The 115343-nt window shown below is 57.7% G+C and carries 25 protein-coding genes and 6 pseudogenes (2 of these 31 running past the window's edge); 28 read left to right on the top strand and 3 right to left on the bottom strand.

What is annotated here, in order from left to right; genetic code table 11:
* The 16 genes and pseudogenes from KQH60_RS08030 to KQH60_RS07960 form a co-directional block, all read left to right on the top strand.
* Positions 1-208, top strand: the end of a protein-coding gene (locus KQH60_RS08030; RefSeq protein ID WP_237575938.1) for a PLP-dependent aminotransferase family protein. The gene continues 1310 nt to the left of window position 1, outside the view; only the last 208 of its 1518 coding nucleotides appear in the window; its start codon lies off the left edge, out of view; it ends in the stop codon at positions 206-208.
* A 390-nt stretch (positions 209-598) separates the two neighbouring features.
* A complete protein-coding gene (locus tag KQH60_RS08025; protein ID WP_237575937.1) occupies positions 599-3091 on the top strand; it encodes a penicillin-binding protein 1A in 2493 nt (830 codons plus the stop codon).
* Between the two features lie 202 nt (positions 3092-3293).
* On the top strand, positions 3294-3554 hold the full coding sequence (locus KQH60_RS15035; protein WP_368669325.1) for a hypothetical protein: 261 nt from the start codon (positions 3294-3296) through the stop codon (positions 3552-3554).
* Between the two features lie 57 nt (positions 3555-3611).
* The gene (locus KQH60_RS08015; RefSeq protein WP_237575936.1) at positions 3612-4241 is read left to right on the top strand and encodes a LysE family translocator; all 630 of its coding nucleotides are present in this window, start codon (positions 3612-3614) and stop codon (positions 4239-4241) included.
* A 240-nt stretch (positions 4242-4481) separates the two neighbouring features.
* A pseudogene (locus KQH60_RS08010) lies at positions 4482-4673 on the top strand (EthD domain-containing protein); the annotation flags it as partial.
* Between the two features lie 253 nt (positions 4674-4926).
* Positions 4927-5058, top strand: a complete 132-nt coding sequence (locus tag KQH60_RS14840) for a hypothetical protein (RefSeq protein WP_255779084.1) — start codon at positions 4927-4929, stop codon at positions 5056-5058.
* Between the two features lie 606 nt (positions 5059-5664).
* Complete coding sequence (locus tag KQH60_RS08005) at positions 5665-7320, top strand: ShlB/FhaC/HecB family hemolysin secretion/activation protein (RefSeq protein WP_237576096.1); 1656 nt, start codon at positions 5665-5667, stop codon at positions 7318-7320.
* Between the two features lie 40 nt (positions 7321-7360).
* A complete protein-coding gene (locus KQH60_RS08000; RefSeq protein ID WP_237575935.1) occupies positions 7361-16870 on the top strand; it encodes a hemagglutinin repeat-containing protein in 9510 nt (3169 codons plus the stop codon).
* Positions 16867-17139 carry a hypothetical protein gene (locus tag KQH60_RS07995; protein ID WP_237575934.1) on the top strand — a complete coding sequence of 91 codons (273 nt, stop codon included), beginning with the start codon at positions 16867-16869 and terminating at the stop codon, positions 17137-17139. Before KQH60_RS08000 ends, KQH60_RS07995 begins: the two co-directional genes overlap by 4 nt.
* A gap of 349 nt (positions 17140-17488) precedes the next feature.
* Positions 17489-17755 carry a hypothetical protein gene (locus KQH60_RS07990; protein WP_237575933.1) on the top strand — a complete coding sequence of 89 codons (267 nt, stop codon included), beginning with the start codon at positions 17489-17491 and terminating at the stop codon, positions 17753-17755.
* A gap of 200 nt (positions 17756-17955) precedes the next feature.
* A pseudogene (locus KQH60_RS07985) lies at positions 17956-18135 on the top strand (IS256 family transposase); the annotation flags it as partial.
* 88 nt (positions 18136-18223) lie between these two features.
* Positions 18224-18511, top strand: a pseudogene (locus KQH60_RS07980) (IS110 family transposase); the annotation flags it as partial.
* 104 nt (positions 18512-18615) lie between these two features.
* The gene (locus KQH60_RS07975; RefSeq protein ID WP_237575932.1) at positions 18616-19332 is read left to right on the top strand and encodes a hypothetical protein; all 717 of its coding nucleotides are present in this window, start codon (positions 18616-18618) and stop codon (positions 19330-19332) included.
* A 1965-nt stretch (positions 19333-21297) separates the two neighbouring features.
* Positions 21298-21459: pseudogene (locus KQH60_RS15030) on the top strand (IS5/IS1182 family transposase); the annotation flags it as partial.
* A 30-nt stretch (positions 21460-21489) separates the two neighbouring features.
* Positions 21490-21633, top strand: coding sequence for a hypothetical protein (locus KQH60_RS07965; RefSeq protein WP_237575931.1), 144 nt, complete (start codon positions 21490-21492; stop codon positions 21631-21633).
* A 38-nt stretch (positions 21634-21671) separates the two neighbouring features.
* A complete protein-coding gene (locus KQH60_RS07960; RefSeq protein WP_237575930.1) occupies positions 21672-22538 on the top strand; it encodes a class I SAM-dependent methyltransferase in 867 nt (288 codons plus the stop codon).
* 196 nt (positions 22539-22734) lie between these two features.
* Here the strand turns inward: KQH60_RS07960 and fabD are convergent, their stop codons facing one another.
* Positions 22735-24732: an ACP S-malonyltransferase gene (gene fabD, locus KQH60_RS07955; RefSeq protein WP_237575929.1), complete on the bottom strand. Its 1998-nt coding sequence runs from the start codon at positions 24730-24732 to the stop codon at positions 22735-22737.
* Between the two features lie 716 nt (positions 24733-25448).
* Between fabD and KQH60_RS07950 the strand changes: the two genes are divergently transcribed.
* The 12 genes and pseudogenes from KQH60_RS07950 to KQH60_RS07895 all read left to right on the top strand — a co-directional run bounded on the left by KQH60_RS07950 (position 25449) and on the right by KQH60_RS07895 (position 105906).
* Positions 25449-32531 carry a GNAT family N-acetyltransferase gene (locus KQH60_RS07950; protein WP_237575928.1) on the top strand — a complete coding sequence of 2361 codons (7083 nt, stop codon included), beginning with the start codon at positions 25449-25451 and terminating at the stop codon, positions 32529-32531.
* Between the two features lie 172 nt (positions 32532-32703).
* Positions 32704-53070, top strand: a complete 20367-nt coding sequence (locus KQH60_RS07945) for an amino acid adenylation domain-containing protein (RefSeq protein WP_237575927.1) — start codon at positions 32704-32706, stop codon at positions 53068-53070.
* A gap of 60 nt (positions 53071-53130) precedes the next feature.
* On the top strand, positions 53131-68811 hold the full coding sequence (locus tag KQH60_RS07940) for an SDR family NAD(P)-dependent oxidoreductase (protein ID WP_237575926.1): 15681 nt from the start codon (positions 53131-53133) through the stop codon (positions 68809-68811).
* 22 nt (positions 68812-68833) lie between these two features.
* On the top strand, positions 68834-81262 hold the full coding sequence (locus KQH60_RS07935; RefSeq protein ID WP_237575925.1) for an SDR family NAD(P)-dependent oxidoreductase: 12429 nt from the start codon (positions 68834-68836) through the stop codon (positions 81260-81262).
* Positions 81263-81311: 49 nt separating this feature from the next.
* On the top strand, positions 81312-82742 hold the full coding sequence (locus tag KQH60_RS07930; protein WP_237575924.1) for a cytochrome P450: 1431 nt from the start codon (positions 81312-81314) through the stop codon (positions 82740-82742).
* Positions 82743-82809: 67 nt separating this feature from the next.
* Entirely contained in the window at positions 82810-95472 is a 12663-nt protein-coding gene (locus KQH60_RS07925; RefSeq protein ID WP_237575923.1) for an SDR family NAD(P)-dependent oxidoreductase, read from the top strand.
* A 79-nt stretch (positions 95473-95551) separates the two neighbouring features.
* Entirely contained in the window at positions 95552-103369 is a 7818-nt protein-coding gene (locus KQH60_RS07920; protein WP_237575922.1) for a type I polyketide synthase, read from the top strand.
* A 209-nt stretch (positions 103370-103578) separates the two neighbouring features.
* A pseudogene (locus KQH60_RS07915) lies at positions 103579-103949 on the top strand (MFS transporter); the annotation flags it as partial.
* Positions 103944-104078 (top strand): annotated as a pseudogene (locus KQH60_RS07910) (DNA-binding protein); the annotation flags it as partial. The pseudogenes KQH60_RS07915 and KQH60_RS07910, both read left to right, overlap by 6 nt.
* Positions 104079-104361: 283 nt before the next feature.
* Entirely contained in the window at positions 104362-104592 is a 231-nt protein-coding gene (locus tag KQH60_RS07905) for a hypothetical protein (RefSeq protein ID WP_237575921.1), read from the top strand.
* Between the two features lie 54 nt (positions 104593-104646).
* Complete coding sequence (locus KQH60_RS07900) at positions 104647-104994, top strand: hypothetical protein (RefSeq protein WP_237575920.1); 348 nt, start codon at positions 104647-104649, stop codon at positions 104992-104994.
* A 27-nt stretch (positions 104995-105021) separates the two neighbouring features.
* Entirely contained in the window at positions 105022-105906 is an 885-nt protein-coding gene (locus KQH60_RS07895) for an NAD(P)-dependent oxidoreductase (RefSeq protein ID WP_237575919.1), read from the top strand.
* 339 nt (positions 105907-106245) lie between these two features.
* Here the strand turns inward: KQH60_RS07895 and panP are convergent, their stop codons facing one another.
* Entirely contained in the window at positions 106246-107856 is a 1611-nt protein-coding gene (panP, locus tag KQH60_RS07890) for a pyridoxal-dependent aspartate 1-decarboxylase PanP (RefSeq protein ID WP_237575918.1), read from the bottom strand.
* Between the two features lie 256 nt (positions 107857-108112).
* A protein-coding gene (locus KQH60_RS07885; protein WP_237575917.1) for a non-ribosomal peptide synthetase crosses the window boundary here: on the bottom strand, positions 108113-115343 show its 3' portion. The gene runs 314 nt beyond the window's last position; only the last 7231 of its 7545 coding nucleotides appear in the window; its start codon lies off the right edge, out of view — the gene reads right to left on this strand; its stop codon occupies positions 108113-108115.

The following is a 115343-nucleotide window of genomic DNA, read 5'->3' as shown; positions in this document are numbered from 1 at the left end:
CGCGCCACGCGACGGCTCGCTGGCGAACGACGTATTGCTGGTTCAGGCAGCGGTGCGCAGCGGCCTCGCGCCCGATGCGCTGTCGCCGTGGTATTTGCATCAGCGGCGACGTGACGCATTGTTAATGAGCTTTACTAACGTGCTGCCGGAACGGGCCGACGATGTTGCCGTTAGGCTGGCCGCCGCATTCGAGCGACCCTACGCTTGAAGGCCGCCTAGGAATTGCCGCAGGTTTGTCAGTGCCCGGGTTGGTTCCTTCTTCATCGGGATGCGTTCGTCTGTGCATTGGCCGTCGCGAATAGGGGGATCGAGCGGGCGGCTGCAAGGGCTGTATTTGTCGCGCCGCTGGCCGGGCCGCGCGCAGGCTACGCCTGTACTTTGACGGGTTGATGGCGGATTCGTTGCGCTGCTGCGCTGCCTAATGTGCGGATCATACGCGACGCGATGCGGCACGGCAGCGCGCACCAGCAATTGCTTACAAAAAAGTCGGGGAGGGCGCCGCGTGCACGCATTAAAATGCGCGTTTTGTCGCGACGTCGCAATCCGCACGGGGCGGTAGCATCACGTCGCGTCGTCGAGACCGCGGCGTTATCCTGACATGCCTATCGCAAAACGACCCGACCCGTCCGATCCTCAACGCGCAGAGCGTCGCGTGCCACTGACGCGGCAGCGTGCCACCGCACGCCAAGAGGGCGTGTTGCGGTCGCTGGCCGCCTCATTTATGCTGGGTTTTGCCGGCCTGGTGGCGGCCATCGCGGTGATCGGCGCACTGGTGCTGGGCTACGTGCTGGTCGTCATGGGGCCCAAGTTGCCATCGCTGGACGTGTTGACCGACTATCGTCCAAAGGTGCCATTGCGCGTCTACACGGCCGACCACGTGTTGATCGGCGAATTCGGTGAAGAACGCCGCAGCCTCGTGCGGATCCAGAACACGCCCGACGTGATGAGGAAGGCCGTGTTGGCGATCGAGGACTATCGGTTCTACGAGCACGGCGGCGTGGACTTCATCGGTATCCTGCGCTCGGGCATCGCGGACCTGCTGCACGGCGGGCGTGCGCAGGGCGCGAGCACGATTACGATGCAGGTAGCGCGCAACTTCTTCCTATCCAGCGAAAAAACTTATACGCGCAAGATCTACGAGATGTTGCTTGCCTACAAGATCGAGGCGGCGCTGTCCAAAGATCAGATTCTTGAGCTGTACATGAATCAGATTTATCTCGGTCAGCGCGCGTACGGATTTGCCGCGGCGGCCCGCGTGTACTTCGGCAAGGACCTGAAGGACATCACGCTAGCGCAGGCCGCCATGCTGGCGGGATTGCCGAAGGCGCCGTCCGCCTACAACCCGATCGTCAACCCCAGGCGTGCGAAGGTGCGGCAAGAGTACATTTTGAAGCGCATGCTCGAGTTGCGCTACATCACACAGGACCAATACGACCAAGCGATCCAAGAGGACTTGCACGTGCGCACGGCGGGCAATGAGTACAGTGTGCACGCGGAGTACGTCGCCGAAATGGTGCGCCAGGCGATGTACTCCCAATATCGCGACGAGGCCTATACGCGCGGGCTGACAGTCACGACGACGATCGACTCGGCGGATCAAGCTGCCGCCTACGACGCGGTGCGCAAAGGGGTGCTCGACTACGAGCGCCGCCATGGCTATCGCGGACCGGAGGCAGGCATTGAACTGCCGCCCGCCGGCGATGAGCGCGACCAGGCGATCGAGGACGCGCTCGTCGGCCATCCGGACAACGGTGATCTGCTTGCCGCCGTGGTCATTGACGCGAGTCCGCGGCAGATCAATGCGCAGTTGTCTGATGGCACCGTCGTGCAGATTAGCGGTGACGGGCTGCGGTTTGCCGCAGGCGCACTGTCGCCTCGCGCGTCGGCGTCAGTGCGGATTCGGCCCGGCTCGGTCATCCGCGTGGTGCGCGACGCGAACGGTCGGGCCTCGATCACGCAACTGCCGCGGGTCGAGGGGGCGCTCGTGTCGGTCACGCCGCAAGATGGTGCAATCCGCGCGCTGGTCGGCGGTTTCGATTTCAACAAGAACAAGTTCAACCACGTCACGCAGGCGTGGCGGCAACCGGGCTCGAGCTTTAAGCCGTTCGTTTATTCGGCCGCGTTGGAAAAAGGGCTGGGCCCGGCGACCATCATCAACGACGCGCCGCTGTATTTTCCGCCGACGACACCGGGTGGGCACGCGTGGGAACCGAAAGATGATGACCAATCCGAGGGCCCGATGCCGATGCGCGTGGCGTTGCAGAAGTCCAAGAACCTAGTATCGATCCGGATCCTGTCTTATATCGGTACGCAGTACGCGCAGCAATACGTGACCGAGCGGTTCGGCTTTGATTCTGACAAGACGCCACCCTACCTGCCGATGGCGCTAGGTGCGGGACTGGTGACGCCGCTGCAGTCGGCGGCAGCCTATTCAGTCTTCGCGAACGGTGGCTACCGGGTCAATCCGTATTTGATCGCCCAGGTCGATGATGCGCACGGCGAGCCGCTGCTGAAGGCCCAGCCGCTGGTGGTCGGCCAGAATGCACCGCAGGTGATCGAGCCGCGTAATGCGTATGTGATAAACAGCCTGTTGCATTCGGTTGCGTCGGCGGGCACGGGCTCGGGAACCAACGTGTTGCATCGCGCAGACCTGGCCGGCAAGACCGGGACGACCAACGACGCCAAGGATGGCTGGTTTGCCGGCTATCAGCATACCCTGGTCGCGGTCGCGTGGATGGGCTATGACCAGCCCAAATCGCTCGGCAGCCGCGAATTCGGCGCGCAGCTGGCGCTGCCGATCTGGGTCCAGTACATGGGACGCGCGCTGCGCGGCGTGCCGCAGTACCAAGCGCCGATGCCCGAAGGGCTGACGGCGATCGACGGCGAGCTATTCTACGCAGACAAGACGCCGGGTAACGGCTTTATCGCGTCGATCGGGCTCGACGCGAACGCGCCGGCCGGCGCAAGCGATTCGAATGCACAGTTTGGCACAGTGGGGCCGGGTGGCATGCAACCGCCGGCGCCGCCGCCCGATGTGAATTCGGCAGAGCGCCAGCAGATCATGAACCTGTTTGGCGATAGCAAGCCGTAACGCGCGCCGCGTCGCCGGGGTACCCCCATACGCGTTGACCAAAGAAGCATTCTGCGAAAATGTAAACGTCGCCGCCGGCGAAGTCATCGGTGAATTGGGCGCTATCGCAACAGCGCATTACTTCACTTGCTGTGCACGATCGCCAGCGTGTTTTCCGCAGCAGCACGAGTGTGGTGCACAAGGCTTGTCGGATTTTACCGACATGGCTGGGCTACGCGTGACGATCGCCGGCTCGCCATTCGATCACCGGCTGTATCATTTCGTGCTGGCCTTCTCGCGCTGGGAATACTTCCATGTTGCTAAACGAAGCGAGCGCTTCGAGTCATTATTCACTGATTTGCAAAACACGCTGGGGCTATTTAGGAGTTGCCCGCGCGAACATCGCATGCTAGGCACGCGCAACAATCGCGTTCAGGCTCACAAGCATGGCTATGGGCTGATATTGCCCATGTGTCAGGCTTGATGGCGGCACGCATGGACGTGGCTTGAGGGGATCGATGAACGGCGATAGGAGCTTTTGATGCTGGAATTTTCGACTTTGGGCACCTTTGTCGTGGTCGTGCTCGGACTGTTGCTGATTCCCGGGCCAGCCGTGTTGCTGGTGCTCACGCGCACAGTACAAGGCGGCCGCATAATCGGCGTATTCACCGGGCTCGGTGTGGTGGCTGGAGATCTTATCCACACGCTCTGTGCAGCAGTGGGCTTATCCGCGTTGCTGATGACCTCGGCGCTGGCATTCAATATCGTTAAGTTGGCCGGCGCCGCGTATCTACTGTATCTTGGGGTGCAGGCGTTGCTCGAGAAACCGACGCTTGAGTATGCGCTCACGCCGAAGCCGGCTGCGGTTTCACCTAGAAAGGCCTTTGTTCAAGCGATGCTGATTGAGGTGCTAAATCCAGAAGTCGCGTTGTTCTTTCTTGCATTTCTGCCACAGTTTGCGCATCCGCAGCGCGGTGCGATGTTTTGGCAGTTCGTCGTGCTCGGGCTGATCTTTGTCGCCATAGGCATGTTGTACTTGACGGCTGTAATCTTTTCGATACGCTCGCTTGGCCGCATCATGTCGCGTTTACACTGGCTGCGCCGCTGGGAGAAAAAAATTATTGGCATCATCTTCGTCCTGCTTGGACTGAAGCTGGCGATGCAGCAATAATAGGTTTGGTTTGGAGCAACGCAACGCGTAGCGCCGCCAGCCGCCGCACCCCAAAAGCGTCAACCGTCAGGTTAGCATGGTGATGGATCTGGCCAGGGGGCGCACCGTCGTTCGCTTGTGCGCCGCGTTGACCTGTCCATCTGTCTGAGCGGGGTGGCTTGTGTTCAGATGTCTTATTTCATCTTTTTGACGTTACAGTCATCAAATTGGACATTTCATGGGTCTTAGCGCTATGCGGTCAGTCAATGCGTTGCTACTGCGTTTTTCCCTGCTGGGGGCCAGGATGGCACCATTGCCATCTGCGAATGCATTTTCCGCGACGAAGCAGCGGTGAAGGCCGCGTTGAGTTCGCCGGAAGTGCCTGAAGTGATGGCTGACGTACCGCGCTTCACCGATGTGGCGCCAACCCGCGTGCGCGCGGTTGAGCTGTGATCGGAGGCAAGAAGATGTACGATCAACAAGTTACCTGAGCGCCATGAACGACGGCATCGGCTAGCAGGATGCGACGCGACTATTTCTGGTTTCCTGACGGATGGATCGAACTGGCCCGCCTAACATACCAGCGCGGCGAGGTGGCAACGCCAATGGGAGCAGGTGATCCCCGGTGCCCCTGTCTCGGATAGTCGTACCCTATGCCTAAAACTTCGCGGCGGGAACACGCGGGGCACCGGTTCGTACCATGCCAGTGACCAACGCCATTGACAGCATGCACATGCAGTTGCGCAAGGTTGTGAAGAATCGCGGCCGCTTCCCAAGCGACGAAGCCGACAGCAAGCTGGTGTATGTAGCCTTGCGCAATATCGAAAAGAATGGGTAGATGCCGCTTATCCTTTGGCGGCAAGCCGCCAATCAGTTCGTCACTCTGTTCGGCGAGCGGTTCACCAGCGCCATGAATTGAGATCTTTTGAACAGCCTCAGCACACAAGATCTCTGCCACCTCCCTGCTGGCCGAGACAATCGAGGCGGCCAAGGGGGCGAGGTTGACCGCACACCCAGTGCGGTTCACTGCTTATTGCCAATGCTGGCCCGCTGCCTGCAGCGTGGCTGGATCACCCATTCACCGGTGAATGGCACATCGTTGGTCGCTCGCCGCGGCCTGATCGATGAAAATTCGCGTCTGAGGTACCTTCACCGGGTCCTTACGGTATCTCGGCTGGAAACAGGATGTACCTGATCAACATGGTGGCGCCGGGCCGATCGCTTCTTTTGCCTCCACGCTCATGGTCCGCCTCTAACGGAGGGCTGCGGTGGCTGCTCGAGTGCGTAATGCGCAAGTTCTGCTAGGATCGGCCCTAGCGTACTTTATTTAGCTGCCAGCACTAGGCAGGAAATAATTATTATGATAATGAAAAAGGGGAAGCAGGCGGGTTGTCGTCGCCAGTGGAGCAGAAAAGGGGTAGGGTTTTGCGTGGGTCTGGCGCCGATGATGCTGGCGCAAGCGCTACCGCTCGATGGCGCCGAGCAGCAGCCGCTGCGCGAGCAGGAACGCGAGCGCGTACTTCGACAGCAGCGTGAGGCCACGCCGGACGTGCGGCTGACACGCCCGTTAGCGCCTGAACAAGCGGGTCTTCCCGCGCAAGAGTCGCCCTGTTTTCGCATCGAGCGCATATTACTCAACGGTGACGCGGCCACGCATTTCCAATGGGCGTTGGCGGCGGCCAATCCGCCAGGTGACCCGGCCATTGGCCGCTGCCTGGGCACGGCAGGTATCAACCTGACGATGAAGCGGGTGCAAAACGCGATTGTTGCGCGTGGCTACGTGACCACGCGCGTGCTGGCGGCCCCGCAAGATTTGAAGGCCGGCACGCTCGCGCTCACGCTTATTCCGGGCAGGGTCCGTGCGATCCGCTTTACCGACGACAGCAGTGCGCGCGCCACGCAGTGGAACGCTGTGCCGGTTACATCAGGCGATTTACTCAACCTGCGTGACATCGAGCAGGCGCTGGAAAACTTCAAGCGCGTGCCGACGGCCGACGTTGACATCCAAATCACACCGGCTGAAGGGCCCGACGCCCAGCCTGGCGAAAGCGACCTGGTGATTGCGTGGAAACAGGCGCATCCGGTGCGTTTGAACGTCTCTATCGATGATGCAGGCAGTCGGTATACGGGGCGGTACCAGGGTAACGTGACTGTCTCGTACGACAACTGGTGGACGCTGAACGATTTGTTTTACGCCAGCTTCAACCACGACCTTGGCGGTGGGCATAGCGGCCCCAAAGGCACGCGTGGCTACACCGTGCACTATGAAGTGCCGTATCGTTACTGGCTGCTGGGTTTCACCACCAGTGGCTATGATTATTACCAGCCGGTCGTGGGCGCCTACCAAACCTACCGCTACGGTGGTGATGGCGATCTGACTGAGGTGCGCCTCTCGCGCCTGCTTTATCGCGATGCCGTGCGCAAGACTTACGCTCATGTGCGCGGGTGGCTACGCCATGCGCGCAGTTTCATCGATGACACCGAGATCGAGGTACAACGCCGTCACACGGCAGGCTGGGAAATCGGTTTAAGTCACCGCGAATTCATCGGTTCCGCCACGCTGGAGGGCGGCGTGGCGTACCGCAAGGGGACGGGCATGTTAGGGGCTCAGCCAGCGCCGGAGGAATTTTTCGGCGAGGGGACGTCGCGCCCATCGCTGATGACTGCGGACGCCCAACTGACCCTTCCATTGACCATCGCTGCACAGCGACTGCACTACACTGCAGCATGGCGCGGACAATGGAGCCGCACGCCGCTCGCGTTGCCGGAACGCTTTTCCATCGGCGGGCGTTATACCGTGCGTGGTTTCGATGGTGAAAGCGCGTTGATCGGCGACCGAGGCTGGCTGGTGCGCAATGACCTAGGCTGGTCACTGGGCCACACCGGGCAGACGCTTTATTTGGGCGCGGATTATGCAGAAGTGGGCGGACCGTCCGCCCACTTCTTGATCGGACAGCACTTAGCCGGTGCCGTAATCGGCCTGCGCGGTGGGGCCAAAGGGCTGTTCTGGGATGTTTTTGTCGGTACGCCGCTTAGCAAGCCGGCGGGTTTTCAGACCCGTCGCTTCAATGCTGGCTTTAACGTCAACTGGTCATATTAAGCGTAGGCGTTAAGACTGCTCTATTTTCCGGATACCCGTTATGAATTCACATTTATATCAGGTCGTCTTCAATCGGGCCCGCGGGTTACAGATGGCCGTGGCGGAGCATGTCGCCAGTCAAGGCAAGCAGCGCGGCGTTCGGGCCGCACGCTCGGCGTGCCCCCTGCTGGCGACGATGCGGGTGCTGGATTTTTCGATTCTGTTGTCGCTTGGGCTGGTCGTTGATCTCGCACAGGCGCAGATCGTGGCGGATCCTGGCGCGCCGCGCGACCAGCAGCCAACCGTACTCAACGCCGCCAACGGCGTGCCGCTGATTAACATCCAAGCCCCCAGCGCGGGCGGTGTGTCGCGCAATACCTATAGCCAATTTGACGTCGGCCATCGGGGCGTCATTCTCAACAACGCTAGCACTCACACGCAAACGCAGCTTGGCGGCTGGGTGCAAGGCAATCCATGGCTAGTTAACGGCACCGCACGTGTAATTCTCAATGAGATCAATGCCAGTCATCCCAGCCAGTTGCGCGGCTACATGGAAGTGGCCGGCGAGCGCGCGCAGGTCGTGGTTGCCAATCCGGCAGGGATCAGTTGCGCCGGCTGTGGCTTCATCAATGCCAATCGCGTCACGCTGACCACCGGCGCCCCGATCATGAATGGCGGCAACCTCGACGGCTACCGCGTGCAGCAAGGCGCCGTTACCCTCACCGGTGGCGGGCTCGATGCGAGCCGCGCCGATTACACTGATATTATCGCGCGCTCCGTCCGGATCAATGCTGGCCTCTGGGTTCAGCAGCTACGCGTTATCACCGGCGCTAACCAGGTCAGTGCCAGCCAGAGCGTGGTGGATTCAATGGCCACAGACAGCAATGTGCCGGCTTTCGCGCTGGACGTGAGCCAACTCGGCGGCATGTACGCACAGAAAATCGTCCTGCTCGGTACCGAGCACGGCGTGGGGATGCGCAACGCTGGCCAAATCGGCGCATCAGCCGGCGAACTGGTGGTGACCGTCGACGGCCGCCTGGAAAACAGCGGCGCCCTGCAGGCCAGGACCGATACGCACTTGAACGTCGGCAGCGGCGTGGCGAACAGCGGTACGATTAGCGCTGGACGCGAACTGGTGCTCGACACCCCAAAAGATTTGGACAACCGGGGCGGCGCCTTGCATGCCACGCGCCTGGAAGTGAACGCAGACTCCGTGACAAACCGGGGCGGCACCATGGAGCAAACGGGCGCCCAGGACCTGGTTGTGCATGCCGCGCAGGTTCGTAATCGGGAGGGCGGCCACATCGGACAGGCTGGGGCGGACGCCGATGCCGCCACGATGCCCACGCATGACCGCACGTCGGGTATGAACGTCTCAGATGACAGCGACGCCGCGCCGCTCGCGGCGGGTGCGCTCAACGTTACCCACATACTGGATAACGACGGCGGCAGCATCATGGCCACGGGTGCTATCGATCTGACCGCCCGCGCGGGCCTGGACAACGAGGGCGGCCATCTAGGCGTGCGCAATTTGAATGTAAAAGGCGGCGATCTGGTCAACCGTCTGGGCGAATTGTACGTGACAGGCAGCCCTCAGCTCCAACTTGGCGCACTGCAAAACGAGACGGGGCAAATGCAACTCGCCGGGCCGCTAACGTTAAACGCTCAATCGTTCGATAACCGCGCGGGTCAGCTGGTGGTCGTCGGCGGCGATAACCGCCTGGAGGTGAAGAACGAGCTGGATAATAGTCGAGGCGGGCAGATTGTCAGCGACGGTGCGCTGCATATCCGCGCCAGCACGCTCAATAACGCGCAAGGCCGCGTGCGGCAAGCTGGCGTTGGCCGTTTGCAGATCGAGGTGCCACAGCTAGAAGGTGTCGGCGGCACACTGGTGAGCGATGGCGCCTTGACGCTGATGAGTCATAAGGCTGACCTACGTGGCGGCTTGACTCAAGGCAAGCAGATTCGTGTTGACACAGACACACTGACTACTGCCGAAGGCGTGTTGCGTGACAGCGGCGCTGGCATGCTCGAGTTGAAGGTGCGCGACGTATTGGACAATAACCGCGGCGCCATTCGCGGTAATGGCGCGTTGACGTTGCAGACGCAACAACTGATCAACGAATGGGGTAGGATTAGCGCGGCCGGCACACACGACACCCAGGTTGACATCGCTGATCAACTTAATAATACCCATGGCCAGCTTGTTGCCGCCGGCAACACGACGGTGAGGGCGAGCGATTTACGTAACCAGGGTGGCATGATCAAAACCAAGGGTCAATCCAACTTGGACGTGAGTGTTGACGGCACGCTCGACAACCGTGCGCAAGGAACGCTCGCCGCCGACGGTGATTTGAGGGTCACCGCGTCTACAGTGGACAATCGCCGGGGGAAGCTGATCGGCGTCCACGGACTGCGCGTCGAGTCCACCACGCTCGATAATCGTGAAGATGGTTGGGTGAACGCAACCGAAGGCAGCCTAAAGGTGAGCAGCCAAGGCCAAACCCATAATGCGGGCGGCACGCTCCAGGCCGCCAGCGAGTTGACGCTGGACAACACAGGCCTGGACAATGCCGACGGCGTGATCCGCGGCAGCCAGGTCAAACTCGATACTCGGCAGGCGACACTGAATAACACGGGCGGTGCGCTGATGAGCACCGCCGGTCGCCTCGACGTGCGTAGTGGTGCGTTGGATAATACGGGTGGGTTGTTGCAATCGGCTGGCGCGATGCGCGTGCAAACACACGGTCAAACGGTGCGTAACATCGATTCCGGCAAGACGGGCGGCATCCTCAGCGGCGGCGAATTGGACTTGAATAGCGGCGAGTTGCACAATCGCGCCGGCGTGGTGCATAGCCAAGGCCAACTCACCGCGCACGTTGGTGCGTTGGACAATACGAAAGGCCAGTTTGGCGGCAGCGCCGAGGTCGGGCTCGAGGCTGACAGTTTGCGCAACAGGCGTGGCGTGATACAGGCTGGACAGGCGCTGCAGATGGGCGTGGCTGACGTCGCCGACAATGAGGGCGGCCTGGTAGCCGCGAGTGGCAAGTTATCACTGAACGCCAAGCGGATTCACAACCATGACACCCGCAGCACGGACCCCGCTATGCCGTTGGGTTTGCAAGGCGACGCCGTTGCGCTGACGGCCAAGCATATCGACAACCATGTCGGGACCATCGCCGCCAATCGCCGCGTGAAGATTACCGGCGTGGGCACGGATAGCGTGCTGGACAACACGCAGGGCAACGTCTCCTCGGCCGGTAGCATTCAGGTTTTTGCCGATCGTGTGGCTAACCCGGCTGGCACGCTATTGTCCGGTACCGACTGCCGTGTCGAGGCCGATAGTCTGAGCGGAGCTGGTCATTTACTGTCTAAGGGCAATTTGAACTTAGCGTTGCGGCAGGACTTTGACAACGATCACGAAGTGATGGCCAACGGCCATGCCGTCGTGCGCACGGGGGGACAACTGACCAACCGCGGTGTTCTCCAAGCAGGCGAGCTTGAAGTACACGGCGCGCAAATCGACAACACTGTCGGTGGCCGGATCAACGGGGACCATGTGGGGGTGGCCACGGATGGCAAGCTGTCTAACCGTGGCCTGATCGACGCCACACAGGCGCGCATCAAGGCCGGTGCGGTGGATAATGTCGGCTCGGGGCGCCTCTCCGGTGATCAACTTACGCTGCAGGCCAACTTCATTGACAATCAACAGGAGGATGGCCAGGCGGCAGTCATCGCCGCACGGACACGGCTGGATATCGGTGCAAGCAGGCTGAGCGGAGCGGGCCGTTTGCTGTCCAACGGCGATTTAAACTTGGCGCTGCAGCAAGACTTTGACAACGATCATGAAGTGATTGCCAATGGTCGTGCCGTCATTCGCACGATGGGCCGGCTGGTTAACCGCGGTACTTTCCAGGCAGACGAGCTTGAAGTACGGGGCGCGCAGATCGACAACACCGTCGGTGGCCGGATCAACGGGAACCGCGTGAGAGTGGCCACCGATGGCAAGCTGTCTAACCATGGTCTAATCGACGGCGTGCAGGCGCGTGTTGAGGCCGGTGTGGTGGACAATGTCGGCACGGGCCGATTCTACGGTGATCACCTTGCATTGCAGGCCAACACCGTTGACAATCGGCAAGAGGATGGCCGGGCCGCGGTTATCGCTGCTCGGGCACGGTTGGATATCGGTGCGAACGTCGTCAACAACCACGAGCAGGCGCTGATCTTTAGCGCTGGCCATGATAGTACGGCGCTAAACATTGGCGGCGCGCTGAGTGAGCAGGGCCAGGCCGTAGGTCGTGCCGGTCACGTGCTCAACGACAGCGCCACGATTGAATCGCTGGGCGGCCTAAGTTTCAACACTCAGCACCTGCTCAATCGCAACGCGCACTTTGCCACCGAACTGGTGCAGATTAGCGGGCCAACTCAGAGCATAGCGCTCCAGCCGGCCGGTGATCCCAATAAACACGATATCAACGACTATCATTGGGCGGCAGGGCACAAATCCGGCTGTTATTTTCACAATGGCACCGGCGCCGAAATCAGCAATTGGACTCAGTACGATATAACGCGTACCGAATACGAGACCCGGGTCACGCAAAGCACGCCAGCGCTCATTCGCTCAGGCGGTAATCTCGTGCTACAAGGTGAAAACTTCACCAATGACAAGAGCCATATTTTCGTCGGTGGCGCTTTACAGGGCGATTTGGGTAACCTGAAAAACGAGGCTGTGTTTGGCCAGCATATTACCCGCGAGGCAGGCACTAGCCAGTATACTTGGAATGAATGGCGTGGCGGCACGAAACGCCGGCATGACCGCCACTGGGAGGCACGGATTGCTTACACGCCAGCCGACATCGTGCACACGATTGAGCTGCCCGTCTCCAAGGTCGAGCAGCATACCGCCAGCGGCGCGCGTGGCTATGCGATCGAACAGCAACAGCTTAGCCAGGCAGATGACGCGCTAAAAGCAAGCGCGATGATCGAAGTGCCGGCCGCACTCAGTGCGCGCGCTCCCGAACTGGGCCAGGTCGATGTCGCGATAAGCGGCCAGGATTCGTTGATAAGTGGTCCGGATTCGGCAATAAGCGGCCAGGAACCAACGAGCGGCCAAAATGAGCAAGGCGTGCTTGATACGCACGGCGATGCCCCTATGGTTATCCGCACTGTCCAGCCGAGCGCCCAGGTACCGGCTAACAGCTTATTTCGTGTTCAGCCCAACCATGGCAGCTATCTGATCGAGACCGATCCGCGTTTTGCCGACTATCGCACCTGGCAAAGCGCCGCTACCCTGCTGTCGCAAGGAAAGCAGAATCCGGCCGCCACTCACAAGCGCTTGGGCGACGGATTTTACGAACAAATGCTGGTGCGTGAGCAAGTCGCGCAACTGACAGGTCGGCGTTTTTTGAAAGGCTACGCTAGCGATGACGCGCAATACCAAGCGTTGCTCGAGGCCGGCAGCGCTTATGCGAAAGCATGGAACCTGCGTCCTGGCGTGGCGCTGAGTACGCAGCAGATGGCGCAGTTGACCCGCGATATCGTCTGGCTGGTTGAGCAGGATGTGCACCTACCCGATGGCACTGTCACTCGCGCGCTAGTGCCGCAAGTCTACGCACGCGTCAAGCCGGGTGACCTTGACGGTAACGGCACGCTGCTTGCCGCGGAAGCGATCGACATGCGACTCAAAGAGGATCTCGTCAACACAGGCACCCTCGCTGGACATACCGCCGTGCAACTGAATGCCGAAAATTTGCGTAACGTGGGCGGCCGGATCACCGGCAAGACAGTCTCTGCCCAGGCGCTTGGCGACATTGACGTGATCGGCGGCAGCATTGACGCTGACCAAGCCTTATTCGTTCAAGCTGGCCGCGATCTGAATGTGATTACCACCACCCGCAGCGATGCCAAGCAAGCTGGCCAGAGCGACTTTAGCCGTACCCATTTGGACCGTATAGCCGGTCTGAGCGTTAACTATCCCCTTGGTGGCCCCCTGGTGGCCAGCGCTGGGCGCGACGTCAATCTAATTGCCGCGCAGATCGCCAATAATGGGCAGAACGGCCAAACCACCCTAATCGCCGGCCGTGATCTAAATCTTGGCACGGTCAAAGTCACGGAGCAAGAACGCAACGTCATCGACGCCAGCAACGACCTCAAGCAAGGCATTGAGCAAGAGGTCGGAACCACCGTGCATGCGCGGGGTAACGTACGCATGCAGGCTGGCGGCGACCTGAATGCCCGTGCGGCCCGCGTCAACAGCGACCAGGGCGCATTGGTGGCACTGGCTGAGGGTGACGTCAACATCGTGAGCGGGCAAACAAGCCGCCACTGGAGCGAAGGCCGGCAGTATAAAAGTCGTAATCTGTTCGGCTCCAGTCAAACCACCACTCGCGACAGCCTGGCGGACACCACCACGCAGGCCAGCACCTTCGGTGGCCACACGGTGGCGGTGCAAGGCCGCAACGTGACCTTGATCGGCAGCAACGTCGTGTCAGATAAGGGCACGTTCATTGAGGCGCAGAACGACCTGACTATCCAGGCTGCGACGCAGACCTACAGCGAAAGCCACTTTAAGGAGACCAAGAAGAGTGGTTTATTACATAACGGCGGGATGTCGTTGACAATTGGCAGTCAGGCGCACAGCGCTGACCAGCAACAGGCCGGCACTCGTGCAACGGCTTCCACCGTGGGCTCGACCAATGGTAACGTGACCTTGGTTGCCAAACAGCGCTATCGGCAAGAAGGCAGTCATATCCTCACGCCGCGTGGCGATGTAGAGATTCAGGCGGGCAAAGCCATTATTACGGAAGCCCGTGAGCAGAGCCAGGGTACGCAGCAAACTCAGTTCAAGCAATCGGGTTTGACCGTGGCGGTGACGGCGCCAGCAATAGCGGCGGTCCAGACCGCGCAGCAGGTGGAGCAGTCGGTAGGACAGACATCGGATCCCCGTATGCAAGCGTTGGCGGGCGTGACGACTGGCTTGGCCGCCAAGAACACCGCCGACGCCATCGCCCAGGATCCGAAATCGGGTGGCGGAGTCAACATTTCGGTCACCGTGGGCGGCGCGCAGAGCGGGAGCCAGGCCACCTACAACAGTGTCACCGCATCGGGCTCGAGCATTGCCGCTGGCGGCAACGTAAGGGTTCGAGCCGTCGGTTCGGGTCAGGATTCCACGTTGACCGTGCAAGGCAGCAAGATCCAGGGTGGCGGTGATATCCAACTGAAGGCCGATGGCAAAATCAATTTGTTGGCCGCGCAAAACACCCGCGAGTCGCACCTGACTCACAGCAGCCACAGCGGTGGCGTAGGCGTGGCGGTGAACCTGGGCTCCCAAGACAAGGCAGCCGGTGTGACGGCGAGCGTCAGCGGCGCACGCGGCTGGGGCGAAGGCACTGACGTAAACTGGACATCCACTCACGTGAGCGCGGGTAACCGACTGGTGCTGGAGTCGGGCGGCGATACTACGCTTAAGGGCGCGGTGCTCAGTGGCCGGCAAGTGATCGGCGAGGTGGGCGGGGACCTGAGCCTTGAAAGCCTGCAAGGGCGCAGTAGCGAGCGCAGCCGGGACATATCGCTCGGCGGCAGCGTGACGGCGGGTTTGGGTGTGTCGGGTAGCGTCAGCTTCAGCCAGCAGAAGATGGCAAGCGACTGGGCGAGCGTGACGGAGCGCAGTGGCATCCAAGCGGGCGATGGCGGTTTCCAGATCAACGTCAAAGGACACACGAGCTTGAAGGGCGCGGCGATCGCCAGCACGCAGCAGGCGGTGCATGACGGAGCAAATAGCTTGACGACGCGCACGTTAAGTACCGAGGATATCGTCAATTACGCCGAATATAAGGCCCGTAGCGTGGGCCTGAGCGGCGGTTACAGTTTAGGCGGCAGTGGGGGCGGCGAAGCTCTGGAAGGGGTGGGCACGAACCAGTCTGGACAGGCGGCGACGGGCGCGGAGCAAGTACCGGGTAGCAAGCTGCCGTCGACGCCGGGCGGATTCAGCGTTGCGCCGCCGAGCGTGATGGCCGCTTCGGGCAAGGCTAGCAGCACGACGTTGAGCGGGATCAGCGCGGGTGCGATTCGCATGACGGATGAGGCGCAACAGAAAGCGTTGACGGGTCAAGATGTTGCGCAAAGCCTGGCCGGGCTGAACCAGCAGGTGTGGAGTGGGCAAGATGGCGATAATGCGCTCAAGCCAATCTTGGACAAGGAGAAGATTCAGGCAGGGTTCGAGATTGCGAATCAGTTGACACATCAAATCGGCGCGTTCGTGGGTCATCGTCAAGCGCAACTGGATGAAGCGCAACAAGCGGCTCTGGACTCGAAGCTGAGTCCACAGGCCAGGGCGCAAGCGCAACAGCAAGCGGCGCAGCTAAAGGCGCAATGGGGCCCGGGCGGTACTTATCGACGGGCACTGTCGGCGCTGGGCGCAGCAGCGGGTGGCAACGTGACGGCAGGCGCGGGGCAGTTCGCACTGTCGGCGACAGTCCATTACGTGCAAGGTTTGGCGGCCAGCGAAGTGAAGCGCGTGGCGGATGGCTTGCAAAGCGAGGAAGCGCGCGCGGCGCTGCATGCGCTGGTGGGGTGCGCGGGCGCGGCGGCGAGCGGCCAGGATTGCGGCGCGGGCGCGATGGGGGCGGCGGCCAGTTCGATGCTGGGCACGTTACTCGGGCCGACGCAGGGGTTGACGCAGCGCCAGCAAGAAGCGCAAACGAACCTGGTGAGTTCGTTGGTGGCAGCGGTGGCGGGGATGGCGGGCCAAGACACACCGACTGCGACGACGGCTGCGGTGACGGAGGGGCGGTTTAATCGGCAGATTAACGACAACGAAAAGAGGGCGATCGCGGAAAAAGCGGGCAGCAATAAGGGGAAGCAAGAGCGGCTAGCCAAAGCGGCGTGCTACGCGGTGAGGTGCTGGGCGGAGTACAAGCCGGGAAGCGAGGAGTACACGAAGTACCATGTGAGCCAGCTTGAGGCTTCACAACTTCAACCAGAAATCGATTGGGTGAATCAACAGAAAGAGGTGGGGCTGTTCGAGTACACGCCAGGACACAAGATTGGCGATGCGGTGAAGAGCGATCCGGTGGGGGTAGTAAAGGATGTGGCGAAGGTTGTTGTTGGAGGCGTGACGGCGAAGACGGGGTTAGGGTTTTGTACAACCGGCTTTGGGTGTACTGCTGGTATTCCAATGGCAGCTTTCGGGTTAAGCGATATGATTGAAGGCTCGGAGGGTTTATACAACCGCTATAACGGCATCAACACGCCAGGCGTGAATCCTTTGCGATATGGAGTTAACCAACTAAATCCAACGTGGGGAGATACTGTATATGATGGGTTGAACCTTGCAGCATCGATCATGGCGCTGAGGGTTCCAGTTCCGCTCAAGATGGGCGTCGCCGATGGCCTGAATCGTCCTGGTTCGATGTTCGATGTGAGCGTGCCGCGTATCAATAACAACGCCTTGATTCCGTTCGTTAACCAAGTTGCGCCTTACGGGACAACGCAAGGAATTTTGCTGTTTGGCGTGGGCTCGAAAGGTGTCACCGTGATTGACGATATACGTCATTCTGGAGACAAGAAATGAACTGGCGGCGTCTCTATGCAACACTTCAGATCTGGTTCATGGTTTGTCTGGCATCTGCATTTAGTGCAGGATGCTGGTCGTTTCTGGTGGCAGGACTTTGCCGAATAGCATTTCATCTTGGTGACAACGAGTCTATGCTGCTGGTTGGTCTTCCCCTCCTCATCATTCTGTTTCTCGTGTTTTTAAAGCATTTGCCGAAGCCCCTGCGCAAGGTTGGGATACTGAGCGACGAGCCGGAGAAATTTGGCCCTTGGTTTAAGCAAGATTAGTTAACCTAAAATATCGAACCTGGCCGAGGCTGGGTTCATTGTATGCGGCGTTTGCCTGCTGCGGTGTCAGGGGATAATGGTCATGCTGGCGATCATGTAGTGATAGTGGAGTGTGATGGTATAGCGGCTTTGAAAGTCCAAGTTCCACTAAATGTTGGTGTTGCTGATGGACTAAATAGGCCTGTTTCGATGTTTGGCGTGACGGTTCCACGTATCGATAACGTGAACTTGCTGCCCTTCATTAAGCAGCCTTGGCCGTATGGTACGACGCAGGGGGGCTGCTCTTTGGCGTTGGTTCGAAAGGGGCCGCGGTCGTCCATGACGTTCGGCAGGTCATGGGAGATAAGAAGTGAATTGGCGCAGATTGTATGCAGCCACTCAAATATATGGAGTAATAGGTGGTGTTGCCTTGGGCGGGGCGGGATGTTGGTCTTTCTTGGTCGCAGGGATTTGTCGCGTAGTGCTTGGTCTTGGCGATACCGAAGTGATTTTGTTGATAGGTTTGCCGTTATTTATTGTTTTGTTCGCCGTGTTTGTGAAGTATTTGCCAAAAACGTTAGGTAAATCGGGGATGCTGAGCGACGATCCGAAGAAATTCGGTCCGTGGTTCAAGTGAGAGCCCTAAAAAATCTAATATGGGGTGACGCTGCATATGATGGCGCAAATCCCTTCTTCGCTATTGGAGGATTGCGATCTCAAGCTCCGTTAAAGATAGGAGCGTATGATGGGATGAATCGTCCGAATTCGAGCCTGTCAGAATTTTGTGTGCAAGAAGTCATGAGAAGATACCGAAAGGAAAGACCCGTGACCGATGTGATGAGCACGAGCAAGAAGAGCAAAGCCCCGAAGCTACTTTCGGATGAGTTGATCGATCAGCTACTGGCGCAGGTCCAGGATAAATATGCCGAATCGATACTCGCAGAATCCGGGTTAGCTGGGCAGCTCAAGAAGCGGCTGGCCGAACGCATGTTGGCTGCTGAACTAACTCACCACCTGAGGGACGTATCCGGAATAATGAGATGGTCATCCCCACCCCACGAGCGAGGGTTACGCTTATAGGGTATTTCTTTTTAGAGAGGCCATCATGCAAGAGGTGACGCTGGTTGGAATCGATTTGGGCAAGCATTCGTTTCACCTTCACGGTCAGGACCGACGCGCAAAGGCGGTGTTTCGCAAGAAGGTGAACCGCAAACAGCTGGTCGAGTTCTTCGCCGCGTTTCACACCTGCACGCTCGTCATGCAAGCGTGTGCCGGCGCTCATCATATGGCGCGCAAGCTGGCTACGTTCGGGCATCAGGTCAAACTCATTTCGCCGCAATACGTGCGGCCTTTCGTGAAGAGCAACAAGAACGATTTTGTCGACGCTGAGGCTAAGTGCAGAATGGCTCGCCAGGCGAATGGAATCAACGGGCCCACGCATTCCTGAGACAAGCGCACGGGATGTTGCCGGCAGACGGTGACAGCGGACCAGGCTATATGTTTTATGCGACGCCGGAACAGAAGGCTGATCCGGGTATATATGTAGGGTATTATCCAGACGGCATGGGGCTTAACGCGCCCTCACCAGAGGCCATCAATGCGTCAATGAATCGCGATGTGGCTAGTCGCGAGGTGATTGCAAAACAGACGCTGGGCGCAGCGGCTGGCGCGGCCGCGATTGCGGTAGGAGGCCCAGTTGCTGCGTTGCCAGGAACGCCGATTTTTAGCAGCGAGGGGGCGTTGGGTTCCGGCATGTGGGCGTCACCTGTGGGAACTGGCATTATCAGTGGCGGTATCAATGCTGGATTGCAATATCTGCAAAACGGTGACATTAATCTGGTAAATGTAGCCGCCGCGAGAATGGTTGGGCCAGTTGGCGTATATGGTGGCCTTGGTTGGAATGTCGGAGTCAATGCCGTGAGTGGAGCTGCGAGTACAGTTATTAATAACAAGTTGTATGGTAAAAGCGACAGCGTGATGTTCAGTGGTATTGCCGCTGGTGTTGCATCGTCATTTGGTTATGGTGTTGGCAAGAGTATAGAAAAAGCAATTGAGTCTGCTTCGCGTTCGACGATGGAGAGAGAAAATGAACTGGCGACGACTTTGCGCGATTTTGGAGATATGTGGAACGGTCAGTTTATTTTCGTTTGTTGGTGCTGGGTTCTGGTCATTTATAGTTGCGGGATTATGCCGAACAGCTTTCCGGTTAGATGATAACAAGGTGATGCTACTGATTGGGCTGCTACTATTTATAGTAATGAGCATTTGGCTGATTAGAGTGCTGCCAAAGCATCTGCGCAAGGGGGGAATGTTGAGCGACGAACCTAAGAAATTTGGCCCATGGTTTAAGAGTGATAATAGGTGAGGTGATGCTAAACTAGGCCTGCCAGTAGATGAAGCTGATCTCCGGAAAGAAGAATGACAGGGCGTTTGCTACCCGTGCTGGATTTATTTATTTTGTTGCATCTCAGGAATGGTCTTGATTGCGTACGTGATAAGCGTGTTGCCTTCAACTCTCGGTGCCATTGGAGGGGCAGCGTTTTCAGAAGGGGTCAATCATGCTATGGATAAGACACTTGATTACCATAAACCGAAAAAATGACAGAAAGAATGAGTTGTGATATTTGGGCATTATTTATGTACATTCTAATATTATTAGAACATTAATTATCTTGGCATTGAGTGCTGAATTTTGTGTGATTCTAATAATTGTTTGGATGCGTAATTCCTCAGTTTATTAATTGCCGGACTTGGCAAGGATGTACGCCTGGTGCAAGCTAATATTGTTTGCAACAGTTGTAGGTGGTGTTGGTGCTTGGCTGTATGACAGAAAGCGGGTCGGTCAATAGCTAGAGGTGTTACGGGTGAGGTAGGCAAGGTAGGTGGCACCGGCACTGTACCGAGGCATTGCAAGTACGACAATAACATGAGCTACACGTCGGCGCCAACACGACTAGAGGTGGGATCTGTGAAAGTATGCGCTTAAGCCCCTGGTAAAGCCCTGTGCGACAGCCGAATATGCAGCGGGACTGCACCAGCCGGGGTACTCTACTACCCGCCGGATTTGCCAAATGAATAGATTGCAAATACCGCTGCGGTTGTATCGACGACAGTTGGTCGGTTTGGCGCGGCAACGGGTGCGATTGCGGCTGTACCTTCGACGTATGCTCCTGCCGCTAGGACACCGACTTTTGGTGCATCGGCAATAGGACTCAGTGCGGGAATGATTGAAAAGATCGGGAGACCGAATCCTGAAGCTTAAGCTTAAAATTAAGCTGTGGATAGTATCGTAGATTTGAAAGATTAATTTGCTTCTGAACGATACCCTTTGTATGGTCCTGTATTCAATGGGCTTAAAGAAGAAATTAAGGGTTAAGGTTGAGTGAATCAATTTAAGTGAAGATTGAAATTCTTTTTGGAAATTCGATAGGGCTGGGCGGAGCAGTCGATCCATTCTTCGATCCTGCCTCGAATTCTTGGTGGGGGATTCAAAACACAATTAACAAACTTAAGGGGGCGATCAGTGATTCTAGAGGTAGGGATCGTAATTATCTCACTTGTATCGCTTACGATCACTTGGTTGATGTTTGGTAGGAGCGATCTGGAATTGAAGCGAGAGAAGTTTTTTTACTGGTTAAAATCGACACTATTTCTTGGTGTATTGCTGACTGCCTGGCTAGTATATAAAGAACCCACATTGAAATTTCTACTTTCTGCTGTTCTTGGTTTTTTGCTTTCGGCATTACTGAATTGGATGAGGTCGCAGTGGGTTTTTTTGTTCCCCTGAACGATAAGCCCGAAAAATTTCTAGCGATTCAACATGACATAATATACCTCGAAGCGCGGAAAAGTTACAAAAAGAAAGATGGGGCTCAAAAAGATCAGTCGAGGTAAAAGATCTACGCTTCAATCGGCAGTTGCATCCGCGGGAAAAGACGTTGGCCCAGCAACTTGCGGAGAAAGGTGGTGGCAATACACCCAGCAACAGATTGAAGACCAGATGCGGCAAATGCCGATAGCAGAGGGCGGCCAGACCTATGCCGGGAGTTCCGACATCTTAATAGCGGGTACTAAATAATCCAGGAAAGCCTATGCAGCCAGGCTGCGAGATCGAAATGGTGTTGTGGAACTTGCAAAGAGCGGGCATATTGAGGCGTGAAACCTGCAAATCCTGACGACGTGTGGAGGGGTCCGAGGACGCCGGTGCCAGGGGGAAATTTCTTTCGCCAACCGCTGCGCGAGCAGATTAGCTTGAAGTATCCGTTGGTTCGCCCTACCGATCTGATCGACTGGAAGCAGTTGAACAGGGCGATGAGCGCGAGTTTCGTGCCCCACCATGGCTCTTTGAATGGTTTTGTGTGTTAACGACGCATGGAACGCGCGAGCACGCTGTACGTGATTTGGGTCGTCCACAACAAATCGGTCACGCTCACATATGTGGTCGGCTTGGATGAGATCGAACTGCTGCACAAGTCAAATGATCTAGCTGGAACGTTTTGGCTCATTGGGTTATGATGAGAATTCCAATAATCATTTCAAGAACGAGGTAAAGAATGGAAATTTCCTCAGAAAAAGACGTATCGCCGATCAGCCAATGGTATGACATGATGACTCGGATGTTTCCCGATGGCCGTCTAACTTTTCTGAACTACGGCTATCTGGACGATCGCAGCAACTTTGACTGGATCAAAGAGGCGGACCTTGAGCAGAAATGCTCGGCTAACTTAATCCGAACCATTTTAGGTGATGCCGATTTGCGCGGTAAAAAGGTTCTTGAAGTGGGATCGGGAAGAGGGGGGAACTGTTCTTACCTTGCCAGATATGCTGGCGCCGCATCGGTAACCGGGCTGGACTTCTGCCCAGCGCATATCGAGTTTTGTAATCAGGTGCATCGTCTTGACGGACTGTCTTTTATTAACGGCGATGCGATGGATTTACCCTTTGCCGATGAAGAATTTGACGTGGTGGTCAACATCGAGTCGTCCCACTGTTATCCAGACATGAATAGGTTTGGTGAGGAAGTGCGGCGGGTACTGAAAAAAGACGGTTTGTTTTTTTATGCCGATACCATGAAGGGCGACAATCAGGATGTGTTGTCCGAAAAAGATAAGATAGGCGTTGATTTTTTCACTAACGTATTAGAGCAGCATCACGCAATGATCCGCAACGCCCAATTTAAAGTAGAGGATCATATTGACATTTCTGCAGGAGTGGCTAGAGCTTTTGAAAGCGAGCAAGGCCACCTAAAGCACGTACTCAAGGCTTTGGTGAATGAAAAAAAGCAGCAGCATAGCCTTCTACCGGCCGACGTGTATCATGCATTCGATACGATGTTCCACTTCTTTGACGATAGTGGCCTGAAGGCTTATAAAAATGGCCACTTAGCGTACAAATTTTGGCGTCTTAAAAAGACTGCGTAATTTTTTATTTTGGATTGGACAGTTTTCGCGGCGTCGGAGGTGGGCTGGCCCTGTAGATTTCAGCCCACATTATTCGCCATGCTTGTGATGGAGCGGCTTGAATGATTGAGCCGCACCATCACTGCTTCTCCAATATGGAAAAAGAGTGTGAGGAAATGCCGCGATCAGAGCAGTGAGCTATGATCAGCGGCTTTTTTCAAACAGGAGTTGACGTGGCGCGGATACTGTTGATTAATTTAGTCAACACATTCCCTGGTCCAAGTTCTTCGAACTCACACTCCCCTTGGCGAATCAAATACTGAACGGTCTCTACCCACCGCACGGATCCGCAGATCTGCCGGGTGAGGTTATCGATCAGTTCGCTATCCCGGTAGGGAGCAGCATGAATATTGGATATCACGGGTATTTGCAGCGGCGAATAACTAAACTGCTTCAGATATTCGCTAAACTCCTCCATCGCGCCCTGCATATAACGGGAATGAAACGGAGCGCTGACTGACAGGGGAATAACCGTGATTTTCAGCTCCTGGAAGATCTCTTTGGCTTGGCTAAGGGCTTCAACGGGGCCAGCAAGGACGACTTGGGTCGGTGAGTTGTAGTTGGCCACATCCAGAGCATTCAAGCCATGCTGAGATAGTAGCGAATTGATTTCTGTTGGGGAGGGACCGATGACCGCAGCCATGCTCCCGCCGGTGGCGCGCGCCATTAATTCGCCACGTTTCTTGACCAGTTTCAAGCCAGTTTCGAACGAGAAGGCTCCAGCCGCAAAGAGTGCGCAGTATTCGCCTAGGCTATGGCCGGCAAGGTAATCTGGTTGATAAGGATTTTGTTGCTGCTTGCTTAGGAAGGCTAGGGCACTGACGGTGTAGAGCGCTGGCTGAGTATATTGGGTGTGGGACAACTGGCGAGCTGGATCTTCCAAGCAAAGCGTTTTTAACGAATAGCCAAGGATTTCATCGGCCTGCGCAACATGATCAGGAAACTGCTCAAACAGTTCCGTTCCCATGCCGACGCGTTGCGATCCCTGGCCAGGAAAGACGTAGACGCGTTTCGGGCCATTCGCTGGCCGCGTTGACGGCTGCTGCGCCACGTGGACTGGCTGCTGAACTTGCTGCGATGCTGGCCGCGCAAATGGCTGTACTTGCTGGGGCGTTTGTTGTGTTGGTGCGGTCGCACTTGCTGGTAGCGGTTGTAGCGTCCTTCCGAGCGCCAGTGTTTCATCAAATTTTTCGAGGTCACGGCCGAACGGGCTGAGCACAGCGAAAGTCTGCGGCACCTGACGGTCACGGATATTTTGTTTGATGAGGTTGGCTAGCGTGCCGCTGGGGCCGAGATCCAAGTAGATCATTGACTCACCACGCTCGGCGGCTTCCCGCTCGATCCGCGTCAGTGTTTGAGAAAAGCGAATCGGTTCGCGGAGGGTCCGCCAAAAGTGATCAGTCGTGAGCTGATTTAAGGTCTCGGTATTGTGGCAGGAGATCACCGGGATCTGCGTGGGCCGTAAGCGCAGTTCACTAGCTAACACATCGACCTCCGGTTTAAGGAAATCGATATGGCGGGAGTGAAAAGCCTGTTTGACTGGCAGGCGTTGGAACACGATATCTTGACTGCTGAGGTAGCGTTCAGCGTCTGCAATCCGGGCGGATTGGCCGGCGATGACGATCAGCGATTTAGCGTTATAGGCCGCAATATCACAATGATCATGGAGTAGAGGCGTTTGCTGGTAGAGCGATTCATCGCAGAGAATCGCCAGCATCGCACCTTCAGTGGCCGGAGACTGACGACGGTGAAATAGCTGACCCTGGTGGGTCACAAAACGAATGGCGTCGGACAGTGGCAGCGCCTCTGCAAGAGCGGCGGCGGCAAGTTCTCCGAGACTGGTGCCGAGTAGATAGTCGGGCTTGATCTGCTGCTCGATCAGCGTTTTGCCAAGTGCATACTCCACCATGAAGATGGCTGGATGGCTAATGCGAATATCATCGAACGTCTTAGAACGTGCGTTATTGGCATCGTAAATTCCGGCAATTAACGAATGCCCAAGCTCCGCGCGAATGAGCTCATCGACTTCGTTCATCCAGCGGTGGAACACCGAATTGTTTTGATAGAGCTCCCGTCCCATCTGGTAGAACTGGCAGCCTTGGCCTGGAAACATAAAAACAACGGAAGTTTTTTGCCCTTTGCAGAGGTACGGCATGTGTTTGTCCTAGGATGTGGGGGTGCAGAGAAGAAATATTCTAGCCAAAACGCATTTTGCGGTCCTGCACAATTTAGAGGCTTTGTGTACATTCGTCGCTGCAAACCATCGCTTGCCTACACGTTGAGCGTCGGTGTCTCGTCAGTTCGCGCTCGACACTCACTCCACGCAGCGCGCGATGTGTTCAAAAAAACAGCAGCCTTTTGCGATGCACACGATTGCCCATGCGTGTCGCAGTGTCGCGCTATCTGTGCGCAAACCGTATCGGGGTATCTAAGTATATCGATGTGGTTATTGTTGCGACACGATATCAGTGCATGTCGCACAACCGTGACGATGTCTATGTAAAGCGCTAGGGCGAGCGTTGCCGACATGCGATGGTGCAACCTACGAGAAATCGTAGTCAACGATGAGGAGCGAGTCCACGCACTGCTGGAATCGGGTGTTGTTGCTTGATTTTGCAGACATAGTCAGTACCACGCATACGCAGCGCTTATGGCTTCGAAGGCGAATTAGGGTCCTACACTATTTATTGTCATAAAGCAAATATTTTGTCGAACTTCGCTGAACCTTTCTTTAACCGACAGATTATTCGCGCGCTGCATGATTTTGAGCATGCCAACGGTATATCGTTGTTGTTTCAAAAACCATTGAAACAACATGGCTTTTAGGCTATGTTTTAGCTAATAAATGAATCATTACTATGGAAATATTTGATGGTGGTCACTTTTACCGATCATCTGTTTTTTCTTTCTATCGTTCTTAGTCTCGAAAGTCGTCGGCTGATCTCCCGTCGTGAGATTGGCCAGCCGTTTGAGCTTGAACAGTTTTCCCCAACGGCGTCCGTCAATGTCGGCCCATTACGGGTTGCGTTTGATGGACTGAAGGCGTTTGGCTGGCTGAGCCAGTCAAACGATGATGAGTATTTTTTACGCAGTCCGGCGAGTGCTGCCCAAGCCTTGCCGGATCGGATCGACGAACTTTTTGCGTGGCTAGCGCCCGAGCGTGAGCCCATCAAAGCAGACTTGTCGCAGCTGTCGTGCTGGTTGTCGCTGTCAGCGTTGGACTGGAATGTGCATTGCCCTGCACTGGTTCGCAGCCTCGACGATTTGTTGGCGTTGGTGATATTGCGCCAGATGACGTTGAGCGATGCGATCGACCACGGCACCGGAAGGGTGAATCCACGACGTGTCGACAGTGGCCGAATGAGCCCGAAGTGGGTGCATCAGCTAACAGATTTCCTGCTTGCCCGACAGTGGATTCAACGCAGTGATGAGCAGGAATGGACGCTTAACCCAATGCGGCGAGCGCTATTGTCTCAGTTGTTGAGCGAGTCGTTCCTGGTTGACTACGCCAGCCTACCGTCGACTCTCGATGATGTATTGTTTGGAAAGGGAGAGCGATGGACTACAGCATCGCGGTGGCTCAAGGAGGCGGGTGAGCGGCAGATCTGGCGCGGCGACCAGCCAGCCCTTGAACAGTTGTTAGGCACGATCTTTGATGCTCAGCCGTTGGCCGAGCAGCCAGACTGGATCGTTGAATTCGGTCGCCGTCCCAACGGTTCACTGGATGACGTGTGGCAATGGATTCGCCAACATACTGCCCGAGGCAAGATGCTGGATAGCTTGCCACTACGGCTGCTAGTGCTGGATGACGTAGTGTGGGGCGATCTGGCGGCACTTCGACGACGCCTTGAAGACGCTGGAGTCGGGGCGAGCGAGCGGGTGCTGTGGCTAGGTGTCGGCCAGCAAAATCTCAAAGAACCGGGGACGACGCCGGTGCCGCAATCGCAACTGGCGCTACAACGCTATTACATCCGCTCCAACGGCTTGGTGGCGGATGGCGCCAGTGTGATGGGTAGCCTGCAAGCATATTTTGATTGCCTGGCTGCTTTAGCTGGCAGCCATTTGGTAGTCCTTAGTGAAAGACACTGGCGCCCTGGTGGCGCCCTGGCTGATCGCTTTGCTTATCATTACGGAGTTGAAGCGGTCCATTACTTGATGGCGTTGGCCGGTGCTGGGTTGTTTGCGAAACCGGGAATGTTGCACAAGTTGCCTCGGGATCAGGCCGACTGCGACGCGACCCTGGGTTGCTACCAGGCCAGAGAATATCGTATCCGCTATGCGACCCTCGATGACCTGCCTGCACTGTTGATGCTGGAAAAGGCTTGTTGGCCGGAAGGCGCAAGGGTTGACGAGCCGATCCTGCGTCGCCGGCTGAGTCAGTGGTCAGCTGGACAGTTAGCGCTGGAACTCGATGGCGAGGTGGTCGGCGTGATTTATTCACAGCGGATCACGAAAATTGAGGGTCTTTTCGGGGTCAATTTCGCGACCGTCGATCAGCTTTATCATACCGAAGGCAACATAGTCCAGATCCAGAGCCTGAACATCTTGCCAGCCCATCAGTACAGCGGATACGGCGATCAGTTGCTGGAGTTCATGCTGCAATACTGCACTGTGCTCAACGGTGTTGATACTGTGGTGGGTGTGACCCGTTGCAAGGACTATCCGAAGCATCGGCAAATTCCTTTGAGTGACTATATCCACAGTCGTGACGAGCGGGGAATCCTGCTGGACCCAGTACTGCGTTTTCATGAGCTTCACGGCGCACGGATCGAGCGGCTGGTGGCAGGTTATCGTCCGGCTGATCATGACAACTCGGGTTACGGCGTGCTGGTGCATTACGATCTGGCCAGCCGCCAGCGTCAAGAATTGCAGCTGACCACAGCGCCGGTGGCGTTGTCGACGGTATCAATCGATGACGCCGTGCGTCACGGAGTCAATCGATGCTTGGGCCAATCGGAAGACAGCCGGCTGTCGCCGCACCACAGCTTGATGGAGTTGGGACTCGATTCAGCTGATCTTCTCGCGCTGGGTGAGCAACTGGGACCGATGTTTGGACTCACGCTGGAGTCAACATTTTTCTTTCGCCATAACAGCATCGACAAGATAGTTGCGGCACTCAAAGAACGTTTGGAAGGGCAGGCGCCGTCATCGAGTGGCAGCAACGTACTCCCCCCCAAATCCACCCACACGTCACCGCAAAAACGGCCATTCACGTCAACTGAAGACCACGATGATTTTGCGATCATCGGCATCAGCGGTTGTTTCCCCGGTGGGGAACTGGAAGATTTTTGGGCGGCGCTACGCAGCGGTGTCAGTCAGATACGTGAGGCGCCGGCCGGGCGCGCCAATGCGGGGTCCCCAGGCGGCTATATCGACGATATCGATTGCTTTGATCACTCATTTTTTGGCGTGTCGGCGGCGGAAGCGGCGCTGATGGACCCCCAGCAGCGGTTGCTATTACAACATGCTTGGCTGGCGCTTGAAGATGCCGGCATTCCAGCAGCGCAGCTAGCCCGTAGCCCCACCGGTGTATTTATTGCTGCCGCACCGAGTGAATATCGCGCAGTCGTTGAAATGCCCAAAGATAGCCCGTTCCTGCTGACGTCTTCGTCGGCGTGCATGTATGCGAACCGGCTTTCTTACATCCTGGATCTACGCGGACCGAGCGAATATTGCAACACGGCCTGTTCATCGGCATTGGTGGCGTTACATCGAGCGATGCAGGCGATCAAGGCCGGCGAGTGTCAACAAGCGCTGATCGGCGCAGTCAACCTATTGTTGTCGCCTGACGAAACGGCAGGGTATCGGTTGATGGATTTCCTCAGCGTGCACGGTCAAACGCGCTCATTCCAAGCGGGGGCCGATGGCTATGTGCGTTCCGAAGGCGTTGGTGTACTGGTGCTCAAGCCACTGGCGGACGCTGAGCGGGACGGCGATCGCATCTATTTGAAGCTCAAGGGTAGCGGCGTTTGCCACGGCGGTAGAGGGGCTTCGCTGACCGCGCCCAATCAAGACAGTATGACAGCGGCGATCGTTGCCGCCTACCGCAGGGCCAACGTGGAGCCGAACAGCGTCAGTTACGTGGAAGCGCACGGCGTCGGCTCGTTGCTCGGCGATGCAATAGAGATCGCCGCGATTCAGGCAGCCCGAGCGGAATTGAGCGACGACGACCACGATGTTCCTTGGACGATCAGTACATTGAAGCCAGTGATCGGTCATTGTGAACTGGCTTTTGGCATGGCGGCGTTGTTCAAAGTGATCGACGCTGTGGCGCAGCGGCAATTACCCGGGATCCCGGGATATGCACAACTGAATCCCGCGATCACGTTGGATCCGCGCCAATTGCGGCTGCAGGCCGACAGCCGCCCATGGTCAGCACCAAAGGACGCGAACGGTCTTGAGTTGCCGCGGCGGGCGAGTATCAATAGTTACGGCTTCGGCGGCGTCAATGCCCACTTGGTCGTGGAGGAGTACATCGCACCGCAGCGTGCGATACAGGATGGCGTCGGGCCCCAGTTGATCCTGTTGTCGGCATGGGATGCGGCGCGGTTGACGGAGCAGGCGGCGCGGCTAAGCCATTATATTGCCCAACGGCCTAATCTGTGCTTGGCTGACATCGCTTATACATTGCAAGTGGGTCGCACTGCGATGGCATGCCGCTGGACTTGCGTGGTTGACAGCATCGTATCGTTACAACAGCAGCTCGACGCACTCGATCGTGCGTCGATGAATGAAATCACGCTGCTCGATGCGGACACGATGGCGATCGATCCGTTGCAGGCTGGGATCGGCGACGAGGTGGACCTGGCGTTGACCCGTTGCGATTTGCAAACGCTGGCCAGTTACTGGCGGCAAGGCGTTGAACTGGACTGGCTCAAGTTGCCGCGTCTCGGTGAACCACGACGCATCAGTCTGCCTGGCTATGTCTTTGCCAAGACGCGTCACTGGCTGCCGCCGCGGCAGGCTGATGCGACCTGCCAGCAAAGCGAAGGTGTAGCGCAACCGCAAGGTTTTCGGCAAATACTGGCGGGGCTACTCGGATGCGAGCTAACAGCGCTTGACGGATGTGAATCGCGTAGCCTGGCCAGCCTTGGCCTCAACTCGCTGGCCGCAGTCGGGCTTAAAGCCAAATTGGAGCAGCAGTTGCAGCTATCTGTATCGTTAGCGCAATTGAGCCCCTATTTGAGCCTTGGCGAGGTGGAAACCCGTCTGGCGCCCCTAGTGGGACAGGGCGACAATCATTCGATACCTCGGTTGCAAATGGCACCCAACGATCAGTGGCAGCCTTTTGCACTCAACGATATCCAACAATCTTTTCTGTCGGGGCGCAAGCTACTGGCCGAGACTGAGCGGGTAGGTTGCCATATCTATTTGGAATTTGACTGGCCAGATCTCGAAGTCTACAGGCTTAATCAGGCTTGGAATCGCTTGATGAGCCGACATGAGATGTTGCGCGTCAAGCTGCTCGACGATGGTCGCCAGCAAATCGGAGAGTCGGCCTCTTATCGCATCAAAGCACGCGATTTGCGACGCATCAACACAGCCGGCCGCGAGTTGGCGTTGGCAGCCATTCGTGCGTCGATGTCCCACAATGTCTATCTACCGGGGCAGGAACCGCTGTTTGAAATCCGCGTTTCGCTGCTAGATCAACAGCACAGCCGGGTACACCTGAGTATCGACGAGTTAGTGGTGGACGCCACTTCTTTGGACTTACTGTTGCAACAATGGTTGATGCTTTACCGGGACCCCACTGCACAGCTGCCAGATCACGGCTTGTCATTCCGAGACTACCAGTTGTCGCTGGAGGCATTCAAACAGTCTCCATGCTACCAGCGTGATTTGCAATACTGGGTCGACAAGCTGGCGCAGATGCCGCCAGGCTTGTGTTTGCCCAAGGCACAGCGGCCAGCGGGTCGCCAGAGACGACGATTGGCCTCGATGTTGGAGCCAAGCCGCTGGCTGCGATTGAAACAGCAGAGCGATGCTTTGCAAATCTCAGCGACGGCGTTGCTGCTGACCCTGTTTGGCTTAATCCTTAGGCAAGCCAATGCGGGCAAAGCATTTTCGTTGATCTCCACGTTCTATAACCGTGTTCCCTTACATCCAGCGGTTGATCGTGTAGTGGGGCCGTTCATCTCGACCCATTTCTTTGCCTTCGTTGACACGGGGGAAGACACCCTGGCTGAATTGGCGCAGCGGGTTCAGCGCCAATTGCTCGAGGATATTGACCATATGAGCGTCAGCGGCGTCACCGCGCTGCGCGAAACCCGGCGCCGCTGCGGCAAGCAGTTGCATTTTAGCGGCGGTGAGGTGGTATTTACGTCGATGCTTAACAATCCCGTGATCGGCGGCGCAGACAGCTTTGGCGACGCGCAGCACTACTGTGTCACGCAAACGCCGCAGATCAATCTCGATCATCAACTGCGAGAGCGCGAGGGGGCGCTGAGTTTCAGTTGGGACGTCGCCATCGACTGCTATCCGGACGGCATGATTGACCAACTGTTTTCTGACTACTGCCATTTGTTGCACAAGTTGGCAGACGGCGATGCTGACTGGCAGGCTTTAAAAACAGGTGAACTGGTGGAGCGACTCACGGTCGTTGAGCAGCCCTTACCCATTTCTACCGCCGAGCATACGGGGCCGTTCATGCTGGCGCCGGGCGAGCCGCCAAAAACACCGTTTGCGTTGACTGATCAACAGCAGGCGTATGCGTTTAGCCGCTCGCTTTACCCAAAGCAAAGCAGCTCGCACCTCTATATGGCGGTGGCCATAGAGGATCTTGAAATCAGTCGGTTGGAGCAGGCTTGGCGACAATTGATGGCTCACCACCCAATGCTGCGAGCCCGGATTCTGCCTAGCGGGACCCAGCAGTTCATGGAGGCTGCGCCCCCACTACAACTCGAACTGAGCGAGCAGGGCGTCGATGTGGTACAGGTTGCCGATGAGATGCTCGGTCGGGTAACGGCACTGGGGGCTTGGCCCTATGCCGAATTGCGAGTCAGCCCGCTGGGCGGACGGCGCAGCCTGGTGCATTTAGCGATAGACCTGCTGATTGCCGACCTCCCCAGTCGGGATCTGTTGATTCGCCAGTTACTGGACCTCTACCATGGCTGCCCGCCGGCACCGCTATCAATTAATTTCGGTGACTATATCGCAGCGCTTGGACAATACAGGCGCTCGCCAGCAGCGCAAAACGCCGCTGCGTACTGGCAAGAAAAATTCCGCCTGCTGCCACAGGGGCCGCTGGTGAATGACAAGGATGCCCATGGTCGGTATCTAGGCTACGAGCACCGCCTTGATTGCTGGCCAGCGCTACGTCATCGCATCACGCAGGCAGGCATCTCAGCGGACGCGCTACTCATTTCTGCCTATGCGTGGAGTATTGCCGCGCATAGCAGCAAGCAGGCCTTTACTTTGGTGGCGCCAGGCTGGCACAGGCCTGCGGTACATCCTGAGATCAACGCGCTGGTCGGTGACTTCACGAATTTGAGTTGGATCGACTTTAACGACGAACCGATGACTTTCATCGAGCGGGTTCGGCGTTCTAACCGAATCTTCAGTGAGGACCAACGCCACGGCGCGATCAGCGGCTTGCAGGCGCTGCGTAAGGTGGCCACGGATAAGCAGCGACCGCGGAAGCTGAATTTTCCTGTGGTTTTTACCCGGCTTAATCCGCAAGGGCCATTGGATCTTCCTGCCGGAACGACGTTGGTCAAGAGCGCGAGTCGCACGCATGGGGTGGCGTTGGACAATCTCAGCATCGAGCATCAAGACGCGCTGTTGATCCACTGGGATCTCGCGGCCGACTGCTTGGCGCCAGCGCAGGTCGACGCGATGTTTACCGACTACTGCCGGTTGCTCGAGGCGCTGGCCGATGACGATAGCCTGTGGACGGTGCAGGAGCCTCAACTGGCGGCAACGCTAGCTGCGGGCGAACATCCAGTAATAAGTTGAATCGCATCGCCACGCTATATTAGACACGGACTCATAGTCGCAACGGGAGTTGCCCTAGTTTGGCTGCAAGGGCGTGAGGCGACAGACACGGTTTGACGAGTGACAGCTAGCAGAGCAACCAGCGGCATCGCCCGGACATGATTGCTGTGCACAATGACCAGGATAGTAATTCGTGAACAGACAAGACAGTAAGGCCCTTTCCGGTTGGAACGATACCCACCAGGCATACCCACTGGACAAGTGCTTGCAGCAGTTGATCGAAGAGCAGGTCGAACGCAGTCCGGACGCGGTGGCAGTTCGTTTTGAGGGCCAGGCCTTAAGCTATCGCGAGTTAAACCGGCAGGCCAATCGGCTGGCCCATTACCTGCGGGAGCTAGGAATCGGGCCCGATAGTCTGGTGGGCGTTCAGATGGAGCGATCAGTCGAGCTGATCATTGCACTGCTGGCGATTATGAAGGCCGGTGGCGCTTATTTGCCGCTGGACCCTGGCTATCCCGATGAGCGATTGGCTTTGATCATTGAGGATGCTGCGGTGACAGTGATGCTGACGCAGCAGCGTTTTCGTGGGCGGCTGGCGGGATATGACGGCGAAGTGCTTTGCTTGGACGATGCGAATCAACAAGCGCTGTCTGGCAACGAGGCCAATCCTGTGCCAATCAATGGTCCCGATGATCTTGCCTATATCATCTACACGTCGGGTTCTACCGGCCGGCCTAAAGGCTGCATGCTGCCGCATAAGGCGATCTGTAATCGTCTGCTGTGGATGCAGCGCCATTATGACGTTGGACCAGCCGATCGGATCTTACAAAAAACGCCCTTTACTTTTGATGTCTCAGTCTGGGAGCTGTTTTTGCCGCTGCTCAGCGGCGCTTGCTTGGTGATCGCCAAGCCGGAGGGCCACAAGGACGCGCATTACCTGGTGGAGGTCATTCAAGCGGAGCAGATCACGATCTGCCATTTTGTGCCTTCGATGCTGCGCTTTTTCCTTAAGCATCCAGCGGTCTCCGAATGCGTATCGCTGCAGAAAGTATTTGTGAGCGGCGAGGCGCTGACGCACGATTTGCTGCTCCAGTTTCGCCAACTGCTGAGCGCCGAATTGCATAACTTATATGGTCCGACCGAAGCGGCGGTGGACGTGACCTATTGGCGTGGCGAGCCGCGAGAAGACCAGTTAGTGCCAATCGGTCGACCTATCGATAATATCCAAATATATATTCTGGATAACAAAGCAAATCAGGTGGCGATCGGTGAAACCGGCGAGCTATGCATCGGTGGTGTCGGCCTGGCCCGGGGCTATCTCAATCGGCCTGAGCTGACGGCTGAAAAGTTTATCCGCGACCCGTTCTCTGGCGAGGCTGGTGCCAGACTATACCGCACAGGTGACAAGGCCCGTTTTCTCAGTAATGGCGAGATCGAGTTGCTTGGCCGTTTCGATTCGCAGATCAAGTTGCGAGGCTTTCGCATTGAGTTGGGTGAGATCGAAAGCGCACTGAAAAGCCATCCAGCGATCGACGATGCGGCGGTGCTGGTCAAGGACCCGGGTTCAGCGGATCCCAAGCTCATGGCCTTTGTGGTCGCGCAGGGGCTGGATAAGAAAGCGGTACGGGATTTCGTTAAAGCTCGCTTGCCGGAGTATATGGTGCCCAATCTGGTCAGCTTTATTGACCAGATTCCCGTGACCGCCCACGGCAAAGCGGACCGCAAGGCGCTGCTCACAGGTGACGTGGAGGCGATGGCTCAACCACGCAAGCAAGCGATCAATCCGCAGGCGCTGACCGCCTGGCTGCAGCAGTATTTTATTGAGGCGCTTGGGATCGACGAACTGGCGGTCGATGACGATCTTTTTGATCAGGGCGCAACCTCCTTTACGTTGGTGCAAGCAGTCCACAGCATCCAGCAGCAGCATCAAGTGACGTTACCAGTCGATGTGTTCCTGGAGCACCCGACCATCGCTGCGGTGACCGCTTATATTCTTGATGCTAAAGGCATAACGGCTGACGAGGGGGAGGCGGAGCCGCTAAGCGCTGCACCGGCTTGCCAATCCACGGTCAGTGGTTCAATCGCGTTAGAAAAAGTCAGCTTTGATCCTCGGGCATACTGGCGAGCGGCCAAGGGTTCATCTGCGAATCTCGAACGGCTTGGACGCCTGCTGTCGCTGCTACGAGAGGTGTCGCTAGACGGCCACGGCAAGTACCTCTATTCGTCAGCGGGTGGCTTGAATGCTGTCCAGTGCTATCTGTATGTGGCTCAAGAGCGGATCGACGGCTTGGCTGGTGGCGTTTATTATTACCAACCGCAGCTCAATCGCCTGCTGCCAGTGAGCGTACCGGCCAAGCTAGATTCACAGGCCTTGCCGCCGGGGCAACGCGCGCAGCTGGCTGAGGCTGGCTTTGCATTGTTCCTGATCGCCGAAAATGACGCGATTGCGCCAATCTACAATAAAGCGTCACCCTTCTTACTGGTGCTCGAGGCGGGTTATATTGAGCAGCTATTGTTGTCCCGTCAGCGCGACTTTGATATAGCGCTGACCCCGGCCTATGGCGTAGATTTTGCGGCGATTGCCGGGTTGTTTAAGTTACGGCCGAGCCATCGGTTCCTACACTGCCTGATCGAGGGCGTTGCGCCGGCCGCCCTGGCTGTGGTGGGTCAAGCACTCAATGAGCACTGGCGTCAGCCTGGCCCTTTGTTTGCTGATTTTCTCAGTGAGAAAAATAACGGTTTCGCGTTACCGACCCGGGAGGAATTGGCTCAACTGCACGAAGAGCAGCGCCAGATCCGCCATGACTTGCCGGAGCAAGGTGACGGCGTCATCGAGCTGTGCGCTGAGCCGATCAGCGCTGACGCCCTGCGACTGCGGGCTGCTAAGCGGCAATACTGCGATGGACCGCTGAATTTAAGCCAGCTGAGTCGGCTGTTGAACCTGTTGCGGGCCGATCAAGACAATGGGCGGTTATACAACACCGAGGCTGGGTTAGCGCTGAAAATTTATTTGCACGTTGCTGAACAAAGCGTACAGCAAGGCTGCCAAGGGCCATGTTTGCCCGCCGGAATATACCGCTACCAGAGCGACAGCCATAGCTTAGTGCGAGTCAGCGACGGCGATCTAGCGGCAATCAACGGTTGCTATACACCGTTTAACCGTAAGCATGCCCATCAGGCACGGCTGCGAATTTTTATCATTGCCGGTCGTTCTACGACTTACGGTGATGAAAGCCGTTATTTCAATTTGCTTCAAGCAGGCAGAATCGGGCAGTTACTGCTAGAAAAGCAGGGTGAGTTCGGCATTGGCTTGTGCCCGATCGGATCGATGTATTTCAACAAGATCCGTGACGCGTTCGATTTAGATGACGGCGATGAGCTGGTGCACAGCTTTGTGGGCGGTGCGGTGATGCAATCATTGCCCGCTGACTGGCCGCGGTTGGAAATTCACAAAACCGATGAATCCGCTCAAGTCGCTCACGCGTCGGCGCATGGGGTCGATGAGCCCTTGTCGACCCGCGTGCTCAACGAGCATTTCAATGGCGACGCGATGGCGATCATCGGGATCAGCGGTCGCTATCCCGGCGCCGCGAATCCTGATGAGCTATGGCAAAACTTGAGCGCTGGCCGCGCGAGCATCCTCCCATTGAGTCGTGAAGCGCTATGCTACGGTCGTGATGATGCGAGCGATTCGCCACAGTGGGCAGTGGGTGCACTGGCCGGTAAGCAGTTATTTGATCCATTGCTGTTTAAGATTACGCCGGCGGAGGCGAAAACGCTCGATCCTCAAGAGCGCTTGTTCTTGCAAGCGGTCTGGCACTGCCTGGAAAGTAGCGGCTATACCGCTGCGAGCCTGCGGCAGCAGGCCGAGCGCATTGGCGTGTTTGTCGGCGCAATGTGGGGCGATTACCAGCATCATCAGCCGACTGGACAAGGCGAGCGGGCCACCTCGTTCCTGTCGGCGATCGCCAACCGTGTGTCTTTTTTCAACGATTTCAATGGCCCCAGCGTTGTTTTAGATACCTCGTGCTCGTCGGCGATGACTGCGTTGCATTTTGCTTGCAACAGTATTCGTCAGGGCGAGTGCCACGCAGCGATTGTCGGTGGCGTCAACTTGATCAGCCATCCGTCGCACCTTGAGCTGCTGACGTCACTGAAGCTGTTGTCCGACGATAGTCAATCTTATCCGTTTGGCCGCCATGCCAATGGATGGGTGGCTGGCGAAGGTGTTGGCGCACTGTTGATTAGGCCACTCAAAGACGCCGTGCGGGATGGCGATTCTATCCTCGGCGTCATCCGCGCGACGGCGATCAGCCATAGCGGTAAGACGTTCCGTTACGGTGCGCCCAATGCCGATAGCCACGCTTTGTCGATGCGTCGAGTCCTACAACAGGCGGGATTGTCTGCTGACGAGATCGGCTATGTCGAGGCCGCAGCCCCCGGCGCCAGCCTGGCGGATGGGGCTGAGTTTGCGGCGATCAGTAACGTGTTTGGCGCTCGCCGTAGCGATGCGCCGCTGTTGGTAGGATCGATCAAAGCCAATATCGGCCACCTCGAATCCGCGTCGGCGCTGTCGCAGATCACCAAAGTGCTGATGCAGTTGAAACACCGGCAGATCGCGCCGACGCTCGGCTGCAATCCGCTCAGCCCGATGATTTGTTTGAACGACAACCACCTTGCCATTGCCGATCAGCTGAGCGACTGGCGAGGACCGCAGTGCGCGCTGATCAATGCCTTTGGCGCCAGCGGATCCGGTGGCCATCTGATTCTTGAGGCGCCGCCGCAACAGGCTGCTGTACGGCAAAGCGACGGGCCTTGGCTGTTTCCGTTTGCCGCCGCGAGTGGCGAGCAGCTTGATCAATTGGTTGCAGCGTTTGCTGACGATATGCAAGCTGGACGGTTTGGCGACGCCAGCCTTGGGGATATCAGCTATACCCTATGTGTCGGCCGAGTCGCGCTCAACCATCGCCTGGCGGTCGTGGCCGATAGCCGCGACGAGTTATTGGAGCAACTGAAAGATAAAAATTCGGAGAGGCTGCTGCGCGGCAGCCTCAAAAAAGAGCCGCAGCCTGGCCGTATTGAAAAGGATCTTCAGGGACTGGACCGCCAGGCGTTGACAGCGATTGCCGGCCAATGGGTCGCCGGACAAAGCAGCTTAGCGCAGATTGCACCGCACCACCATCGTCGGGTGGCGTTGACGGCTTATCCATTTGCGGCCATCGATTGCCATATCGCTGCGTCGGCAATCAGCGATTGCGCCGAGGTGCTGCGAAACGACGCACCGCAGCCAGAACACGATGAGGCGCTGCGACGAGCACTGGAAAGCCATATCAAGCGCCATTTCTCAAAGGTATCGGCGATTCCTGAAAGTAACCTCGATTGTGAAGACACCTTCGATCGTTACGGCTTGACGTCGCTCATGATCACCACGCTCAACCAACGCTTGGCCCAGGAGTTTGGCGAGCTGTCGGCGACCCTATTTTTTGAGTACCAAAGCATTGCTGCGCTGGCGGGCTATTTTGTCGCCGAGCATCCGCTGCGCAGCAGGCAATTACTCGGGATTCAGGCGACGCAGCCCATTTTGGCCGCCAGGGCGCAACAGCCACAACGCGTAACGGCATTGCGACGCTACGAGCGTGGCGAGCGAAATGAGCCGATCGCTATCATTGGCCTGTCCGGTCGGTTTCCCGGCGCGGCGGATATCGACAGTTTCTGGAACAACCTTAAAAACGGTGTCGATAGTATCAGCGAGATACCCGCTGAGCGCTGGGAGCACAGCCAGTATTACAGCCGTGACCGCAGTTTAAAAGGCAAGATCCACACCAAGTGGGGCGGCTTTATCGATGACATCGATCGTTTCGACCCGCTGTTTTTCAATATTTCGCCGCGGGATGCCGAGCGGATGGATCCGCAAGAGCGGATCTTTCTCGAAACCGCCTGGCGCACGCTCGAAGACGCCGGCTACGATCGAGGCGGGCTGCAGCGTCATTACCAGGGTGAAATGGGTGTGTTCGTTGGGGTGATGCACGGCGAATACTTGCTTTATACTCGCTCGAGCGCCGCGGACTGCACCGATGATGCGGTCGATTCATCGTTTGGTTCGATCGCCAATCGCGTGTCTTACATCTTGGACTGCAACGGTCCGAGTATGGCGGTCGACACCATCTGCTCATCGTCGTTGACTGCGCTGCACTTGGCGGTCGAGAGCCTAAGACGCGGCGAGTGCCAATTGGCCCTGGCCGGTGGCGTCAACTTGTCATTGCATCCGAACAAATATTTCATTCAGTCCCAGTTGACGATGTCGTCTTCTGACGGTCGCTGTCGCAGCTTTGGCGACGGGGGCGACGGTTTTGTGCCCGGCGAGGGGGTTGGAGCGGTGTTGCTCAAGCCGCTGTCCCGAGCCGAGGCCGACGGCGACAACATCTATGCGGTGATCCGGGCGACCTCAATTAATCATAACGGTAAGACCCATGGCTACACCGTGCCCAGTCCCCATGCTCAGGGCGCCATGATCGCCGATTCGCTTGACAAGGCCGGCATGGACCCACGAGAGCTGAGTTATATCGAGGCCCACGGCACGGGCACCGCGCTTGGAGATCCGATAGAAATCACGGGCCTGCAATCGGGCTTTACCCGGCGCAGCGCCACGCTGGGCAGCGCGATGGCGCCGGCACAACACTGCGCGATTGGCTCAGTCAAGTCCAATATTGGGCACTTGGAGTCAGCGGCGGGCATTGCCGGGATCGCGAAGGTGCTATTGCAGCTGAAGCATCGCCAGTTGGCGCCCTCGCTGCATTCAAAGCGCCTGAATTCCAACATCCCTTTTGCCGATTCGCCGTTTTATGTCCCTCAACAGCTGGAGGAATGGCGGCGGCCAGTGTTGAATCTTGATGGTCGGGAGCGAGAGTATCCACGTGCGGCTTCGGTATCGTCTTTCGGATCGGGTGGTTCAAACGGGCACGTGATCATTGCTGAGTATATTGCCCCGACTCGGGACGATGACGTCGGCGGGCAGACAACGATGATTCCTTTGTCCGCAAGGACACCGACTCAATTACAACAGCAAGTCGAGCGATTGCAACAGTTTCTGCATCGGACGGATGCTGAGCATACGCTGCCGCGGCTGGCAGATCTGGCCTTTACGCTGCAGCAGGGCCGGGAGCCGATGGATTATCGTCTGGCCTTTATCGCCGAGTCGATCAACCAATTGCAGGACAGGCTGGCGCAAAGCGCCGAGCTACTGGCCAACCAGCCCGAACCGTTCGGCTTCTTTGATGGCGTTCATATCGGCCGGGTCAAAGATCATAAGGCGGCAATAGCGGTGATCGCCCATGATGAGGATATGGCGGCGACCTTGACCGCCTGGGCGAACAAACGCAAATACGACAAGCTGCTGGAACTGTGGGTCAAAGGGTTGGCGCTTGACTGGGCGTTATTTGGGCAGCCGAAAGAGACAGCTAGGCGGATCAGCCTTCCAAGCTACCCCTTCGCTCGCGAACGGATCTGGGTCTCTGGCGAGTCCCACTTCTCGTCGCTGGGACAGCCAAGCGGTGGGTCACGGATGCATCCTTTGCTGCACACCAACGTATCGGACTTGTCGCAGCAAAAATTTATCTCCCTATTCAACGGCAGGGAGTTCTTCCTGCGGGATCATCGGGTCCGTGACCACAAAGTTCTGCCGGGCGTCGCCTACCTTGAAATGGCGCGCGAGGCAATTCTCCGCTCGCTGGGAGAGCGGGTGCCAACCGGCGTGCTGAGCTTGCGCAATCTAGTGTGGTCGCAGCCGGTCATGCTCAGCAAGCAAAGCGACGACTCGGTCGAAGTAGAGATCCGTATCGACAGTCTTGACGAACATCGACTGACCTTCGACATTCTCGAGCGCAAGCAGCAGGGGGTGTGCTGTCAGGGCGAAGCGGTTTTTGTTCAGGATGCCGACGAACCGGCAGAATCGTTGACTTCGCTACAAGCGACGATCGGCGGCCATATTATTGAAGCTGATGCGTTGTACCGGCTGTTCGACAGCATGCAGATCTACTATGGTCCGTGGCACCGATCGGTGAAAGCGCTGCGGATCGATGGTGGCCAAGTGTTGGCGCGGATTGAGCTACCGCAAGCGCTGACCTCAGATCATAAGCAACTCGTTTTACATCCCAGCCTGATGGATGGCGCGTTGCAGGCGACCATAGGCTTACTCATCGCGGATCAGCTCGATCAAGGATTGACGCCGCAACTGAAGCATACCTGGGTACCTTTTGCGTTGGCGCAATTACAGTTGAGCGGCGCTGAGCTGGGTGATCAGATCTGGGCTTGGGTGCGTCCTTGCACCGAGCATGCTGAAGCGGGGCAGTCGACATTTAATATCGATATTTATAATCAACGAGGCCAACATTGCGCCGCGCTGCGTGAATTTTCGCTACGGGTCATGAAAAAGCCGTCACCGCTGGAAGTGATGCTTGAAGATCGGCCAGGTAGCGACTGTTATCTGGTGGAAAAGTGGCAACGTTTCTGTCCCCAGGACCTCATTCCGTCTCATGGCCGGCTGCTGCTGGTTGGCAATGATCCCCAGGGCCACAAACAGTTAACCGCCCGTTATCCGCAAGCTGTTGCATTGTTGTTGGATGGTAGTGAGTCTATTGAGCAGCTCACTGAACGGCTGCGCGAAGTCGGGCCTATCGAGCATCTGATATGGCTGGCGCCGACAACGTTGGCGCAGGAGGAGAGTCTCGACGGCATGATCCGCGCCCAGCAGCGTGGCGTGCTGGGCTGCTTCCGCTTGATTAAGGCGCTACTGGCGTTGGCGCTGGATCAGCAGCCGTTGACCTGGACGGTGATGACTCGGGGGGTGCTGGCCCTATCCGACGAGGCTGACCGTAGCCACCAAGCCGTGACCGAGCCAGTGGCACCGGCGCATGCCAGCGTGCACGGACTGATCGGTGTGATGGCCAAGGAATACAGCCACTGGCGGGTCCGGCTGGTGGATCTGCCGGCAGGCGACGGTTGGCCCACGGTGGATCCGCTGTCATTGCCGATCCATCCTCGTGGCGACGCGCTGGCCTGCCGCAACGATGTCTGGTACCGCCAATATCTTGCGCCTTACCTACCGCTGTCGGAAGGGGACGCAACGAATGTGGCCGCCCAGCTAGGCGAGGTAGACAGTCTCTATCGCGATGGGGGCGTGTACCTGGTGATCGGCGGCGCTGGTGGTATCGGCCGACTGTGGAGTGAGTATCTGATTCGCACTCGACGGGCGCAAATCATCTGGCTGGGGCGTCGCGCGCAGAACAACGACATTGACCAGGCGATCGCTGAGCTTGGCAAGCTTGGACCCGCGCCGCGCTATATCAGCGCCGATGCCAGCAATCACGCCGCGCTACGACAGGCGGTGACGCAGATCTGCACCGAGTATGGCAGGGTCCATGGCGTGATCCATGCAGCCATCCAACTTCAGGATCAAAGTCTGGCGCGGATGGATGAGCAACGATTTACCTCCGGCCTGGCCGCTAAGGTAGACGTCTGTGTCCGGCTGGCCGAGATGTTTGCGCACCAGCCGCTGGATTTCATGTTGTTTTTTTCGTCGTTGCAAAGCTTTACCAAGTCAGCTGGGCAGAGCAACTACGCTGCCGGCTGTACCTTCAAAAACGCCTTTGGCCATTACCTTGCACAACAGTGTTCCTACCCGGTCAAAGTGATCAACTGGGGTTACTGGGGGCACGTCGGTTCGGTGGCCAGCGACGACTATCGCCGAAGGATGGCTGACGTCGGTCTCGGTTCGATCGAGGGCGAGCAGGCGATGGCTGCGCTGGATAGGCTGTTGGCCGGGCCACTTTCCCAACTCACGTTCTTGCGGACCTCGCAGCGGCTCAGCGATACATTCAGCCGTCTGGCACTGCCGACACATCCGGCTGGACCTTTTGGCGAGTATGGCCAGAGGCTGACGCAAGCCTACCCGTCGCTGATTGCCCGGATAAAAAAACATCTGGTTGTAGACAACAACGAGATTCGCACGGTAATGCAGCAGATGCAGGCCCGGAAGACAGCCATCGACGAGTTGCAAGGCCGCTTGCTGTACGCCCAGCTGCAGCAACTGGGCTGGTTTAGTGGCGAGCGCGAAATCATCGAGCAGATGAAGCAACGCAGCGGTCTACTGCCGATGTATGACCGCTGGATTGACAAGAGCCTTGACGAGTTGGCGCAGCGTGGCTATCTGTCCATGGAGGGTGAGCATTGTCCGGCAGCCTATCGCGTGGTCCATCCTCAACCGCTAGCAGTTGAATCGCTCTGGAACGAATGGGACGCGCAAAAACTAGATTGGCTAGAACACGCCAGTCTGAGCGCTGAGGTGACCCTTGCTGAAGCCACGCTGCGGGTGCTGCCAGCGATTCTCAGTGGTCGGATCATGGCCACGGACATCATGTTCCCTGACGCATCAATGGCCATGGTTGAGGGGATCTACAAGCATAACCCGGTGTCCGATTTTTTCAACGAAGTGATGCTCAACGCGATGGTTGAGTTTGTCAGCGGACGGCTGGAACAGGCGCCGCAGACGCCGATCCGTATTCTGGAGATTGGCGCCGGCACTGGCGGCACCAGTGCACGGGCGTTTGAAAAACTTCGGCCTTATCAGCGGCAAATCGCGGAATACTGCTACACCGATGTATCGCAGGCATTCCTCATGCATGCGCGGCAAACGTACGGGCCGGACAATCCGTACCTCAGCTATCAACTCTTTGATGTCGCCAAGCCTTTGGCTGAGCAAGGTATCAAGATTGGCCATTACGATCTGGTGATTGCCACCAATGTCCTGCATGCGACGCAGGATCTACGGCGGACGATGAAAAATGCCAAGGCAGCGTTGAAGCATAACGGCCTGGTGATGATCAACGAGATTTGCCGCAACGGCCTGTTTACCCACTTGACCTTCGGCTTGCTCAAGGGATGGTGGTTATTTGACGATCAGGCATTGCGCTTGCCCGGTGGACCCGCGCTTGCGCCCAAACAGTGGAAACAGGTGCTGGAGAGCGAAGGCTATAGGCAGGTCTATTATCCGGCGCTGGCCGACCACGACCTCGGTCAGCAAATTGTGATCGCCGAGAGCAACGGAGTCATTTGGCAGGATCGGCACAGCGACGTGGGACCGACCAAGGTGGCGTCTAAAGGCTTGGCGGTGCGGGCGGCCCCCGCTTCGCGGCCACCGCAGCGGGTTGTCAACACCGTGTCGGTGGGCGAGGTAGCCCCCCAGGCGCTAAAAGAACAGACGGTGCACTATCTTAAGCAGATGATCGGCGGACTGTTCAAAATCCGGCCGGAGCAGATCGATGCCGGGGAGCCGCTCGAGACGTATGGCATTGATTCGATCCTGGTGGTGCAGTTGACCAATCTGCTGCGCGACAAGCTGTCGGGAATCAGCAGCACGCTATTCTTCGAATACCAGACGATCGACGCGCTTGCGGATCATTTTGTTGCGTCACAAAAAGATCAGCTTAGGGCCCTGCTGGGGCTGGACAAGGCGTCGGGGGTCGAACAGCCAGCGTCGGTTGATACCGCCTCGACTCCTGCGGTCAATACGTTAGTCAAGCTAGCAGCCGGGCACCGCTTTGCCGCCAAGACGCCCGACAGCGCACCCAAGGGCCAGCGCAGCACCGAAGTCGCAATCATCGGCCTAGCGGGACGCTACGCGCATTCCGATAACGTCCAAGCGCTGTGGCAGCGCCTAAAAAATGGCGAGAACTGTATCGATGAAGTGCCGGCGGATCGCTGGGACTGGCGTCAATACTTCGATCAAACGCCGGGCAAAAAAGGTTGCATCTACACCCGCTGGGGCGGTTTCATTCGGGAAATCGACAAATTTGATCCGTTGTTTTTCCATATCTCGCCCCATGAGGCGCAGAAGATGGATCCCCAAGAGCGGCTCTTCTTGGAAGAGGCCTATCACTGCATCAGCGATGCCGGCTATACTCCGGGCCGTTTGGCTGAACGGCATCGGGTAGGCGTGTTTGTCGGCGTGATGAACGGAACCTACACGCATCAGTCCAGCTATTGGTCGATCGCTAACCGGGTGTCTTATCAGTTCAATTTCCAAGGACCGAGTATGGCGGTGGATACCGCCTGCTCATCGTCGATCACCGCGATCCATTTGGCGCTGGAAAGCTTGCATAGCGGTGTGAGCGACTGCGTGCTGGTCGGTGGGGTCAACCTGGTGATCGATCCCGTGCACTACCTGCGTCTGACCGAGATGAAAATGCTCTCATCAGGCAAGCAGTGCAAGGCGTTTGGGACGGATGCCGACGGTTTTGTCGCCGGCGAGGGCGTGGGTGCGTTGCTGCTTAAGCCGTTGGCTCAAGCAGAGGCGGACGGCGATCGGATTTACGGCGTGATCAAAGGTAGCATGATCAATGCCGGCGGCAAGACCAACGGCTATACCGTGCCTAATCCATTGGCCCAAAGCCGACTGGTGGCCGACTCGCTGGCCAGGGCCGGCGTTGACGCTAGGGCGGTCAGCTATGTTGAAGCCCACGGCACCGGCACGTCGCTGGGGGACCCGATTGAGATTGCGGGTCTGACCAGAGCGTTTAATAGCGGCGCCGAGACGGCGGCTAAACAGTACTGTGCTATTGGCTCAATCAAGTCCAATATCGGCCATTGTGAAAGTGCTGCTGGCATCGCGGGCATCACCAAAGTGCTGCTGCAGCTAAAGCACCGCCAATTGGCGCCGTCACTGCACGCCGGTGAACTCAACCCTGAGATTGATTTCGCCAACACGCCGTTCGTGGTGCAGCAGTCGCTGGCCGACTGGCATCGACCTGAGGTCATGATCAATGGCAGCCGTCAGGAATTCAAGCGAATTGCTACAGTGTCATCCTTCGGCGCGGGTGGCGCCAACGCGCACGTAGTGATCGAAGAATACGAAGATCATCGACCGCGGCCGGTGATTGTCGTCAACGAGCAGCAGCCGGCGATCATTCCATTATCGGCCAAGACACAGGCTCAGCTATTGCAGCAGGTTAGCCTGTTGCTGCACGCGCTGGAGCAAGACGAGCTGGGCGACGCCGATTTGCCGGCACTGGCCTATACGCTGCAGGTCGGTCGGGAGGCGATGGCGTATCGGCTAGGATGGCTGGCTCGCTCACTCGCCCATTTGAAGACCCAACTGCAAGATTTTATTGATCATCCGTCTACAGCTGCTTGCTATAGCGGCCGGAGCAAAGATCACGACAAGGCGCTGTCGCTGCTGGCTGATGCAGATAGACAAAGCGCCATGGCTAGCTGGATCGACCGCGGCCAGCATGAAAAATTGCTCGAGGCTTGGGTCAACGGTTTAACGCTGGATTGGCGCTTGATGTACCGACAGGGCACGCCGACGCCCATCAGTTTGCCGGGTTATCCGTTTGCCCGTGAGCGCTATTGGCACAAGAATGAGCCGGCGCAAGCGTTAGCGACGAGCGAGAAGCGACTTCATCCGCTCTTGCACCGCAACGTCTCTGACCTACGCGGTTTGCGTTACCTCAGTCAGTTCAGTGGCCAAGAAAGCTTTCTGTCCGGACATCGAATCAACGGTCGCGGCATTTTGCCGGGTGCGGCGATGATCGGAATGATCGATGCAGCACTAACGGACGCATTGGGCAGTGAACGGACTGTGGGCGCGGCGCGGATTATCCGTGATCTGTCGTGGTATCAGCCTTTCAGCGTGGATGCTGCCAATCATGGCGAGCTATTCGTTGAACTGGCGGCGCAGCTAGACGGCGAATACCCAATCGGGATTTGCTCGTATGACTCCGCCGGGCAGTTGCAACTGCATTGCCGGGCGGTGGCTGGGACCGCCGTGGTGCAACCGGCGAACCTTGACTTCATGGTCGCCGACGCTCGCCCAATGGATGTGGATGCCTGCTACCAGCGTTTCACCGCCATGGGCATCGAATATGGCATAAGCCATCGCAGGATCCAGTCGCTGCTGCGCCACGGGGATCAAGCACTGGCTTGGGTTGCGCTGGAAGACGCTGCGGTGAGCGACGGTTACGCTATTCATCCTGCGCTGTTGGATGCCGCGATGCAAGCGGTCATGGCATTGTTGTTTGATGAGCTGGGCGAGCGGCCACCGTTGCTGCTGCCCGAGGGGCTGGCCGAATGTGTGCTATTTGACGATTGCCCGGCCACACTGCAAGTACAGATTCGCAGCGCTGGACGCACACCAGGTGGCTATCGCTTTGATCTGGCTTTGTTTGACAAAAACGGCCGGTGCTGTGCGACCCTCCGTCAATTGTCATTCAAAACGTTGTCTGCTGACAACGACGTTGCCAGTGAAGCATTGCTTTGCCACCGGCAATGGCGTGAGGCTAAGCTCGCTCTGGCCACGGATGCACCGGTGATGTCCCATCTGGTGTTGACGCTAGGTCACCATCCAGCCTTTGCCAACCTGCCGGAGCAGTTGCAAGCGCATCAACACATTTCCAGCCTGGCGATGCACAGTGACGATTATCGACAGGCGGCGCTGGCTCTGGCCGAACAACTCAAACCACTGCTTCACACCGAGCGCCGCTGCTTGGTTCAGCTGGTCATCCCGGCAAACGATCCGCAAGGTTATCGCGGCCTTGGCGGCCTGTTGTACAGCGCCAGCCGGGAGCAGCCGGCGCTCACTGGCCAGTTGATAGAAGTGTCGCCAGGGCTCGATGCGCCGCAATTAGCGTGGCAACTGGCTGCCGAAGGGGCCGCACCCGGTGAGCGCCAACTGCGTTATCTGTCCGAGGCTGGCAAGCTACGGCGCCAAGAGCTAACCTGGCACCACCAGCCATTGAATTCTAGCCCTGCGCCCTGGCGTGCGGACGGCGTCTATCTGATTACCGGAGGCCTGGGTGGCGTTGGCATGATCTTCGCGCAGGCGATCCTGGACGCTGCGCCGGGTGCAAGCGTGGTGCTGTGCGGCCGTACCGAGGCTAACGCGCTGTCGGTTGCCGACAAGTTGGCGCAACTGGGCGTACGATGTCACTACCGCGCTGTGGATCTTGCAGATGCAGGTCAGGTTGAGCGCTTGATCGCTGGAATCATGACGGAACGCGGCGGATTACATGGCATTATTCATTGCGCCGGGCTCACTCGTGACACGCTGTTGTCACACAAAACGCAGCAGGACTTTGAAGATGTGTTCGCCGCTAAGGTAGCTGGCGTGCGCCACCTCGACCAATGCAGCGCTGCGGTGGCATTGGACTTCTTTGTGCTTTGTTCATCCATCGCCAGCGTACTGGGCAACGCCGGACAGAGTGATTACGCTGCGGCTAACGGTTATCTCGATGCCTTTGCCGGTCTGCGTAATCAACGGGTCGCGGCGGGACAGCGCCATGGCCGCACCGTGGCAATCAACTGGCCGCTGTGGCTCGAAGGCGGCATGCGAATGGACGATGCCGCCCGGCGTGCGCTGGCGCAACGCACTGGCATCAAAGCGATGACCGGTACAACGGGCATTCGGGCGCTATACCAGGCGCTGCAAAGCGATGAAGATCAGTTAATGATATTGGCAGGCGACAGAGACAGGCTAGTCGCGCTGCTGAGCCGTGAACCGGCGCCTGCTAGTCCAGCCATCACAGCGGTTGAAGGCGAAGATGTATTAACTGGATTGCGCCGGTTATTAGCCGACACGATCAAGATCGCTGAGTCGCGGCTTGACAACGACGAGCCGTTTGAAAAATACGGCATTGACTCGCTGATGGTCATGGACATGACGGCGACGCTGGAAAAACGCTTTGGGCCGTTGCCGAAGACGTTGTTTTTTGAATATCCCAGCTTGCAAAGCCTGGCGGATCATCTAGTCGCGCGGCTGCCGCAAAGACCCGTTGTCAGTCAAGTCGCGCCTGTTGCCGGCGATTCGTTGATCGCGCAGCTGCGAGCAATGCTGGCGAGCACCCTGGGGATTGCGCTGGAACAGATCGATGATGCGCAGTGCTTCGAGCAATATGATCTTGACTCGCTGATGATCATGGAGATGACTAGCGTGCTCGAAAAACGTTTTGGCGCTTTACCGCGTACGCTGTTATTTGAATACTCCAGCCTGCAGCAACTGGCGCACTATTTAGCAAACCGGCAGCTCGAGCCGCAGGATACGATGGCGGTGGCCACGACCGACGAACAAAAGCCGCTGACAACGCCAGCATCCGGAGGCAAGGGCAGTCCGTGCCGCCGGCTGTTCGACAGTGTGGCGAATACGACAAGCCCCCGTGTCCAGCAAAGTCTGCAAGGTAGCCAGCCAGGTCCTCAGCACAGCGGCGATATCGCTATCATCGGCGTGGCGGGGCGCTATCCGGAGGCTGAAAATCTAGAGGCCTTTTGGCAGAACCTACGTGAAGGCAAAAACAGCATCAGCGAAATTCCGGCCGAGCGCTGGAACTGGCGCGAGTACTACAGCGAAAATCGCAGTGAAAGCGGGGTGCACAACAGTAAGTGGGGCGGATTTATCGACGGCGTCGATCAATTTGATCCCCTGTTTTTCAATATTTCGCCGCTGGAAGCTGAACTAATCGATCCACAGGAACGGCTATTTCTGCAGACCGCCTGGTCGGCAATGGAAGACGCAGGTTACAGTCGCCGCATCGGTGGCGAGCAGAACGAGGATAGCGCGCAAGTTGGCGTATACGTCGGCGTCATGTATGGCGAATATCAGCTATTCGGTGCTGAAGCCAGCTTGCGAGGCCAGCGCATGGGCTTTGCTGGCTGCACCGCCAGCATTGCCAACCGGACATCCTTCTGCCTCAATCTGCAGGGCCCGAGCATGACGGTCGACTCGATGTGCTCCAGTTCGCTGACTGCCATTCACCTTGCCTGTCAGGATTTGCGCCATGGTCGCACCTCGATGGCTATTGCCGGAGGCGTCAACCTGACAATTCATCCCAACAAATACTTGATGCTGAGCAGCGGTCAATTCATCTCGAACCAAGGCCATTGCGCGAGCTTCGGTGAAGGCGGTGATGGCTATGTGCCGGGCGAAGGGGTGGGGGCAGTCATCTTAAAGCGATTGACCGATGCGCAGCGCGATGGCGATCACATCTATGGGGTGATCAAAGGCAGTTACCTTAACCACGGTGGCAAGAGCACCGGTTACAGCGTGCCCAATCCACGCGCGCAGCAGGCAGCGATCCGCGGCGCGCTGCAGGACGCCGGTGTCGATCCGGCAATCGTCAGCTATATCGAGGCGCATGGCACGGGCACCAAGCTGGGTGATCCGATCGAAATCGCTGGCCTGGCCAACGCGTTGGGAACACGCAAACCTGAGCAGACTTGCTGGTTAGGGTCGGTCAAGTCGAATATCGGTCACTGTGAAGCGGCGGCTGGCATTGCTGGGTTGACCAAGGTGCTGCTGCAGTTGAAACATGGGCAAATTGCGCCGTCGCTGCACTCACAAAAACTCAATCCCTTTATTGACTTTGCAGCAACGCCCTTTGAGGTCAACCAGCAACTGCGAGCGTGGCCGCAGCCGTTGCTGAATGGTCAGGCCGTACCGCGGATCGCCGGCATTTCCTCGTTCGGTGCCGGCGGCTCCAATGGCCATTTGATCGTCGCCGAGTACTGTCAAGCCAAGTCTGTGCTTGACGATAGCGGCCAGCCCGAAATGATTGTGCTGTCGGCCCGAGAGCTCGAGCAGCTGCGGCAGATCGCCAGCCGCTTGCTGGCCAGACTCGAGCACTCGCAAGCCACGGATAGCTTGGCGGCCATTGCCTACACGCTACAAGTAGGCCGCGAAGCGATGGAGCATCGCGCAGCGTTCATCACCCGCGGGATGGCAAGCTTGCTCGACGCATTACGTCGCTTGTCAGACGGCGACAGTCGTGGTTGGGTTTGCGGCGACGCGAGCACAACCAGCGAGCGGGTTGAACAGTTTAAAGCCCGCTTTCAGGCGCAGTGGCGCGAGCAACTGGTCAGGCTCTTTACGGACGGTGAACAGCAGTTATTGCTGCAGTTGTGGAGCGAGGGCCTGCCTATCGACTGGACAGCGCTATGGGCTGCCAGCGGTGAACAGCGCCAGCGAATCAGCTTGCCGAGCTATCCGTTCGCCACTCGTCGTTACTGGGCGCCTACGGAAGCCAGACCATTATCGTCATCGAGGGCGATGCCATTGCACCCGTTAGTGCATCAAAACAGCTCAAGTTTTGATCAACAGCAATTTGTGACTGAATTCAGCGGTAACGAACCTTGGCTGAAGGATCACAGGGTGAGTGGGCGCAAAATCCTACCCGGTGTGGCGTATTTGGAAATGATTCGGGTAGCAGTGATGCATTCGTTGGCCCACGGCAAAGCAGACGCTATGGTGATTGAGCAGCTGCATTGGTTAGCGCCGTTGACGGTTGAGTCCGATTCGCGCCGTATGCAGATCAGCCTGGAGCGCGTGGATGAACGGATCAGTGTCAAATTCTTTACCAACAAGGGCGACCAATCCGTGCTGCATGGCCAGGCCACAGCGATGACCGGCCTATCGCTTCATGAAGACCCATTGGATCTGGCGTACTGGCAGGGCTTGAACTGGCGGCTGCGGCTTGACAGCGACGAAGTTTATCGCCTCTTTAGTCAGATGGGCATCGATTACGGCGACAGCCATCGCGGGATTCGCCAGTTGATGGTGGCGCAGCGGGGCGACCGGCGTGATGTGCTGGCGGAGTTGGAACTGGACGGGGCGTTGCCCGACACAGCCGATGACTGGTGGCTCAATCTGGGGATCACTGACAGCGCACTGCAGGCGGCGATCGGCATGTTGTTGCCGCTCGACGGCAGTGCGGCGGATTGGGCGTCGCCTTTAATGCCCTTTGCGTTGGAGCGGCTGGAAATCCTCGCGCCTTGTCGTCGGCGAATGTGGGCGCTGCTGCACAGGGACGACGCAGATAATGCGGCTGGCAAAATGGATATTGATCTTTGCGACGATCAAGGGCAAATCTGCGTACGGTTCTTGGGCTTAAGCTCAAGGCACTTGTCTGCAGATTCAAGACTGCCGAGCGCGGCGCTCGAGCGGGTCGACCCACTTGTCGCCCAGCCGCAGCGGGAAGCGCGACATCTGCTGGCGCCGATCTGGTCGGTGGTCAACAGTGCGGTCGCTGAGCGACGTCAACAGCAGGGCGCGGCGTTGATCTTCGGCGCGACCCCGGCGCGGCGCCAGGCGTTGGCCGAGCTGTATCCCGGCGCGGCATTGGCGTTGGACACGCACGACTCGGAGGCCGACTACCAGGCCGCGCTGAACGCCCAATCGAAACTCGCCGAGGTGATTTGGTTGGCGCCACCAAGCGATGACCACGGTGCCAGCACGTCGGAACTGGTTGCTGCACAACAGCACGGCGTACTGGCGCTGTTCAGATTGATCAAGGTGCTGCTAAGCCTGGGTTATGGTCGCCAGCCTCTACGCTTGACGTTGGTCACCGAGCAGGCAATCAACACGCTGCCTGGCGAGTTTTGCCGGCCAGCCCATGCTGCAGTGCATGGATTGGCCGGCTCTTTAGCCAACGAATATCCGCACTGGCGAGTGCAACTCGCGGATTTGCCCAACGAACAGTTGGCCCCTCTGGCCAATGCGCCATTCGATCACGTTGCTTCGGGTGAATTGCTGGCGCTGCGTCAGAATCAGTGGTGGTTCCGGAAGCTAGCCCGGGTGACGGTCGATGCGCCGCCCGCAACGCAGCAACCCACCTATCGCAACGGCGGCGTCTACCTGGTAATCGGCGGCGCAGGAGGGATCGGCGCAGTGTGGAGCCGCCATGTCATCAGCCGCCATCGCGCTAGGGTGATCTGGATCGGTCGTCGATCGCCGGATCAACAGCTTAAAGCCAAGCTCGATGAACTGACTGCCTTCAGTCTGCGCCATCACGCCCCGGCGCCTGTTTATTTCCAGGCCGATGCCGCAAATGAACAGCAACTGGCCGAGGTACGGCGACACATTATCGAGCGCTTTGGTGAGATCAACGGTGTGGTGCACTCGGCAATCGTGCTTCAGGACCAAAGCCTGGCCAATATGGATGAACAGACCTTTACCCGGGTGCTGAACGCCAAGGTCGCGACCAGCGTTGCACTGGCTCGGACTTTCGAGCCAAGCGCCGCTTCACTGGATTTTGTCCTGTTTTTCTCGTCAATGATGTCCTTTAGCACGGCCGCTGGCCAAAGCAACTATGCTGCCGGCTGCACGTTTGCCGACGCTTTTGCCGATCGACTCAGAGCCGATTGGCCTTGCCCGGTCAAAGTCATGAATTGGGGCTATTGGGGGAGTGTCGGCTCAGTGAGCGACGTCCGTTACCGTGACCGGATGCGCGCGCTAGGATTGGGCTCTATCGAGCCGGAGGAAGGCATGCTGGTATTGGAGCAATTGCTGGGCGGCCTGATGAATCAATTGGCGGTGCTGAAAACTCTTCAAAGTGAAGAGATCGACGGCCTCGACAGCTTGGCTGGACTGCTCAGTGATGAGCAAATCAAGCTTTATCCCAATAACCACGGCAGTATGGCGGTGATGCAGAATCGGCTGACGGACAGGCTGGCAGCGTTAGCGCCGCCGTTTGGTGCAAGCCAAACGACCCCCGGTGTTCCCGGCGCGCTCGAGTGCGTATGATGCCTACCTTGATATCGCAACCATGAAGAGACGGCAGACGCGTTACCACAGGATTGAAGCATGCTAACAGACGCAAATCAGACTACAGCAACGCCGGCCGGTGAACTTGAAGCGCTGGCGTGCCGCCTACTGGCGACCCAATTGCACAGATTAAGGCTGCATCGCAGCGAGGATTTGCGACGCCTTGCGCCGCAGCACGGTAACGCCATGCCGGATTACTTCTACCTCTGGCTAGCAGAAAGCCTAAAGTATGTTGCGGGTATTGAGGTCGGCGACCCCGACGCATTATGGCGGCAATGGCACGAGCGGCTAGCGAGTTGGCGCCAGGATAGTGACTTGGCAGCCAGGGCGCAGTTGCTTGACGCTTGTCTGAAGGACCTGCCCTCTGTATTGACTGGCGAAAAGTCGGCGACCAGCGTCATTTTTCCTGGTGGCTCGATGGCGCTGGTGGAAGGGGTGTACAAACACAACAGGATCTCCGATTACTTCAATCGGGTACTGATCGAAGCGGCGTTAGCCTATATTGAAAGCCGTCCTAAAGATGCCGAGCCGTTGCGGATCCTCGAGATCGGTGCAGGCACTGGCGGTACCACGGCAGGGTTGCTGGCTGCGCTGGCGCCATGGCGGGCGCATATCGACGAATATTGCTATACCGATCTATCCCATGCCTTCCTACAGCATGGCGCCCATGAGTTTGGCCGGGATAACCCATTTTTACAAACCCGGCTGTTCGATGTTTCCCGTTCTTGCATGGAGCAGGGGATCACTACAGATCGTTATCATTTGGTGGTGGCGACCAATGTGCTGCATGCCACGCCGGAGATCCGCCAGACTTTGCGCAACGCCAAGGCTGCTTTGCGCAAAGGTGGGTTGTTGTTGCTCAATGAAATCAGTGAAGCGTCGTTGTTCACCCACTTGAGCTTTGGCCTGCTAGAAGGTTGGTGGCTCTACCAGGACCGCGCATTGCGTATTCCGGGTTGCCCTGGATTGTCGCCGGCTGGCTGGCAGGCGGTGCTGGAGCAGGAGGGGCTTAGCCCGGTTCTGTTTCCCGCCAAACAGGCCCACGGCCTAGGCCAGCAAATCATCGTTGCTCAGAGTGACGGTATCGTGCGTCAACCTATCGCAAAGACGGAGCGACCGAGCGCGCGGCCTTCTATCGTCAGCAAGCGTGATGACGATTCCAATCCGACGCAGGATGGCATAGCGTCGGGCAATTGGCGGCGGCGGGTGAGCGACTACCTTCGGGAACTGGTGGCGTCAACGCTGAAGATTCCGGCAGACAAAATGAGCTTGTCTCGTCCGCTGGAGGACTACGGGCTAGACTCGATCCTAGTGGTCAGACTGACCAACGCTTTTAATGAGCAATTCAAAGCGATCGACAGTGCGTTGTTCTTTGAAATGCCGACTCTGGCGGCGCTGACTGAGTATTTTATTCAGCATCGAGAAGACGAGCTTAAAGCTTTGTTGGAACAGCCTAACGTTGAACCGAACAAGGGGTCCGCAACCGTTGTACAGCTCGTGCCGCAGGCCAATGCCCAGCCGGCGTTGGAGGTCAATGGCACGCCAAACACCGATCGCGCTCCGGCGACGGACGACTTTATTGGGCAGGCCGGCAAGAATACGATCGCTATTATCGGTCTCGACGGCCGTTATCCTGGTGCAGAGTCGATGACTGCATTTTGGCGTAACCTGGCCGGTGGCCATTGCGCGATCGATGAAATTCCGGCGGATCGTTGGGATTGGCGCCATTATTTTGATCCGGAGAAAGGAAAGGCCGACCACATCTACACCCGCTGGGGTGGCTTTCTGAAGGGCATTGACCAGTTTGACCCGGCGTTTTTCCGAATCTCCCGCCGCGAAGCTGAACGGATGGATCCGCAAGAGCGGCTTTTCCTTGAAGTGGCCTATCACAGTATCGAAGATGCGGGCTACAACCCGGCAACGTTGTATCGACAGGGTGAAGTTGGGGTGTTTGTCGGGGTCATGAACGGTAGCTATAACCCGATGAGCAACTATTGGTCGATTGCCAATCGAGTGTCCTATCAGCTGAATCTACAGGGACCGAGTTTGGTGGTCGATAGCGCTTGTTCGTCATCCCTGACAGCGATTCATCTGGCGATTGAAAGCCTGGCTAACGGCAGCTGTGAGATGGCGATTGCAGGCGGCGTTAACTTGATCGTCAATCCGCACCACTACGTCAATTTGTGCGAGATGATGATGCTGTCGCCAGGCGAACGATGCAGTGCCTTTGGCGGTGATGCTGACGGCTTCGTGGATAGTGAAGGGGTGGGCGCGGTGGTGCTCAAGCCGCTGGACAAGGCGATTGCCGACGGTGACCCAATCTATGGGGTGATTCGTGGCAGCGCGATTAACGCCGGTGGCAAGACCAACGGCTATACCGTGCCCAGCGCCGGCGCTCAACAGCGTGTGTTAGAAAAAGCGCTGTCGCGCTCAGCAATCGACGCCAGCCGAATTAGTTATATTGAGGCCCATGGCACCGGCACCGCTCTGGGCGATCCGATTGAGATCAGCGGCTTGAGTCGAGCCTTTGACAATTGCAACGGCGTGGCCAGTCAGGGTTGTGCCATTGGCTCCGTCAAGAGCAATATTGGCCATTGTGAAAGCGCAGCGGGTATCGCCGGGTTAAGCAAGGTGCTGCTGCAATTCAAGCATCGCCAACTGGTGCCGTCGTTACACGCCGAGCAGCTCAATCCAAAAATTCATTTTGAAGGTACGCCATTTCGGGTGCAGCGGCAGTTGACGCCGTGGCCAGCCAACGGCGACACGCGGATCGCGGCGATTTCCTCTTTTGGGGCGGGCGGTGCTAACGCCTCGTTAATTGTCGAGGAATATATTGGCGCGGTAGATCAACGGCCCGCCGCAGCCGGTCCCTGGTTGATCCTGCTGTCGGCTCGTGATCAACAGCGCCTAGCTGAGTCGGTGTCCCGATTGCAGGCTTATCTTGACAGTGAAGACGGTCACCAGGTTGAGATAGCCGATCTGGCCTTTACGTTACAAGTGGGACGAGAAGCGATGGACGTGCGGCTAGCGTTCATCGTTGACGCTCTTCCAGATCTGCGACGCTGCCTGGCACGGTGGCTCACTGGTGAGCCTAACGACGATGTGTTCCACGGCCATGTCGATCCGTTTGACGAGGCGCTGGACGCGCAGTGGTCCGACGCTGAGTCCCAAAAGCAAATCGACCGTTGGTTGGAACAACGTGAGTTAGCCGAATTGGCGGCGTTGTGGGTGCGTGGCGGCGCAATTGACTGGAATCGGCTCTATCTTGATCGCGCTGATCGACCGCCGATGCGAGTGAGCCTGCCAGGTTATCCGTTCGCCAAAAATAGTTACTGGATGCCCGGACTGGCACATCCTGCCCCGTGTCACGGCGGGGTCAAAGTCCAGGGGGCAGATCCGTTGCCGTTGCGCGATGGTGAAGTGCTGGCTGACAGCGATTTATCCCATTGCTGTTATTTGCCGCGCTGGCAGCCGCAAGCGGCGGCCGAGCAGGCCACATTGGCAGGCCCTGGAGCGATTGTGCTCGTGGCGGCGGAGCAACGCGGCGCTGCGACCGGGCTGCTGCTAGAGGCACTGGCTGACCATTATCGCGATAGCCGCACGGTGGTACAGATCGACTGCGGTACGGGAGCGACTGCCGAGTTAGCGGTGGGGCGTTGGCGTTGTGGCTACAAGGATCCGCAAGGTTTTGCGCAGATCCTCGCGGCGCTCGGCAAGGTGGCACAGATTATCGTGATTGGCGCGCAAGCCAAGAACGACGTCACGCCGCTGATGCTAGCCGATAGCGTGCAACACAACGAATTGCCCCTGCTAAGATTGTTTAAGGCATTGCAGCACCATTTAGCCGCTGATGCGTGGGTAGATTGTTTCTTGTTGTCGCTGGACCGTTACGCTTTTGCCGGTGAGCAACGAGGAGGCAATCCGCTGGGAGCGGGCATAGCCGGGTTGGGTTATGCGATGGCCCAGAGTGATCACCGGGTGCAACTTCGCAACTTGGATATTCGCTCTGTGGAGTTAGACACGCGAGACAGTCGGCAGCGGTTGCTGGCGCAAATCTTTGCTGAACCCGCTTCAGAGCGGGGAGAGCTGATTAAGCTCAGCCGAGGCGAGCGTTTTGTTCAACAGTTGACACCATTGGCTTTGCCAGTGAACGGTGACAGCCGTTCAGCGCTAAAGCGTCAAGGGGTCTACGTTATCCTGGGTGGCAGCGGTGTCATCGGTCAGGTGATTAGTCGCCAGCTGATCGAGCATTATCAGGCGCGCGTGATCTGGCTGGGGCGCAAGGCCGCTGACAGCCGCGAGGTGCAGCAAAGTGTGACAGCGGCTCCTTTCGATGGTCGGGTCGACTATATTCAGGCCGACGCGACAGATTTGTCGCAGTTGCAGCAGGCCGTGGCGCAGATCAAACAACGCTATGGGCGGATCAATGGCGCCATATTCTCCGGCATGGTCTTTGACTTTGAAAACAGCATCCAACAGACGTCGGAAGCGCAATTTAGGCAAATTCTTGAAGTTAAGAGTCGCGGCAGCATCCATTTTTATCAGGCGTTTGCCGAGCAGCCACTCGATTTCCTCTGTTATTTCTCTTCCGGCCAGGGTTTTGCGTTCTCCGGTGCAGCCAAATTGTCGGCGTATGCGTGCGGCATCACTTTTGCCGATGCCTTTGCCGACGCGATCCGCCCAGCGGCGGCTTTCCCGGTCGGCGTGATCAACTGGGGGTTCTGGCGCGCGTCGCTGCAACCGCAGGCGATCAGCCAACACATGGATGCGCTTGACGATGACGAAGGGTTTGCCTGCTTCAGCCGCTTTGTCGCCAACTTGGCCGGCGGCTCGCTGCCCCGATTGTTGTGTATCAAGGCTTCAACGGCAGTGCGTCAGTTGATGGCTGTGCCGCAGGGGCGGCAGTACAAGCTGGACCCACTTGCCGTGCCAGCGCGACCTGCACAGAGCGTCGAGCTGGAGCCCGCCGAGCTTGCCAGGCTGCAGCACATCTTTGATCCTCGGATGCTGGACCAGTCGATCGCCGTATTGCTGTTGATCCAGTTGCAGACGCTCGGGATTTTCACCACATCAGGTCAGCAAAGCGCTGAAGCTTGGCGACAGCAGGCAGGGATCAGCGACAGGTATCGTCGCTGGTGGCACGAATGCTTGGCGATCTTGGTAGAACATGGCTATCTACAGCAGCAGGGTGAGGCCTTCGGCCTGGCGGTACAGATTGCCCAAGAGCGCCGAGCAGCGATCTGGGCTGCGTGGCGGGAGCAGCGTGATCGCTACCTGGAAGACCGTGATCGTCGCGCTCAGGTGGCTTTGATCGACGATTGCCTGCAACAGCTACCGCACATTCTTATTGGACAGATTCAGCCTACGGATCTATTGTTCCCTGATGGTTCGATGGCCAAGGTCGAAGGGATCTACAAACAGAATACGCTGTCGGATTTTTTCAACGATCAATTAGCGGCGGTGGTGACCGATGATGTGCGCCGCCGGATCGAGGCGGAGCCCCAGCGGCCGGTGCGGATCCTTGAAATTGGCGCTGGCACGGGTGGCTCCACGGCAAGGCTGCTGCCCGCGCTGCAGCCGTTGGCTGGGCAAATCGGTGAATACTGTTATACCGATATCTCCCGCGCGTTTTTACAGCATGGCGAGCGTTGTTTCGCGGCTGACCACCGTTACTTCACGACCCGGATTCTGGATATCAGCCAAGCTTTTGACGATAGCAATCCTGCCGCTGTCGGTTATGACATCGTCATTGCCACCAATGTGCTGCATGCGACAGCCAATATGCGCCGCACGCTAGCCCACGCCAAGGCAATGCTACGCGGTGGTGGCCTGCTGGCGTTAAACGAGCTGAACCGCAAGACCACAGCGGCGACCGTGACCTTCGGCCTTCTCGACGGCTGGTGGCTGTACGAAGACGAACCACTGCGGATCCCCGGCTCGCCGTTATTAGCCGATGACAGCTGGACTGAGCTGCTGTGCAGTGAGGGCTTCAAGCAGGTCAGTCTGCGGATCAATCACGGGGCCACGCTAGGCCAACAAATCATCACCGCCCATAGTGACGGGTTAGTCCTGCAAGACATGGGACAACCAGCCCCAGCCACATCGGCGCTCCAATCGGAAAACGACTCAATGTTAAACGAGCACCCTGCAAGCAAGGCCGGACAATGCGAAGATATGGCAGGTAAACTGCAGCAATTGATCATTGATTCTTTGGCCAACACGCTTAAGGCTGACGCGCAGAGCATCACGCTACGCACGCCGTTTTCCGACTATGGCGTGGATTCGATCCTTGGGGTGGGCTTTGTCAAGCATTTGAGTCAACAACTGGGAATCAAGCTCAATAGCGCGATCCTGTTTGAGCAGGCCACGGTGGCTAAGCTGCGGGACTACTTGCAAAACACGTATGGCGAGCAAATCAAACAGGCGCTGGCTGAACCGATTGACGCCCGTGCTGCTGCGACCGTAGCCGCCAACGACACCTCGAAGACACAGCCACCGGCAGCCGCTGCCGCGGCAGCGACGATGAGCCCGGTCATGGCCGTCGCGCTAGTTGGCGCAGGTCGGCCGACGTCGATCGACGCAGCCCCGACCGGCCATTCGTTGGCGAGCACGGCCGCTAGCGGGCGGATTGCGGTGATCGGCATGTCCGGACAGTTTCCTGACGCTGATCATGTCGATGAACTGTGGGATAACTTGCTGGCCGGGCACAATAGCGTGCAAGCGCTGCCGGAGCATTATCTCGATCCCCGTGCCTACAGTGCCGATAAGCAGCCAGGCAAGAGTTACTGCAAATGGGCAGGGATACTTAAGAACCGTGACTGCTTCGATCCCCTGTTTTTCAACCTCACGCCTCACGAAGCGGAGTCGATGACGCCGCACCAGCGGCTGGTGATGCAGGAAAGCTGGAAGGCGCTCGAAGACGCGGGTTATAACCCGATGACGCTGGCGGGTCGTGCGATCAGCGTCTACGTCGGCGCGGAGCCCGGTGGCTATCACCACGACTCCTTTACGGGTGGTTCCGAGGCGATCGTGGCTTCTCGACTGTCTTACTTCCTCGACCTGAAAGGGCCGGCGATGGTCGTCAACACCGGTTGCTCTTCGTCTGCCGTGGCGATCCACCAGGCTTGCGAAAGCCTGCGTCACGCAGAAAGCACGATGGCGCTAGCCGGCGGGGTGTACGCGCTGCTGGATCAACGGGGATTGATCAGCCTGTCGGCAATCGACATGCTTAGCCCCAGCGGCCAATGTCACGCATTCGACGCGGCAGCCGACGGCACGGTGATCTCCGAAGGTGTCGGCATGGTGGTGTTGAAAAGGCTGGAGGATGCCGAGGCCGACGGCGATCCGATCTATGGTGTCATTGAAGCGTCGGCGGTGAACCAGGACGGGGCCAGTAACGGCATTACTGCGCCAAACGGTGATGCTCAGGAGGAGTTAATCCGCGATACTTATCGTAAGTTCGCGATCGACCCATCGCAGATCAGCTATGTCGAGGCCCATGGCACTGGAACCCGGCTCGGTGATCCGGTCGAAGCCAACGCATTGATCCGCGCGTTCCGTCAGTTCACCGATGCCCACGGATATTGTGTGTTGGGCAGCGCCAAAGCTCACCTCGGCCACGCGGCCGCGGGTGCTGGGGTAATCGGCTTAATCAAGATTCTACTGTCGATGCGGCATCGCAAGCTGCCGGCGATGCCCGGCTTTGAACGGCTCAACCCGTTGATTGAACTGGAGGGCTCGCCGTTTTATATCAACCGCCAAGCGATTGACTGGCAGCCAACGGGCGGCGAACGGCTGCTGTCGGCGCTGAACGCTTTTGGCCATAGTGGCACCAACGCCCACTTGGTCATCGGTGAATACCAAGCGAGACAAGCCGTTGACCCGTGCCCGGCGCCCCCGACAGTTAGCCGGATTTTCCCATTGTCAGCCAAAACCGCTGAAAGCTTGCAGGACAATGCCCGAGCGCTGGCGCGTTGGCTGGACAAAAACGCATCGTCGCAGCAGGGGCTGCTGGCCAATATAGCCTTTACTTTACAGACTGCTAGAGAGCCGATGCGGGTGCGGGCGGCGGTGGTGGCCGACAGTTTTTCAGAACTGCAAGCCCAACTGGCACGGCTGGCCAACGGCGATTTGCCAGTAGCGTTGGCTGACGATGCTGGGCGATTGGCCACCGAATGGGTCGGCGGAGCCGAGATCGACTGGGCGACGCGGTGGCCGGCCGGATCGGCGAGGCGTCTGAACCTGCCGAGTTACCAGTTTGCCAAGGAGCGTTACTGGGTCGACCAAACTGCGCGCTCGGTCATCGCTGCGCAGAACGTGAGTGAAGCGCCGACTGCAATGAGTGAATCAACGGGCGCAGATCTGCCGCAGTCTGCTACGGGTTTGTTCGTCGCACGGCCTGTTTGGCAGGAGCCTGTCGGCGGAAACGGGGATGATGGAGCTGACCAGTGTTTGCTGTTTTTGGTCGGATTCAGCAGTGAACAGGTGGCGCAATGGCAATCCTTGTCTACCGCTGCAGGAGGTGCGCTCAGCTGTGAGGTCCTGGCTTCTAACAAGAGCACGCCGGCAGCACGTTACCAGGAGTTGGCGATTGCACTGTTACAGCGTCTACAAAAGCTCAGTGGCCGAGTGCACATCGAATTGGTCATTGCCGAGCACGAGCCGGACAGTTTGCTTTACGCGGGTCTCGATGGCCTACTGAAAACGGCTTGCCTGGAGCAGCCCACACTCAGCGCGCGTTGCCTGTTGGTCGAGGTTGAGGCTGGCCAGCCATTGCCAGCATTACAGCTGAGTGAGCTAACGGCGATACTCTCTGAGACACACCGCAGCGGCAGTTCGGTATTGCAACGAAGCGGCGCTGATGGTGGCCACCTGGAGCTGCAATGGCAGGAGCTGGCTGATGATGTCACGGCGGGCCAACCGATAAACAGGCATGGCGAGACGGCAGCCTGGAAAGATCGGGGCGTCTACCTGATTACCGGCGGCGCGGGTGGTCTGGGGCTGATCTTTGCTAACGCGATCGCTACACAGTGCCGCGAGGCGACTTTGATTTTGATCGGCCGCTCGGCGCTCGACCCGCAGCAGCAGGCGCGTCTGCAGCAAGTGCGCGACGCCGGCGCCCAAGTCAGCTACTACCGGGTCGATCTGACCGATGCCCAAGCGCTGGAGCAGTTGATAGATGAAATCTGCGCCAAACATGGCGGCCTCAATGGCGTGCTGCATAGCGCAGGTGTCAATAGGGATCGGCTATTCGCACGCAAGTCCCCCCAGGACATTGCCGAGGTGTTTGCGGCCAAGGTCATCGGGACCGAACTGCTGGATCGGGCGTGCCGTCGGCTTTACCTAGACTTTTTTGTCTTGTTTTCATCGTGCTCGGCTGTGCTGGGTAGTGTGGGGCAGGCTGACTACGCGGCGGCCAATGCATTCATGGACCACTTTGCCAGCTTGCGCAACAGGCGGGTGGAGCAGGGTCAGCGATTTGGCCATACGATGTCAATCAATTACCCGCTGTGGCGGGACGGTGGCATGCAGATCAGCGCTGCCGATCGGGCAGACATTCGCCGCAAGACCGGGATGGCACCGATGCAGTCGCTCCATGGTGTCAACGCAGTACAACTGGGACTGAATGCAGCGCTGGAACGGCTATTAATCATTGAGGGCGATCTGTCGCAGATCCGTGGTCATTTCACCGCCACGTCAGCCGCTGAAGAGTTGGCCGCGGTGCTGGCTGCGGCTGGCAGCGGCGCGCAAGACTCGGTGACGTTGGCCGATGCCACTGTGGATCGTGAGCGGCTGGCCGCCGCCACGCTTGAGCGACTGAAGGCGGTGTTCTGTGAAGTCACCAAGCTGCCGCCCGCGCGTGTCGAGTCTGACGCGCCGCTGGAACAGTACGGCATCGACTCGATTATGATCACCCGGCTCAATAAGGCGCTGGAAGACGCTTTCTCCAAAATGACATCGCTGCAGCCGGCGGAACGCCTACTGTCAAAGACGCTGTTTTTTGAATACCACAGTTTGGACAAGCTGACCGGCTATCTGGTGGAGCGGCATCATCGCGCTTGCCTGTTGTGGAGCGGTTTAGCCGAAGAGCAACGCTGCGGGCAAGTCCAGAGCCAAGCTTTAAGCCAACGCGAGCCAGCGACCGCCAAGCCGGAAACGACGGCGGCTGAGCGCAGCGTCACGGCTGCTGAGCTGATGGGAGAGGTTGCGGTTGAGCCCATCGCGGTGATCGGCATGAGTGGTCGCTATCCTCAAGCCGCCAACCTCGAAGCGTATTGGCGCAACCTCAAAGAGGGACGCGACTGCATCAGCGAAATTCCGGCGAATCGTTGGCCGCTGCAGGACTTTTATGTTGACTCAGTGCAGCAAGCGCTGAAGCAAGGCCGTAGCTACAGTAAGTGGGGTGGCTTTGTTGACGGTTTTGCCGAGTTTGATCCGCTGTTTTTCAATATCTCGCCTCGTGAGGCGGTCAACATGGATCCGCAGGAACGGTTGTTCTTGCAATCCTGCTGGCAGGCGCTGGAAGACGCCGGCATCACGAAGGCGGGTCTGGCCGAACACTACCAAGGCAATGTCGGTGTCTTCGCCGGGATCACCAAAACCGGATACGGCCTCTATGGGCCGGCGTTGCGTGAACAAGGTCATCTGATATTCCCGCGCACCTCGTTTAGCTCAACGGCCAACCGGGTCTCCTATGTACTGGGCCTAAACGGGCCGAGCGAACCGGTGGATACCATGTGTTCATCGTCTTTGACTGCGCTGCACCGGGCTTGCGAAAGCCTGCGTCGCGGTGAGTGTCGAATGGCGTTTGCGGGTGGCGTCAACCTCTATTTGCATCCGTCCAACTACGTCGAGTTATGTGCCGGCCAAATGCTGTCGCAAGACGGTCGCTGTCGCAGCTTTGGAGAAGGCGGTAACGGTTTCGTACCCGGCGAGGGTGTCGGCGTTCTGTTGTTGAAGCCACTGTCGCAGGCGTTAGCGGACAGAGACAACATTCATGCAGTCATCCGTGCCACGGCGGTCAACCACGGTGGTAAAACCAACGGTTACACGGTGCCCAATCCCCAAGCTCAAGCCAAAGTCATCCGCCTGGCGATCGAGCAAGCCAAGCTGCACGCAAGCCAGATTAGCTATATCGAGGCCCATGGCACGGGCACGGAGCTCGGCGATCCGATCGAGGTGAGCGGGCTGAGCCAAGCTTTTGCGATGGACGGCGTCGATCTGGGTCGTTGCGCGCTGGGCTCGGTGAAATCGAATATTGGCCATTTAGAAGGTGCGGCCGGCATCGCCGGCGTCAGCAAGGTGATTCTTCAGCTCAAGCACAAGCAGATCGCGCCGAGTCTGAATGCCGCCAAGCTCAATCCCAACTTGACCTTGGATGCCACGCCGTTTTACTTGCAACAGGCGTTGGGCGACTGGCAGCCAGCAACGGAAGGACCGCGCATCGCTGGCGTCTCTTCCTTTGGCGCGGGTGGTGCGAATGCGCATGTGCTGCTGCAGGAGCACGACGAATACCGCGAGCTGCCAAACCATTGTGGCGCTGAGGTCATTCTGTTGTCGGCCCGAGACGGCGAGCGTTTGCGCGACTACGCCAAGGCGCTGCTGGCTTATGTTGAGGCCCGGCCGTCTATGTCGGGTGCGGATTTGGCCAACCTGGCCTATACGCTGCAAATCGGCCGGGAGAAGATGGCGACGCGGCTTGGCCTGGTGGCTGAGACGCCCGTTACGCTAGCGATGAAGCTGCGGGCGTTTATCGACAGCGGCGGCCAGGCGGATGATGGCATCTATGTGGGCGACGTTAAGCGCGAACGGTTGGCCAATCAAGCCGATGACGATTGGGCACCGGTTATCCGCCACTGGGCGGCTAGCGGTAAGTTCGACAAACTGCTGCAACTATGGGTGGACGGCGAGGTAATCGACTGGTCGCTGCTGCATGCGGAACGCCCGGGCCCGCGGCCATACCGGATTAGCTTGCCGGTCTACCCGTTTGCTCGCGAGACCTTCTGGTTGCCCAATAGCGAGCCCTCTGCCCGCGTGCGTATCGCCAGTGACGACTGCGCAGTTGCCAAGATAACCCAAGTTCCGGCCCAACCCGCAAGCGCGACGGAGACGGCGGCTGCATCGGTGGCGTCAACCGTCTGTGATCGACTGAGCTATGTATCGTGCTGGCAGGCCGATGAGCAGCACGATCAGCCTCTGATCAGCGAGCACCGTTGCGTGTTGATTGTCGCTTGTGCGTCGGCCGCGGCCGCTGTCGAAGCGATCGCAAGCCAGTACCTCGCCAGCGCAGATTTCGTTGCCGGCGGTGGCAGGGTCATTCGAGTGGAGCCGGGACAGCGAAACCGTTTGGTGGCCACGGATCACTGGTTGTTGGATGTGGCGGATCCGCAAGCACTGGATGGTTGTCTCGGTGGGTATCCAGCGATCGATTGTTTTTATTTTATCGGCGGCTCAGGCGAGCCAACCGATTGGCAGGCGCTGCTCGACAGCCCGCAATATAACGAGATTTTGTTGCTCCGGTTGATCAAGTGGCTCAAGCAGCATGGCGGACGCCAAGCGATTGACAGCTATATCATTAGCCAAAACAACTTTGACATTGCCGGTGAGCCAGTCAACGCCTTTGGCGGCGGTCTGACCGGCATGGCTTATGCCATTGCTCAGGGCGAGCATCGATTCCGGGTGCGTCATATCGATGTTGACAGTCGTGAGCTGGCCGATAGCCGGGGTCTGTCGCAGTGGGTGCGTCAGTGGCAAAGTGAGCGCGGGTTGGCGCGTGGTGACGTGTTGTGCCTGCGCGCAGGCCAGCGCTATCGACGCCGCATCTTCAGCTTGACCTGGCAGGCCCAGCAGCCGGTGCGAGCCAACACAGATTTTGTCACCCCGGCGCTCAAGCGCGGCGGCGTTTACGTCATCCTCGGGGGCAGCGGTACAGTGGGTGGGATCATCAGTCGTTACCTGCTTGCCGACTACCAAGCCCACGTCATTTGGCTGGGGCGCAGTGGGGCGGACGATCCGAAGGTGCGACAGCGACTGGATCGCTGTTTGAGCAGTGTCGGGGGTGCGCTCGATCCAGCGCAGTTGACGTACCTTCAGGCCGACGCCAACGATCTGGCATCGCTACAGCGTGCTGTAGCGCAGATCAAGCAGCGCTACGGCATGATCAACGGAGCGATTTTCTCTGGCGTGGTGTTTAACCATGAAGATGCGCTTACCCGGATGCCAGAGGCGCAGTTCCACGAGATTTTGGGCGTGAAAAGCCGCGGTGGCATTGAGTTCTACCGGGCGTTTGCCAATGAACCGCTGGATTTCATGTGCTACTTCTCGTCGGGGCAGAGCTTTGCCTTCTCCGGTGCAGCGAAATTGGGCGCTTATGCTGCCGGGATCACCTTCTGCGACAGCCTGGTACGCAGCCTGCGGCGCCATGCCGCTTTTCCGGTCGGCGCAATCAACTGGGGATTTTGGCTTTCGTCGCTCGCGGAGCAACAGGCAGTTGACCCGTCGGCGCAACCGATGAGCCGCCACGCCGGTGCATTGGAGGATCGCGACGGCTTTGACTGTTTCGCCCGCTTTGTTCAGGCACTGAGTCGGGGCCAGCTCGATCATGTTATCTGCATGGCGGCTTCAGCACCCGTGCAGCAATTAATGCAGTTGCAACCGGAGCCCATTGTGCTCGCAGACGCCGGTGACCGCAGGCCGATCGATGGCTTTGAGCGCTACCGCGTGGCCGCTGCACCGCTGCTGGCTGCCCATGACCCCCTGCCTTTCGACGAGGCGATGGCCGGCATGACGTTCGTCCAGCTGTGTCGTATGGGACTGTTTGAACAGCCGGGATGCTTTGAAGACAGCGAAGTGATGCGCTGTCAGGCTGGCATTGGCGATAACTATAGTCGCTGGTGGTCAACCTGTATCGATCTGCTGCAACAGCATGGCCTGGTGTTGCGCCGTGGCACGCAGATTTGCGCTAATGACAAGGCGTTCTCTCAGCGACAACAACTGGCTGAACGCTGGCACCAACTCAGCGGCGAGTTGAGGGCTTCGGCTCAGCGCAAGGCCCAGGTTGAGCTAGTTGACGCCTGCTTGCAACAGCTTCCGGCGATCCTCAGTGGCCGAGTTCAGGCAACCGATGTCATTTTCCCCAAATCATCGATGGAGAAGGTCGAAGGGGTCTATCGCAATAATGCATTGTCTGACTACTTCAACCAGGTGGTGACGGGTGTGGTTCAGCGGCACATCGAAGCGCTACTGGCCAAAGATCCCCAATGCCGAATTCGGATCCTTGAGATTGGTGCTGGCACCGGAGGCACCACGTCAATTGTGCTGCCGGCGCTACAGCCCTGGCGTGAGCAGATCGCCGAATACTGCTACACCGATATGTCCAAGGCATTTTTGATGTACGCCAAAAAGACGTACGGTCCGGCTCATCCTTTCCTCACTTACCAACTGTGGAATGTCGAGCATTCGCCGGAAAGCCAGGGACTGACGCCAGGTCACTACGATATTGTGATTGCGGCCAACGTGCTGCATGCTACTGGCAGAATTCGCCGCACCTTAAGTCACGCCAAGGCGATATTGCGTCGCGGCGGGATCTTAGTGATGAACGAGATTAGTGACAGATCGCTGTTCTCTCACCTCACTTTTGGCTTGCTCAAGGGCTGGTGGCTGTACGAAGACCCTGAGTTGAGAATTCCTGGCACGCCGGCGCTCTATCCAAAAAGCTGGGCCAGCGTGCTGGGCGAAACCGGGTTCTGCGACGTTGCTTTTCCGGCGCAGTGCGCCCATTGCCTCGGCCAGCAGATTATTGTTGCTCAGAGTGATGGTCACGCGTGTGCGGCCTCAGCGAATCGCTCAGCGCAGCAGTACAGCGATCCTCAACTCCAGCCTAGCTGCGATCAGCGGCGCAGTGCTGAGGTGGCCGGCAACGGCGACAGCCGTGACGCACTGACCGCGGCGGCGCTCAGCGGCCTGGCCAAAACGCTGCAACTGGAGCCAGAGCGGATTATGATGGATCAACCGTTTGCCGATTACGGCATCGACTCAATCCTTGGCGTCAGTTTTGTCGGCGATTTGGGGGAGGCGCTAGGTACAGAGCTGAATACCGCATTGCTATTCGACTATCCGACGCTGAACAGTCTGGTTGACTACCTGCTTGACCAATACCCGGCGGAAAGTGCCCGGCTGGCCGGCGGGCAGCGTGGCAATGTTGAATGGGTCAATGGCCTTGAGTCAGCGCCCGTGCTTGATCCGGTGGCTACCGCTCAAGTGAATGGTGCTTCACAAGAAGCGGTCGCCGCGCTGGTGGTGCAAGGGCTGGCCAGTGCGTTGCAGCTCGACGCAGCGCAGGTCGATAGCGAGCAGCCGTTTTCTGATTACGGCCTTGACTCAATTCTTGGAGCAAGCTTTGTTGACCACCTGGGTGAAGCACTGGGCATCGAGCTGAGCGCGGCGATACTGTTTGACTATCCCACTGTGACGACGTTATCAGCGTACCTTGTCGAGAATCATCGCGCAGAGGTGGTCACTTGGCTAAACGGTGTCAATCAAGCCGGCTCGGCAGCAAGTCGTGCGCCCAAGCTAGACTGCCAGTTTGAGCCACCGCATCCGTTTGCTAATCAACTCGAAGAACAATTTCTATCCGGTGAAATGTCAATCGATTCTTTGCTTAATTTAGTAAGCGTGGGTACCGTAGAACGTGACGCTGTTAAAAACCGCTGTACAGCGTAGGCACTTGCCGGGAAACGACATAATGAGCAGCCAAGAGTTTCAGTCCATCATTGCCGGACTTCAAAATCGCCAGATCACCGTAGCCGAGGCCAAACAGCGGCTGCAACGACTGAAAGCCGCGACCGCTACGCTAGGAACAGAGCAGATCGGGGCAGCGGATAAAACGATGTCCGGCACTGGGCAGGCGCAGGAGCCTGTTGAAATCGCAGTCATCGGTATGGCGGGGCAGTTTCCTGCGGCCGACAACGTTGAGCGCTTCTGGCGTAACCTCAGCACCGGCGTCGATGGCATCATTGAATTGGGCGAGCGTTATCTAGATGCCCGGCGCAGCTATGCACCGCAGCGCCAGCCCGGCAAGACCTATTGCAAATGGGGTGGCGTGCTCGAGCAGCGGGACGACTTTGATCCGTTGTTCTTCAATATCTCACCCCGTGACGCGGAATCGATGAATCCGCATCAAAGGCTGATTCTGCAGGAAAGCTGGAAGGCGTTGGAAGATGCGGGCTACAACCCAAAAAGTTTCCGAAATCAGGCGGTGGGAATCTTTGTCGGCGCCGAGCCGACGGGTTACTTCCATGAAACGTTTATCGGCGCCTCCGATGCGATTATCGCGTCACGACTGTCCTATTTTCTCGACTTCAAAGGGCCGGCGCTGGTCGTCAATACCGGTTGCTCATCATCGGCTGTGGCTATCCACCTGGCCTGTGAAAGCCTGCGCAACCGGGAGACGAATCTGGCGTTGGCCGGCGGGGTTTTTGCTACGCTCGGCGAGCCAAGCCTGATCAGCTTGTCGCAAATGGATATGTTGTCGCCGACCGGGCGCTGCCACACCTTCGATAGCCGCAGCGATGGCATCGTATTGTCGGAAGCGGTCGGCATGGTGACCCTCAAACGCTTACCGGAAGCGATAGCTGACGGCGATCCGATCTATGGGGTGATCTGTGCTTCGGGCATGAATCAGGACGGTGCCAGTAACGGCATTACCGCACCGAGCGGCCAGGCTCAGGAGCGGCTGATCAGCGAACTGTATCGGCGTTTTGATATTGATCCGACGCAGATTAGTTATGTCGAGGCCCATGGCACCGGCACGCCGCTCGGCGATCCGGTAGAGGTCAATGCGCTGGCCCGGGCCTTCCGGCGGTTCACCGCGGATACCGGCTACTGTGCGTTGGGCAGCGCCAAGGCCCATATCGGCCACACTTCAGCGGCCGCTGGTGTGGTCAGCTTGATCAAAATCCTACTGTCAATGAAATACCGCCAGTTGCCGGGTTTATTGAACTTTGAGCAACTGAATCCCCGGATAGCATTGGCCGACTCAGCGTTTAATATTAATCGCGAGCTGAAAGACTGGCCGGTTGGTGACACTGGGCTGCGCATGGCGGCGCTCAATTCCTTTGGCCACAGCGGCACCAATGTGCACATCGTGGTCCGTGAGGCTGTCGAAGTGGCCGCTGCGCCCCCCGCTGAGGTGTCACGGCCGCGGCTCTTGCCGCTATCGGCACGCACCGCCGATAGCCTCAAGCACTATGCTCGCCGAGTGCGCGAAGCGTTGGCCGATCCGACGCTTCGGCTTGCGGATCTTGCCTATACCCTGCAAACGGGCCGGCTCGCGCAGGATCATCGTTTGATCTTTCTCTGCACCGACAAAGCCCAATTGACACAGCAGCTCGATGATTGGCTGGACGGCCGTGCATCTCAGCACGCGTGGCACGGGCAGATCGGCACAGGCGAGCATGCGGCTATCGAACTGCCTCCTACCGACGATTATGCTGACTTACAACGCGTGGCGAAAGCCTGGGTGGCGGGCGGTCATGTCGATTGGAACGCGTTTAACCGTCGCTATGATGCCGACGCCCGACGTATTCACGCTCCGGTTTATCCCTTTGCTCGGCAGGATTTCTGGATACCGCCTGCACGTCGGGGTACGGCGGGAGGCGATGTCGGTGCGGCACCCAGTTTTAGCGCGGGTCGCCTGCATCCGTTCCTGACGCGAAATACTTCAGATCTGTTAAGCCAGCGCTTTACCACCGTGTTTGATGGCGAAGAATATTTCCTCAAACAGCATGTGGTGGGCGGACGGCAGATCTTCCCGGGGGTGGGTCATCTGGAAATGGTTAGAGCCGCGGTGGCGATGGCTGCCAACGGCTTAGCGGGGACAACGCAGCAGCCGGTATTGAGCGATGTCGTCTGGTTGCGGCCGTTGATCATCGACGGCCAAGCGCGGCAGATTGATGTTGAGTTGACGCTGGAAGAGGACAATCAGATCCGCTTCGAGCTTATCAGTCGCGATTATGATCCGCTTTCAGGCCTTGTTTCGGGTGAACCCGTGCTGCACAGCCAAGGCTTGGCAAGTTTTGTCGAGCCTGCTGCTGCGCAACGCCAAGTTGATTTGGCGGCTTTGAAGGCTAGGATGGAAGGCGGCCGGTTGAGCGCTGAACAATGCTACCAAGCCTATCGGGAGATGACATTTGAGCATGGCCCGGCTTACCAAGGCTTGCAGTCGATCGCGCTGGGACGGGCAGAGGTCTTGGCGGAGCTGGCGTTGCCGTCCTGCCAACATGATAGTCTGAATGACTACGTGCTGCATCCGTCACTGATGGACTCGGCGCTCCAAGCGGCGATCGCGCTGAGTATCGGCGCCGACGTCGTGCTTCCCGAAGGCGATCGAGGCAATCTGCCACCGGCGACGCGGCCGGCGCTGCCCTTTGCGCTTGAAAGCTTGCAGATATGGGACCGCTGCAGCGAGCGGATGTGGGCCAGGGTGGCCTATGCCGAGCGGCGCGACGACCAGCAGGCCGACACCCACTTGCAACGACTCAACATCGAACTCTTTGATCAGCAGGGCAAGCTTTGCGTGCTGATGCAAGGTTTTACCTCTCGGGTGCTCGGCAACCACAGCGATCAGGCCGCGGCCGATCATCCGCTGGCAGAAACGCTGCTGTTCCAGCCGCAGTGGATCGATGAGGCGGCCAGTCACCGTAAGACGGCCGACTTTAGCAAGCAATTCGTGTTGCTCAGCGGCTTTGATGAGTCATGCGTCGCCGACGTGCAACGCCAGCTAGCTGGGCAGGGCGCGGATTGCCGCTGTGAGGTACTGGCCGTGCCGCAGCAGGATCCAGCTGAGGATTATCAACAGGCGGCGCTGGCGCTGTTACAGCAGATTCGGTCGTTACTTGGTCGGGGCGCCAGTGGACGTTCATTGATCCAGCTTGCGCTCTACAACCCCAAAGGCGATCGGATGATCGGTGGCCTAGCGGCGATGCTGCGCAGCCTGCAACTCGAAGCGCCGGGCTTGACCGGCCAATTGATTGAGTTGGACGAGCAGCAATCGTTGGTGCAACGGCTCAAGGACAATGCCGCCACCGGCGACGTCGAGATCCGTTATCAGGCAGGGCAGCGCCAAGTGCAACGCTGGCGCCCTTGTCCGACGCTTGATTTAGCGGTCGGCACGCCGTGGAAAGAGCACGGCGTCTACTTGATTACCGGGGGTCTGGGTGGCCTCGGGCAAATTTTTGCCCGCGCGATGGCGGCTAATCTCAGCGATGCCACATTGATTTTGACAGGCCGCTCTGCGGTGGACCCGCAGCGCGTGGCTGAGATCGACGCGGGTCGAAACACGATTGAATACCGGCAGCTGGATGTCAGCGACCGCGACGCGGTGCAGCGATTAATCGCATCGATTGTTGACAAACATGGCCGCCTCAATGGCGTGTTGCATAGCGCTGGAGTGATCCGAGACAGCCTGCTAATCAATAAGCAGGATGACGAATTGAAACAAGTGATGGCAGCCAAGGTGGCTGGCGCTCGCAACCTGGATCTGGCCACTGCCGAGCTGCCATTGGATTTCATGATCTTCTTTTCGTCGGGTACCGGCGTGATCGGCAATACCGGCCAGGCCGACTATGCGGCGGCAAACGCCTTTGTCGACCGTTACGCCGCGTACCGCAGCCAGTTGGTCGAGCAGGGACGGCGAAGCGGCCGTAGCCTGGCGATCAATTGGCCGCTGTGGAAAGAAGGCGGCATGAAGGTAGATGAGACGATTGCGCGGCAAATGGCAGAAAGCACCGGCATGGTGGCCATGCCCACCAATGCCGGAATTCATGCGCTGTGCCAATGCTTTGCATGGGATAAGCCGCAGTTGCTAGTGATGAACGGGCGACGTGAGCAGTTGACCGCCCTGGTAACGGGCCGCGACAATGCCGATAGTGCGCTCGCGCGTGACAATGAGCCGCAACGCCAAGACGTAGCGCCGTCGTCGCTAACCGACGCCGGGGCGCCATGGGCAGAGCAGTTGCGCCGCGCGCTGATCGACCTCGTGTCCCAGCAGATGAAAATTCCTGCTGCAGAGATCCGTATCGATGCCGAGTTCAGCCAATACGGCTTCGACTCCATCAGCCTAACCGCGCTGGCGAGCACTTTGAAGCAGCAATGGCGACTGAACCTGGCACCGACAATCTTTTTTGAGCATGCCACGATCGACCGTTTTGCGGCTTACCTGGAGCGCGAGCACGGTAGCGTGCTCGCGGCCAAGCTATCGCCGCAACCCACGGCGCCACAACAGCAGTTCAAGCCATCGCCTTCAACGCCGCAGCAACATAGCGCCCAGGCGCCAAGAGCGGTGCTCAAGCGGCGCCCACTGACGGTCGCGCAATCGTCCGTTCATACGGCTGCCTCTTCTGTTCCGAGCAAACCTGCAGAGGATGATGATATTGCCGTGATCGGCGTCAGCGGCCGCTTCCCCATGGCCGACGATGTTGAGCAGTTCTTGCGCAATCTAACGGACGGCCGGGACTGTATCAGCGAGATCCCCGCCAACCGCTGGGACTGGCGTGAATATTATGGTGATCCGCATCAGCAGGCCAACAAGACCAACGTCAAATGGGGGGGCTTTATCCACGGCGTGGACCACTTTGATCCGTTGTTCTTCGGTATTTCGCCGCGGGAAGCGCAGTTGATGGATCCCCAGCAACGCCTGCTGATGACCTATGTCTGGCTGGCGATTGAAGACGCGGGCTATGCCACAGCTGATCTGGCGGGCAGCAGTACCGGGATTTTTGTGGGCACCGGAATGACGGGTTACAGCAGCCTGATCGCCAAAACCGGCGTGCCAGTTGAGGGTTACAGTGCCACGGCGATGGTACCGTCGGTCGGCCCCAATCGAATGAGCTTTCTGCTTGACCTACATGGTCCCAGCGAGCCCGTCGAAACGGCCTGCTCTTCGTCGCTGGTGGCGATCCACCGTGCGGTTCAGGCGATGCGCAATGGAGATTGCCAAATGGCGATCGTCGGCGGCGTGAATACCCTCATTGCTCCCGAAGCGCAGATCAGCTTCAATAAAGCGGGCATGCTGGCGCTGGATGGGCGCAGTAAAACCTTCTCGGCTCAGGCTAACGGCTACGCCCGGGGCGAAGGGGTCGGGATGATTGTGCTGAAGAAACGTTCGCAGGCCGAGGCTGACGGCGATCACATCTACGCGCTGATCCGCAGTACCGCGGAAAACCATGGCGGCAAGGCGAATTCGTTGACTGCGCCCAACCCGCGAGCCCAAGCGGAGCTGCTAAAAGCAGCTTATCGCCAAGCCGGTGTCGATCCACGCAGCATCGGCTATATCGAAGCGCATGGCACCGGTACCGAACTGGGTGATCCGATCGAAATCAACGGCCTGAAAATGGCGTTCCGCGAGCTCAGTGAAGAGTTGGGCATTGGCCCACTGCAGCCAGGCTATTGCGGCGTGGGTTCAGTGAAATCGAATGTCGGGCACCTTGAATTGGCGGCCGGTATTGCCGGGGTGATCAAGGTATTGCTGCAATTGAAGCACAAGGTGCTGTTTAAGAGCCTGCATTGCGAAGCGCTCAATCCATATATCGAACTGGACAACAGTCCGTTTTATATCGTGCAGCAAAGCCGGCCCTGGCTGGCTGCTAAGGACAGTAATGGCCATGCGTTGCCGCGGCGGGCGGGGGTGAGCTCCTTCGGCTTTGGCGGTGCTAACGCGCATATCCTGCTGGAGGAATACCAACCGCCGCAGCGCCCTCGGCACGATGTGACGTCCGGTGCGCGACCGATCTTGCTGTCGGCCAAAACGCCAGAACAATTGCGTGAATATGCTCGTCGCCTGGCCGAGTTTATTGCCGCGCAGCCTGCAGAAGCCAAGCTCAACCCTGAGCATTACCTCGATGATCTGGCTTACACGCTGCAGGTTGGCCGTGATCCGATGCCAGAGCGGCTAGCGCTGCTGAGTGACTCTTTGACGGATCTGCAACGCCAGCTTGCCGATTTCGCTGCCGGCGGCAAGGCTGTCTATCGCGGCCGTAGCGAAGGTGACAACCGGGCACTGGCGCTGTTTCGTCAGGATGAGGACATGGCTGCGGCGCTGGCAGCATGGATTGACAAGCGCAAGTATCACAAATTACTGGAATTGTGGACGCAGGGGCTGGCGATCGACTGGCGACAGTTCTATCGCGATGGACGCTCCATGCAACGTCTCAGCCTGCCAGGCTATCCGTTTGCCCAAGAGCGTTATTGGGTGACGGATTTGGCGACTGTACCCGTCACTGATCCAGTGTCAGGCGGCAGCTGGTTGCACCCGATGCTCGAACGTAATACGTCGGATTTTTACCGCCAGCGGTTCAGTAGCCGCTGGCAAGGCCAAGAGTGTTGGTTTGCCGACCATCAAGTCAACGGCCGTCCAACGATGCCAGGCGTCGGCTATCTGGAAATGGCTCGGGCAGCGATCGCCCAATCATGGGGGCAGACGTCATTGGCCGACGGTTGGCTGCAATTCAAAAATATTGTTTGGTTGGCCCCCTATACGCTGGCGTCGCAGCACAACGCGTTGCATATTGAGCTGGCGCTGGAGCAGCAAAAAATCAATTTCAGGATCTATTCACAGGCTCAGGGCGACGAGGTCGAGCATTGCAAAGGCAGCGCGCAAGTGATTCCTGACGCTGCTGCCGTGGAGCCACTAGATCTTGACGCCCTCGCAGCGGGCCCGTGGCAGCGTAGCGTTGATGCTGCGCAGCTGTACTCGTTGTTTGACCTCATCAATATTGACTACGGCCCTAGCCACCGCGGTGTCAAGCAGCTATGGCTTGGCGACGGCAGACTGCTGGCTAGACTCGAGTTGGATTCCCAATGGTTGGGCAGCGACTGGTTGATGTATCCCGGTATGCTGGACTCAGCAGTCCAGGCATCGATCGGACTATTGCTTCAACAAACGGAAGGTCCAAACGAGACGCTGCTGCCTTTCGCGTTGGAGCAACTGAATGTCTATGATCGTTGCCGACCGGCTATGTGGGCGTTGATCAGCGTTGACCGCCGTGGCCAAAGCAGCGCAGTGCAGCGGATCGATATCGAGCTGTGTGATGAGCGAGGGCACATTGCTGTCAGTTTCCGCGGTTTCAGTTCCCGGCCGTTGAACGGCACGCGCGCACAAGTGGCGCATCTCACCGCTGACAGTCGATTGCCCGCAGGGCTGAGCCTGCTGGCGCCACAATGGCTGGTTGCCGACAACGCATCCACAACAAAGCAAGTATTGCCCACCTTGGCAATTGGCGCGGTTGGGGATCGGCGCGACTGGCTGGCCGGGCAACATCCGCAGATCGAATTCTTGCCGTCGCTGGCAACAACGATTGACGGGATTACCGCTCAGCTGGCTGCTTGCGCGCCGTTTCAGCGGTTGATTTGGCTGGCGCCGCAACCGTCGGCCGATTTTGCGAATCAACGGTTGATCGACAGCCACGAACAAAGCGTGCTGGTGTTGTTTAGGTTAATTAAGGCGCTGCTGCAGCTGGGTTATCAGCAGCGAGCGTTGGAACTGCAATTGATCTTGACAGCCAGCGTCGCGGTGCGTACCGGTGAGTCGTTGGCGCCGGAGCAGGCGGCCTGCCAAGGCTTGGCGGGGTCACTGGCAAAGGAATATGAACATTGGCGGGTTGAACTGATCGATCTGCCGGCTGACGCTCAGTGGCTGCCGGTCGCAACGCCTGCGCAGACGCTGCCCGGCGAATGCTTGGCCTGGCGTGATGGCGAATGGTTTTGCCAACGGCTATTGCCGCTGGCACAGCGGGCTCCAATAGATGACGGCGTGAGCTACCGTGAAGGCGGCGTCTACGTCGTGATAGGCGGTGCCGGCGGCATTGGTGAAGTGTGGACGCGTCACGTGATCCGTCATTACCGTGCCAGAGTCATTTGGCTTGGCCGTCGTGCTGCTGGCGATGAAATCAATCGTAAGCTGGCGGCGCTGGCGCAAATGAGTCAAGCATGCAACGCCCCGGCGCCGTTGTATATCCAGGCTGACGCGGCTGATGTTGAGCAGTTGGCGCAGGCTAGGCGGCAGGTGGTCGAATCGTTTGGCGCAATCCATGGCGTGGTGCACTCGGCGTTGGTGCTGGATGACGCTCGTTTGGAGCAGATGGACGAAGCGCAATTTACGACTTGTCTCAACGCCAAGATGGCAACCAGCGTGCGGATGGCCCAAGTCTTTACGCCAGCCGACAATCCGACGCTAGATTTTGTGTTGTTTTTCTCGTCGATGATTGCCTTTAGCCGGGCCGCTGGCCAGAGCAATTACGCCGCCGGCTGCGCGTTCGCCGACGCTTTTGCCGCTCAGCTCAATCAACACTGGCGTTGCGCTGTCAAGGTTATCAACTGGGGCTATTGGGGCAGCGTTGGCGTGGTGGCCAATGCCGGCTATCGAGCACGGATGGCTGAGCAGGGGCTCGGCTCAATCGAGCCGGACGAAGGCATGGTGGCACTGGATCAGTTGCTAGCCGGTGCGCTGCCACAATTGGGCTTAATCAAACTGCTTGAGCCGATGGCTATTGCCGGTATCGACAGCAGCACACAGCTTCATTGTTACCCGTTGGAGAAGCCTCCAGCGTCCTATGTGTGGACAAACGTGGCTCAAAGGCTAGGCCCGCCGCCGCAACATCACCGCGCGGCGGCTGAGATGGACCGACTGTTGCTGGCCCTGACCTTCGCCTGCATTGGCGAGCTAGCCGGCGACGGCCCGCTGACTGAACAACAAATTACTGCCCATCCGGCGGTGGCGGCGAACCTTGACGCCTATCCTTTTTATCGTCGGTGGATGCGGGAAAGCCTGCGCTTGTTGACGCAAAAAGGCTTTATTGACGATCAAGGGCGGTTGTTGACGGCCCTGCCTGCTGCCGCGTCATTGTGGTCGCAGTGGCGCCAGGCTAGCGATGAATGGCGCCGGGATGGCGATTTGCGTGCTCAGTTGCAGCTAGTGGAAGCGTGTTCTCAGGCGTTGCCGGCGATCTTGCGCGGCGAGAAGCCGGCCACCGAGGTGATCTTCCCTGGCGGCTCCATGTCGTTGGTAGAGGGTATCTATAAAAACAACAAGATTTCCGATTATTTCAACGAGGCGCTCGGTGAGGTCGTGGTGGATATCGCCCGCCGACATGCTGAAGGCAACCGGCCGCTGCGGATCTTGGAGATCGGCGCGGGCACCGGCGGCACGACCGCTGGACTGATCAGCAAACTGCAGCCGTGGCGGCATCAGATCGCTGAATATTGCTATACAGATTTGTCGCAGGCTTTTCTGCGCCATGCCGAACAGCATTTTGCGCCCGACGCGCCCTATTTGCGCACTGCCATTTTTGACGTCAGCAAAGCTTGCCTTGAGCAGGGCATTAGCACGAATCACTACGATTTGATCATTGCCACCAATGTGTTGCACGCGACACCAGACTTGCGTTGTACGCTGCAAAATGCCAAAGCTACGCTGTGCCATGGCGGTTTGTTGCTACTGAACGAAATCAGTGCGCGTTCGATGTTTACTCATTTGACCTTCGGTCTACTCGAAGGATGGTGGCTTTATGATGACGAGGCGCTAAGAATCGACGGCTGTCCCGGTCTGTCTTCCGAAAGCTGGCAGCGGCTGCTGCAGTCGCAGGGTTTTGGCGACATTGCCTTCCCGGTCGCGGGCAGTCATGGCTTGGGCCAACAAATTGTCGTTGCCGTGAGTGATGGCGTAGTTCGTCTGCCGGCGCAGCAACGGGTCATGCCTGCTGCCGACGTCACCGACGTGGCGATGGATGCGCCCGTCGAAGCCATCGCGCCCGTGGTGACGCCGATGATGGCGGTGGGTGAGGTCGACGAAGCCGTCTTAGCCAAGCAGTGCCGCCAGCTGATTACTGAAGTGTTGTCGAAGCTGGTCAATATTGCGCCTGAGCGGCTACAGCGGGATGTTGCCTTCGATCGCTACGGCGTCGATTCAATTTTGCAGATCAGCCTGATCCAGGCGTTGGAGAAGGCGACCGGTGAGTTGTCGCGCACTATACTGTTTGAATACAACACGATCAATCAGCTAACGGACTACCTTCTGAGTGAGCATCGCGCTGCGCTGGCCAAGCATTTTGCGGTGCGCCAGGAGGGCCAGCGCCCAGTTGCGGTGCAGCCAGTGACCGCAGCGGCGGTTAGTCACGAGCGTGCGCCGCGTCACGCCCCTCGTCATGTCCAGCCAATCGACAACCATGCCAATAGTGCTCGGCTTATGTCGACGACCGCGCAAGCAAGCGTCGTCGAACAGCCCGCGACGGTCGAACAGCCCACGACGGTCGTGGAACAGCCCGCGACGTGTCGAGATATTGCGATTATTGGCGTCAGTGGCCGCTATCCTATGGCCGCCGACTTGGCGTGTTTTTGGGATAACCTGCGCAATGGACGTAACTGTGTCAGTGAGGCACCGGGTTCGCGTTGGTCCCACTCTCTGACCGGGACGCAGTCGTGGGCGACTGAGCGGTACTATGGCGGTTTCCTTGAACAAGTCGAGGATTTTGATTACCAGCTGTTCGGCGTTCCTCCCGATGAGGTCAGCAACCTATCGCCAGAGTTGCGACAGATGCTTGAAGTGACTTGGCATACCTTTGAGGACGCGGGTTACAACAGCGATGCGATCGCCCGAATCCAGCAGCGCGACGCAGCGGGAGTCGGGGTCTTCATAGGCTCGATGTATCACCAATCGCCGTGGGCCGAGAGCAGCCTAGAGCGGGCAGCGATCAAGTCAAATGTCACTGACTGGCAGATACCCAATCGAATTTCCCATTATTTTGATTTGAAAGGTCCAAGCCTAGCAGTTAATTCGGCGTGCTCCAGCTCGATGACCGCTATCCACTTGGCCTGCCAGAGCCTGTTGCAGAACGACTGTGCAATGGCGATTGCCGGCGGTGTCAATCTGATCCTTGATCCGTCCAAGTACCAGACGCTAAAACTAGCTCATTACCTGGGGAGTAGCGAGCTTAGCCGCGGCTTCGGTCAAGGCGATGGGATGATCCCAGGCGAGGGTGCCGGCGCCGTGCTGCTCAAACCTTTGGCCGCAGCCGTGGCCGACGGCGACCGAATCTACGGGGTGATCAAAAGCTCCAGCGTCAATCATGGCGGTGGCAGGCTGATGTATTCGGCTCCGGATACTCAACAGCAATCTCGGCTGATTGCGCAGACCATCCAGCGGGCCGGCCTGAAACCGGCGCAAATCAACTACGTCGAAGCGGCGGCCAATGGCTCTGAGTTGGGCGATCCAATCGAGGTGGCGGCGCTAAAAAAAGTGTTTGGTGATGCGCGGCCCGCCAGTTGCGCGCTTGGCACAGTCAAGTCGAATATTGGCCACCTTGAGGCGGCGTCGGGCATCTCCCAACTCACCAAGGTGTTACTACAGTTACAGCACGAGCAATTGGCGCCGTCGATCAATGCCGATCCGCCTAACCCTCATATACGACTCGATGGCAGCGCTTTTTATCTGCAACAGCAGGCGTCGCCCTGGCCGGCACCGGTGAGCGCAGACAGCGTGCGTGAGCCGCGCCGTTGCTTGATCAATTCCTTTGGCGCGGGCGGCAGTTACGCCAGTCTGGTGGTGGAGGAGCACCTGGAGCGTCGAGTGCCGCGCAAACACCGCCAAGAGCAGACGCAGTTGTTGGTTTTTGCAGCGGCTAGCCGCCGCAGCTTGTTAGCCTACTTAAAAACGTTCAACGCATTTACCATCGCTCATCCAAGTCTCGAACTGCAGGATTTGGCCTACAGCTTAGCGCAGCGTGAGCACCCATTGACGCACCGCGCGGCGGTAGTGGCCGACACCCTGGAACAGATGGTAGCGCGGCTGCAGTCGTTGTTGACTGACGAGCTGTCGGTGCAGGACTGCTGCTGGATTTCGCCATTCGATGGTATTGAGCAGGGCGACGCTGGGACCGCGTCAGGCACACCCGCGCAGATGGCAGCAGCCTATTGCCGTGGCGCGCAGTTGGACACATTCGCGCTTTACCCGGAAGGCGGCAATCGCGTTGCGTTGCCGGGATATGAGTTTGAACACGCGATGGCTCAGCCGTCGCAGGCCGTCGAAACGCCGCAACCGTTGTTCAATAGCATGCTCTATCGCCGCATCAGCAGCGGTGAGCTGAACGCCGAGCAATTTGAACAACTGATCACAGCAGTCTAACGAATGCATAACGGGGAATAAAATGAACCATAAACAAGATACGCTCGCGTTGGCACAGGCAGACGCGGGCACAGAAGCGCAACATAGCGAGGTGGTGGCAAACGAACTCGACATGGAGCGCAATGATCAGCCGGTCAACGTGGCACGCCCGGTCGCCGAGAACTTGAAGATGAAAGACGGGTTTCCGGTCATGCCAGGCAAGATTCCATTGCTGGGCCATGTCCATAAGATCGGTCAGAATGCGCTTAGTGAGTTGCGCCAGGCTGAAGCGGTTTGCGGGCCGATGTTCTGGACTTATTTCGGCGCTAAGCTACCGGTGCTGCAGATTATGAGTGAGGACGGCCTGGCGATCCTTCAAAATAAGTACACTGACAACTCCTATCTGCGCGAGCAGATGCCGGTCATCACGGGTGAGGCGATGAACGCCTTTGACGGCCAACGTCATCGCAATGCGCGTCGCGCTAGCATGGATGCTTTTACCCCAAAAGGGCTGACCCGCGCGCGCGTGGGCCAGTTCGTGGTGGAAACCATTGAGCAACGGCTTAAACGCTGGACCAGCGAGCGCAAATTGGCGATTTTCCCGCAGACCAAGGATATTGCGCTGGAGGTGGTGTTCCGGATTATGGGCATTGAAACCCACGAGCTTGAGCAGTGGCGTCACCAGTACGAAGAGTTTTTTCTCGGCATGATACCGCTGAAAATCAACTTGCCGGGCTTCCCTGCTTGGCGTTGCCGTAAGGCGCGCGGCTGGCTGGAACAGCGGGTGTCACAGATTGTCGCCACGGTACGCGCGAACAACGACCGCGATAGTCTGGTCGGAGCGATGATCTTCGGCCGCGACGATAATGGCAACGGCATGTCTGAGGTCGAGCTGGTACACAACATCCTGGGTCTGGGTTTTGCCGGCTCGGAAACAACCGCCGCGGTGATGGCGTGGTCGGCGTTAATGCTGTCGCAGCACCCGCACGTTTGGCAACAGTTGTGTCAACAGGTCGCCGGCTTAGACAGCGTGCCTTATACCCATGAGGAGCTGGTCAAGCAAGTGCCGTTGGCTGAAGCGATATTCCGAGAAACCTTGCGGCTCTATCCCCCCGCGCCGTTTGAAATGCGCAACGTGCATACCGAGTTTGAAATGATGGGTCATACGATCCCCGTTGGCGCGATGGTGGGCGTCAGCCTGCTGCATGTTTCTCGTAACCCTGAGCGCTACCCGGATCCGGATAGCTGGAGGCCGGAACGCTGGCTGGGCATCGACCGGGCGCCGAACCAAGTGGAAACCTGCCAGTTTGGCGGCGGTCCTCATGCCTGTCTCGGCCGTCATGTCGCCGCGTTAGAGATCACGCTGTTTATCGCGATGTTGGCTCGAGAGATGGGGCCGAAGGGGATCTCGCCGCGTCTGGTGGGCAAGTTGCCGCCGCCAACCTACCTGCCGTTTTTGCGGCCTTCAAACAAGGCATTTCTCGACCTGACCGGTTGCTAACCGGACACGGGCGGCAAAGTCGCTTAGACACCGCCTGCCATATCCGAATCTGAGAGCGAAGAGAACAGTGGACAGTCAAATTAGGGTTCTACACCGGAAAATACAGCGGGAAGAAATCAGTGTCGAAGAAGCTGCCAAAGAGTTTGAAAAGATCCGGGCCAGCTATCGCCGCGACCAGGCAGAGCGGGTGATTCAGGCGCCACCGGCGATCGAGAACCCAATTGCAGCCGCTGTTTACCACTACGATGAGCACTATCTTAAGGATCACCAGTTCAATCAGCAGCGGATCCTGTTGGGACTGACCTATGCCAGTCTGGCGCTAGAGTGCGGCTTGGGCCAGCTCGCCGAGGGTGAGGCGCTGCGGTTGAAAAAGCTCACGTTTGCTGCGCCCGTCGCGCTGGCTGAAGGTGAGCGGCTTGAGGTGGCAATCCGCGCATCCCAGCGTGACGGACGAGTCTTCGAGGCGGTATGCCGACATTCGCCGTCAGCGCCTTGGCAGCCTAGGGCGAGCGGTGAATTGTCGGCTGTGGCTGCCCAGCGGCGGCAGGTGGATTTAGCCGAGTTGATGGCTGACATGACAGCGGTGGAGCCGCTGGCATCAATCTATCAAATTAGTGAGCAGATCCACATCGGCGATAGCTATCGGACCCTGAAGGCACTTTACCAGCGGCAGGATGATGGCGAAGCGCTGTCGCAAATGACGCTGGCTGTTTCTGAGGACGCGGATTCTCGCCACTACAGCTTGCATCCGTTGTTGATCAACAGCGCCTTTTTGACGGTTATCCCGCTGCTGGCCAGCGAACAACTGGACGGCAATTTTATTCCGTTTGGCATTAAATCGCTGGTCCTTCACCGTGGCCAAGCCCCGACAACGGGCTGGATTCACACCAAGTTAACAAAAAATTCCGGCGAGCTGGTGTTGTTCGACGCACAGCTGTACGACGACGAGGGTGTGCTGGTGGCCGAATTCAGCGGTTGCTCGCTGAAGCGGCTGCGGAGCAGCCAATTGGTTGACGATAAAGCGCAGCGCGACAATGAGACTGGCTGCAGCCGCGAAGGGATCGAAGACTACCTGTTGACGCAGCTGCAAGCCCTCGGTGCAAAGCAAATTGGTAAAAAGCAGCGTCACCGCAACTTGATGGAATTGGGACTGGAGTCGCTGCAGCTGGTCAACTTGGCGAGTCGGCTTGAAAGTGCCGCGGCGATCGAACTAGAACCGACAATATTTTTTGAATATCCCAGTGTGGCTGAACTGGCGACGTTTTTATGGCAGGAGCACAAAGCGGCTTTTATGCCCTTGCTGGCCAAGCGTAGCGAGACGACTGACGTTGCACCGGTGAAAGCAAGTGATGCTGTGCCGATGGTTGAAACTTGTGCCGTGCACGAGTGTGTCGCCCATGAATCGCCCAGGGCTGTCAGCGGCGGTGATCGTCAGCAGGATATCGCAATCATCGGTATACAAGGACAGTTTGGCGAAGCCAGCGACCTTGACCAATTTTGGCAGAATATCTGGCAGGACCGGGAGCTGATCAAGGAGGTGCCGGCAGATCACTGGGACGTTGCGCGTTGGTTTGATGCTGATCCTGAAGCGCATGATAAGACTTATTCCAAGTGGGGCAGCTTTATCAACGACGTCGATAAGTTCGACGCCGACTTTTTTCATATGTCCCGCCGCGAAGCCCAATGGATGGATCCTCAGGTACGGCTGCTACTGCAAAGCACTTACGCTGCCGCCGAGGACGCCGGCGTAATCAGGCAGTTACGGGGCAGTCGTACCGGCGTATTCATCGGTTCCTGTTTCAACGAATACGTTGACAAGATCACCGAGTTGGGACTGCCGATGGACCCCTATATCGCCACGGGCAGTGGGGTGATCGCCGCTAACCGAATTTCATTCTGGTTCGACTTCAAAGGGCCGAGCCTGATGTTCAATACGGCGTGCTCGTCGTCGCTAGTGGCGTTGCATGCCGCCTGTGTTTCATTGCGCAATGGCGAGTGCGAAATGGCCTTTGTGGGCGGCAGCAACTTACTGCTGTCATCCTGGCACTACCGATATTTTTCGGCGATCCGCGCGCTGTCGCCGACGGGGCGCTGTCACACCTTTGATGCACAAGCGGACGGTTACGTGCCAGGCGAATGCGTGGCGATGCTGCTGCTTAAGCCGCTGTCGAAAGCGTTGGCTGATGGCGATCCGATTCATGGAATTATCAAGGGTTCGGCGGCGTTGCACGGTGGCTACACGCCTTCACTGACTGCGCCGAGCGTGGCCGGAGAGGAAAACGTGATCGTGCATGCGTGGCAAGATGCCGGCATTGATCCTCGTAGCCTCAGTTATATCGAGGCCCATGGCACCGGCACCAAGCTGGGCGATCCGATCGAGATCAATGCGCTCAAGCGGGCCTTTGCACGTTATACCGACGACCGGGGTTTTTGCCATATTGGCTCGGTTAAAGCCAATATTGGTCATACCGAGGGTGCGGCAGGCATCGCGGGCGTCATAAAGGTGCTGCAGCAGATGAAGCACCATAAGTTGCCGGCGTTGGGCCACTTCAAACAACAGAATCCCCACATCAAGCTTGATGACTCGCCGCTGGTAATCGATCGAGAAGGATGCGACTGGCCGGAGCACAGTGCACCGCGGCGCGCTGGCGTCAGCTCCTTTGGTTTCTCCGGCACAAACGCTCATGTTGTGCTGCAGGAGTATCGTGAGCAGCGCGAGTTCGCCACGCACCGGGGCGAAATGGTGCTGGTTCCGTTGTCGGCGCGCAATGCGCCACGCTTGAAAGAGCAGGTTGCGCGGTTACTGGCGCACGTTGCGCAACACACGCCCGATCTTGCCGCTTTAGCTTACACGCTACAAACCGGCCGGGAGGCAATGGCCACGCGGGCCATTTTCATGGTCGATAGCTTGGAGCAGTTACAACGACAACTGCAAGCGTGGATTGCCGGCGAGCCGGGCATGGACTTTGGCGTAGCCAGCATGACGGCCGAAGAGGCCGTGGCCGCTGGCGACCTGCGACAGTTGGCGGCGCAATGGCTTGCTGGCGCTGAAGAGGCGGAAGCCTTTGACTGGACATGTCTTTATGGCGACGGGCCGCGTCCCGCCCGAATCGGTCTACCAAGCTATGCATTCGCCAAAGAACGGTACTGGCTCGATGCGCCGGCAGTAACCGCCGAACTCGATGCGCCGGTGGTAACTGCCGAACGAAGAGAAAGAGCGGCTACCGAAACAATAGTGGCAACTTACACGGAGCAATGGCAGGAGGCCGATGAACCGGGGCCGGGTACGCCGATAAAACGATTGATTTGCTTGCTGGGTGAGCCTGGGCTACGGCAGCAGCTAGTCCGACAAATCAATACGTTCAGTGCGCAAACCGAGTTGGTATTTATTGCGGCTGATAACAAAAATGGACGCGATGAAGATGGCCATTATCGTGTAGCAGTCGACGATCCGCAGCAGTTGCAAGAAGGGCTGCAACACGTGTTGTCGGCTCACGGCGCTAGCCGAGTGCTCTATTTATGGAGTATGGACGACCGTCGCTGGATGATCGACAACAGCGCGATTGTCGCACTGCTGAAGGCGATGGCTGCCACGGCGGCGCCAATCGACCGATTATTGCTAGCCGGCCGGGCTGGCGACGCGCTCGAGCGCTGTTATCTTGAATCTTGGATCGGCATTGAGCGTTCGCTCGGCGCAGTGATGGCCCATTGCCCGGTCGAAGTGGCGATTGATTTGCCGGACAATACCGGCGACGACAGTGGCTGGTTGCGCCGCCTGGGGCTGCAGCTTAGCGGCGACGCGGCGGGCAGCAGGCTATACCAAAGCGGGCGCAGTTTCCAGTTGAGGCTGGCGCCGACCCGCGCAACCGCAGCTGTCGAGCCGCTGGCACTAGAGCAGATCCATACCCTGTTGATCACCGGAGGGCTGGGTGGCTTGGGGTCGCTATTAGCCGGCGAGCTTTCAAGCCGAGCGAGGCACCGCAGCGACGGTCAACTCAATCTCATCCTGAACGGCCGTTCATCGCTGTCGGCGGCCCAGCAGGTGCAACTGGATTGCCTACGTCATGACAAGTGCAACATTTTCTATTTGCAGGCAGATTGTGCTGATCGTCAGGCGATGGCCGCTGCGCTGGCCGAGGTGCTGCCTCAGAGCGGACCGATCGACGGATTGATCCACGCCGCTGGCCTCAAGGCGCAAGGTAGCCTGTTTGACAGTGCACAAGCGGATTTTGACGCGGTATTGCATGCTAAGGTCAAGGCCACGCTTGTGTTGGACGAAGTGCTGGCGGCGCAACCGCTGGCATTGATCTGTTATTTCTCATCCAGCTCGGCGATGCTTGGCGATATGGGGGCGGGCAGCTATGCAATGGCTAACCGATTCCAGCAGGCCTATGCGCGTTATGTGCAGGCCGGGCGCGCTCGGCGTGTCGTGGCGATCCATTGGCCGCTGTGGCGCAATGGCGGTATGGCAGTGGGCGAGCAGGCGTCAACCGAGTTTTATTTGAAGTCTAGCGGTCAGCGTATGTTGGAAAGCGCTGAAGGCCTGACGTTATTGCAGCAGATTGTCGCCAGCGATGCCGATCACATGCTGGTGTTAGCGGGTGAGCCGGCGAGATTGCAACAATTAGTGGACGGGATTCATCATCCGGCACGCAAAGCAACGGCTAACCTAACTGTTAACGCAACGGTGGCCCAACCGATGCTCGAGCGGACGCGAAGCCGTCCCGAACTCAAAGGGTTGAGTGTAGAGCAGTCTCTATTATGGGATTTGCGGGATTTGGCAAGCCGGCCTCTCAATGCCGAACGGCATACGCTTGGCGAAGACACCAACTTGGCGGACTTCGGCTTTGATTCCATTAGCTTGGCGGAATACGCCGGACTGTTGAGTCGCCACTTTAGCCTCAAGTTGACCCCAGAGCTGTTTTTTAGCCATTCAACCCTTTCGAAAATCGCCGCCTATTTACTAGCACACCATCGGCAGGCGATCGAAGCGTGTTATCGCGGTGAAGTGATCAGCGCAACTGAGCCGTTGCCGATACCGGCTCCTGTCGTCGCGTCAACGTCGAATGCCGACACGATCGCCATTATCGGGATCAGCGGCCGCTTCCCTGGCGCTCGCAATGCCGATGAGCTGTGGCGCGTGCTGGCTGAGGGGCGTGACGTGGTGGGCGAGATCCCGACTGATCGCTATGACTGGCGCGATTATTACGGCGATCATCGCGAGGATCCCAGCAAGACGCGCTGTATTTGGATGGGCAGCGTGTCAGGGGTCAGTGAGTTTGATCCCCTATTTTTTGAGATCTCGCCCCGCGAAGCGAAAACATTGGATCCCAGGCAGCGGCTGTTGTTGCAGGAGTCCTGGAATGCGCTGGAAGACGCCGGCATCGGCCCGCGTCACCTTGAGGCGCAACGGGTGGGCATGTTCGTTGGCGTTGAGGAGGGCGACTTCCAGCGGCTAGCGAGCGAAGAAAGCCTAACCTCGGGCCACAATGGTATCTTGGCGTCCCGGCTAGCCTATTTTCTCAATCTGACCGGGCCGACGATGGCGATTAACACCGCCTGCTCTTCAGCGTTGGTGGCGCTGCACCAAGCAGCGTTGAGCCTGCGTAATAACGAATGCGAGATGGCGGTTGTCGCCGGAGTCAACCTGATTTTTTCGCCGGACGCTTTTCTTGGTATGACCCAGGCAGGCATGCTGTCACCGGACGGCAAATGTTTTGCCTTCGATCGCCGAGCCAATGGGATGGTGCCGGGCGAGGCGGTGTGCTGCGTCGTGCTCAAGCCTTTGAGCCGAGCTGAGGCCGACGGCGACCCGATCTACGGCGTATTACGAGGCAGCGGCATCAACTACGACGGCAAGACCAACGGTATTACCGCGCCAAGCGGCGCTTCTCAGCAGCGCTTACTGGAGGAGGTTTACCGGCGTGCGGGGATGAACACCGAAGCTGTCGAATATATTGTGACCCACGGTACTGGCACGCAACTGGGGGATCCGGTAGAAATTAACGCGCTGAACGACGCCTTCCGAGGCAACAAGCCAGGTCACTGCGCACTGACTTCCACCAAAACCAATCTAGGCCATACTTTTGCCGCGTCGGGCTTGGTCAGCGTGATTAGCCTGTTGCAGGCGTTCCGCCACGAAACCATTCCGGCCAGTCTGCACTGCGAGCAGGAAAACGACTATATCCACTGGCAGCAAAGCCCGTTTTACGTCAACAAAACGAACAAGGCCTGGCCGGCGGCCGGCCGCAACAGTGAGCGGTTGGGCGCGGTCAGCGCATTCGGCATGAGCGGCACGAATGCCCACGTCGTACTGGAAAGCTACAGCCGCGAACGTGACGCCTCACCGTTCCGACGGCCCTGTTATTTGTTTGTCCTATCGGCCAAAACCGCTGACGCGCTGAAAGAAAAAATCGAACAACTGAGCGCGGCCTTGCAGCATGGCGGATACCGCGATAATCAGTTGCCGTCGATTAGTTATACCTTGTTGGAAGGACGGCACCATTTTCGCCATCGCCTGGCGCTAGTGGCGGCAGATCTGGAAGAAGTGCTTTACACCCTTGAGCAGTATCGGGTGGGTGAAAAGCGTCCCAACCTATTTGTCGGCGAGGTCGAGCGCGAATTCTCTGCGCAGAAGACGATTGCGCGCTACATCAACCAGTTGCTGGACGACAGTCGCAACGCCAGCAAAGATGAAACCAGGGAGTTGTTGTTTGGCCTCGCGGACTTCTATCGCCAGGGTTACGACATCGATGGTCGGCGACTGTTTGGCGCGGCACAAAACGGTGCTCATAGCATGCCGCCGCGTTTGCCGCTGCCGGGCTATCCATTCGCGCGTGAGCACTATTGGCCCGAAGTCCGCCGGCGTCAACAACAGCCCGTGCTCGTGGCGAGCCAGCCTATGGACCGGCTGCACCCGCTGGTGCATCACAATATTTCGACGTTGGCAACGCAGCGGTTTGTCAGCCGCTTTAGCGGTCGCGAGACGTTCCTGGCCGATCACCGTATCGGCGATCAGCTCATCTTTCCCGGTGCCGCGTACCTCGAACTGGCGCGCGAGGCGATCGTCAGGGCTAGCGAGCTGCCGCCGCAGCAAGTCACGCTACAGAACGTGGTGTGGCTGCGGCCGTTGGCTTTTGCGGTCGGTGGCAGCGATCGTGAGGTCGAACTGTACTGCGAGTTGGTCGTAAACGGCAGCGACAGCGTGTCATTCAAGATTTACAGCCTGGACGCTGGGACGCAGCAATTGCACGCCCAGGGCGACGCGCAGTTGGCGGCCGTCGCCGCACCGTTGCCGCAACCGGTCGATCTAGCAGAATGGGCCACTCGGTGCAATGTCAATGAGCGAAGCCATGACTTGCTGTACCACGATTTCGACACGATGGGAGTCCATTACGGCGTGACATTCCGCGCTGCCGGCCAAATCCGCATCGGCCGCGACCGAGTGATCGGCCAGTTGACCCATGAGGCACTTGATCCCCAATTAGAAGGCGTTTTGTTGCCGCCAGGCGTACTCGACAGCGCACTGCATATCGCAGCCTCATTGGAGAGTCGCCAGCAAGGCGCTGCCGGGCCGATGCTGCCTTTTGCGCTGGAAAGCCTGCGACTGTACGGTTCAGTGGACCAGGCGCTCAGAGCCGGGCCACTGACCGTCACCGCTGCTTACAGTGAAGCTCGGGGTAGCGGCGCGATCGAGAAAATTGACGTGCAAATTTGCAATGACGCAGGCCAATGTCTAGTCCAGTTGGAGGGTTTTAGCTCACGCAAAACGGGCGTTGAACCACAACCGGTCCAGGCACCCGTCATCGCAGACAGCGACGAGGGGTTGGGTCGCTTGATCCGAACGCCATTTTGGAAGCCTGTCGGCAGCCTTGGTGAATGGCTGCCGGCTGACGCCAAGCCGCAGTTGCTTCTGCTTGGACTGCCGGAGGCGACGGTTGACGAGATACGCCGGCAGTTTGGCAATCAGGTGAGCGTACTGCCGGGTGCGCCAGGCAAAAATGACGCCGCGGCCTACCAAGCGGCTGCGCTGGCGCTGCTCGAGTGGTTACAGCGGTTGCTCGGCGATCATGTCGGCGGCTATTTTCAGCTCTTTGTGGGGCAGGGCCAGGACGATCTGCGCTTGACCGCACTGGATGCGATGTTGAAAACGGCGATGATCGAAAACAGCGCGTTGCAGGCGCGCTTGGTCGCGCTCGATACCGAAATGGGCAATGACGCGATGGTCAAAGTGATCGTCGAGCAGAGCCGTTATCACAGCAACGAACTAGTGCGAGTCTTCGCCAATGGCAGCCTGTATAGTAGGCAGTGGCGTGAGCTAGCACCCGCGCAACAGAATGAGCAGATGCCGTTGCGCGACGGCGGTACTTATGCGATCACCGGTGGCGCGGGTGGGCTGGGCTTGATTTTCGCTGAACATATCGTGAGCAGCTGTCGCAACCCCGTGCTTTACTTGGCAGGACGCTCAACCGTCAGTCAGCAGTTGCAACAAAAAGCCGATCGGTTGCGAGCACTGGGCGCCCAAGTTCACTACCAGGCGCTAGACGTCGGTAACGCAGCGGCGGTTAGGCAGTGGATCGACGACATCTATGCCAAAGAAGGTTCACTACATGGGGTGATACACAGCGCGGGAGTCATCCGCGATAGCATGATTATCAATAAGCGTGTCAGCGAGTTTGAGCAGGTGCTCGCGGCAAAGGTGGCCGGTATCGAGGCGCTCGATCAGGCGATCAACGAACGTGCGCTGGACTTCTTTGTATGTTGTTCGTCTCAGGCGGCAATGGGCAATCTTGGCCAGGTGGACTATGCCGCCGCTAATGCCTACATGGACGCCTTTATGCAGTACCGCCAAAATTTGGCCGGCGACGGCAAGCGTAAGGGCCGTTCACTGAGCATCAATTGGCCGCTGTGGCGCGACGGCGGCATGAAGTTGGCTCCGGTGATTGAGCAGCAGATGCGGCAACGGTTGGGTATCGTGCCGATGCCGGTGGAGGAGGGCATCAAAAGCCTGGGGCAACTATTGAACAACCCGGTCAGCGCTCAGGGTTGGGTGATTTATGGCGAGTCATCGCGGCTGACGGCCATTGGCCAGCCGGTGGACGCCAAACCGCAGGCCCTGGCCAAGCCCGCACCCGGACAGGCTGCTGGCGCGACGAGCGTTAGCGATAGCGAACTGAAGAAAAAGATCGAAGCCTTTGTCACCCAAATTATCGCCGACGTGGTCCAAATCGATGTGGCGAAGATCCATCCGGCGGAGAAATTCGAGGTCTATGGCTTTGATTCCATTATGGCGGTGGGCGTCACCAATGAGTTGGAGAAACATCTCGGCTCGCTACCCAAAACCCTGCTGTTCGAGCATGTCAATATTGCCGGCATGGTTGATCATTTCGCGGTGAAATACCGCGACCATTTTGTCGCAATGTTCAGCGGTAGCGAAGATCGGCGGGAGACGCCGCGTGGCGTTCAAGTGTCAACCATTGTTCAAGTGCCAACCATTGAACCACGCGCCGCCGAGCCTGCGTCAGCGCAGCCGTTGCCCCTGAATCGTTTCGCTGCTGCCCATGCCAACGCCAATCGCCCCGCAGTGCCAAGCGCCACGCCCGTTGCATCCAATGAGCGTGTCGAAGATAACGAGTTAGAAAGCTATATCGCAGTGATCGGCGTTGGGGGGTATTACCCGGGTGCGGACAGCATAGATGAGCTTTGGCAAAACTTAGCCAATGGCGTTGACTGCATGAGCGACTTTCCTGCAGATCGATGGGACCATAGCAAGATCTATTACAAGAACCGCAAGGTGCTAGGCAAGACCACCTGCATCAACGGCTCCTTCATCAAGGACGTTGACAAGTTCGACTACAGCTATTTCAAGATGCCCAAGGTTTATGCCGACCATATGTCGCCGGAGGTGAGACTGTTCCTCCAGGTGGCGGTGCATACCTTTGAAGACGCCGGTTACTCGAAAGAAACCATGCTGAGCCGTTATAACGGCGATGTCGGGGTGCTGTTGGGTACCATGACCAATGATTACCAATACTACGGTTTCGAGAGCAACTTATTCCGCGGTTCGATGGCTTCCGGCTCTGGCATGGCGACCATTCCAATGACGGTGTCTTATTTTTACGGCCTCACGGGTCCGAGCCTGTTTATCGATACGATGTGCTCGTCGTCGTCGACTTGTATTCACACCGCCTGCCAAATGCTCAAGCATGACGAGACCAAGATGGTGCTGGCGGGTGGCCTCAATCTGATGTATCACCCGTACACCACGGTGAATACATCCCAAGGTAATTTCACGTCAATCACTTCGGAGTCGGTCAACAGCTACGGGGTGGGGGCGGATGGTACGGTGATTGGCGAAGGCGTCGGTGCGGTACTCCTTAAGCGTTTGGATCGAGCCATTGCCGATCGGGATCAAATCTATGGCGTAATCAAGGGCTCAGCGATGACTAACGCCGGCGAGCGTAACGGCTTCAACGTGCCTAACCCGGATTTGCAAACCCTGGCGATTCGCCAGGCGATGGACCAGGCCAAAGTGCACCCGTCCTCGATTTCCTATATTGAGGGTCATGGCTCTGGCACTAAGCTAGGGGATCCGATCGAGGTGTTGGGGCTGAATAACGCGTTTCGCTGGGCTACTGACGACAAGCAGTTTTGTTACCTTGGTTCGATCAAGTCAAATATCGGCCACCTGCTGGCGGCGTCGGGCATTGCTGGCTTGACTAAAACCTTGCTGCAGCTCAAGCATAGGCAGATTGCACCGTCGATCCATTCGGGTCAGCTCAATCAGGATATCGACTTTGCGGATACGCCGTTCGTGGTACCGCAGCAGTTGACGCAATGGCGCCAGCCGGAGCGCATCGTCAATGGCCGCAAGCAGGTATTCCCGCGTCGAGCGGGGCTCACCTCGATTGCCGCCGGCGGCATGAATGCCCATATGATCGTCGAGGAGTATCCAGAGCCAGCGGACAGCGCCGGACAAATCCCAGAAGACCAGTTGGTGTTTGTCTTCTCAGTGCATAAGTTGGCGTTGTTGGCGGAGAACCTGACAAGCTTTAGGGATTGGCTGGCGAGCAGTGAGGCACCGCTGGCGCAAATCGCCTATACGCTACAGGTAGGTAAAAACAACCTACGCAACCGGCTGGCGATCCGCTGTCGCACCCGCCAGGCGCTGTCCCGTGCGCTTAACGCTTGTATTGACGGACATTATCAATCCAGTGTGGATAGCAAAATCTTCTACCGCTTCCAGGAAAGCGACGCGGTACAGCCGCTGGAGTACGACTTAGACGATCCGTTGACGCCACTGCTGGCCCAGTGGCTGAACGGCGATAGCCAAGTTGATTGGACCAGTCTGTATGCCCAACCGCCGGTGCGGATCAGCTTGCCAGCTTACCGTTTTGAAAAAGTACGCTGCTGGTACACCGAGGAGGGTTACGAGTCGTCGATCGTCAATCCGCTGATGTTTAAAAACAAGCTGCATCCACTGGTGGCAAAAAACTGCTCGACTCCGCAGCCAGGCGCGATATTCCGCACCGATTTCGTTGAAGATGAACTGCTGGATTACGTCTACAGTGGACGAGGCGGCCGGCGCTTTAGCGCTTTCAACTTTGCCGATGTCGCGCTGGCGATGCCGGCATTGGCGTCTCTGTTCGACGCTCGCACGCTGTCGGTGTCCTGTGCTTTCGAACACTATATCGCCGACTGGACGACGGTGACCGGGCTGGAGTACCGGCTGTTCGAAATTGACAGCGAGCAACTGGAGCTGGAGTTCGATTTCCGTCGCAGTGATGAACAGCTCGCCAACCTAGGCTTTGCCGTGATCAATCCACTGACCGGCAACGAGCCGCCACCGCAGCGATGGTTGGACGATGCCCGCGAGTTGCTCAATCGCCACGCGCTGCAGGCGGGCCGCCAGCTCAGCGCCGCCGAAGTCAGTCGGCGACTGGCACAAGCCGGTTATGATTTCGCCCCTTATCTAGATTACGAGGGCGAATTGGTCATTGGCCGCAGCGGCTTGTTGCTGAAGGGCCGGCCGGCGGTTAACCGTCACAACCATTATGCTGGCAACATTCAGCTATCGCCCTATCTGGCGACGACTATTGATAAAGCGTTTTACTTGTTGCTGGATGAACTAGGGTTGCCGCAAGGCCGAGTCATTGTGCGTAATATCGAACGGCTTTGCTGCTACAACACGCCAGCAGGTGGCTTTTCCGTGGTGCTCTCGGGCATTGGGCTGCACGATAACGAACTATCGCTTAGCTTACTGGTGCTGGATGAGTGGGAGCAAATTTGCATCACGGTAGACAAAGTCAGCCTGTATCTGGACAAACAAGCGGTAGCGAGTGTCAATCAAAAGCACTACTTACTGACCGGGTCAGTCGAAATGGCCAATATGCCGGCTGCTGTTCTCGCCCGGCCATTGCTTGAGCCGGCGGGCCAGCCCACCGCAGCTAGGGTCGGAAAGCAGGATGCTAAGCCGCAGGCCGACGAGGGCGAAGCGGGCTTGGGCGAAAGCATTCTTTCTTTTATTCAACAGGAGTTGCAGGACAAGTTGGGCTTTGCGGCGCAAGACATTAGCGAGTCAACCCAGGTGCGTGATTTAGGGTTGGATTCGATTATGGTCGTGCAGCTGACCGATAGCGTGAACAAACGCTTTGGTACAAAACTGATGCCTGATTTGTTTTATGAAAAGCAGCAACTCGGCGAGTTAGTGGCAAGACTGGAAGCCGCCTAAGTCGATTGACTGAATTTGAAGTATTAGCCCGGTACGCAATGCTGCCGGGCACACCAGAACGGGAAGGGCGTTCGGAGCCATGGAAAAGACAACTGCAAACGATCTCAATGACATCAGCCTGCCCACCCAACGGCGTGCCGGACAACGGCAAACCGTGCAGCAGCAGACCCGACGGCAAATCGGCGGCGTAGACGGCGGTGCGAAATCGGGGCCGAACGTTGGCAAAGTGGCGATCGTTGGTTTTGCCGGGCGCTTTCCTGGCGCCGATAATACCGAGGAATTTTGGCGTTTACTGGTGCAGGGGCGCTCGGCCATCGGCGAGTTTCCTTATTGGGACCTGCCAGGCATCGCTGAACGCCGCCACCTGCGGAAAGAATTTGCTTGCCCGGGCGGCTTCATCAAGGACCCGATGGCGTTTGACGCCGATTTCTTTAAAATCTCCGCGCGTGAAGCCGAAGCGATGGATCCTCAGCACCGCATCGTGCTGGAGCAAACCTGGGCTGCTTTTGAAGACGCGGGGATTCCCCCGCAAAGCCTGCGCGGCAGCAATACTGGAGTTTATATTGGCGTATCGTCAGCCGACTATAACGGCTTATTGGCCCGCACGGCGGCAGGCGCCCACGATGCGACTGGCAACGCTCACTCGATCATTGCCAATCGTATCTCCTATCTGTTCGATTTTCACGGTCCCAGCGCGCCGGTCGATACGGCCTGCTCCAGTTCGTTGGTAGCGGTGCATAAAGCGGCGCAAGCCATTCTGAATGGTGACTGCACGGTAGCGGTCGCCGGTGGGGTTAATCTCTGTTTTGAGCCCATGGTATTCATTGGCGCCGCGAAGGCAGGCATGTTAAGCCCTACCGGCCTTTGCAAAACCTTTTCCGCCGATGCCGACGGCTATGTGCGGGGCGAAGGTGTTGGAGTATTGATCGTCAAGGATTACCAACAAGCACTGGCTGACGGCGACAACATCGTGGCTGTTATTATTGGCTCGGCGAGAAACCATGGCGGCCACGCCAATTCGCTGACTGCGCCTAACTCCACGGCGCAGGCCAATCTGATCAAACAGACCTATCGGGGCATTGATATTGACAGCATAGGTTATATCGAGGTCCATGGAACAGGCACCCGTCTCGGAGATCCCATTGAGATTAGCGGGCTCAAGCAGGCGTTTGCCGAGTTGGGTCGTCGCAGCGAGCAGCGCTGTTACCTCGGCTCGGTCAAAACCAATATCGGCCACCTCGAATCTGCTGCCGGTATCGCCGGATTAATCAAGACGTTGCTGGTCCTCAAGCACGGTTATCTACCCAAGAGCCTGCATAGCGAGCCGCTCAATCCCTATATCGACTTGGCCGGCAGCCCTTTCGAAGTGTTGCAGCAAGCACGAGAATGGCCGCAGCAGTCCGACACGCCCCGTCGTGCAGGCGTCAGTTCGTTCGGTTTTGGCGGCACCAATGCTCACATCGTACTGGAGGCGGTTGAGCCGCCGGTCGGCGTGATGGCACAAGGCAGCGCTGCGACGATCTTTCCGCTATCGGCCAGGACGCCCGAAGCGCTCAAGTCGAGAGTCAAGCAGTTCATTGACTTTATAGAACACCGGCCTCAGCTTGAGTTACCGGATTTGGCTGCCAGTCTGCAGTTAGGCCGTGAGGCGATGGAATGCCGGCTGGCAATAGCGGCAGACAGCCGAGATAGCCTTTTGACTCAGCTCGGACACTATCTTGACCACGGCGGCGATCAGGGCGATGAACCGGCTGGCGACATTGCGACGGGTGATGTGCTCAGAGCACTGCAACAACAGGATCGCGACACGTTGCTCGCGTTATGGCGCCGGGGTGCAACCGTTGACTGGCGTCAGCTTTATCCAGATGGCCGTGCGCGTCGGATCCCGCTGCCGACCTATCCGTTTAGCCGTGAAATTTACTGGATTAGCGACGCTTCGGCGCTCGAGCACCCGGGCGAGCCGATCCTCCACCCTTTAGTTCAGCGTAATACTTCGGATCTGGCGGGGCAACGTTTCAGCAGCCGATTTAATGGCAAGGAATTTTTCTTTGACGAGCATCGGGTCAATGGTGTCAAAATCTTGCCAGGGGTCGCTTACTTGGAAATGGCTAGGGCCGCGATTGAGTTGTCGCTTGCCGATGATGAGGCGCTAGTCCAATTCAAGCATATCGCATGGCAGCAACCGATGCGCCATGAGGGTGGCGAGCTGGCAATCGACATCGAGCTGTCAGAGCAAGACAATGGCGAGATTCTGTTCGAGATTCTCGGCGCTACTGTTGATGGTCCAAGCTACTGCCGTGGTGTGGCGTTGGTCGGCGCTCCTCAACCCTTACCGCAGTTGAACCTGCCGGACATCGCCGCTGCCACTCAACAGCAGCGACTGGAGCCACAGCAATGCTACCAAATCTTAAGCGAGATGGGGCTGAACTATGGAGCGCACTTCCGCGGGATCAGCGAATTACAGGCGGGCAACGGCCAAGTGCTGGCTAAATTGGCGTTGCTTTGCGAGCCCTCAGAAGCCGATGAGTGTGACGAGTCGCTGCGTTTGCCTCCCGGCTTGCTCGATTCAGCGTTGCAGGCGGCGTTAGGACTGGCGTTGTTGGCTCCGGCTCAGTCGGACGCTCGCCGTCAGCCACTGGTGCCCTTTGCGCTGGATGGCGTGATTTTCGGTGATATGAACCTGCTTAGCAACGGTTGCTATGCATGGGTCCGTTATGCCGCTAATCACCATCCCGGACGAATTAACAAGTTGGATGTGGATCTGTGTGACGCCCAGGGCCGGGTGGCGCTGCGTCTGCTTGGCTTCTCGTCGAAAAGATTAGAGAGCAGCCAAGCTAAGCCACTGGTCATGGCGCCGGTCTGGCGGGATAAAGCGCCACGCCAGGACGGTGAACAGCACTATAACCGGCAATTGATCTTACTGGCGGGTAATCAACCCATCATGCTGGACGAACTGGCAGACTGCTGCCGGGAACGGAGATCGGGGCGGCAGTTCAACGTCGAGCGATTGCCGGCCGCTGCTGAGGATCCCGCCTGCGCGTTGCAATCCTTGGTTGGCGTTTTGCTTGATTACCTGAAAGAAAACCGATCAGATAGCTTGGTGCAGTTGGTCCTGCTTGACAGTGAGCATGGCCCACGACTCACCACCGCAGTCTTCACCTCACTGCAAGCGCTGCTTAAGACCGCCAAAAACGAAGGACTGATCGCTGCCGCTCAGTTCATCGAGGTGTCTGGAGTCAATTCACCTGAGTTGCTGGCGGAGTTATTGATTGAGAATAGCGAGCAGCAGGACGAGCGAGTTCGTTATCAGGGTAGCGTTGGGACCCGGTATCAGCGCCAGGTGGCGTCTTGGCGGGAAACGGCGTTGGCCGCTGCGGGAACCGCGCCGTGGCGCGCCGGCGGCGTCTACTTGCTGACCGGCGGTGTAGGTGGATTGGGGCTGTTGCTGGCCGAAGCGATTGCCCGGGAAGCACATGGCGCGAAGTTGATCCTGGCTAGCCGCTCAGCGGACCAATTATCGTCTAAAACCGCCAAGCGGATCGCTGATATCAAAAAATTAGGCGCTCAAGTGCAGCTCGAGGCGCTGGACGTGGCTGATCGGGCCGCTGTTGACGAGCTAATTGTGACGTGCGAGCGGGCGTTGGGCGGTATTAATGGCATTTTTCACTGTGCCGGTCTTACCCGCGACAGCCTGCTTAGCAACAAGAGCGAGGCCGATTGTGCGGCGGTGCTGATGCCTAAGGTGGCAGGGGCGCTGAATCTGGATCGGGCTAGCGCTCATCTCGCGCTAGATTGCTTTGTCCTGTTTTCGTCGGTTTCTGCGGTGATTGGTAATGTTGGCCAGGGCGACTATGCGCTGGCCAACGCCTTTTTGGACGAGTTTACCGGCTGGCGTAACCGCCAGACAGCTGCGGGTCACCGCCATGGTCGCACGCTCGCGGTTAACTGGCCGTTATGGCGCAATGGCGGGATGCAGATTGATCCTCAACGCGAGCAACTCATGCTCGAGCAGACTGGCATCCAGCCGTTGAGTGATCACGGTGGCTTGGAGTTGCTGCGTCGGGCGCTTGCCGACACCAGTGCACCTGAGCGGTTGATGATTTTGGAAGGTCATACCGCCAAAATTAAAGCATTTATTGCGGCTCAGTGGCATGAGCCGGTGGCGGCGATGTTTGATGAACCGGAAGCAGCCGAACAGCTTGCTGCGCCGACGGCGCAAGTGCTAGTTGATGCGTCGTCGACGGCCAATGCCAATGACGAATCAGTGCACCGGGATTTGACCGAGCCGGCGATCCGTTATTTTAAGCAATTGCTATCGACGACACTGAAGCGGCCTATAGAAAAAATCGACAGCGATGGCTCCTTCGAACGCTACGGAGTGGACTCGATCATTCTCACCGAACTGACTACCAAACTGGGGCAAAGCTTTGGCTCGCTACCGAATACTTTGTTGTATGAATATCAGACGGTGCGCGAACTGAGTGAGTACTTCATTCACCATCATCGCGAGGCGCTGCAGCAGCGGGTGTTGAGCGAGCCGGTTAATCAGCGCACGACCGCCAAAAACGTACAAAATATCAAGGAAGTAGAGAAGGTAGAGCAAATAGCGGTTGCGACGCAGCTGCCCGCGCGCAAGCGCCGTCGCCGCGCCACGCAGCAACACACACCGTCAATGGCCGTCAACCCAAGCCGTGAACTGGCGATCGTCGGTATCAGCGGGCGCTACCCTGGCGCCGAAGATCTAGAGACGTTTTGGCACAAGCTGGCAGGCGGCGAAGACCTGATTAGCGAAGTACCCGCGCAGCGCTGGGACCATCAGGCTTATTTTGCTGAACAGCGCGACCGGTTTGATAAGACCTATTGTAAATGGGGTGGTTTTCTCGATGGGGTTGAAGAATTCGACCCGCTGTTTTTTAACCTGTCGCCTCGTGAGGCGGAAATTATCAACCCCAACGACCGGTTGTTCATCGAAACTTGCTGGAACTTACTGGAAAGCGCCGGGCTTACCCGGCAACGGTTAAAACAGCAGTATCAGCAGCAGGTTGGCGTGTTTGTCGGCGTGATGTACCAGCAGTATCAAGCGCTTGAAGCGGACCTCGTCAGAGAGTCGCTGGTGTCCGTGACTTCATACAGCGCGATTGCTAACCGGGTATCTTATTTCTTTGATTTCCAAGGGCCAAGCTTAGCGATCGACACGATGTGTTCGTCGTCGATCTCTGCAATCCATGCCGCCGGTGACGCGTTGTACAACGGCGATTGCCGGCTGGCGATTGCTGGCGGCGTTAACCTAACGCTGCATCCGAAAAAGTACATCGGCCTGAGTATCGGTAAGGTGCTTGGCAGCCACGCCAGCAGCCGTAGCTTCGCCGACGGCGATGGTTATTTGCCGTCGGAAGGGGTCGGCGCAGTCTTGCTTAAGACACTGGCTGACGCCGAACGCGATGGCGATCAGATACTTGCGGTGATCAAGTCGACCGCCGTCAATCATGGCGGCCATACCCATGGTTTTTCAATGCCTAGTGCCAAGGCGCAGGCGGCGCTGATCGACAGCAACTTCAAGCGAGCAGGGGTTGATCCGCGCACAATCAGTTATGTGGAGTCGGCAGCGAATGGATCGGCAATGGGCGATGCCATCGAGATCAGTGCGTTGAATCGAGTCTTTGGCCAAGCCGGCGTGGCCAACCAATCCTGTGCAATTGGCTCAGTCAAGTCGAATATCGGCCACGCCGAGGCGGCTTCGGGCATGTCTCAACTCAGCAAGCTAGTATTACAGTTGCAACACCAGCAACTGGCGCCGTCTTTGTTGCTCGGCCCGCTTAATCCTAAGCTGGATTTTGAAAATTCGCCTTTTGTATTGCAACGCGAGTTAGGCCATTGGCCCCAGCCCGTGATCGACATGGATGGGGTGAGGCGACAATATCCGCGCCGGGCGGCGCTCAGCGCCTTTGGTGCGGGCGGCTCCAATGCTCACCTGGTGCTTGAAGAATATCAAAAATATCAGGAAAACTCAGGACATCTGCAGGGCGATGTAGCGCAGGTCGAGAACGGCCTTCTTTATATCGTGCCGATGTCGGCGAAAAGCGCCTGCTCGTTGCACCAGGGAGTGGTGAGGTTAGCACGCCATCTCGATACCCATCCGTATTTACGGCTCAACGACGTTGCCTACACCCTGCAAACTGGCCGTGAGGCGATGCAGTGGCGGCTGGCGTTGCTAGTGAAAAGCATGGACGAGTTACGTGCGGCGCTATGCGAGATTGAGCAGGTGTTGAACCAAAGTGATGGGATGGCCGCGTTAGCAAAGCTCAATTTGCCGTTGTTCTTTGGCAATATTGACGAGGTACCTACGGCGACGGCTAGCCTGTTATGCGGTCCTGGCGCAGACGCGTTAAGCCACAGCCTGATTGCCGCCGATGAGCGACAACAGCTGGCGCTATTCTGGACGCAGGGTGGTGAGGTTCCTTGGGACAAGCTGGCGGAAAATACCGCCGCTGGTTATGGCGTAAAAATCGTCTCATTGCCGACTTATGCGTTTGATAAAAAACGCTATTGGCTAGAGCAGCCGAACACGCCAACAACGTTGCACGGCAACGCTATAGCGGCCAGCGTTACGCAGCAGGCGCCAACGAGTACGCCTGTGAACGTAACCGATGATCATGCCAGCCACAAGGAGACTGCCGCTGAACGCGGGCTACGCGTGTTGGCTGGTTTACTCGGTATGCAGCCGGAAGAATTGTCGCTGGCCAAGCCTCTCAGTGTCTATGGGGCTGACTCCATCGTCATGGTCCAGTTGGCGATGCAGCTACAAGCGGAAATAGATCCTGAATTAACGTTAGCCAAAATCCAGCAGTGCGTTACGATTCAAGACTTGCTAGATTTGCTGACCGAACGGGATGAGCGGGCAAGCGCAAAAGAGCCCGTGCTGCCAGTCAAAATCAGTGAGCTTTTTACCCGTCCGACAACGCGCTTTTTGGAGCTGCAGCGACTCAATACGGTGGACGATGGCCAGCCCATCTTCTGGTTCCATGGTGCGCTGGGCGGCAGTGACATATACCATGAACTGGCCCGTCACATCGACCGGCCGTTTTTTGGACTTCAAGCCAAGGGATGGATGACCGACCGCGAACCGCTTCAGGGAATCGAGGCGATGGCGGCTTACTATGTTCAAGCGATCCAATCGGTGCAGCCCCATGGCCCCTACGATCTTGGCGGTTACTCGCTCGGTGGCATGCTGGCTTATGAGGTGACCCGGCAACTGCAGGCATCAGAGGAAACGGTAACGACCCTGGTGATGCTGGATTCGCCGGATGTCACCGGTGAGCGCACCGCCAAGTTGGCCGATAAGACCCGACTGCTACAGGCAGTCAATATGTCTTTGCAGATGACGATCAGTGACACGCCTGAACGTTTTGCCGAAGTGTTAATTCACCGGGATGAGATTGATCTGTCGTTGTCGCCTCAAGCCTATCGGCAGCAATTGATGACGTTGGCGCGGCAGCGCGGACTGAAGATCAGTGATGACCGTTTGCAGCACATGATGGAGCAAGTGGCACGGATTCAACAATCCTACCAGGTCGAGCATTATCAGATTCTGCCGTTGCCGAAGGCCGACGAAGTCGCCTGTTATTACTTCCGTAATGCCAGTGGTTTGTGGATGGGAGATTTGGAGCCCTATTTCTCCACTGACAGCCGAGAATTCGCGGCCTTCAATCACACCAACTATTGGCAAGAGTGGCAACGACAATTGCCAAGCTTTGAGATGATCAAGGTGGACTCGTCCAGCCATATGACATTGTTGACCGAACCCGAAGCGTTTGACGTGATTGCAGAATTCTGCGTGTCGCTGTATGCGAAAGAGTGGGCGAAGGGTAAGCCCAATGTCAAAACTGTCTTGACGTAAAAGTTTTTTGACGCCTGTGTGCTGGATAAAATGGTCAGATCGCTGCTTAACTAGGCAGACGGACCACCTTTGTATAAGCGCAGATACCGCCGGCGATGTCGTGTACAGCTCGGTTGTCGGCGGTATCGTGACAGTACCGCAAAAAATAGGACTGTTAGGTTTTGTAGTTGATAAATTGTCTGCTTGTTCGCTTAACTGACCGGCTGCCTGCCGCCATTTGGGGCGGCTGGCTTGAACGAGCCGGTCCGCGCAAGGCTGGCGTGGTCAGTGCGCTATGCTGGTGCGGCGGTATGCTGCTTTCCGCACTCGGCATCCACCTACACCAGTTCTGGCTGATGCTGCTGGGCTCCGGCGTGATTGGCGGTATTGGTCTGGGTCTCGGATACATTTCGCCAGTCAGTACACTAATCAAATGGTTCCCAGATCGGCGGGGCATGGCCATCATGGGATTTGGCGGCGGTGCGATGATTGGCTCGCCGCTAGCCACGGAGCTCATGACGGCCTTCGCTGCATACGAAGGGGTGGCGTGACGCAGACTTTTGTCGCTATGGCTGCACTGTACTTCGTTTTTATGATGAGTAAGGACTCTGGCATCGCACGCGAAGCCCTGTACAAAGCGCTTCGACCCGGCAGCGAACCGCGCTTCGAGACGATCAGCCGCGTTTGCGCTGCCTTGGGCGTGCGCCTGGTGGCACAGCCGTTGCACTGACAGAAATTTTTGGGTTCCCGGCTTACAACCTGAGGTTCAGCTAACCTATCGGCTCGCCTCGTGCCACCTGCGCATAATACTTTGCGGTTTTTTGCGCAGCTGGACCTGCGTTTTTCTTGTCAGACGCCGTCGCGCCGTGCGCCATGAATCGCCCCTGCGGCTGGGCCAAAAAATTGACGACGGCCCGCGTCCAGCACCTGACTCTGTTAACTTGGCAGAAGCCGTCGATCCGTAGAGGTGATAGAGGGGTTCGGGGAGCATGGAACAGTCCACTGATACCCCGATGGACAAACAACTGATGCTGCTCGATGACGGCAAGTTCTACATCGAGCGCAACTGTAACGGCGAAGCGGCTACCACCAACGGCCTTCTGTTTCGTCGGTACCCGATCTCTCCAACGACACCTGGCGGTTACGAGTGCGTCGGTGGATATGAGCGATGTACCGCCGGGGAATGGGGCGCGTGGATCAATGTGCCGTATGACGAAGCAACCGACCGCGACTGCCGGGATTGAGACATATGAGGGTGGCACATTGAGCAGAGGCTGACGTTTCCTACTCTTTTTCTGATGGTCGGATACGATGGTATGTTGATTTTCCTTGCCGATCTTGGGCCGTGGCTGTCAAAATCAAATAATTCAGTGATCGTTCGCGAAGCTAAAGTGACGGTATCCAACGAAGCCGGCGCTGAGGTTGACCAGTTCCATGTCTGGATGAAATCTGGAGGTGGCAATAAACAGGAGCCAACGATGAAAATGCGAGTCCAGTTAGTTGTTGAAGGCGAGAGTGGCGAGTCGGAGAAAGTCGAGGAAATCGCTCGGCCTTCACGCGTCACGCGTGAAGGCCGGGCAATCGTGTGGCATGCGGGCAGCCACAATTGGCATGAAAGTCGTATTCGTTTAGGGAATTTTGACTAACTTTCAAAAAATTGATAGGAAAATATGATGAGCGATGTAACTGTATTGGGACTCGGCACGATGGGGCAAGCCTTGTCCCGTGCGCTCCTAAAGGCTGGACACAAGGTAACGGTCTGGAATAGAACGGCGGGGAAAGATGAAGAACTTGCTGCGGAAGGGGCAATACCAGTTCAGTCTTTACACGATGCTGTCCGGTCAAGTTCGCTGATCATTATTTGCGTTCTGGATTATTCAGCCGTTCGTGCTGTATTAGAGCCTATTGAACAAGATCTTTCTAAACGCGTGCTCGTTAATCTAACCACGGGTAAGCCAGATGAAGCCAGGCGCATGAATACTTGGGCTGCTTCTCGGAATATCGATTACATTGATGGTGGCATTATGGCTGTGCCACCGTTAATCGGTACCGAGTCGGCACTTATCCTGTACAGTGGCAGCTCCAAAAATACTTTTGAAAATCATTACGCTTTATTGAAGGCGATGGGACAAGCACGGTATGTAGGAGCCGATCCGGGTTTGGCATCGCTGCTGGAGCTCGCAATGAATGCGGCTGTGATTGGAATGATTGGCGGAGTGGTCCATGCTATGGCCATGACTGCCACAGAAAACACCGACATAGCCGATTTCGCCAAGTCACTGCTTATGCCATGCCTGAAATCAATCGCTGAGTTTATTCCACATTTTGCGCAGCAAATCGCCTCTGGCGACTATACTCAAAACGTGTTAGCTCAGCTTGGTCCAATGTCGGTAGCACTTGCCGATATTCGAAGAGTAAGTCATGATTTAAATGTTAGCACCGAGTTACTTGATCCTATTCAAAAATTGATCGACCGTCGGATCGCTTCAGGTTTCCCGCATGACGAATTTTCTGGTGTCTGTGAAGAATTGAAGCTGGATCGTACTGGGAATTTGTAGACTCGTTAAGTTGCAAACACTAACTGGCTTCGGCAGGTAGGATATTACCAATGGGTCCGAGCAAACGCCGATAAGTGAGCAGCCAACCCATTGCAAAGTGGCCATTTTAACTTCCTGTGATGGACGCGCCATGGCTTTGCTTGTATTAGACAGGGAAATGGCGCTTCCTTTCCTGAGTGTACAAACTGCTCATCGCCACAACTGACGTAAGCTTACGTCAGACAAGCGGTATACCCGAAGTGATATGCGAGGCCAGCAAGAATGGAAAAACCCTCCCGGGCAGCGCGCTGAAACCGGCTTACAGTGGGAGTCAAACGCGCTGCTGCGGTTTAACAAACATCACACATGCTGGCCACTCGCAAGCATTAGCAATTTCGGCAGACATGGACTTGCTTTAGCCAGCGCACGCTGTTCGGCCAGGATGTCGTCAAGCACTGCACGCGTCGTCATCGGATTGGCGAATACCACGCGAAACACGGCAATCGATCTTCGGTGCCACCGCTGCGACGTAAGGCGCGTTCTGGATACAAACGAGCGGCCAGCAGCGCGCTGCATTTCCTGGATGTTGACGGTCAGTGCATCGAGTGCATCGTGAATCTCGCATTGCAGCGATGCTGGGCCATCGTTCAGCGCGCAGCGTACGACCTCTGGTACGTAACGATAGGTCAGAATGCATAGCTGCGGTGTGTTGACAAGCTCGAAATCCGGCTGACGCTCGATCAGTGATGCAAAATACTGGGCATTGTCGATGCTGCGATCAATGAGGTATGCGTAGCCCTTGCGTCCGAGCAGCTGCAGATTCGCATACAGCATCACCGATGCCGCACCGCGTGATCCTTCGAGCGTGTGGCGCCCGAGATCATTTGAGCCCTTGCGCACGATGTAGCTCGCATGCTGACTGATCTCGGCCGTCCACGTCGGCTCCTTGAACAGCACCATGCCCGATCCCATCGGAACATACAGCTGCTTGTGTGCGTCGATAACGACCGAATCTGCACGCTCGATACCCGCGAAGCGATGACGGTAGCGTTCCGACATCAGGCTTGCGCCGCCCCATGCCGCGTCGACGTGAAAATGGCAGTTCGCTTCTTGCGCGACGTCAGCGAGCTCGTCAAGTGGATCGATCGCCCCCGTCTCAGTGGTTCCCGCAATGCCGACGATCGCCATCGGGCGAATGTTGCGGCACTGCAGGTCACGTATGGCCGTGCGCAATGCGTCGATGCAGATTCGATCTTCTTTATCCACCGGAATCGAGATTAGGTGATGCCGACCGATCCCGAGCACATCCGCTGCCTTACTCAGCGAGTAGTGCGCACGCTCCGATACGAGAATCGCAAGCCCGTCGTAGCCATAGTGACGGAGCGCTTGAACAAGCCCCGTGTGGCTGACGCCAGCGAAACCGTCGCGAGCGCGCAGCAAGTTGTTGCGGCTCGCCCACAGTGCGGTGAGATTGGCTACTGTGCCACCTGAGCAGAACACGCCAAGTGCGTGATCACCGCTATGCAGGTATGCCGGATAAAATTCATCGTCTCTGCCGAAGATCAGCTTGTGCAGCATTCCGATAACTTGGCGTTCAAGCGCAGTCATCGCAGCAGACGTTTCCAGTTTCACAACGTTTTGGTTTAGCGCGGTCAGCACCTTCGCGAGCGATGGCAAGAAAGATGGCAGTGACGAGGTCATATGCCCGACGAAGGTTGGCGACGCAACTGGCATGACGCGGCTAAATACGTCGTCGAGTAAGTGGGTAGCGAGTGCATCGGGTGATGCAGGTATCTCCGGTATCTCAACGCCTGAAAACGTCGTTTCGGAGTTGGCATGCATGCCGTTCTGCTTAAACTGGCTACTCGCGAAGAATGCGGCTGGATGTTCGGCTATCATCTGCTCGAGCCACGCGAACACGCCGCAATCTGCGTCGAACCACTGCAATATATCATCCGGCTCGTGCGTCATGCACGTCTCGTTGCATGGGGGAGCTGTAGTATCCAGAGGAAAGTAGGGGAATGTCACAATATGTTCCTGTTCAGTCTGGTTAGTGCATCGTTCGAACCGACCTCAAAAGTCGTGGCGGTCCTCGACATTCTCTGAGTATGGGCTGACCTCGATCCGCTTGTTCATGTCCACGTAGCCGCAAACCGCCAACCAAAGAACCTTCTACCTTATATGAGGATTCTCATATTTGCGGATCGGGTCAAGCTTTTTAATAAATTTACTCTAATTGACATTTAGCTATTTGATAGCCCTTATCATCAAATTCTTTTTTAAGATATTTATTTGCCAGAAAATCTATAATTAATCGAATATAAGATTCGGATAGATCGGGATAGCGAAAATTAAGTTTAGAAAGTTCTGTACTCGTCTTCTTGGCGCACCACGTGTTAGATTCTTCTTTGATATTAGATTTTACTTCATGAGCAGAATCTAGAATCTCATCCGCAATAGAGCTTAATTTCATCAGATTATCATCCAGTGTTTTCTCCGCCATATATTTGAGCTTCTCAAGCCATGTATGAAGGCTTGCTTTTTTATCGCTAATTTCCACGCCATTATTATTCATCTGGGAGATGAATTTATCTAATTCCATTGATTGATGACCCATAATGTGTGTCACTTGGCGGCATTCTTTTTGATGCAGCGCCAACTTGACAATGGCGTGTGCAGCATGATCCACGGGTGTTTGCAGGTAAAGTTCATTAGCGTCAAATGCAACACCCAGCCTCGCAATCGCACGAATCATACGATAAACCCTGTCTTCCGTATTGCAGTATCCGGTCGTAGAATCTGCAGTGATATGAGCAAGGCGGTGAATCCCGCAAGGAATGCCCTGCGCAGCTGCTACGTTAATCAAATGCTCTGCAACCCATTTGCTTTGCACATAACCATTGGGAACCGGCTCCATGGATATGTCGCTGTCCTCGGTGAAGGGGAGTGGGGCTTTCTCTGGAGCCACGGATAATGTTGAGATGTAGTGTAAACTTTTTTCTCGACCGGTTGCTGCAACGCGCACAAGCGTATCAGTGGCCAGTACATTGGCTTGACGCAATTCACGATAAGAAAAGAAATGATTGACCATTGCGCCGTTATGAATGATCGCGTCAAGATTATCCGCCAATCCCGCCAATTGCGTTTCTGTCAGGCCCAGTTTGGCCTGCGCCAGATTCCCACAGAGCACTGAAATACGGCACTGATCCAGATTGGATTGCCCTATTTCCTCTAAAGCAGACAAAATCCGGCTCCTGGCCTCATGCTCATTATTAGATTTTACCAGGCAAATAATATGTGCATTGGTTTGGCGAAGGAGTTCTATTAATAAATAACGGCCTACGAATCCCGTCGCACCGGTTAACAGCACCTGCTGCCAAGTGCTTCTGGACGTACCCGGCAAAGTTTGCTTAGTGAGATCAGAGGTGAGCGCTGCATCGCTCTTCATCAATTGTGTTGTTTCAATAGCGTTTTCTGTCTGGGTTGCGTCAAGCGCATTGGACTCGAGACGTTCAGCGAGCTTTGCAACACTGGGGGCCTCAAACAATATTCGTACAGAAATTTCTACGTTGAAGCTTTTTTGTACTAACAAGACAAGTTGTACCGCAAGCAACGAATGGCCGCCCAGCGCAAAAAAGCTGTCGTGACGGCCCACCTGCTCCACACCCAACAGCTTGGACCAGATTTGGGCCAGCGTCGTCTCGAGCTCGCCTTGCGGCGCCTCATACGCTTGATGCGCGAGCGCGTCGGCGTCGGGCTCGGGCAGTGCACGCCGATCGAGCTTGCCGTTTGGCGTCAGCGGCCACGCGTCGAGCCGCACGAACGCACTGGGCACCATATATTCGGGCAAGTTGGCTGCGACATGGGCGCGCAGTGTGCTCGCGAGTTGTTCGTTCGCTTCGGCTTGCACATAGGCCACGAGCCGCTTATCCGAGCCCTCACCGCACGCGAGCACCACCGCATCCCGCACCTGCGGGTGCGCGGTCAAGCACGCTTCGATCTCACCCGGCTCAATGCGAAAGCCGCGAACTTTGACTTGGTCATCGTTGCGCCCCAGAAACACCAGATTGCCATCGGGCAAGTAACGCGCCATATCCCCGGTCTTATACAGCCGCGCATCCGCTTCACTTGAGAACGGATCCGGCACAAAGCGCTCAGCGGTGAGCTCCGGGCGATTCAGATAGCCACGGGCCACCCCCGCGCCGCCAATATAGAGCTCCCCGACCGCGCCCAGCGGCACCGGCTGCCCGTAGCGATCGAGCAAATAAATGCGCGTGTTCGCAATCGGCCGGCCAATATGAGGAAGCGTGTCTTCAGCGCTCAGCTGCCCAGAAGTTGCCACGACCGTGGTTTCAGTCGGACCGTATTGATTGACCAGGGTCAGTTCAGCCGGTAAGGGCTGCGTCAACTGAGGGAAACACTCGCCTCCCGTGAGCAAATAACGCAGCTCGGCAGGCGTTCGCTGATCGGCCAATGCCATCTCAGCCAGCGGTGTGACCAGAAAAGTCACATCCAAGGGTTGTTGCTGCCACCATTGCAGCAGCGCCGGCACCTCTTTGCAAACCGCTTGCGAAGGGATAAACAACGTCCCACCGCCGATCAGACTCGGCCAAAGCTCCCATGCGCTGGCGTCAAATGCCATGCCTGCCGTGAGGGCGCTGCGACAACCGCTTTGCACGCCAAACGTACGGTTATGCCAGGCACACAGGTTGGCCACACTACGGTGCTCGACCATCACCCCTTTGGGCGTGCCAGTGGAACCCGACGTATAGATTACATACGCTAGATGCCGGGCCGTCAATTTGGCTACCGACGGATTCGTGTCCGGCAACGCCGGCAGCGCATTTGGATCGAGCACGGTGCGGGAGGCGAGCGCCGCGTCCCCCAACGCAGCGCGCCCGGTCGCATCGGCCAGCACCATCGCCGGCGCCGCATCACTCAGAATGTACGCCAAGCGCTCGCCCGGATACGCCGGATCCAGCGGCACATACGCGCCCCCCGCTTTAAGGATCGCCAGCAGCCCCACCACCAGCGCCGGCGAGCGCTCGACACACAGCGCCACCCGCACGTCGGGCTGCACCCCCAACTCGATCAACCGATGCGCGAGGCGGTTCGCGCGTGCATTGAGCTGCGCATAGCTGAGCGTTTGATCTTCGTACACGAGCGCGGTGGCCTCAGGCGTGCGCGCCACCTGCGCCTCGAACAGCTGATGGATGCATAAGTGCGATGGATAGTCCTGCTGCGTCGCGTTCCACGTGTCAAGCAGCAACTGGCGCTCTGCGTCGGGCAGCACCTGCAACTGCTGCACCGCGGTGTCGGGCGCCGCCTCGAGCACGTCGGCCAAGCTTTGTAGCGCCTGCTGCATATACGCGCACACCCGCTCGGGCTCCAGCGACGACACGCTCTGCGCCGTGAGCCCCAACGTTTGTCCATCGTCCTCGACTGACAGTATGAGCGGATAATTGGTGCGCTCCTGCGCGCTGAGCAGCTCCACACCCGGTAGCCCGCTGTGCCCGCTCGAATCCATCGCATTGTGCCGATAATTGAGCAACGCATTAAATAGGGGCGTGCCCGCCGGCACGCCACTGCAGCGCTGCGCCAGCGTTAGCGACGCATGTTCATGCTCGAGCAGCGCCGCGAGCCGTGCGTGCGTGTGCCGCACGCTGTCCTGGACGCTGCCGTCCAAATCCACGCACAGCGGCAGCGTATTGATAAAGAGCCCCATCGCGCTGTGCGCGCCATCGCCGGCATGCATGCGCCCGAACAGCACCGTGCCAAATACCACGCGTGGTTGGCCGCTCGCGCGCGCGAGCACCTGCGCCCACGCCAGATGACACAGGCTCGCCAAGCTCACCCCCAGGCGTTTCGCGTGCGCGCGCAACTGATCATTGAGCGCCGGCGGCAACTTGCGATGTGACTCGGTCACATCACGGCCATCGCGATGCACATCGGTGAGCCCAAACGGCAGCGTCGGCTCGTCGATGTCAGCAAGCATGCCGGTGAAGAAACGCTCATGCTCGGCTTCACTCACGCCCAGCCTGGCCTGCGCGACCAAATGACGGAACGGCTGCGCCGGCGGCAGCGCGTCACCTCGGCCCTCGATGAACGCCTGCACCTCCGTGTGCATTACTTCCCATGTTGTGCGGTCGCCAATTAAATGATGCAGTAGCTCGACGAGCAGCCAGCGGCCATCGGTGTCTTGCGCCACCGCACAGCGCAGCAGCGGCGCCTGCGTCAAATCCACACGGTAGCGCCGCGGATCCAAGCGCTGCGCCAACTGCTCCGCAATCGGTCCATCGGCCGGGTCCAACGTGAGCTCAGTGACCGACAGCCGCGCCCGGCGCCAGACCACCTGCGCAGGCGTGGATAAGCCCTGCCACACAAACGCGGTGCGCAAAATATCGTGCCGGTGGATGACCTGCTGGACAGCTTCCAGATACTGATCGAGCCGCGCGCGGCTATCAAAGGCCAGTTGGGCGGTCAGCAAATACGGATCGCCTTCGGTGGCCAGCAGATGGTGAAACAGGATGCCGTCCTGCAGCGGCGAGAGCGCATAAATGTCCTGGATGTTCGCCACGCCTTGCGGCACCTGCTCGACGATCCGGTCGATGTCAGCCTGCGTTAAGTCAATCAGCGGCAGCATGGCTGGCGTGATCGCAGTCGTGTCGGGCGTGATCGCATTCGCAGGCACCACCACTTCCCGGTGTTGGCCCACTTGCTGCGCCAACGCACTGAGCACCGGCGTGTCAAACAGCGCCCGCACCGACACACTCAAGCCCTGACGCCGCAGCCGCTCCATCAACTGCACCGCGAGCAGCGAATGGCCGCCCAGTGCAAAGAAGCTATCATGCCGGCCCACACGTTCGACACCCAATAGCTCGGCCCAGATCGCCGCCAGCGTCGTCTCGAGCTCGCCTTGCGGCGCCTCATACGCTTGATGCACGAACGCGTCGGCGTCGGGCTCGGGCAACGCACGCCGGTCCAACTTGCCGTTCGCTGTTAAGGGGAACGCATCGAGCCGCACAAAGGCTGCCGGCACCATATAGTCGGGCAGCGCTGCGGCCACCTGGGCGCGCAGCGTGCCGGCGAGCTGTTCGGCGGGCTCGGCTTCGACATAAGCGACAAGCCGCCTGTCATTACCCTCGCCGCACGCGAGCACGGCAGCATTGCGCACTAGTGGGTGTCTGGCAAGTTGTGCTTCGATCTCGCCAAGCTCGATTCTAAAACCGCGGATCTTGACCTGATGATCATCGCGGCCCAAGTACTCGATATTGCCATCCGCCAGCCAACGGCCTAGGTCGCCTGTCTTGTACATTCGTCCTTGAGCGCCGTTTTGAAATGGATTGACGACGAAACGCTCGGCGGTGAGCTCGGGGCGGTTTAAATAGCCTCGGGCGACACTCACCCCACCGACATGGATTTCTCCGGCCACGCCCGGTGGTACCGGCCGGCTATAGCGGTCAAGAATGTAGATTTGCGTGTTTGCGATGGGACGCCCAATGACCGTTTGGGGCGGTATTTGATCCACGCTGCCATATTCATAGAACGTGACGTCGCCATTGACTTCCGACGACCCATAAAAATTGAGCAATCGGATGTCCGGCCGTAGCGCGGCAACCCGCCGTGCCAGCTCAGGCGCTAGCCGCTCGCCACTGCATATGATGACTTGCAACCTGTCGAGCTGATCGTTCTCATTTTCCAACAGGTATTTGAGCAGCGACGGCACGACAATCAAATGGGACACGCCGGTTTGCCTCAAGCGTCGCGCGAATAAGGACGCGTCTTTAAATGTAGCGTTGTCAAATACAATCAAGCTGCCGCCAGCAAGCAATGTCCCCAAAACCTCGGTGACCGAATCCACAAAACCGATACTCGTTTTTAGTGCAGTGACCGGCGGTTCTTTTAGTACATCCAGGGCAAACCACAGCAGGCGGTTAGCCAGCCCCTCGACGGTGGCTTCTACCCCCTTGGGCTGACCGGTAGAGCCAGAGGTATAGACTACGTATGCTGGGTGATGAGGTGTCAAGGACGGCACGCGTGGATCATGTTCCGGGTAGTCCCGTTCAGCGCTGGCATCTAAATCGATAACCGGTACCGGCCGCTTGCCGATTAAGTCCCGTGTCACAGCCTGGACCAGCACTGCCTGCGGCACGCTGTCTTCTAGCATGTAGGCCAGCCGCTCGGCTGGATAGGCCGGATCGAGCGGCACATAGGCGCCACCCGCCTTTAGGATCGCAAGCAGCCCGATGACCATGGCTGGGGAGCGCTCCATGCAGACGGCCACGCGTGTATCGGGTTTCACCCCCAGTTCAATCAGCCGGTGCGCAAGACGGTTAGCCCAGGCATTCAGTGTGGCATACGTCAGTGCCTGGCCTTCATGGACGAGCGCGACCGCATCCGGCGTGCGCGCGACTTGTGCTTCGAATAACTGATGGATGCCCAGGCCCGATGGATAATCACGCTCCGTGGCGTTCCATTCAACCAGCAACCGATGTCGTTCCACAGCATCAAGCAAATCGATATCGCTGATCGATCGTGTAGGCTCAACAGCCAGCGCTTCAAGAAACTGGATAAAACGGCGTTGGTGAATAGTCAGCTCATCTTCATTGTAAAGTGTGGGGTTAGCATGAAAGCCAATCCGTAATTGATGGCTGGCCGGTGTCCAATAGGCGTCAAGCATTAAATCTTCGACGGGACCATTGAGCAAAGGATGATGCTTCGCTGTGTGCTTGCCAAAAGACAGGCCGTAATCGAACGGCATCACGTTGACCGTAGGGCCGAATTGACGCCGTAACGCTTTATTCGGATAGCGTTGATACGGGCATCCGTGCTGGATCTGCTGCGCTGCCTGCTGCATCAACGACGACAGGTTCATGTCTGGTTCAAGCGTGAACCGCAGGGGAACCCTATTGGCGAGCGTGCCGGGGATGGGCCGGTCAGCACTGGGGTCGGCAGTGACCGGTAAGCCCAGTACCACGTCCTGCGCGCCAGTCATCCGATACAGATACGCGGCCAGTGCAGCGCTCAAGAGCTGCCCCAGCTGGTTTGCATTGGAGGCATAGCCCTCCACCGCTTGTGTCGTCAAGTAAGTCGTCTGGCGCAGCCGATGCCGCGATGCAGGTACGCTGTGGCTCGCCAGCGTAGCGGGTTGGGGCCAATCCGCACACTGCTTGAGCCAATAGGCTTCGTCTCGTGCTAACTGGGCGGAATTCTGGTACTGTGCTTCGCTTTCCAGGAACTTCAGTACTGAACCGAAAGTACACGGATCAGGCTCGATACCCTCACACATCGCGCTGTACACTTGGGCGACACGCTGCGCGATGAGGAAAAACGTGTACCGGTCTATGATGATAGCGTGAGTACGCTGATACCAAATCCATTGCGCAGGCGCAACTTTTAGCAACGCATAGCAAAAAAGTGGTCCCTGCATCAGATTCACCGGCTGCTGATAATCAGCC

Source organism: Mycetohabitans sp. B8 (assembly GCF_021991875.1).
GTDB lineage: Bacteria > Pseudomonadota > Gammaproteobacteria > Burkholderiales > Burkholderiaceae > Mycetohabitans.
This window is presented reverse-complemented; position numbering and strand designations above follow the sequence as displayed.

What these genes read in the sequence shown, in the direction of transcription:
- KQH60_RS08025 (WP_237575937.1), top strand. Translation starts at nt 599, where the DNA reads ATGCCTATCGCAAAACGACCCGACCCGTCCGATCCTCAACGCGCAGAG.
- KQH60_RS15035 (WP_368669325.1), top strand. Translation starts at nt 3,294, where the DNA reads ATGGCTGGGCTACGCGTGACGATCGCCGGCTCGCCATTCGATCACCGG.
- KQH60_RS08015 (WP_237575936.1), top strand. Translation starts at nt 3,612, where the DNA reads ATGCTGGAATTTTCGACTTTGGGCACCTTTGTCGTGGTCGTGCTCGGA.
- KQH60_RS08005 (WP_237576096.1), top strand. Translation starts at nt 5,665, where the DNA reads ATGATGCTGGCGCAAGCGCTACCGCTCGATGGCGCCGAGCAGCAGCCG.
- KQH60_RS08000 (WP_237575935.1), top strand. Translation starts at nt 7,361, where the DNA reads ATGAATTCACATTTATATCAGGTCGTCTTCAATCGGGCCCGCGGGTTA.
- KQH60_RS07995 (WP_237575934.1), top strand. Translation starts at nt 16,867, where the DNA reads ATGAACTGGCGGCGTCTCTATGCAACACTTCAGATCTGGTTCATGGTT.
- KQH60_RS07975 (WP_237575932.1), top strand. Translation starts at nt 18,616, where the DNA reads ATGTTTTATGCGACGCCGGAACAGAAGGCTGATCCGGGTATATATGTA.
- KQH60_RS07965 (WP_237575931.1), top strand. Translation starts at nt 21,490, where the DNA reads ATGGAACGCGCGAGCACGCTGTACGTGATTTGGGTCGTCCACAACAAA.
- KQH60_RS07960 (WP_237575930.1), top strand. Translation starts at nt 21,672, where the DNA reads ATGGAAATTTCCTCAGAAAAAGACGTATCGCCGATCAGCCAATGGTAT.
- fabD (WP_237575929.1), bottom strand. Translation starts at nt 24,732, where the DNA reads ATGCCGTACCTCTGCAAAGGGCAAAAAACTTCCGTTGTTTTTATGTTT.
- KQH60_RS07950 (WP_237575928.1), top strand. Translation starts at nt 25,449, where the DNA reads ATGGTGGTCACTTTTACCGATCATCTGTTTTTTCTTTCTATCGTTCTT.
- KQH60_RS07940 (WP_237575926.1), top strand. Translation starts at nt 53,131, where the DNA reads ATGCTAACAGACGCAAATCAGACTACAGCAACGCCGGCCGGTGAACTT.
- KQH60_RS07935 (WP_237575925.1), top strand. Translation starts at nt 68,834, where the DNA reads ATGAGCAGCCAAGAGTTTCAGTCCATCATTGCCGGACTTCAAAATCGC.
- KQH60_RS07920 (WP_237575922.1), top strand. Translation starts at nt 95,552, where the DNA reads ATGGAAAAGACAACTGCAAACGATCTCAATGACATCAGCCTGCCCACC.
- KQH60_RS07905 (WP_237575921.1), top strand. Translation starts at nt 104,362, where the DNA reads ATGGACAAACAACTGATGCTGCTCGATGACGGCAAGTTCTACATCGAG.
- KQH60_RS07900 (WP_237575920.1), top strand. Translation starts at nt 104,647, where the DNA reads ATGGTCGGATACGATGGTATGTTGATTTTCCTTGCCGATCTTGGGCCG.
- KQH60_RS07895 (WP_237575919.1), top strand. Translation starts at nt 105,022, where the DNA reads ATGAGCGATGTAACTGTATTGGGACTCGGCACGATGGGGCAAGCCTTG.
- panP (WP_237575918.1), bottom strand. Translation starts at nt 107,856, where the DNA reads ATGACGCACGAGCCGGATGATATATTGCAGTGGTTCGACGCAGATTGC.